General features: G+C 19.0%; 99 protein-coding genes, 8 tRNA genes, 1 other RNA gene and 1 pseudogene (1 of these 109 running past the window's edge). 45 read left to right on the top strand and 64 right to left on the bottom strand.

Annotated features, from left to right (window positions below; all coding sequences use genetic code 11):
- The 4 genes from ileS to carB all read left to right on the top strand — a co-directional run.
- Positions 1–2,207, top strand: the 3' portion of a protein-coding gene (gene ileS, locus RJT18_RS00545; RefSeq protein WP_343154878.1) for an isoleucine--tRNA ligase. It extends 589 nt beyond the left edge of the window; 2,207 of the gene's 2,796 nt are visible here — the last part of the coding sequence; its start codon lies off the left edge, out of view; its stop codon occupies positions 2,205–2,207.
- Positions 2,208–2,335: 128 nt separating this feature from the next.
- Positions 2,336–3,100: a 4-hydroxy-tetrahydrodipicolinate reductase gene (gene dapB, locus RJT18_RS00540; RefSeq protein ID WP_343154877.1), complete on the top strand. Its 765-nt coding sequence runs from the start codon at positions 2,336–2,338 to the stop codon at positions 3,098–3,100.
- 16 nt (positions 3,101–3,116) lie between these two features.
- The gene (carA, locus tag RJT18_RS00535; RefSeq protein WP_343154876.1) at positions 3,117–4,289 is read left to right on the top strand and encodes a glutamine-hydrolyzing carbamoyl-phosphate synthase small subunit; all 1,173 of its coding nucleotides are present in this window, start codon (positions 3,117–3,119) and stop codon (positions 4,287–4,289) included.
- A complete protein-coding gene (gene carB / locus RJT18_RS00530; RefSeq protein WP_343154875.1) occupies positions 4,268–7,483 on the top strand; it encodes a carbamoyl-phosphate synthase large subunit in 3,216 nt (1,071 codons plus the stop codon). The genes carA and carB overlap by 22 nt, the downstream gene beginning before the upstream one ends.
- A gap of 94 nt (positions 7,484–7,577) precedes the next feature.
- Here the strand turns inward: carB and RJT18_RS00525 are convergent, their stop codons facing one another.
- The 4 genes from RJT18_RS00525 to nfo form a co-directional block, all read right to left on the bottom strand.
- A complete protein-coding gene (locus tag RJT18_RS00525; protein ID WP_343154874.1) occupies positions 7,578–8,405 on the bottom strand; it encodes a symmetrical bis(5'-nucleosyl)-tetraphosphatase in 828 nt (275 codons plus the stop codon).
- 51 nt (positions 8,406–8,456) lie between these two features.
- Positions 8,457–9,278 carry a 16S rRNA (adenine(1518)-N(6)/adenine(1519)-N(6))-dimethyltransferase RsmA gene (gene rsmA, locus RJT18_RS00520; protein ID WP_343154873.1) on the bottom strand — a complete coding sequence of 274 codons (822 nt, stop codon included), beginning with the start codon at positions 9,276–9,278 and terminating at the stop codon, positions 8,457–8,459.
- Between the two features lie 319 nt (positions 9,279–9,597).
- Positions 9,598–9,894: a 50S ribosomal protein L25 gene (rplY, locus tag RJT18_RS00515; protein WP_343154872.1), complete on the bottom strand. Its 297-nt coding sequence runs from the start codon at positions 9,892–9,894 to the stop codon at positions 9,598–9,600.
- A 15-nt stretch (positions 9,895–9,909) separates the two neighbouring features.
- Positions 9,910–10,752 (bottom strand): deoxyribonuclease IV, encoded by an 843-nt coding sequence (gene nfo, locus RJT18_RS00510; protein WP_343154871.1) that lies wholly within the window; start codon positions 10,750–10,752, stop codon positions 9,910–9,912.
- A gap of 89 nt (positions 10,753–10,841) precedes the next feature.
- On the opposite strand from nfo, the gene RJT18_RS00505 reads away from it, so the two are divergent.
- Complete coding sequence (locus RJT18_RS00505) at positions 10,842–11,738, top strand: glycine--tRNA ligase subunit alpha (protein ID WP_343154870.1); 897 nt, start codon at positions 10,842–10,844, stop codon at positions 11,736–11,738.
- Positions 11,739–11,755: 17 nt separating this feature from the next.
- Positions 11,756–13,699, top strand: a complete 1,944-nt coding sequence (gene glyS / locus RJT18_RS00500; RefSeq protein ID WP_343154869.1) for a glycine--tRNA ligase subunit beta — start codon at positions 11,756–11,758, stop codon at positions 13,697–13,699.
- Between the two features lie 67 nt (positions 13,700–13,766).
- On the opposite strand, the gene pheT is transcribed toward glyS, so the two are convergent.
- The 8 genes from pheT to ydiK all read right to left on the bottom strand — a co-directional run bounded on the left by pheT (position 13,767) and on the right by ydiK (position 22,914).
- Entirely contained in the window at positions 13,767–16,160 is a 2,394-nt protein-coding gene (gene pheT / locus RJT18_RS00495) for a phenylalanine--tRNA ligase subunit beta (RefSeq protein ID WP_343154868.1), read from the bottom strand.
- 9 nt (positions 16,161–16,169) lie between these two features.
- On the bottom strand, positions 16,170–17,159 hold the full coding sequence (gene pheS, locus RJT18_RS00490) for a phenylalanine--tRNA ligase subunit alpha (RefSeq protein ID WP_343154867.1): 990 nt from the start codon (positions 17,157–17,159) through the stop codon (positions 16,170–16,172).
- A 99-nt stretch (positions 17,160–17,258) separates the two neighbouring features.
- Positions 17,259–17,612 carry a 50S ribosomal protein L20 gene (gene rplT, locus RJT18_RS00485; RefSeq protein WP_343154866.1) on the bottom strand — a complete coding sequence of 118 codons (354 nt, stop codon included), beginning with the start codon at positions 17,610–17,612 and terminating at the stop codon, positions 17,259–17,261.
- Between the two features lie 50 nt (positions 17,613–17,662).
- Positions 17,663–17,860, bottom strand: coding sequence for a 50S ribosomal protein L35 (rpmI, locus tag RJT18_RS00480; protein ID WP_343154865.1), 198 nt, complete (start codon positions 17,858–17,860; stop codon positions 17,663–17,665).
- 49 nt (positions 17,861–17,909) lie between these two features.
- Positions 17,910–18,449, bottom strand: coding sequence for a translation initiation factor IF-3 (gene infC / locus RJT18_RS00475; protein WP_343154962.1), 540 nt, complete (start codon positions 18,447–18,449; stop codon positions 17,910–17,912).
- A gap of 24 nt (positions 18,450–18,473) precedes the next feature.
- Complete coding sequence (thrS, locus tag RJT18_RS00470; protein WP_343154864.1) at positions 18,474–20,384, bottom strand: threonine--tRNA ligase; 1,911 nt, start codon at positions 20,382–20,384, stop codon at positions 18,474–18,476.
- Positions 20,385–20,508: 124 nt separating this feature from the next.
- Positions 20,509–21,555 (bottom strand): 3-deoxy-7-phosphoheptulonate synthase, encoded by a 1,047-nt coding sequence (locus tag RJT18_RS00465; protein WP_343154863.1) that lies wholly within the window; start codon positions 21,553–21,555, stop codon positions 20,509–20,511.
- Positions 21,556–21,849: 294 nt separating this feature from the next.
- Positions 21,850–22,914 (bottom strand): AI-2E family transporter YdiK, encoded by a 1,065-nt coding sequence (ydiK, locus tag RJT18_RS00460; protein ID WP_343154862.1) that lies wholly within the window; start codon positions 22,912–22,914, stop codon positions 21,850–21,852.
- Between the two features lie 210 nt (positions 22,915–23,124).
- On the opposite strand from ydiK, the gene RJT18_RS00455 reads away from it, so the two are divergent.
- The gene (locus tag RJT18_RS00455) at positions 23,125–23,502 is read left to right on the top strand and encodes an iron-sulfur cluster assembly accessory protein (RefSeq protein ID WP_343154861.1); all 378 of its coding nucleotides are present in this window, start codon (positions 23,125–23,127) and stop codon (positions 23,500–23,502) included.
- A gap of 5 nt (positions 23,503–23,507) precedes the next feature.
- On the opposite strand, the gene tyrS is transcribed toward RJT18_RS00455, so the two are convergent.
- Positions 23,508–24,788, bottom strand: coding sequence for a tyrosine--tRNA ligase (gene tyrS, locus RJT18_RS00450; protein WP_343154860.1), 1,281 nt, complete (start codon positions 24,786–24,788; stop codon positions 23,508–23,510).
- Between the two features lie 71 nt (positions 24,789–24,859).
- Complete coding sequence (locus tag RJT18_RS00445; RefSeq protein WP_343154859.1) at positions 24,860–27,055, bottom strand: hypothetical protein; 2,196 nt, start codon at positions 27,053–27,055, stop codon at positions 24,860–24,862.
- Positions 27,056–27,203: 148 nt separating this feature from the next.
- Between RJT18_RS00445 and RJT18_RS00440 the strand changes: the two genes are divergently transcribed.
- Together RJT18_RS00440 and tilS are read left to right on the top strand one after the other, a co-directional pair.
- Positions 27,204–27,277 (top strand) — tRNA-Ser (locus tag RJT18_RS00440).
- Positions 27,278–27,305: 28 nt separating this feature from the next.
- Entirely contained in the window at positions 27,306–28,616 is a 1,311-nt protein-coding gene (gene tilS / locus RJT18_RS00435) for a tRNA lysidine(34) synthetase TilS (RefSeq protein ID WP_343154858.1), read from the top strand.
- Between the two features lie 5 nt (positions 28,617–28,621).
- On the opposite strand, the gene metG is transcribed toward tilS, so the two are convergent.
- The 11 genes from metG to smrB form a co-directional block, all read right to left on the bottom strand.
- Positions 28,622–30,247 (bottom strand): methionine--tRNA ligase, encoded by a 1,626-nt coding sequence (gene metG / locus RJT18_RS00430; RefSeq protein ID WP_343154857.1) that lies wholly within the window; start codon positions 30,245–30,247, stop codon positions 28,622–28,624.
- 114 nt (positions 30,248–30,361) lie between these two features.
- On the bottom strand, positions 30,362–31,762 hold the full coding sequence (gene gndA, locus RJT18_RS00425; protein ID WP_343154856.1) for an NADP-dependent phosphogluconate dehydrogenase: 1,401 nt from the start codon (positions 31,760–31,762) through the stop codon (positions 30,362–30,364).
- A gap of 64 nt (positions 31,763–31,826) precedes the next feature.
- Positions 31,827–32,441: a bifunctional phosphoribosyl-AMP cyclohydrolase/phosphoribosyl-ATP diphosphatase HisIE gene (hisIE, locus tag RJT18_RS00420; RefSeq protein WP_343154855.1), complete on the bottom strand. Its 615-nt coding sequence runs from the start codon at positions 32,439–32,441 to the stop codon at positions 31,827–31,829.
- Complete coding sequence (gene hisF / locus RJT18_RS00415; protein ID WP_343154854.1) at positions 32,438–33,214, bottom strand: imidazole glycerol phosphate synthase subunit HisF; 777 nt, start codon at positions 33,212–33,214, stop codon at positions 32,438–32,440. Before hisF ends, hisIE begins: the two co-directional genes overlap by 4 nt.
- Positions 33,196–33,930, bottom strand: coding sequence for a 1-(5-phosphoribosyl)-5-[(5-phosphoribosylamino)methylideneamino]imidazole-4-carboxamide isomerase (hisA, locus tag RJT18_RS00410; RefSeq protein WP_343154853.1), 735 nt, complete (start codon positions 33,928–33,930; stop codon positions 33,196–33,198). The genes hisF and hisA overlap by 19 nt, the downstream gene beginning before the upstream one ends.
- 4 nt (positions 33,931–33,934) lie before the next feature.
- Positions 33,935–34,537, bottom strand: coding sequence for an imidazole glycerol phosphate synthase subunit HisH (hisH, locus tag RJT18_RS00405; RefSeq protein ID WP_343154852.1), 603 nt, complete (start codon positions 34,535–34,537; stop codon positions 33,935–33,937).
- Positions 34,534–35,601: a bifunctional histidinol-phosphatase/imidazoleglycerol-phosphate dehydratase HisB gene (gene hisB / locus RJT18_RS00400; protein ID WP_343154851.1), complete on the bottom strand. Its 1,068-nt coding sequence runs from the start codon at positions 35,599–35,601 to the stop codon at positions 34,534–34,536. The genes hisH and hisB overlap by 4 nt, the downstream gene beginning before the upstream one ends.
- A 24-nt stretch (positions 35,602–35,625) precedes the next feature.
- A complete protein-coding gene (hisC, locus tag RJT18_RS00395; RefSeq protein WP_343154850.1) occupies positions 35,626–36,699 on the bottom strand; it encodes a histidinol-phosphate transaminase in 1,074 nt (357 codons plus the stop codon).
- Entirely contained in the window at positions 36,689–38,014 is a 1,326-nt protein-coding gene (hisD, locus tag RJT18_RS00390) for a histidinol dehydrogenase (RefSeq protein WP_343154849.1), read from the bottom strand. Before hisD ends, hisC begins: the two co-directional genes overlap by 11 nt.
- 6 nt (positions 38,015–38,020) lie before the next feature.
- A complete protein-coding gene (hisG, locus tag RJT18_RS00385) occupies positions 38,021–38,917 on the bottom strand; it encodes an ATP phosphoribosyltransferase (protein ID WP_343154848.1) in 897 nt (298 codons plus the stop codon).
- A 189-nt stretch (positions 38,918–39,106) separates the two neighbouring features.
- Positions 39,107–39,631 carry an endonuclease SmrB gene (gene smrB, locus RJT18_RS00380; RefSeq protein ID WP_343154847.1) on the bottom strand — a complete coding sequence of 175 codons (525 nt, stop codon included), beginning with the start codon at positions 39,629–39,631 and terminating at the stop codon, positions 39,107–39,109.
- Between the two features lie 187 nt (positions 39,632–39,818).
- On the opposite strand from smrB, the gene aroC reads away from it, so the two are divergent.
- Together aroC and dapA are read left to right on the top strand one after the other, a co-directional pair.
- On the top strand, positions 39,819–40,880 hold the full coding sequence (gene aroC, locus RJT18_RS00375; RefSeq protein WP_343154846.1) for a chorismate synthase: 1,062 nt from the start codon (positions 39,819–39,821) through the stop codon (positions 40,878–40,880).
- Positions 40,881–41,050: 170 nt separating this feature from the next.
- Positions 41,051–41,947: a 4-hydroxy-tetrahydrodipicolinate synthase gene (gene dapA / locus RJT18_RS00370; RefSeq protein ID WP_343154845.1), complete on the top strand. Its 897-nt coding sequence runs from the start codon at positions 41,051–41,053 to the stop codon at positions 41,945–41,947.
- A gap of 105 nt (positions 41,948–42,052) precedes the next feature.
- On the opposite strand, the gene dapE is transcribed toward dapA, so the two are convergent.
- The 4 genes from dapE to RJT18_RS00350 form a co-directional block, all read right to left on the bottom strand.
- A complete protein-coding gene (gene dapE, locus RJT18_RS00365) occupies positions 42,053–43,195 on the bottom strand; it encodes a succinyl-diaminopimelate desuccinylase (protein ID WP_343154844.1) in 1,143 nt (380 codons plus the stop codon).
- A 47-nt stretch (positions 43,196–43,242) separates the two neighbouring features.
- Positions 43,243–45,252, bottom strand: coding sequence for a transketolase (tkt, locus tag RJT18_RS00360; RefSeq protein WP_343154843.1), 2,010 nt, complete (start codon positions 45,250–45,252; stop codon positions 43,243–43,245).
- A 53-nt stretch (positions 45,253–45,305) separates the two neighbouring features.
- Positions 45,306–46,256 (bottom strand): transaldolase, encoded by a 951-nt coding sequence (gene tal, locus RJT18_RS00355; RefSeq protein WP_343154842.1) that lies wholly within the window; start codon positions 46,254–46,256, stop codon positions 45,306–45,308.
- 107 nt (positions 46,257–46,363) lie between these two features.
- Positions 46,364–47,575 carry a beta-ketoacyl synthase N-terminal-like domain-containing protein gene (locus RJT18_RS00350; protein ID WP_343154841.1) on the bottom strand — a complete coding sequence of 404 codons (1,212 nt, stop codon included), beginning with the start codon at positions 47,573–47,575 and terminating at the stop codon, positions 46,364–46,366.
- Positions 47,576–47,713: 138 nt separating this feature from the next.
- Here RJT18_RS00350 and rsmI point away from each other — a divergent pair, with 138 nt between their 5' ends.
- The 5 genes from rsmI to rpmG all read left to right on the top strand — a co-directional run bounded on the left by rsmI (position 47,714) and on the right by rpmG (position 50,175).
- Positions 47,714–48,568, top strand: a complete 855-nt coding sequence (gene rsmI, locus RJT18_RS00345) for a 16S rRNA (cytidine(1402)-2'-O)-methyltransferase (RefSeq protein WP_343154840.1) — start codon at positions 47,714–47,716, stop codon at positions 48,566–48,568.
- A 29-nt stretch (positions 48,569–48,597) separates the two neighbouring features.
- An RNA gene (gene rnpB / locus RJT18_RS00340) (RNase P RNA component class A) lies at positions 48,598–48,984 on the top strand.
- Positions 48,985–49,179: 195 nt separating this feature from the next.
- Positions 49,180–49,716 (top strand): inorganic diphosphatase, encoded by a 537-nt coding sequence (gene ppa, locus RJT18_RS00335; RefSeq protein WP_343154839.1) that lies wholly within the window; start codon positions 49,180–49,182, stop codon positions 49,714–49,716.
- A 48-nt stretch (positions 49,717–49,764) separates the two neighbouring features.
- Complete coding sequence (gene rpmB, locus RJT18_RS00330; RefSeq protein ID WP_343154838.1) at positions 49,765–49,983, top strand: 50S ribosomal protein L28; 219 nt, start codon at positions 49,765–49,767, stop codon at positions 49,981–49,983.
- Positions 49,984–50,007: 24 nt separating this feature from the next.
- Positions 50,008–50,175, top strand: coding sequence for a 50S ribosomal protein L33 (gene rpmG / locus RJT18_RS00325; RefSeq protein ID WP_343154837.1), 168 nt, complete (start codon positions 50,008–50,010; stop codon positions 50,173–50,175).
- 99 nt (positions 50,176–50,274) lie between these two features.
- On the opposite strand, the gene RJT18_RS00320 is transcribed toward rpmG, so the two are convergent.
- The 9 genes from RJT18_RS00320 to fliF form a co-directional block, all read right to left on the bottom strand.
- Positions 50,275–51,069, bottom strand: coding sequence for a flagellar biosynthetic protein FliR (locus tag RJT18_RS00320; RefSeq protein ID WP_343154836.1), 795 nt, complete (start codon positions 51,067–51,069; stop codon positions 50,275–50,277).
- A complete protein-coding gene (gene fliQ, locus RJT18_RS00315; protein WP_343154835.1) occupies positions 51,066–51,338 on the bottom strand; it encodes a flagellar biosynthesis protein FliQ in 273 nt (90 codons plus the stop codon). Before fliQ ends, RJT18_RS00320 begins: the two co-directional genes overlap by 4 nt.
- A 35-nt stretch (positions 51,339–51,373) precedes the next feature.
- Positions 51,374–52,114: a flagellar type III secretion system pore protein FliP gene (gene fliP / locus RJT18_RS00310; RefSeq protein ID WP_343154834.1), complete on the bottom strand. Its 741-nt coding sequence runs from the start codon at positions 52,112–52,114 to the stop codon at positions 51,374–51,376.
- A gap of 109 nt (positions 52,115–52,223) precedes the next feature.
- Positions 52,224–53,609 carry a flagellar motor switch protein FliN gene (fliN, locus tag RJT18_RS00305; RefSeq protein ID WP_343154833.1) on the bottom strand — a complete coding sequence of 462 codons (1,386 nt, stop codon included), beginning with the start codon at positions 53,607–53,609 and terminating at the stop codon, positions 52,224–52,226.
- A gap of 70 nt (positions 53,610–53,679) precedes the next feature.
- Positions 53,680–54,120, bottom strand: coding sequence for a hypothetical protein (locus RJT18_RS00300; protein ID WP_343154832.1), 441 nt, complete (start codon positions 54,118–54,120; stop codon positions 53,680–53,682).
- Positions 54,121–54,136: 16 nt separating this feature from the next.
- Entirely contained in the window at positions 54,137–55,498 is a 1,362-nt protein-coding gene (locus RJT18_RS00295; protein ID WP_343154831.1) for a FliI/YscN family ATPase, read from the bottom strand.
- The gene (locus RJT18_RS00290) at positions 55,498–56,142 is read right to left on the bottom strand and encodes a FliH/SctL family protein (RefSeq protein WP_343154830.1); all 645 of its coding nucleotides are present in this window, start codon (positions 56,140–56,142) and stop codon (positions 55,498–55,500) included. The genes RJT18_RS00295 and RJT18_RS00290 overlap by 1 nt, the downstream gene beginning before the upstream one ends.
- Positions 56,135–57,133: a FliG C-terminal domain-containing protein gene (locus RJT18_RS00285; protein ID WP_343154829.1), complete on the bottom strand. Its 999-nt coding sequence runs from the start codon at positions 57,131–57,133 to the stop codon at positions 56,135–56,137. Before RJT18_RS00285 ends, RJT18_RS00290 begins: the two co-directional genes overlap by 8 nt.
- Positions 57,130–59,244, bottom strand: coding sequence for a flagellar basal-body MS-ring/collar protein FliF (fliF, locus tag RJT18_RS00280; protein WP_343154828.1), 2,115 nt, complete (start codon positions 59,242–59,244; stop codon positions 57,130–57,132). Before fliF ends, RJT18_RS00285 begins: the two co-directional genes overlap by 4 nt.
- Positions 59,245–59,352: 108 nt before the next feature.
- On the opposite strand from fliF, the gene RJT18_RS00275 reads away from it, so the two are divergent.
- Positions 59,353–59,661: a flagellar hook-basal body complex protein FliE gene (locus tag RJT18_RS00275; RefSeq protein WP_343154827.1), complete on the top strand. Its 309-nt coding sequence runs from the start codon at positions 59,353–59,355 to the stop codon at positions 59,659–59,661.
- Positions 59,662–59,776: 115 nt separating this feature from the next.
- Here the strand turns inward: RJT18_RS00275 and gltX are convergent, their stop codons facing one another.
- Positions 59,777–61,192, bottom strand: a complete 1,416-nt coding sequence (gltX, locus tag RJT18_RS00270; RefSeq protein WP_343154826.1) for a glutamate--tRNA ligase — start codon at positions 61,190–61,192, stop codon at positions 59,777–59,779.
- Positions 61,193–61,319: 127 nt separating this feature from the next.
- On the opposite strand from gltX, the gene RJT18_RS00265 reads away from it, so the two are divergent.
- Positions 61,320–61,392: transfer RNA gene (locus RJT18_RS00265), tRNA-Val, on the top strand.
- 35 nt (positions 61,393–61,427) lie between these two features.
- Positions 61,428–61,500, top strand: a tRNA-Lys gene (locus RJT18_RS00260).
- Between the two features lie 21 nt (positions 61,501–61,521).
- On the opposite strand, the gene ligA is transcribed toward RJT18_RS00260, so the two are convergent.
- The gene (ligA, locus tag RJT18_RS00255) at positions 61,522–63,276 is read right to left on the bottom strand and encodes an NAD-dependent DNA ligase LigA (RefSeq protein ID WP_343154825.1); all 1,755 of its coding nucleotides are present in this window, start codon (positions 63,274–63,276) and stop codon (positions 61,522–61,524) included.
- 240 nt (positions 63,277–63,516) lie between these two features.
- Between ligA and RJT18_RS00250 the strand changes: the two genes are divergently transcribed.
- From RJT18_RS00250 to crr, 3 genes are read left to right on the top strand one after another with little or no spacing between them, the layout of a single operon-like run.
- A complete protein-coding gene (locus RJT18_RS00250) occupies positions 63,517–63,774 on the top strand; it encodes an HPr family phosphocarrier protein (RefSeq protein WP_343154824.1) in 258 nt (85 codons plus the stop codon).
- Positions 63,775–63,827: 53 nt separating this feature from the next.
- Positions 63,828–65,474 (top strand): phosphoenolpyruvate--protein phosphotransferase, encoded by a 1,647-nt coding sequence (gene ptsP / locus RJT18_RS00245; RefSeq protein ID WP_343154823.1) that lies wholly within the window; start codon positions 63,828–63,830, stop codon positions 65,472–65,474.
- Positions 65,475–65,529: 55 nt separating this feature from the next.
- Positions 65,530–66,033 carry a PTS glucose transporter subunit IIA gene (gene crr, locus RJT18_RS00240; protein ID WP_343154822.1) on the top strand — a complete coding sequence of 168 codons (504 nt, stop codon included), beginning with the start codon at positions 65,530–65,532 and terminating at the stop codon, positions 66,031–66,033.
- Between the two features lie 169 nt (positions 66,034–66,202).
- On the opposite strand, the gene RJT18_RS00235 is transcribed toward crr, so the two are convergent.
- Together RJT18_RS00235 and tsaD are read right to left on the bottom strand one after the other, a co-directional pair.
- Complete coding sequence (locus RJT18_RS00235; RefSeq protein WP_343154821.1) at positions 66,203–67,456, bottom strand: tRNA CCA-pyrophosphorylase; 1,254 nt, start codon at positions 67,454–67,456, stop codon at positions 66,203–66,205.
- Between the two features lie 165 nt (positions 67,457–67,621).
- Positions 67,622–68,653 carry a tRNA (adenosine(37)-N6)-threonylcarbamoyltransferase complex transferase subunit TsaD gene (gene tsaD, locus RJT18_RS00230; protein WP_343154820.1) on the bottom strand — a complete coding sequence of 344 codons (1,032 nt, stop codon included), beginning with the start codon at positions 68,651–68,653 and terminating at the stop codon, positions 67,622–67,624.
- A gap of 147 nt (positions 68,654–68,800) precedes the next feature.
- Between tsaD and rpsU the strand changes: the two genes are divergently transcribed.
- From rpsU to rpoD, 4 genes are all read left to right on the top strand, one after another.
- Positions 68,801–69,016: a 30S ribosomal protein S21 gene (gene rpsU / locus RJT18_RS00225; protein WP_343154819.1), complete on the top strand. Its 216-nt coding sequence runs from the start codon at positions 68,801–68,803 to the stop codon at positions 69,014–69,016.
- Positions 69,017–69,083: 67 nt separating this feature from the next.
- Positions 69,084–70,418 (top strand): DNA primase, encoded by a 1,335-nt coding sequence (dnaG, locus tag RJT18_RS00220; protein WP_343154818.1) that lies wholly within the window; start codon positions 69,084–69,086, stop codon positions 70,416–70,418.
- 2 nt (positions 70,419–70,420) lie between these two features.
- Positions 70,421–70,822 carry a hypothetical protein gene (locus RJT18_RS00215; protein WP_343154817.1) on the top strand — a complete coding sequence of 134 codons (402 nt, stop codon included), beginning with the start codon at positions 70,421–70,423 and terminating at the stop codon, positions 70,820–70,822.
- A gap of 62 nt (positions 70,823–70,884) precedes the next feature.
- Positions 70,885–72,717, top strand: a complete 1,833-nt coding sequence (rpoD, locus tag RJT18_RS00210) for an RNA polymerase sigma factor RpoD (protein ID WP_343154816.1) — start codon at positions 70,885–70,887, stop codon at positions 72,715–72,717.
- An 87-nt stretch (positions 72,718–72,804) separates the two neighbouring features.
- On the opposite strand, the gene argH is transcribed toward rpoD, so the two are convergent.
- From argH to RJT18_RS00195, 3 genes are all read right to left on the bottom strand, one after another.
- Positions 72,805–74,175 (bottom strand): argininosuccinate lyase, encoded by a 1,371-nt coding sequence (gene argH, locus RJT18_RS00205; RefSeq protein ID WP_343154815.1) that lies wholly within the window; start codon positions 74,173–74,175, stop codon positions 72,805–72,807.
- Between the two features lie 68 nt (positions 74,176–74,243).
- Positions 74,244–75,479, bottom strand: a complete 1,236-nt coding sequence (locus tag RJT18_RS00200; protein ID WP_343154814.1) for an argininosuccinate synthase — start codon at positions 75,477–75,479, stop codon at positions 74,244–74,246.
- 90 nt (positions 75,480–75,569) lie between these two features.
- Positions 75,570–76,466: a methylenetetrahydrofolate reductase gene (locus RJT18_RS00195; RefSeq protein WP_343154813.1), complete on the bottom strand. Its 897-nt coding sequence runs from the start codon at positions 76,464–76,466 to the stop codon at positions 75,570–75,572.
- A gap of 226 nt (positions 76,467–76,692) precedes the next feature.
- Between RJT18_RS00195 and RJT18_RS00190 the strand changes: the two genes are divergently transcribed.
- The 13 genes and pseudogenes from RJT18_RS00190 (at position 76,693) to RJT18_RS00130 (ending at position 89,362) form a co-directional block, all read left to right on the top strand.
- Positions 76,693–76,765 (top strand) — tRNA-Thr (locus RJT18_RS00190).
- 41 nt (positions 76,766–76,806) lie between these two features.
- Positions 76,807–76,888: transfer RNA gene (locus tag RJT18_RS00185), tRNA-Tyr, on the top strand.
- Positions 76,889–76,911: 23 nt separating this feature from the next.
- Positions 76,912–76,983, top strand: a tRNA-Gly gene (locus tag RJT18_RS00180).
- A gap of 18 nt (positions 76,984–77,001) precedes the next feature.
- A tRNA-Thr gene (locus RJT18_RS00175) sits at positions 77,002–77,073 on the top strand.
- 112 nt (positions 77,074–77,185) lie between these two features.
- Positions 77,186–77,536 carry a preprotein translocase subunit SecE gene (gene secE, locus RJT18_RS00170; RefSeq protein ID WP_343154812.1) on the top strand — a complete coding sequence of 117 codons (351 nt, stop codon included), beginning with the start codon at positions 77,186–77,188 and terminating at the stop codon, positions 77,534–77,536.
- Position 77,537: 1 nt separating this feature from the next.
- Positions 77,538–78,076 (top strand): annotated as a pseudogene (gene nusG / locus RJT18_RS00165) (transcription termination/antitermination protein NusG).
- A gap of 19 nt (positions 78,077–78,095) precedes the next feature.
- Positions 78,096–78,524 carry a 50S ribosomal protein L11 gene (gene rplK, locus RJT18_RS00160; protein WP_343154811.1) on the top strand — a complete coding sequence of 143 codons (429 nt, stop codon included), beginning with the start codon at positions 78,096–78,098 and terminating at the stop codon, positions 78,522–78,524.
- A gap of 4 nt (positions 78,525–78,528) precedes the next feature.
- Positions 78,529–79,218, top strand: a complete 690-nt coding sequence (gene rplA / locus RJT18_RS00155; protein WP_343154810.1) for a 50S ribosomal protein L1 — start codon at positions 78,529–78,531, stop codon at positions 79,216–79,218.
- A 205-nt stretch (positions 79,219–79,423) separates the two neighbouring features.
- Positions 79,424–79,921, top strand: a complete 498-nt coding sequence (gene rplJ, locus RJT18_RS00150; protein ID WP_343154809.1) for a 50S ribosomal protein L10 — start codon at positions 79,424–79,426, stop codon at positions 79,919–79,921.
- A gap of 8 nt (positions 79,922–79,929) precedes the next feature.
- Positions 79,930–80,298, top strand: coding sequence for a 50S ribosomal protein L7/L12 (gene rplL, locus RJT18_RS00145; protein ID WP_343154808.1), 369 nt, complete (start codon positions 79,930–79,932; stop codon positions 80,296–80,298).
- A 136-nt stretch (positions 80,299–80,434) separates the two neighbouring features.
- A complete protein-coding gene (gene rpoB, locus RJT18_RS00140; RefSeq protein ID WP_343154807.1) occupies positions 80,435–84,460 on the top strand; it encodes a DNA-directed RNA polymerase subunit beta in 4,026 nt (1,341 codons plus the stop codon).
- 60 nt (positions 84,461–84,520) lie between these two features.
- Complete coding sequence (rpoC, locus tag RJT18_RS00135; protein WP_343154806.1) at positions 84,521–88,741, top strand: DNA-directed RNA polymerase subunit beta'; 4,221 nt, start codon at positions 84,521–84,523, stop codon at positions 88,739–88,741.
- Positions 88,742–89,089: 348 nt separating this feature from the next.
- Positions 89,090–89,362, top strand: a complete 273-nt coding sequence (locus RJT18_RS00130; RefSeq protein ID WP_343154805.1) for an HU family DNA-binding protein — start codon at positions 89,090–89,092, stop codon at positions 89,360–89,362.
- A 264-nt stretch (positions 89,363–89,626) separates the two neighbouring features.
- Here RJT18_RS00130 and metE read toward each other — a convergent pair whose 3' ends face one another.
- The 3 genes from metE to ftsY form a co-directional block, all read right to left on the bottom strand.
- Positions 89,627–91,885, bottom strand: a complete 2,259-nt coding sequence (metE, locus tag RJT18_RS00125) for a 5-methyltetrahydropteroyltriglutamate--homocysteine S-methyltransferase (RefSeq protein WP_343154804.1) — start codon at positions 91,883–91,885, stop codon at positions 89,627–89,629.
- Between the two features lie 209 nt (positions 91,886–92,094).
- Positions 92,095–92,952: an RNA polymerase sigma factor RpoH gene (gene rpoH, locus RJT18_RS00120; RefSeq protein WP_343154803.1), complete on the bottom strand. Its 858-nt coding sequence runs from the start codon at positions 92,950–92,952 to the stop codon at positions 92,095–92,097.
- Between the two features lie 151 nt (positions 92,953–93,103).
- The gene (ftsY, locus tag RJT18_RS00115; RefSeq protein ID WP_343154802.1) at positions 93,104–93,943 is read right to left on the bottom strand and encodes a signal recognition particle-docking protein FtsY; all 840 of its coding nucleotides are present in this window, start codon (positions 93,941–93,943) and stop codon (positions 93,104–93,106) included.
- Between the two features lie 403 nt (positions 93,944–94,346).
- On the opposite strand from ftsY, the gene rsmD reads away from it, so the two are divergent.
- The 3 genes from rsmD to dnaC all read left to right on the top strand — a co-directional run bounded on the left by rsmD (position 94,347) and on the right by dnaC (position 96,233).
- Complete coding sequence (rsmD, locus tag RJT18_RS00110) at positions 94,347–94,889, top strand: 16S rRNA (guanine(966)-N(2))-methyltransferase RsmD (RefSeq protein WP_343154801.1); 543 nt, start codon at positions 94,347–94,349, stop codon at positions 94,887–94,889.
- A gap of 79 nt (positions 94,890–94,968) precedes the next feature.
- Entirely contained in the window at positions 94,969–95,505 is a 537-nt protein-coding gene (locus tag RJT18_RS00105) for a DnaT-like ssDNA-binding domain-containing protein (protein WP_343154800.1), read from the top strand.
- Positions 95,505–96,233: a DNA replication protein DnaC gene (dnaC, locus tag RJT18_RS00100; RefSeq protein WP_343154799.1), complete on the top strand. Its 729-nt coding sequence runs from the start codon at positions 95,505–95,507 to the stop codon at positions 96,231–96,233. Before RJT18_RS00105 ends, dnaC begins: the two co-directional genes overlap by 1 nt.
- Positions 96,234–96,267: 34 nt before the next feature.
- Here the strand turns inward: dnaC and RJT18_RS00095 are convergent, their stop codons facing one another.
- The 3 genes from RJT18_RS00095 to RJT18_RS00085 form a co-directional block, all read right to left on the bottom strand.
- Positions 96,268–96,837 (bottom strand): elongation factor P, encoded by a 570-nt coding sequence (locus tag RJT18_RS00095; RefSeq protein WP_343154798.1) that lies wholly within the window; start codon positions 96,835–96,837, stop codon positions 96,268–96,270.
- Positions 96,838–96,976: 139 nt separating this feature from the next.
- Complete coding sequence (groL, locus tag RJT18_RS00090; protein ID WP_343154797.1) at positions 96,977–98,623, bottom strand: chaperonin GroEL; 1,647 nt, start codon at positions 98,621–98,623, stop codon at positions 96,977–96,979.
- 51 nt (positions 98,624–98,674) lie between these two features.
- Positions 98,675–98,965 carry a co-chaperone GroES gene (locus RJT18_RS00085; RefSeq protein ID WP_343154796.1) on the bottom strand — a complete coding sequence of 97 codons (291 nt, stop codon included), beginning with the start codon at positions 98,963–98,965 and terminating at the stop codon, positions 98,675–98,677.
- A gap of 205 nt (positions 98,966–99,170) precedes the next feature.
- On the opposite strand from RJT18_RS00085, the gene RJT18_RS00080 reads away from it, so the two are divergent.
- A tRNA-Phe gene (locus RJT18_RS00080) sits at positions 99,171–99,243 on the top strand.
- A 25-nt stretch (positions 99,244–99,268) separates the two neighbouring features.
- Here RJT18_RS00080 and mnmE read toward each other — a convergent pair.
- From mnmE to rpmH, 4 genes are all read right to left on the bottom strand, one after another.
- Entirely contained in the window at positions 99,269–100,636 is a 1,368-nt protein-coding gene (gene mnmE, locus RJT18_RS00075; protein ID WP_343154795.1) for a tRNA uridine-5-carboxymethylaminomethyl(34) synthesis GTPase MnmE, read from the bottom strand.
- A gap of 54 nt (positions 100,637–100,690) precedes the next feature.
- Positions 100,691–102,277, bottom strand: coding sequence for a membrane protein insertase YidC (gene yidC, locus RJT18_RS00070; RefSeq protein WP_343154794.1), 1,587 nt, complete (start codon positions 102,275–102,277; stop codon positions 100,691–100,693).
- A gap of 136 nt (positions 102,278–102,413) precedes the next feature.
- A complete protein-coding gene (gene rnpA / locus RJT18_RS00065) occupies positions 102,414–102,776 on the bottom strand; it encodes a ribonuclease P protein component (protein ID WP_343154793.1) in 363 nt (120 codons plus the stop codon).
- 11 nt (positions 102,777–102,787) lie between these two features.
- Entirely contained in the window at positions 102,788–102,931 is a 144-nt protein-coding gene (gene rpmH, locus RJT18_RS00060; protein ID WP_343154792.1) for a 50S ribosomal protein L34, read from the bottom strand.
- A gap of 228 nt (positions 102,932–103,159) precedes the next feature.
- Here rpmH and dnaN point away from each other — a divergent pair, with 228 nt between their 5' ends.
- Both dnaN and gyrB read left to right on the top strand, forming a co-directional pair.
- Positions 103,160–104,266, top strand: coding sequence for a DNA polymerase III subunit beta (gene dnaN, locus RJT18_RS00055; RefSeq protein WP_343154791.1), 1,107 nt, complete (start codon positions 103,160–103,162; stop codon positions 104,264–104,266).
- A 53-nt stretch (positions 104,267–104,319) separates the two neighbouring features.
- Positions 104,320–106,734 (top strand): DNA topoisomerase (ATP-hydrolyzing) subunit B, encoded by a 2,415-nt coding sequence (gene gyrB / locus RJT18_RS00050; protein WP_343154790.1) that lies wholly within the window; start codon positions 104,320–104,322, stop codon positions 106,732–106,734.
- 164 nt (positions 106,735–106,898) lie between these two features.
- Here the strand turns inward: gyrB and atpC are convergent, their stop codons facing one another.
- From atpC to mnmG, 9 genes are all read right to left on the bottom strand, one after another.
- Complete coding sequence (atpC, locus tag RJT18_RS00045; protein ID WP_343154789.1) at positions 106,899–107,243, bottom strand: ATP synthase F1 subunit epsilon; 345 nt, start codon at positions 107,241–107,243, stop codon at positions 106,899–106,901.
- Positions 107,244–107,269: 26 nt separating this feature from the next.
- Positions 107,270–108,676, bottom strand: a complete 1,407-nt coding sequence (gene atpD, locus RJT18_RS00040; RefSeq protein ID WP_343154788.1) for a F0F1 ATP synthase subunit beta — start codon at positions 108,674–108,676, stop codon at positions 107,270–107,272.
- A gap of 35 nt (positions 108,677–108,711) precedes the next feature.
- Positions 108,712–109,581 carry an ATP synthase F1 subunit gamma gene (gene atpG, locus RJT18_RS00035; protein ID WP_343154787.1) on the bottom strand — a complete coding sequence of 290 codons (870 nt, stop codon included), beginning with the start codon at positions 109,579–109,581 and terminating at the stop codon, positions 108,712–108,714.
- An 18-nt stretch (positions 109,582–109,599) separates the two neighbouring features.
- Positions 109,600–111,141 carry a F0F1 ATP synthase subunit alpha gene (atpA, locus tag RJT18_RS00030; RefSeq protein ID WP_343154971.1) on the bottom strand — a complete coding sequence of 514 codons (1,542 nt, stop codon included), beginning with the start codon at positions 111,139–111,141 and terminating at the stop codon, positions 109,600–109,602.
- Between the two features lie 13 nt (positions 111,142–111,154).
- On the bottom strand, positions 111,155–111,691 hold the full coding sequence (locus RJT18_RS00025; protein WP_343154786.1) for a F0F1 ATP synthase subunit delta: 537 nt from the start codon (positions 111,689–111,691) through the stop codon (positions 111,155–111,157).
- 44 nt (positions 111,692–111,735) lie between these two features.
- On the bottom strand, positions 111,736–112,191 hold the full coding sequence (atpF, locus tag RJT18_RS00020) for a F0F1 ATP synthase subunit B (protein ID WP_343154785.1): 456 nt from the start codon (positions 112,189–112,191) through the stop codon (positions 111,736–111,738).
- A gap of 75 nt (positions 112,192–112,266) precedes the next feature.
- Positions 112,267–112,506 (bottom strand): F0F1 ATP synthase subunit C, encoded by a 240-nt coding sequence (gene atpE / locus RJT18_RS00015; protein ID WP_343154784.1) that lies wholly within the window; start codon positions 112,504–112,506, stop codon positions 112,267–112,269.
- Positions 112,507–112,542: 36 nt separating this feature from the next.
- Positions 112,543–113,355, bottom strand: a complete 813-nt coding sequence (gene atpB, locus RJT18_RS00010) for a F0F1 ATP synthase subunit A (protein WP_343154783.1) — start codon at positions 113,353–113,355, stop codon at positions 112,543–112,545.
- A 107-nt stretch (positions 113,356–113,462) separates the two neighbouring features.
- Entirely contained in the window at positions 113,463–115,343 is a 1,881-nt protein-coding gene (gene mnmG, locus RJT18_RS00005; protein ID WP_343154782.1) for a tRNA uridine-5-carboxymethylaminomethyl(34) synthesis enzyme MnmG, read from the bottom strand.

The following is a 115,343-nucleotide window of genomic DNA, read 5'->3' as shown; positions in this document are numbered from 1 at the left end:
AAGCAGAATTAAAATATAAAAAAAAAAAATGTAATACGATCTTTGTTTTATTTAAAATAAAAGAAAAAAAAAAATTAAAAAAAATTTTTAAAATAAATAAAAATAAGAAACATATTTATGCTCCAATTTGGACAACAACCCCATGGAGTCTTCCTTCAAATCAAGCAATATCTATAAATTCTAATATATATTATAGCTTCATAGAAACAAAAAAATTTAACATAATTATAGCAGAAAAAATTGCAAAAACAGTTTTAAAAGAATTTAAAATAAAAAAATATAAAATATTAGGAAAAAAATTAGGAAAAAGAATAGAATTTATAAAATGTTATCATCCATTTATAAAAAAAAATGTACCTATAATTTTATCAAATCATGTAAATTTAAAAATTGGTACTGGTTTAGTTCATATATCACCAGATCATGGTCAAGAAGATTTTGAAGTTGGAAAAAAATACAATATACAACCATTAAATTTAATAACAAAAAAAGGTTTTTATAAAAAAAATATACATAAATTATTAAATAAAAAATTTATTTTTAACACTGATAAAATTATTATAAAAATATTAAAAAAAAATAATAAAATAATATATCAAAAAAATATTTTACATAAATATCCATTTTGCTGGAGACATAATTATCCAACCATTTTTATATCAAGACCTCAATGGTTTATAAATCTAAATAAGAATAATTTTAAAAAAAAAGTTATAGAAGAAATACAAAAAGTAAAATGGAACCCAGAATGGGGTAAAAATAAAATGATAAATATGTTAAAAAGCAGACCAGACTGGTGTATTTCTAGACAAAGATATTGGGGAGTTCCTATAACTATATTTGTAGAAAAAAAAACTAATAAAATGCATCATAATACAAAAAATTTTATTGAAAAAATTAAAAAAAATTTATTTAAATTAGGAAATGAATACTGGGAAAAAATAGATAAAAAAAAATTTTTATTTAAAAAAGAAAAAAAATATTTAAAAAGTAAAGATGTATTAGATGTATGGTTTGATTCTGGATCTATAGATGTAAATTCTGTATATCATAGTTTTAAAAAAGAACTAAAAGCAGATCTATATATAGAAGGATCAGATCAATATAGAGGATGGTTTATGTCTTCTATAATAATTTCAATGATTACAAAAAAAATGTCTCCATATAAACATGTAATAGCTCATGGATTTGTAGTAGATAAAAATGGAAAAAAAATGTCAAAATCAGAAGGAAACATTATTAAACCTAGCGAAATAATAAAAGAATTTGGAGCTGACATTTTAAGACTATGGGTTTCTTCTACTGATTATTTAAAAGAAATAATAATATCAAAAAATGTTATAAGAAATTCTGTAGATGTATATAGAAAAATTAGAAATACTATTAGATTTATATTATCTAATTTATATGATTTTAAAGAAAATTTAGAAACCATAAAATATAAAAAACTTATATTAATAGATAAATGGATAATAGGAAAAACTAAAATAATACAAAAAAAAATAATAAATTTTTATAAAAAATATAAATTTCATAAAATAATAAACATCATTACAAAATTTTGTAATTTAGAACTAGGATCATTTTATTTAGATATAATAAAAGATAGATTATATACTCTTCCTAAAGAAAGCTTAGAAAGAAAAAGTTGTCAGACAACTTTATATAAAATTTTAAATGCAATGGTATTATGGATTTATCCTATTTTACCTTTTACAGCATACGAAATATGGAAATTTATTGAAAAAAAAAACAAAAGTTATATATTTACACAAAATTGGTTTAACAAATTAAAAAATTTTTCAAAAAATGAAATTTTAAATTTATCAGATTGGAAAAATTTAATATTAATAAAAAATAAAGTTAATTATGAAATAGAAAAATCAATAAGAAAAAAAATTATAAAAAGTTCTTTAGAATCATATATAAAAATATATGTTAATAAAAATATTAAAAAAAAAATTGAAATATTAAAAAAAGAAATAAAATTTATGTTCATAGTATCTAAAGTAAAAATAAAAAATATAAAAAAAAATAAGTCTAAAGAAATAATTAAAATATATGTTAAAAAGTATAAAGGAAAAAAATGTGAAAGATGTTGGAACTTTTTCAAAAAAAATAAAAAAATAGAATTAAAATATAAAAATTTATGTAATAGATGTATAAAAAATATTACAAAAATAGGAGAAAAAAGAAATTTTTTATAAAATAAAAAAATTCTTTTTTAAACAATTAAAATATAATATATATGATAAAAATATTTAATTTTAACTATATTTTATAAAAAAAATAAATTAACATATTAAATATTTATACTTTATAAAATGTTTAAAATATGAAAAATAAAAAGATAAGAATTGCAATTTCAGGAGCAAATGGAAGAATGGGTAAAATTATTATAAAAGAAATTTTTAAAATAAAAAATATAATTTTATCCATTTTAATAACAAAAGAAAAAATAAAAAATATAAAATATAAAAATAAAAATTATAAAATTAAAAATTACACATCTTTAAAAAATCAAGAAAATAATTTTGATATATTAATAGATTTTTCTGAAAAAAAAAATACTATAGAAAATATAAAATATTGTGTAAAAAATAATAAAAATATAATAATTGGAACTACTGGATTCAATGATAAAGAAGAAAAATTTATAAAATTATCTTCTAAAAAAATATGTATAGTAAAATCTTCAAATTTTAGTAACGGAATCAATTTAATATATTTTATTCTAAAAAAAATAATAAAAAAGTTAAAAAATAAAAAAATAAAAATAAAAGAAAAACATCATAAAAATAAAAAAGATTCTCCTTCTGGCACATCAATAGAATTTGCAAAAATAATAAATAAAAGTCTTGGAAAAAAAAATTGTAAAAAAGAAATATTAAAAAATAAAAATATAACTTTTGTTTCAAAAAGAATAGGAAATATTATAGGTAATCATTCTATTATTTTTTCAGACAAAAATGAAATTTTAGAAATAAAACACAAAGCAAAAAATAGATCTATTTTTGCAATAGGAGCTATACAATCTGCAATATGGTGTTTTAAAAAAAAATCTGGATTGTTTAGTATGAAAAACATAATTAACAAATAATAAAAAAAAATATATTATGGAAAAAAAACATGAAAAAGCAGTATTACTTTTAGAAAATAATAAATTTTTTAAAGGAAAAATAGCTGGATACAAAAAATTTTCTGTAGGTGAAATAATTTTTAATACTTCAGTAACAGGATATCAAGAAATAATTACAGATCCATCATACTTTAATCAAATAGTATTGTTAACTTCTCCTCATATAGGAAATACAGGAATAAATTATGAAGACAATGAATCCAAATCTATATATTTAAAAGGTTTAATATTAAAAGATATATATAATAATCCTAATCATTATAAATATAAAAAAAAATTTAAAAATTTTTTATTAGAAAAAAAAATAATTTCTATATATGATATAGATACTAGAAAATTAACAAAAATATTAAGAAATTCTGGAACAAAAATAGGATGCATTTTTGAAGATAAAAAAGAAAATTATAAAATAGCAAAAAAAAAAATTTTAGATTTTAAGTCCAAAATAAAATTAAAAAAAAATAAAAAAATATCTACAAAAAAAATATATATATTTAAAAAATCAAAATTTTCAAATTACTTTAATATAAAAAAAAATAAAGAAAAATTAAATTTAGTAGTGTACGACTATGGAGTAAAATTTAGTATTTTAAACATTTTTTTAAATTACAATTGTAAAATAATAGTAGTACCATCAAATACTAAAATAAAAAAAATTTTAAAATATAAACCAGATGGTATACTTTTATCTAATGGACCTGGAAATCCTATAGAATATAAAGAAGAAATAAAAATAGTAAAAAAAATTTTATTAAAAACTAAAATACCAATATTAGGAATATGTTTAGGACATCAATTATTATCTTTATCTGTAGGTTTAAAAATAAAAAAAATGAAATTTGGACATCATGGTTCCAATCATCCTGTTAAAGAAATAAAAACTAACAAAATATTAATAACATCACAAAATCACAATTTCTCAGTTTTAAATAAAAAAAATAAAAAAAACATAGAAATAACACATGTTTCATTACTAGATAATACTATACAAGGAATATCTATAAAAAAAAGGAATGCAATAAGTTTTCAAGGACATCCTGAAGGCAGCCCAGGTCCACATGATGCAAAAAAAATATTAAAAAATTTTTTAAAAATTATGAAAAAATATAAAAAAAATAGAGAAAAAAAATGCCTAAAAGAAAAGATATAAAAACTATTCTTATAATAGGATCAGGTCCGATTATAATAGGACAAGCTTGTGAATTTGATTATTCAGGAACTCAATCTTGTAAAGCATTAAAAGAAGAAGGATTTAAAGTAATATTAATAAATTCTAATCCTGCAACTATTATGACTGATCCTAATATAGCAGATATAACATATATTGAACCTATACATTGGAAAATAGTAAAAAAAATAATAAAAAAAGAAAAACCAAATGCAATACTTCCTACTATGGGCGGTCAAACTGCTATAAATTGTGTTGTAAAATTAAACAAAAAAAAAATATTAGATAAATATAAAGTAAAAATTATAGGAGTATCCATAGATGCTATAAATAAATCAGAAAATAGAAAACTTTTTAAAAAATCTATGAAAGAAATAGATTTACATACAGCTAAATCTAAAATAGCTAATAATATGTTTGAAGCAAAAAAAATTTTAAAAAGTATAGGACTTCCTTGTATAATAAGACCATCTTTTACAATGGGTGGTAGTGGAAGTGGTATAGCGAAAAATAAAAAAGAATTTAGAAAAATATGCAAAATAGGATTAGAATCTTCTCCTATATGTCAATTACAAATAGACCAATCTTTAATAGGATGGAAAGAATTTGAGATAGAAATAATAAAAGATTCTAATAAAAATTGCATAATAATATGTTCTATAGAAAATTTAGATCCTATGGGAATACACACAGGAGATTCTATTACGATAGCTCCAGCACAAACTTTAACTGATAAAGAATATCAATATATGAGAAATTCATCAATTAAAATATTAAAAAAAATAGGAATAAAAACTGGAGGATGTAATGTACAATTTGCTCTAAATCCAAAAAATGGGAAAATAGTAGTAATAGAAGTAAATCCTAGAGTGTCAAGATCTTCAGCTTTAGCATCTAAAGCAACAGGTTATCCGATAGCAAAAATAGTTACAAAATTATCTGTAGGATATACTTTAGATGAATTAAAAAATGATATTACTAAAAATAATATATCATCATCTTTTGAACCTTCTATAGACTATATAGTTACTAAAATACCAAAATTTAATTTTGAAAAGTTTAAAAATTGTAACGATAGACTTACAACACAAATGAAATCTGTTGGTGAAATAATGTCAATAGGTAGAACATTTAAAGAATCTTTACAAAAAGGACTATCTAGTTTAGAAGATAAAAATAATGTTTTTTTAAAAAAAAATATAAAAAATAATAAAAGAAAAATAGAATATGAACTAAAAGTACCTGGATCTAATAGAATTTTATATATAGCTGAAGCAATTAGATTAGGATTAAGTTTAGAAAAAATTTTTAAGTTAACTAATATTGATAAGTGGTTTTTACAACAAATTTTAGAAATAGTAAAATTAGAAAAAACTATTAAAAATGTAAAAAAAAATAAAATAACTTCAAAATTTTTAAGAAAAATAAAAAAAAATGGATTTTCAGATTATGTAATATCAAATTTAATTAATACAAAAGAAAAAAATATTAGAAAAATAAGAAACAAACACAATATACATCCTGTATATAAAAGAATAGACATGTGCTCAGCAGAATTTCCAGCAAAAACTACATATATGTATTCTACTTGGGAAGATGAATGTGAATCTAAACCAACTAAAAAAAGTAACAAAGTTTTAATAATAGGAAGTGGACCCAATAGAATCGGTCAAGGAATAGAATTTGATTATTGTTGCGTTCATGCATCTATCGCATTAAAAGAAATAAACTTTGAAAGTATTATGGTAAATTGTAATCCAGAAACTGTTTCAACTGATTATAATATTTCTGACAAATTGTATTTCGAGCCAATAACTATAGAACATATATTAAACATTACAAGAATAGAAAAACCTTTAGGAATATTAATACAATATGGAGGTCAAACACCATTAAAATTAGCTAATAAATTACATAAAGAAAAAATAAAAATTCTTGGAACAAGTATAAAAAGTATAAAAAAAACAGAAAATAGAAAAGATTTTAAAAAAATAATAAAAAAACTAAATTTAAGACAACCAAAAAATTCTATAGTTAAAACTTTTAAAGAAGCATTAATAAAATCTAAAAAAATAAAATACCCTATTATAATAAGACCTTCATATGTAATAGGAGGCAAAAACATGAAAATAGTACATAATGATATAGAACTTAAAAAATATTTTAAAAAATTTTATAAAAAAAATAATAAATCAGTTTTATTAGATCATTATTTAAAAAATGCTATAGAAGTAGATGTAGATGCAATATGTGATAAAAAAACTGTTTTTATAGCTGGAATACTAGAACATATAGAAAAAGCTGGAATACATTCAGGAGATTCGGCTTGTGTACTACCAACTTATACAATAAATAAAAATATAAAAGAAAAAATAAAAAAACAAGTAAAAAAAATATCTATATATCTAAAAATAAAAGGTATGATAAATATACAATTTGCAATAAAAAATAAAAAAATATATATATTAGAAGTAAATCCAAGAGCATCTAGAACTATACCCTTCATATCAAAAGCTATAGGAATACCATTAGTAAAAATAGCAACTAAAGTAATGTGTGGAATATCTTTAAAGAAACAAAAAATAATTAATGAAATAATTCCAGAATATTTTTATATAAAAGAATCAATATTTCCATATAATAAATTTTATGAATCTAATTATATCTTAGGACCTGAAATGAAATCTACTGGTGAAATAATGGGAATAGGAAAAAGTTTTTCAGAAGCATTTTCTAAAATATTAATGTCTCAAAAAACTAATATAAAAAAAATTAAAAATGTATTTATATATTCAAAAGAATTTTGTAAAAAAGAAATTTTAAATATATCTAAAAAATTAAAAAATTTAAATTTTACAATACATACTACAAAAAAAATTAATAATTTTTTAAAAAAAGAAAATATAAACACATATTTTAAAAATAAAATATATAAAAAAACAAAAAATATTACAAATAATATAAAGAAAAAAAAATATGATTATATAATATGTATTAAAAAATTTAAAAAAAATAACACAAAAAACTTTTATAAAATAATAAAAAATGCAATAAAGTATAATATTTATTTTGATACTACAATTAGATTAGCAAATGCAACTATATTATCGTTAAAAGAAAATCCTTATAAAAATATAATTTCTTTACAAGAAATACATAAAAAAAATAATATGTAAATATATTTTATAAAAAACACAAAAATTTTTTATTTAAAAAAATTTTATAAAAAACTTTTGTGTTTTAAAAACACATTAAAAAAAATAAATAAAATTAATAAAATGATTCATAAAATTTTTTTTTATCTTCCCACCTTAACATGGTTAATTTATTTCCTTTACAACAACCAGTATCCATAGCATAAAAATTTTTTGGTACTCCTATTCCATTTAAAGATGACCAATGTCCAAAAATTATACTAAAATTTTTTGGTATTTTATTTTTAATCAAAAACCATGGAATTAAATTTTTTTTATAACTTTCAGGAGGAAAATCTTTATATTCTAAATCTAAATCATAAGTTTTTTTTACACAATATCTCATTCTAGTAAAACCATTAATAGCAAATTTTATATTATCTTTAGTTTCTGAACAATTTTCCCACTTGCAATAATTTATAAACATCATATTTAAAACGTTAAAAATATTTTTATAATTTTCACTACTTAATATTCTTTCTATAAAATTAGAATAATATTTAGACAAATCTATACTCCATTGTGGAGGAATTCCAGCATGAGAAATTATAAATTTTTTTTTTAAATTAACTCTAAAAATTGGCTGTTTTCTTAACCAATCTATTATATATTTAAAATTTTTAAAATCGTAATAATTATCTTCCAATATATTATATTTATTAGGAAACAGAATTTTTTCAAAATAAAGTCTTATTAAATTTAGATCATGATTTCCCAAAACTATTTTTATAGATTTTTTATTTTTATTTAAAAATTTTAATACTTCTATAGAATTAGGACCTTTAGCTACTAAATCTCCAGTTAACCATAAAGTATCTTTTTTAAAATTAAATAAAACCTTTTTTAATAAATTTTTTAATTGTTTAAAACACCCATGTATATCACCAACAATATAAGTACTCATTTTTTTATAAAAAAATTAAAAAAACATATTTGTTATTATAACAATAAAAACTTAATTAATATATAAATTTTTAAAAATATTTTTAGAAAAATATTTTGTTAATTTGCAATATTCTATTATTGTTATATTTTGAGCTCTTAATGACGAATTAATGTTCAGTTTTAAAAAAATATTTTTATTAAATATTTCTGATAAACTATTTTTTAAAATTTTTCTTCTTTTAGAAAATGCAGTTGAAACTATATATTTAAAATGTTTTATATTAAGATTATTATCAAAAAATTTATTCGTAGGAACAAATTTTACAAAACATGAATTTACTTTTGGAACAGGATAAAAAGATCTAGGACCAATTTTAAAAAGAATTTTTATTTTGAAATAATACTGCAAAAATATACTTAGTTTTCCATAAAATTTACTTCCAACATTGGCTGATATTTTTTTTGCAACTTCGTATTGAATCATAAAATAAATATCTTTTATTTTTTTTAAAAATTTTACACAATAAAATATTATTTCAATAGAAATATTATAAGGTAAATTGCCAATTACTCTTACAGGAAAATAATTTTTTAATTTTTTTTTAAAATTAAATTTCAATATATTTTCATTAAAAATGTTAACATTTTTTTTAAAAAAATAATTTTTTAACAATTTATATAAATTATCATCAATTTCTACTACTAACATATTTTTTACATAGATATGTAATATTTTTGTTAAACATCCAGAACCAGCTCCTATTTCAAAAAAATTGTCATGCATTTTAGGACTGACATATTTTAAAATTTTTTCAATTATTTTTATATCTACTAAAAAATTTTGCCCAAGAGATTTTTTTAATTTAATTTTTTTTTTAAAACATATATTCATAAAAATTTCTCATAATAAGTATTAAAAATTTACAAGTAATTATTTTTTTTATAAAAAATTACTTTATATTTTTTTATTTATCAAAAATATTTTATAAATATAAAATTATGAAAATATAAATTATATTTTATAAAAGTTAAGATAATTTTTTTTTAATTTAATATCTTAATTTTAATCAAAATAATTAAAAAAATAAAAAAATATTTTTAAAAAAAAATAAAAAAATATTAATGACACGTAAAATACAAATTTATATAAAAAATTGTTAATACGTGCCAATCTATATCCAAAATATAAAAAATAATACTAAATAAAAAATTTATAAAATTTTTAATAAAAAAAAATCTAAATGTAATATTTCATTTTTAAACACATGTCTTTGAATTTCTAATATTTTTACTAAATAATTAACTTTATTCAAAGAAATTATAATATTTTTTTTATAAATATTTTCCATAAATTTTAATTTTAACATTTGACTCAATTTTAAATAAATCGGTATAGATTTATTTTTAACTGAATATAAAATACACGGATATTTTTTATATTTTCTCAATCTTTTACTATTTTTTGTACCTAAATCATTTCTATAATATGCTTTAATAACAGTATTCATATTTTTACCTAAAAATTAAAAAAAGGATTTTAAAAAAAATATTTCATCTTTAAAAAGATGTTTTCTTTTAGTTTCTAATATAATTGGAATATTATCAAATTTTTTATTTTCCATTATAAAAGAAAAAATATCATTTCCTATTTTTCCAAAACCTAAATTTTCATGTCTATCAATTTTACTTCCCAAGGATCCAATAGAATCATTTAAGTGAATTCCTTTTAAATAATTAAATCCTATTAATTTATCAAATTCAAAAAATACTTTTTGTATCCCTTCTATATTACTTATATCATATCCAGAAGAAAATAAATGACATGTATCTATACAAATTCCAATTCTAGAAGTATCATTAACCAAATTTATTAATTCATATAAATGTTCAAATTTATAACCTATACTAGTACCCATACCTGAAGTATTTTCTAATACTATAGAAATATTTTTTGTTTCACAAAATATTTCATTAATTACATTAGCAGCTATTTTAAAACATGTTTTAATATTATTTTTTTCTATATAATTTCCAGGATGTACATTAATATATTTTATTCCTAATTTGTTACATATAATTATTTCTGATAAAAAAGATTTTTTTGACAAAAAATTTTTTTTTTTATTTGGATTACATAAATTTATTAAATAACCAGCATGAGGTAATATTTGATTATATGTAAAATTATATTTTTTCATATTATATTTAAAATTTTTTATTAAATTATTGTCTATTTCTTTATCAAACCATTTTCTTGGACTTTTAACAAAAAATGATATTGCATTAGCATTTATTTTGTTAGCTTCAAAAAAAACTGAATCTAAACCATTTAAACTACTAAAATGTGCGCCAATATACTTAACCATAAAAAATTATTAAAAAATGTAAAATAAAATATATATTAAAAAGTATTAATATATTAACATATTTAAAAACATGTAAAAAAAATAAAAAAATGAAAAAAAAAAAATTTTTTTGCTTGCAAAAAATAATAAAAACTATAGAAAACTTTTGGGAAAAAAACGGATGCACTATAGTTCCATCGTTAGACATGCCTGTTGGAGCTGGAACATTTCATAAAGAAACTTTCTTTAATTCTATATCATCAAAAAAGTTTTCTAGAATATATTTACAAGCATGTAGAAGGCCAACAGATAGCAGATATGGAAAAAGTAATAGTAGATTACAACATTATTATCAAATACAAGTTGTAATAAATCCACCTCCTAAAGATATACAAAAAAAATACATAAAATCATTAAAAGAACTACAAATAAATCCTAAAATGCAAGATATAAAATTTATAGAAGACAATTGGGAAAATAAAACAATAGGAGCTTCAGGAGTGGGTTGGGAAGTAAGAATAAATGGTATGGAAGTTACACAATTTACATATTTTCAAAAAATGGCAAATTTAGAATGTAATCCATCTACTGTAGAAATAACATATGGTTTAGAAAGAATAGCTATGCATATACAAAACAAAAACAATATATATGAATTAATATGGAGTAAAAAATTAAATAAAAAAATAAAATATAAAGATATATTTTTATATAATGAAATAGAACAAAGTTTATATAATTTTAAAAGATCTAATATTAAAGAAATATTTATTTTTTTTAAAAAAAATATAAGAGAATCAAAAAGATTAGTTTTGTTAAAAAATCCTTTGATATTTCCTTCTTATGAACATCTATTAATGTCTATACATCAATTTAATTTATTGGAATCTAGAAAATGTTTTTCTATTACAGAAAGACACAATTATATATGTAAAATAAGAAACATATCAAAATTAATTGCAATTAAATATTGCATAAAAAATAATATAGATTATAAAAAAAAATAAAAATAGGAAATAAAAAATTGAAAAAAGACTTTTTATTAGAAATTATAACTGAAGAATTACCACCTAAAAATATAATGAAAATTGTTAAATCTTTTTATAAAAATATAATTAATGAACTTAAAAAAAAATTTATAAAATATAATAAAATAATATGGTATGCAACATCTAGAAGATTAGCAATAAAAATAAATAAATTAAAATATAAAAAAAAATATATTGAAAATATTAAAACAAAAAAAATAGTAAAAAACAAAAAAGAAATATTAATTAAAATAATTAAAGACATAAAAGAAATAATATTTAATTCTATAAAAAAATTAAATTTAGTAAAAGTTATGTATTGGAATGATACAAAAACAAAATTTATAAGACCTATTAGAAATATATTATGTATTTTAGAAAATAAAAAAATTAATTTGAAAATATTAAATATAAAATCAAAAAATTATACATTAGGAAATTTTTTTATAAAAAATAATAAAAAAATATATTTAAAAAACGTATCTGATTATAAAGAAAAAATTAAAAAAGAAGGTAAAGTTATAGTAGATTCTTTAGAAAGAAAAAGAACAATGTTAAAAGAAATTAAAAAAAAAATAAAAAAAATTGATGGAAAATTAATATTAAACAAAAATTTTTTAGAAGAAATAAATTATATGATAGAATGGCCAAATATATATATAGGAAAGTTTAATAACAAATTTTTAAATATATATACAAAACTAATAAAACATATTGTAGAAACTACACAAAAATGTTTAATTATATATTCTAAATCAAATAATATAACAAATTATTTTATAATAATATCTAATGTATCTAAAAAATATTCTTATAGAATAAAAATAGATAATGAAAATATTATTAATGAAAAATTAAGAGATATAATTTTTTTTTTACATTTAGATGCAAAAAAAAAATTAATAGATAATTTAGATAAATTAAAAAAACATATATTTCATAAAAAATTAGGAACATTTTTTGAAAAAACTATCAGAATAAAAAAAATATCATGTTGGATATCTAAAAAAATTAAAATAAATAAAAAAAATGTTATACAAGCATCTTTATTATCTAAATGTGATCTATTAACAAATATGGTATTTGAATTTCCAGAAATGCAAGGATATATAGGAATGAAATATGCAATGCAAGAAAAAAAAAATAAAAAAATATCATATGCTATAAAAGAACAATATTATCCTATATTTTATAATTCTAAAATACCAAAATACAAAATTTCATGTATTATTTCAATTTCTGATAAAATAGACACTATAGTAGGTTTGTTTATCTCTGGGGAAAAACCAAATAGTAAAAATGATCCTTTTTATATTAGAAAAAACGCATACGGAATAATAAGAATTTTGTTAGAAAAAAAAATAAACATTAATTTAATAAAATTAATAAAAATTTCTATAAACTTATATAAAAAAAATAAAATAAATAAAATTTTAGAAAAAGAAATAATAAAATATTTTGAAAAAAAAATATTATCATTACTAATTAAAAAATACAATTTAAAAAAATGTTTTATTATATCTTCAATAAATACATTTAAAACAATACCAATATTAATATATAAAAATACATTAGAAATATCAAACTACAAAAATATAGAAAATTTAAAAAATACATATAAAAGAATAAGTAATATAATTAAAAATAAAAAAATTTTTAAAAACAGTAAAATTAAAGAAAAAATTATTAATAATAATATAGAAAAAAAATTATATTTTATACTCGTAATATTTAAAAAAAATATAAAAAACATGATAAAAAAATTAAAATATAAACATATATTTTATTATATTGATATAATATGTAAAATTACTAATATATTGTTTAAAAAAATTTTTATAAATGACAAAAATAAAAAAATTAGAAATAATAGAATATTGCTTCTAAAAAAAATAAAAATACAGTTTAATAAAATAATAAAGTTAAAATATATTTTTTAAAAAAATATAACAAAAAATGTTGTTAATTTTATTAACAACATATAAATTTTTATAAAAAATAAATAATTTATTTTTTTCTTATAATGGCATTAAACTTTTTTTTTAAAATTTTTAATTTTTTTTCTATAAAATTATCTATATTAACTTCTTTTAAAGTTTTTTTTAAACTCTGAAATATTAATCTTATTGAAATACTTTTTTTATTTATAGAAACATTTTTACCTGTATAAACATCAAAAATATAAATATCTATTAAATTTTTAAAAAATATTTTTTTGCAAAAACTAATTATATCATAAGATTTTATATTATCTAAAACTATAATAGAAATGTCTCTATTTATTTTTGGATATTCTGATATTTTATCTATATTTGAAATTTCTTTATTATTAATATTTTCTATACAAATTTCAAATAAAAATAAATCAACATTTTTACTAAAATTAAACATTTTTAAAACATTTTTATCTAACTTTCCAATTTTTCCAATACATTTTTTATCTAAAAATATAGCAGCACTTATTTCGTTTTCAAAACCTATAAAATTCTTACTTATATATTTTATATTATCATTTAATCTAAAAATTTCAAAAATATATTCTAAATCACCTTTTAAATCATAAAAATCTAGTTCTTTATTAATAGAATTAAACAATTCATAATTAGAATTTTTATAAATTAAACAAGACAAAAACATTTTTTGACTAATTCCTAAATACTTTTTTTTATCTTTAAAATAACAAAAACCAAATTCAAAAATTTTAATAAAATTATTTTGTCTGTTTATATTATATATAAAATTTTCTAACAAACCTGGAAATAAAGAAGATCTCATAATAGACATATTTTTAGAAATTGGATTTTTTATATTTATACAATTTGATTTATTAGAAAAAATTTTATGAATATTTAAATTTATAAAACTATAATTTATAACCTCATTATAACCTTTAGAGATTAAAAAATATTTTATTTCTTTTATAAAATTATTTTTATTATAACTTTTATAAACAATATTATATTTATTATTTGGAATTAAATAAGGTATGTTATCAATGCCATAAAATCTTATTATATCAGATATAATATCTTCTTCAATTAATATATCATTTCTATAATTAGGAACAAAAACTTTCCACATATCTTTACATTTAAAAAATTTATAATTTAATTTTTTTAATATATTTTCTATTACTTCATTTTCTAAAATACATCCAGTAATTTTATTTATATTTCTATAATATAAAAAAATATATTTTCTATCATTTTTTTTAAAATTTCTAAAACTAACTATTTTTTCAGAAATTCCTCCACATATCATTAAAATTATTTTTGTAATATATTTCAATGCAAAAATTTGAGAATCAACATTATTACTATTACAAAAATGATCTATTTTTTTATTTTTAAAATTATCTTTTTTAATATTTAAAAAAAATTCTTTTCCTAAAAATAAAGATCCAAAAAAAATATTTATATTATTTTTATTATTATTATACTTTTCAGTATTAATACTATTTCCAAAAATTAATATTTTTTTTTTATTACATAATACTATACTATTTTTTTTTAAAAAAAATTTTTTCTTAAATACATTAATTTCTGTAGAATGTTTTAAAACTTTTATAAAAATTTTTTTATTTAAATCATTAAATTCAAAAAAATGAAAATATTCTCCAGTTTCTAAATATACATAATTTATAATATCGTTTATTAAATTTGTACTTTCTATATTAGATATCTTTAATCTTTTTAAAATCCATAATGGAGTGTCAATATTTATATTTAATTTAATTAATTGTCTTCCTAAATAACAATAATTATTTATTTTTTTTTCTATTAAAACTTCTATATAATCTTTATTACATTTTTTTTTTGTTAAACTGTTTTTTAAACAATTAAAATTTACATTATTTATAGCATATATTTCTCTACAAATTCCAATCAAATTCAATTCTTTCAATCTATTATAAGGAATATTAAATTTAATTACATAATCAAAAATTTTCATTTTTTTTGAAATATTTTCATTTAAATTAAAATAACTAGGTAATTTTATTGGAACATTTTTTATATTAGAAATACCAATAGAAAAAGGAGAGCAAATTAAAAATTCAGAACTATAATGATGATATTTTAATAAAGAAGAATATACTATTTGAGAAAATACGTTTTTAGAAGTAGAAACAACAAATTTTTTTTTAATTTCACAATTAAATAAAGAAAATGATTTTACTACAATATTATTTTTTATTTTTATAAAATACATAAAAAAATTGTTTTTATCTAAAGAAATTTTTTTTTTTAAAATTATTTTACCAACCATCAAATTATTATAACTCATACATATTTCATTATATTTTTCTATCTCTATTCCTATTTTTGTCAAATTTTTGCAAATTTTATTAAAATTAATTGGAAAATTTATCCATTCCATTATCCAGTTTCTACTAATTTTCATATTATACCTTTATTTGAATTTATTTAAAAAACTTAAATTATTTTCAAAAAAATTTCTTAAATCTAATATTCCATATTTTAACATTGTCAATCTTTCTATACCAATACCAAAAGCACATCCAACATACTTATTACAATTAATTTTCATATTTTTTAAAACATTAGGATGAACCATACCACATCCTAATATTTCAAGCCATTTTCCATTTTTTTCTTTAATGTCTACTTCAGCTGAAGGAACAGTAAATGGAAAATATGAATTTCTAAATCTTAAAGAAACATCATTATTAAAAAAATTTTTTAAAAAATTTTTTATTATCCATTTTAAATTTGAAAAATTTATTTTTTTATTTATTATTAACCCTTCTACCTGATGAAACATAGGTGTATGTTTAATATCACTATCATTTCTATAGACTTTTCCTATAGAAATAATTTTAACTGGAAGATTTCTATTTTTCATTACATGAATTTGCATGTTTGAAGTTTGTGTTCTTAATAAAATATTTTTATTTATCCAAAAAGTATCCTGTAAATTTCTAGAAGGATGATCTCTAGTTATATTTAAAGCAGTAAAATTGTGATATTCATCTTCAATTTCGTATCCACTTATTATGTCAAAGCCAATATTATAAAAAAAATTTTCTATTTCGTTAATTGATTTACTTATTGGATGAATAGATCCCTTTAAAGATTTTTTTCCTGGTAATGAAATATCAAAGAATCTTTTTTTTTTAAAATTTTTTGCAAATTTTTTTTTTATATATTTTTCTTTTAAAAAAATATTTTTTTTTATTACATTTATAGATCTATTTATTAATTTTCCAAAAACAATTTTTCGTTTTTTATTTAAAAACTTTATTTTTTTTATTTTAGTATGTAAATAACTACTCTTTCCTAAAATTCTTTTTTTAAACTTATTTAATTTATATATACTATTTATATTTTTTATTATAGTAATTATTAATTTTGAAAATTTATAAATTTTATTTATATTCATATTTTTGATAAAATCAAGTTTTAAAAATTTTTAATATTAAAAAAGCTTCCATTAAAAGGAAGCTTTTTTAATATTAAAAAATAAAAATAAATAAACGTTTTATATTTTTCTTTTAACTTCTGTAATCAAATTTTTAAACAAATCTTTATTAAAAACAGAAATTTCTGAAAGAATTTTTCTATTAATAATAATTTTAGAAATTCTTAACCCATATAAAAAATTACTATATGACAGATTATATAATCTACTTTCTGCATTTATTCTAGATATCCATAATTTTCTAAACTGACGTTTTTTTTGTCGTCTATCTCTATATGCATATTGAGAAGCTTTTATAACAGCTTGATTTGCAACTCTATATACTCTAGATCTAGCTCCATAATATCCTTTTGCTTTTTTTAAAACTTTTTTATGACGAGCTCTTGCAGTAACTCCTCGTTTTATTCTTGTCATACATTTCTCATGTTTAAAAATATAAAAATAATTAGAACAAAAAATATACTCTATAAATATGGAACAAATAAACGAATTCTTTTTCTATCATGTTTTGAAACAACAACCTTATTTCTAAGTTTTCTTTTATAATTACTACTTTTTTTAGTAAGTAAATGACGCAAATTATTTTTTTTTCTCTTAAATAAACCAGAAGAAGTTTTCTTAAACCTTTTATAGGCACTTTTTAAAGTTTTATTTTTAGGCATATTTATAAATTTCCTAAAATATTTATTTTATAAATTAATTTAAATATTTTTATTTTTTTTTAGAAGATAATAACATTATCATTTGTCTGCCTTCAATTTTTTTAGGAAAAAAATCTACTATAGATATATTAGATAAATCTTTTTTAACTCTATGTAAAACATTTATTCCTATTTCCTTATGAGCCATTTCTCTTCCTCTAAATCTAATAGTAATTTTTACTTTATTTCCTAATAATAAAAATTTTTTTAGTCTTTTTAATTTTACTTGATAATCTCCTTCAAAAGTAACTGGTCTAAATTTTATTTCTTTAATTTGAATCTTTTTTTGATTTTTATTTTTAGATTTAGAATTTTTATTTTTTTCATATAAAAATTTTCCATAATTCATTATTCTACAAACAGGAGGAGAAGAATTAGGATTTATTTCAACTAAATCACAATTAAAATTTTTTGATTCAATTATAGCTTTTTCTAAACTAACTATCCCTATTAAATTACCATCAATTCCTATTAAACGAACTTTATTTGCTGTTATTTGTCTATTTATCTTGTTATTTTTAGCAAATTTATTTTTTTTTTTTAATTTAATACTATATTTCCTCTAAGTTATAAATTACAATAATATATTTTTTTTTGAAATTTCTTTTATAAAATCTTTAATAAAAACTTTATTAGTTATTTTTCCACTAAAATCTCTTACTGTTAAGCTTGAACTATTTATTTCTATATCTCCACATATTAAAATATATGGAATTTTTATAGTAGAATATTTTCTTATTTTAGAACTTATAGTAACATTATTTATATCATAAATAACTCTGAAATTGTTTTTAACCAACTTATTAAAAACATTTTTCACATAACATTTATGTTTTTCAGAAACACTAATTATAACTATTTGTATAGGAGATATCCATAATGGTAAATTTCCATAACACTCTTCTAATAATATACCTATAAATCTTTCAATAGATCCTAAAATTGCTCTATGTATTATTATAGGATTTTTTTTTATGTTATATTTATTAATATAAAAAACTTTTAAACGTTTAGCAATATAAAAGTCTAATTGAATAGTTCCACATTGCCAATTTCTATATAAACGATCTTCTAAAACAAACTCTATTTTAGGTCCATAAAAAGCGCCATCTCCATATTTAAACTTAAAATTTATATTATTATTTTTCAAAATTTTATATAAAATTTTTTGTGAAAGATCCCAAGTACTATCATCTCCAATACTATTTTTAGGTCTAGTTGAAAAATATATCTTAATATTTCTAAAATTAAAAATTTTATATACATCAAATATCATATTAATACATTTATTTATTTCTGTTTCAAATTGACTTTTTCTGCAAAATATGTGAGCATCATCTTGAGTAAAAGATCTAGTTCTCATTAAACCATGAAGAGATCCTGAATATTCATTTCTATGACATATTCCAAATTCTGATAATCTTATTGGTAAATCCCTGTAAGATCTTATAGTTTCATTAAATATTTTAATATGACCAGGACAATTCATAGGCTTAATACAATAATCTTTATTTTCAGAAATAGTATTAAATATGTGCTCTTTATAACTTTTAAAATGACCACTTCTTTTCCACGTACCTTTGTTCATTATAATAGGAGTAATAACTTCTTTATAACCATATTTAGATAAATATTTTCTTAAAAATTTTTTTAATAGTTCAAATATTATAAAACCATTTTCGTGCCAAAATATCATTCCAGGAGATCTTTTATCAATATGATATAAATTTAATTTAGCTCCCAATTTTCTATGATCATATTTATTCAAATCTATATTTTTATTAATATTGTTTAATAATTCTTTTTTATTAGAAAAAACTACTCCATATATTCTTTGTAAAACTTTATTATTTTTTTTACTATTCCAGTATACACCTGAAAATCTAGTTAAAAAAAAATTTTTAAAAAATTTTATATTATTAATTTGAATACCAGGAATAAAAACTAAATAATTATTATGAAAATAAATGTTTATTAATTTTTTTTTATTTTTAAAATTATTTTTTAAAATAAAAACTTGATAATTTTCTTGATATGAAGAAAAAATTTTTATTAATCTATCTACACTAATTTTTTTACATCTTATAGAATAATAACTTTTACAAAGTTCTTTCATTTTATTAAAAACTAAACTTAAACTATGTTTAGTCAAATTTTTTTTCATTTCAAAATCACAATAAAATTCTCCTCTAATAAATCCAGAAGTAGCTGACTTAGTTTCTGGCCATAGTTTTTTTACAGCATGACATAATAATTGTATACATGAATTTTGTATAATATTTAAAAATTCTTTTTTATTCATGTTAGTTATTAAAGAAACTTTTTTATTTGTTATTGCGAAATTTGTAATATCATACAATTTATTTTTTATTTTATAAGCAATACAAAATTCATTTTTTCTAAATTTTATGTTTCTTAACAAATTTTTAATATTTTTTTTTTTTTTTAATTTATTACTATTATTTACACATAAAATTAATGACATATAAAAACCTTTTTATAACTAATATATTATTTTTTTTTAATCTAAATATAACTAAATTAAAAAATAAAAAATATATAATAAAAAAATTTTGTACCAGCCAAAAATAAGACTGGTACTTAATTTATTAAAAACGATAATCTATAGAATCTGCTAAATTTTCTAAGATTTTTTCACTATCTTTCCAACTTAAACAAGGATCTGTAATTGACTTACCATAAGTTAAATTATTTTTTAGATCAATATTTTGAGATCCTTCTTCTAAAAAACTCTCTATCATAACACCACAAATAAAATTATTTCCACTTTTTATTTGAGAACATATAGAATTAGATACATCTAATTGCAAAACATGATTTTTAAAACAATTAGCATGACTGAAATCTATCATTAGATATTTTTTTAATCTATTTTTTTTTAGTAAATGCATCGCATTTTTTATATCATTTTCATAATAATTAGGTTTTTTACCACCTCTCATTATTATGTGTAAATTTTTGTTTCCCAAAGTATGATTAACTACAATATTTCCATATAAATTAGAAGTTAAAAACAAATGTTTACAACTTGCAGATTTAATTGCATCTATAGATATTTTAATATTTCCATCAGTACCATTTTTAAATCCTATAGCGCAAGGCAAAGAAGATGCCATTTCTCTATGAATTTGACTTTCAGTAGTTCTAGCTCCTATAGCACCCCAACTTATTAAATCATATATAAATTGACCTATAGACATGTCTAAAAATTCTGTAGATGAAGGAACTCCAATTTCATTTATATCTATTAACAATTTTCTAGCTATCTTTAATCCATCATTTATCTTTAAACTTCCGTCTAAATAAGGATCTATTATTAAGCCTTTCCATCCTACTACTGTTCTAGGTTTTTCAAAATAAGTTCTCATGACTATTTCTAATCTAGATTTATATTTCTTTCTCTTTTCTAGCAGTTTATTAGCATATTCGATAGCAGATTTAGTATCATGTATTGAACAAGGACCTATTATTACTAATAATCTTTTATCTTTACCACTTATTATATTACAAATTCTTTTTCTAGCTTTTTCAACATTTTTTACTACATTTTTATTTAATTTATAACTATTATAAATTTTTATTGGAGTTACTAATTTTTCAACTTTAGAAATTCTTAATTCTCTTATTTTTTTCATTTTACTCTCTGTAACAATTTTTATAAAAAATAAATATAAAAATATTAAAAAATTATTAAATATATATAATATTTTATCAAAATTTAAATAAAAATGTTCTCGCAATTTTTAGTTTATATAAAATTTTAAAAAACAAATAATTATTAAAAAATATACTTTTAAAAAATATTTTCACATGTTTTTATATTTTTTTAAAAAAAAAATATAAAAAAACTTTAAAAAATTATAATGTTAAATTTTTGTTAAAATAAAATAAAAAATATAATATTATTAATATAAAATATTTAAAAATTTTTAAAAAAAACTATTTTTAGAACTTCTGTTTAACCATAATATTATTAACCTATACATAATTAACAACACTGTAGGTCCTATGAAAACACCTATTATTCCAAAAGCTAATAAACCACCTATTACACCAAATAATATTATAAAAAAAGGCAATCTTATTCCAAGCTGTATTAAAGCAGGTTTTAATGTATTATCTAAAATACATACAAATAAACTCCAAAAAGTTAAAATAGTACCAGAAATAAAATTATTGTTTATAAATAACCATATTGATAATGGAACTAAAATTGGAAGAGGTCCTAATTGCATAAAACAACATAGAAATATTAAAAAAGAAAAAAAAGAGAAATATGAAATTCCGGATATAATTAATCCAATACATCCTAATAATGATTGAGCAAAAGTAGTAATAAGAACTACTACAGATATAGCTCTAATAGATTTTCCTATTAATAATAATATTAAATTTCCATATTTATTTGAAATTTTTAATGCAATACTATTAATTATATATATAAACTTTTCTCCATTAGAAAAAAGTAAAATATTAAATATTAATAAAAAATTTAACTGCACTATTGTATAACTAAAATATCCTATTTTTTCAAAAAAAAATGCTGATAACTTTAATATATACGGTTGAAAATACTTTATAAAATTATCACTATTATTAATAGTAAATTTATGATAATTATAAAATATTTTGTTTCCTATAAATGGTATATTTTTTAAAAAAGTTAATTCTGGAATTTTAAAATCTTCAGAAAACAAAAATATTATAAAAGATTTAGAATTATATATTAAAATATTAATAAAAAATAATATTGGAGCTAAAATAAAAATAAAAATAAAAAATGTCATAATAATTATTGAAATAAATCTTTTATTAAAAAAAAATTTTTGTATCTTTATCATAATAGGCCAAGTAGAAATTACTATCATGCACGACCATACGAAACTAAATATAAATGGCCTAAGAATTAGAAAACTTAAAAATGATAATAAAAAAATAAAAATTAAAGAAAATATTTCTTTTTTAAAATACATAAATAATTTTGAATTATTCATAAATATCACCTAAAAATTACTTAATTAAATTTTAATTAAAAAAAATATTTTAAACATTAACAAAAAATATAATTTTATTTTTTTTAAAACTTTTATTAACAATATTTACAAAAAATATTTTAATTATATAAAAATTTTAATTTAAAAAATTTAAATTTTTTATATAATATATTATATATTATAAATTAAAAATATTTATAAATTAGAAATATGAAAAAAATAATAAAATACAAAGAAAATGAAAATATAAAAAAAATTTTTATTACTAAAAAAGCAGCAAAACAAATAAAAATATTAATAAAAAAAAAATTTAAAAAAAAAATACTAGAAATTTATGTAAAAAAATCTGGATGTGCAGGACTAGAATACAAAATGAAATTTATAAAAAATAAAAAAGAAAATAAAAAAAATAAAAAATGTATTATTTTAAAAAACAAAATACATATATTAATAAATAAAAAACATTTAAAAATATTAAAAAATACAAAAATAGATTTTATAAAAGAAGGAATTAACAAAAAATTTAAGTTTATCAATAAAAAAATAAAAAATTTTTGTGGATGCGGAAAAAGTTTCAACATACAATAAAAATTTTATTTCCAACATAATATACAAAATTTTTTTTTACCTTTAGATAATAAAGAATATTTAGAAAACATTTTATCTGAACTTTTAAAAATATAATTATAATTTTTTTTTACTACATTATTTATTTTTATTCCACCTGATAAAATCATTTTTTTAGATTTACTTAAAGATTTAGAAAAACATGTCTTTAATAATATTTCTGATAAATTATTATATTTATTTACATAAAATTTATTAATTCCAACATATTTTTGAGTTAAAAAATTAAAACTATTTTTAGTTATAAAAATAATCTTTTTCTTAAATAATATTTTAGAAATTTTTTTAACTATTTTTAAAATTTTTTTTCCATGTATGAAAATAGTAATAGAATCTGCTATATTTTGTTTATTTTTTATAATTTCTTTTATAGAATTTTTTTTTTTAAAATTTTTTTTTTTCAATATACCAACAAAATAAAAAATTTTAATAAAATTATTAGCTTCTTCATCAGATATATTTAACCAAAATTGATAAAAATCATATACAGAAGTTTTTTTCTTATTTAACCATATAGATCCACTAGAAGTTTTACCAAATTTTTTACCATTTTTTTTTACAAACAAAGGTATTGTAATACCAAATACTTTATGTTTATATAATTTTTTAGTTAAATTTATACCTGAAACAATGTTACCCCATTGATCAGAACCACCTATTTGTAATATAGTATTATATTTTTTATTTAAATAAGAAAAATCATATGATTGTAAAAGACTATATGAAAATTCAGTAAATGACATTCCTTTATCTAATCTATTTATCCTTTCTATAACAGAAGATTTATTTATCATTTGATTTATAGAAAAATGTTTTCCAATATTTCTCAAAAAATCTATTATATTAATATTACTAAACCATTTATAATTATTTAAAATCTTTACATTTTTACTAAAATTATTTTTTTTTAAAATTGATAATATCTGTAATTTTAATTTTTTTTGATATTTTAAAATTTTTTTTTTAGGAAAAAGCTTTCTTTCCTTATTTTTAAAACTAGGATCACCAATTAAACTAGTACTTCCTCCTATCAAAAAAATTATTTTATTTCCATAATCTTGCATCTTTTTTAAAAATAATATAGGTAAAATATGCCCTACATGTAAACTATCTGAAGTAGGATCAAAACCACAATATAACACTACACTAGTATGTTTTTCAACATTTTTTAAAAATTTTTGTTCATTTGTAATCTTATAAATAAATCCTGAATTTTTAAATTTATTTATTATTTCTTTATTTATCATAAAATTACTCCTAAATTTTATTTTGTTTTATTAAATTTTAAAAAATATATTTTTTATAATATTATAAAAGTTTAAATTGTTTGAACAGTATCTATATCAAAAATTATATTAATATTATTCAAATATAAAAAATTTTTAAAATGCTTTTTTAATCTTATAAAAATTTTTCTTAAAAATAATTTAGATGAATGTGATAATAATATCTTTGAATAAAAATAATTTTTATATTTATTAAAATAAATATTATTATAACTTATAAAGAAGAAATTTTTAATATTACAAAAATATGGCATATTAAAAATTATTAGAATTTTTTTAAGTAAAAAAAATACTTTTTTTTTATTTTTACTTTCTAATCTTATTATTACATTAAAATTAAAAGGAGGCAAATTATACTTTTTTCTAATATATAATAAATATTTAGTAAAGATCATATAACCACAATAAAAAAATTTATTAAATAAATTATTTTTAATAAGTTTAGTTTGAATTATTATAGTAATAGAAAAATTAAAATAATCTAAAAATAATCTAATTGTACCATAATATATTTGACTAAAAACCTCTATCTTTTTAAAATACGGAATATTAAAATAATAATCTATGTATAAAAATAACAATAAATTTATATTACTTAATTTATATTTATATACATTTTTATTTTTTATTAAAAAAATTGATTTAGAGTAATTAGAAAAACTTTTATTAATGTGTTTTCCTTTCAAAAAAAATATTGGTACTTTAGGGAAAACTTCTTTTATATTTTTTATTAAAAAAGAAATATTACATTTTTTATAATAAAAATTTTTGCTTCCACATTTTATACAACTAAAAAAAACATTTTTATCACAAAAACAAAATCTACAAAAAATTTTTTTTTCATAAAATTTAAATTCACAAATTTGATCACAAAAATTGCATTTTAATATACTTTTACAAAAACAACACTTTATAAAAAAAAATATATAAGATATATTATCTATTATTATACATATATTATCATTATTTGATAAATATATATTAATTTTATTTATTAAAGAAATAGAAAAAACACCTTTAAATCTTTCATTTTTCATATCTATTAAAATTTTTTTTAAACTAATATAATAATTTATTATTTTATTAGAAACTTCTATTTTTTTTATTTTATTTTTATTCACATTATATAATGTGTTTAGTTCTGGTTCTGAAGATTCTAAAATTATAGGTATTTTTTCAAAATATGATCTTATTAAAAATACATTTTTAACATTAAAAATCCATTTTCCTATAATTTTATAAGAATTGTTATTTTCATGATCTAATATTAAAATTCCTAAATTTGAAATTGGTATAAACAATCCTATTTTAGTAGATATTATTATAGCTGGACATTTTTGATTAAATATTTTCCAACAAAATAATTTTTTTTTTTCTGTTAATTTTGAATGATAGGAATATATAGGAATAGATATATTTTTTTCTATTTCTTTTTTAAACTTATTTAATAAACAGTAATTAGAAACTATTAGCAATATTTTTAAATTATATTTTAAAATTTTTTTAAATAATAAAATATAAAATTTTATTTTTTGATAAAACATAGAATTAGTTAACAACCACACTTTAAATTTATTTAAACTTTTTATAATTTTATCTAATTTTATTTCTATACTTTTTTTTTTAATAGTACTTTTATATATTAAATTAATATTTTCACGATTTTTTTTTCTTAAAATAACTTTTTTTTTTTCATGTATATTTTTTTTTTTAAAAAAATTTAATATATAATTTGACAAATTACATTTTTTAATATCATTAATATATAAAATATTTTTTTTTAACAACTTTATAATAAAATTTTTTTTTTTACAAATTTTTAAAATTTTAAAATTCAAAGTTTTATTATAATTAGTCACATGACATACACATTTTGAATTATATTCAAAAGTTTTACCATTTTTTATAAAATTAGGAGCACCAAAAAAAATTATAAAATTTATAGAACATTCATAATATTTAGAACATTTCAAAATAGTTTTCCAAACACAATCATTAAAAATAGAAACTTTATCAATAATATTATTTACATACTTTAATTTAAAAGAAATTTTATTTTTATTATATATTTTATAAGACAATATTATACCTATTATTTTTTTATTATTAAAATTTACTATTACTCTTCCTCCAATTATTGGCAATTCTTTAAGATTATATAAATATAAAAATATTTTATTAACAGGTATATTAAATGCTATTTTCACTATAAAAATAATGTTTTTCATATTTTTAATAAAAAAAATTATATATAATAAATATCTATAACAAAAATTTAAAACAAAAAGAACATTTAATTAACATTTTTATTAAAAAATATGTTAATATACTAAAAAATATAATTTATATATATTATTAATTTAAGAATAATATTATACGTCCGTAACTCAGTAGGTTAGAGTGCCATTATGACATGATGGATGCCAGTGGTTCGAATCCACTCGGACGTAAAAAATAAAAAATTTTTTAATATTTAAAATGTTAATAAAAAATATTTTAAAATATATTAATGATGATCAAAATATATTAGTAGCATATAGTGGTGGGATGGATTCTACTGTTTTATTATATCAATTGATTAAATTAAAAAAAAAAAAGTTAAAAAATATAAAAATTAGAGCGATACATATAAATCATAATATTAGCAAAAACTCTAAAAATTGGGAATATCATTGTTATAAAGAATGTAAAAAAAATAAAATACCAATTATTATCAGAAAAATAAAAAAAAAATATAAAAAAAATTTAGAAAATAAATTAAGAAATAAAAGATATAAAATAATAAAAGAAGAAATATTAAAAAAAGAAATAGTAGTAACTGGCCATCATTTAAATGATCAATGTGAAACATTATTATTAGCTCTAAAAAGAGGTAGTGGTCCTAATGGTCTATCTGGAATCAAAAATCCTACATTTTTTGGAAAAAATAATCAACTTTTAATAAGACCATTTATAAAAATCAATAAAATAAAATTAGAAAAATGGGCTATAAAAAAAAAAATAAAATGGATAAACGATGAAAGCAATTTAAATAAAAAATTTGAAAGAAATTTTCTTAGACTAAAAATAATTCCTATATTTGAAAAAAAATGGCCTTTTTTTTTAAAAAATTTATATAGAACATCAAAAATATGTCAAAAAAATGAAAAAATATTAAATTTTTTTATCAAACCAATATTAAATATATGTAATATAAATAATACAGAATTACAAATAAAAAAAATAAAAACATTTCCTAAAGAAATTGGAATATTAATAATAAGAAAATGGTTATATAGTTTAACAAAAACTTTTTTATCATATAAAAAAATACATCAAATATATAAAGATTTTATTTTATGCAAACAAAACAAAATGTCATTAATGAATTTTAAAAATTATAAAATACAAAAATATAAAAATATTATATATTATATAAGAAAAACAAATAATATAAAAAATAAAATAATCTTTTGTCATTATCCTTTTAAAAAAATAATACTTCCTGAAAAATTAGGAATATTAGAAATAAACAATAAAGGAATGAAAATACCAGCACCAAAAAAAAATGATTTAGTAAATATAAGATTTCAATTTCAAGGAATTGTAAAAACAGATGAAAGAAATAAATCTTGTAAAATAAAAAAAATGTGGAAACATATAAAAGTATTAAATATATATAAAAATAGTATTCCATTACTATTTTATAATGAAACTTTCATATCTGCAATAGGAACATTTATAATAATAAATAAAAAAAATATTAAAAATAATAAAACTTGGAAAATATCTTGGAAAAACAACATATAAAAAAATTATTTTTTTAATAATTTATTAAAATCTTTCATTGAAACTCTTTTATATAAAATTTTTATATTAGAAATTTTATGATTTAATAAAGGAGATTTTAAACTTTCAAAACTTAATTTTGAATTTAAAAAAAATTCTACTTTTTTAGACAATTTAGGCAATATAGGTTTCATATAAGTCATTATTATTTTAAAAAAATTTATTCCCATAGAACAAACTTTTTGAACATATAATAAATTAGTATTCTTTTTTATAAAAGACCATGGAGATTTATTATTAATGTAATAGTTAGCAAAATCAGCAATTTTTAAAATTTCTATGATTACACTTTTATATTTTAAATCTTTAAAAAAAATATTAACTTTTTTAAATTTTAATAAAAAATTATTATATTCACTTATATTTTCTAAATTTTTAGCTAACATTCCATCAAAATATTTATTTATTAATTTGAAATTCCTAAATCCTAAATTTACAATTTTGTTCACCAAACCAGAATTTATCTTATACACAAAATCTTTTGCATTAATATTTACGTCTTCTATTCCATTGGAGATTTTAGATGCATAATAATATCTTAAACTATCAGAATCAAAATATTTTAACCATTTTTTTGCACTTATTATATAATTTTTAGACTTAGATAATTTTTTATCATTTATTTTAACATAACCATGAACATATATTTTAGTTGGTTTTCTAAAAGACATTGCATCTAATAAAGAAGGCCAAAATATACTATGAAAATGAATTATATCTTTTCCTATAAAATGATATAATTTAGTATTACTTTTTTTACACCAAAATTCTTTAAAATTTAAATTTAAATCTTTAGATAGTTTTTTAAAAGTACTTATATATCCAATAGTTGCATCTAACCAAACATAAAAATATTTTTTTTTAAATCCTGGTATCTTAAATCCAAAATAAGGATCATCTCTAGAAATATTCCAATCTTTTAATCCTATTTTTAACCATTCTAAAACTTTTTTTAAAATTTTTTCATTAAAAACATTAGAAAAAATCCATTTTTTTAAAATATTTTTAAAATGAGAAATATTAAAAAATAAATGCACAGTTTTTTTTAAAACAGGTTTCTTTTTTGAAAAAACTGAAATAGGATCTATTAAATCTGTAACTGAATAAAAGGCCCCACAAGAAGAACAATTATCTCCATATTCTTTATAACTTTTACAAAATGGACATGATCCATATACATACCTATCAGATAAAAAAATGTTTTTTGAATTATCATAAAATTGTTTAATAGTTTTTATTTTAATTAATCTCTTTTTTTTTAAACAATTAAATGCTTTTTTTACAAAAAATAAATTTTCTTTAGAATGCGTAGAATAATACTTATTATATAAAATATCAAAATCAAACAAATCTTTTTTATGTTCTTTTAAAACTTGAGATATCAAATATTCTTCTGAAACATTATTTTCATTAGCTTTTATAGTTATAGCTGTTCCATGAGCATCATCAGCACATATAAACCAAACTTTATAATTCATCATTTTCTTATATCTAACTAATATATCAGCTTGAATATGCTCTAATAAATGCCCTATATGAATAGAACCATTAGCATAAGGAAAAGCACACGTTATTAAAATTTTTTTTTTCATATTTTTATAAAAAATTAATCACAGTTTAAAAAAAATTATATTAATTTTACAATATTTTTATAAAAAAAATTATTAAATATATTAAAAAATCTATTATAACAATAAAAAATATTTTTACCAATTAGTATGAAATTTTCCTTTCATATCTATTCTTTCATATTTGTGAGATCCAAAAAAATCTCTTTGAGCTTGTATTAAATTTGAAGATAATTTATTAGATCTATAACTATCATAATAAGAAATGGCAGATGAAAATGCAGGAACTGGTATTCCATTTAATATAGATGTAGATACTATATTTCTTAAAGAATTTTGATATTTATAAGATATTTTAGAAAAATAATTATCTAATAACAAATTCTTTAATTTAAAATTATTTTTATATGCATTTATTATTTTATCTAAAAATTTTGCTCTTATTATACAACCAGAACGAAAAATTTTAGCAATATTTATATAATTTAAATTCCATTTATGTATTTTGGAAATTATTCTTAATTGATAAAATCCTTGAGCATAAGAAATTATTTTGCTTAAGTATAAAGATCTTCTTAAATCTTCTATAAAAAAATCTTTATTTTTACAAACAAAATTAGTTTCAGTAGATTTTAATATTTTAGAAGCTAAACATCTTTCTTTTTTTAATGAAGATATATATCTAAATAAAACAGATTCTGTTATTAATGATAAAGGAGATTCTATTTCTAATGCACTTTTACAAATCCATTTTCCAGTACCTTTATTTTTTGCAACATCAGATATAAAATCTATTAAATAATTTTCTTTGTTATCTTTTTTCAAAAAAATTTTTTTAGTAATTTCTATTAAATAACTATTTAATTCTCCTTTATTCCAAGTACTAAAAATTTTTGATATTTCTAAATTACTCATTTTTAATAAATTTTTTAATATACAATAAGATTCAGATATAATTTGCATATCTCCATATTCTATTCCATTATGTATCATTTTTAAATAATGACCAGAACCATCTGGACCTATATAATCTACACAAGGAACACCATTATATTTAGCAGATATACTTATAAGAATAGATTTTATTTTATTATATACATTTTTATTGCATCCAGGCATTATAGAAGCTCCTAATAATGCACCCATTTCTCCACCTGAAATACCAGCGCCAACAAATTTTATACCTAAACTATATAAATATTTTTCTCTCCTTATAGTATCTTTATAAAAAGAATTACCTAAATCTATTATTATATCTTTTTTATCTAAATATTTTAAAATAGAATTTATAACTATATCTGTTACATTTCCTGATTTTATCATTAAAAATATTTTTCTAGGCTTTGAAATAGAATTAACAAATTCATTTATTTTTTTAAAACATAAAATATTTTTATTAGGATTTTTAATTAATATTTCTTTAGCTTTTTTATAAGATCTATTAAATATAGAAACTAAATATCCATTTCTTTCTAAATTTAAACATAAATTACTGCCCATAACAGACATGCCAATTATTCCAACATGTTTTTTTTTCATATTATTTGTCCTGATAAAATTAGTTTTAATAAAAATTAAAATTAATACATTAAAAAAAAATATATTAATTCTTTTTATTTCTTTCAATCAAATTATGTATTATTTTATACATATTAAATTTTTTATAATTAATTAATACTAATAAATGATATAATAAATCAGAAACTTCATTAACAAATTTATTAGAATCTTTCCCTAAAGAAGATAAAATTGTTTCTACAGATTCTTCTCCAACTTTTTGAGCTATTCTCTCAATTCCAGAATTATATAATTTTTTAGTATAAGAATTTTTTAAAGATTTTTTTTTATTTTTTATTATATCTTCTAATCTATATAAAAAATCAAAAAAAGTATTTTTATAATTAAAACAACTCTTATTTTTAAGATGACAAGTTTTTCCTATAGGTTTTACTAGTATAATTATACTATCAAAATCACAGTCTAAAATTATATCTATAACATTTAAATAATTTCCTGAGGTCTCTCCTTTTGTCCATAATCTTTTTTTAACTCTTGAATAAAAAGTTACAATTTTATTATTAAATGTCATTTCTAATGCTTCTTTGTTCATATATCCTAACATTAATATTCTACCTGAAAAATTATTTTGTATTATTACAGGAACTATATTATTCACTTTACTCCAATTAATAGCAGAAATTATATTTTTTATAATCATAATCTTATTTCTATACCTTTTTTAAACAAAAACTGTTTTAGTTCTTTTATACTAATCTTATTATCATGAAATACTGAAGCTGCTAGAGCACCATCTACATCAGATTTATGAAAAACTTCATAAAAATGATTTATAGATCCAGCACCACTAGAAGCAACTAACGGTATTTTACAAATTTTTCTTATTTTTTTTAATTGTATGATGTCATATCCAGATTTCAATCCATCAAAATTTATTACATTTAAAACTATTTCTCCTGCTCCCAATTCTTGTACTCTTTTTACCCAATCTAAAGTAGACAAATTAGTTTTAACAATTTTTTTAGAATCTCCAGTATATTTAAAAACAAAATATTTATTTAATATAGAATCAAAAAATGAATCAATTCCAATTACTATACATTGTCTTCCAAATCTATTAGCTAATTTACTTATTAAATTTGGATTATCAATAGCTGGTGAATTTATTGAGATTTTGTCCGCTCCAGAAAAAAGTATTTTTTTTGCATCTTCAATAGTTTTAATGCCACCAGACACACAAAATGGTATATCTATAATTTTTGAAATTTTATATATTAATTTTTCATTTACCAATTTATTTTTAACATAAGCTGATATATCATAAAAAACTAATTCATCAGCCCCGTCTTCTATATAATTTTTTATCATAGAAAATATATTTTTAGATATTATTCTATGATTTTTGAATTTTATTCCTTTAACAATATTACCATCTTTAATATCTAAACAAGGAATTATCCTTTTTGCCAACATGAAATAGCCTCCGACAAACTAAACCTATTCTCTAATAGAGCTCTACCAACTATTACATCAGAAACATTTTGTAATTTTATTTTTTTTATATCATTTAAACAACTAATACCACCAGATGCTTGAACTAATAAATTTTTAAAAGTACTAGTAATTTTTTTATATAAATAAAAATTAGGACCTTTTAAAGTTCCATCTTTGTTAATATCTGTACATAACAAATGTTTTAAATCATTTTCTAGATATTCAGAAATTATATCCATAATATTTTTTTTTGAATTTTTAGTCCATCCATTTATTTTAATTTCATTTTTGTATTCATTCTTGTAAAAAACATCAACAGCTAAAACCAATTTATTACTATATTTTCTAAACCATTTTTTTGTTTCTGAAAAATTTATAACTGCAGAAGATCCTATTACAATTCTTTTTACTCCACATGATAATAAATTTTCTATATCTATTATATTTCTAATTCCACCTCCTACTTGTATTGGTAAATCAATATTTTTTATAAAATTTTCTATAAACTTTATTTGTCTTTTTTTAGGATCTTTACTTCCATCTAAATCTACTAAATGAAGAATTTTAGCTCCTTCTAATTTATATTTTTTTGCTAAAGAAAATAAATTATCATTATAAAATTTTACTTTTTTATAATTTCCTTTATATAATCTTACTATATTGTTATTTAATATGTCTAATGAAGGAATTATCATTTTTTCACACCGATAAAAAGTTTTTTAATAATAGAGATCCAGCTAATCCAGATTTTTCAGGATGAAACTGAACACCAAAAAAATTTTTTGATCTAATTGATGAAGAAAAATATTCTCCATAAAAAGTTCTAGAAATAGTATTTTTATTTATAGGAACTATATAACTATGTATAAAATAAAATCTTTCTCCTTGAGGAATATTTTTAAATAAAATATCATTATTATGAACTACATTATTCCATCCACTATGAGGAATAGGTAATTTATTATATTTTATTAATCTAGAATAACTGTTTATAATATTTAATGTTTTTATAACATTGCTGTTAACACTCTCTTCACTATATTTACAAAATAATTGCATTCCTAAACAAATTCCGAGAACTAAATTTTTATAATTCATTATCTCAATATCAATATTTTTTTTTTTAATAAAATTCATTACATATTCAGCGCTTCCTACTCCTGGAAAAAATAATTTTTTAGAATTTCTAATTGTTTTCAAATTATTTGTAACATATGCCTCATATCCTAATCTATTAATAGACAATTTCAAAGAAGATATATTAGAAGATCCTGTATTTATTATTACTATATCTTTTATCATAACAATATTCCTTTAGAACTTTGCATATAATTAGAATTTATAACTATCGCTTTCCTGAAAGCAATTCCAAAAGATTTAAATATACTTTCACATATATGATGATCGTTTTCTCCGTATGCACTGATATGTATAGTGCTTTTCATAGAATAACTAAGCGAATAAAAAAAATGTTTTACCATATTTAAATTAAAATCTCCTAATAATTTATTTTTTAAATTAGATTTAAAACAAATGTATGGTCTTCCAGAAATATCTAAAACACATTTGGAAATACTTTCATCCATAGGTATTATTCCTAATCCAAATCTATTTATTCCATTTTTAAAAACTAAAGATTTTAAAAAAGATTTACCTAATGCAATAGCTACATCTTCTACAGTATGATGATCATCTATATATAAATCACCTACAGATTTTATATACAAATAAATTCTAGAATGAAAAGCTAATTGATTTAACATATGATCAAAAAACTTTATTCCAGTATCAATATTACTAGAAGAATATTTTTCTAAATTTACTTTTATTTTTACATTAGTTTCTTTTGTCTTTCTAAAAATAGTTATAATGTTATTGTATAATATTTTTTTTTCAATTTTTTTCCAATCATAATTTTTTTTATATAAAATTCCCTTTATACCAATATTATTTGCAAATTCTATATCTGTATTTCTATCTCCTATAACAAAACTATTTTTTTTATCTAATTTATTATTTTTTAAGAATTTAGTTAACATTCCAATATTAGGTTTTCTACATTTACAGTTATCTTCAACATAATGAGGACAAATAAAAATATCATAAAATTTTATTTCTTGAGACAAAAATATTTTTATAATAAAATTTTGTATAAAATAAAATTTTTTTTTAGAAAATTCATTTGTACCTAATCCGTCTTGATTGGTCACCATAACAAATTTATATTTATGTTTCTTCAAATTTAATAAAGATGTAAATATATATTTTTTAAATTCTAATTTTTTTATGGAATCTACTTTAAAATCATTAATAGGTTCGTCTATTATTGTTCCATCTCTGTCTATAAATAGAAATTTATTTTTCATAATATAATAAAATACTCTTAATAATTAAAATATATTTTTATAAGAAATTTTTTTTAATTCATAAATTAATTTTTTACATTCTAATTTTGTGCCTATAGAAATTCTAATACAATTTTTTAATCCAAAATTTTTGTTTTGATCTCTTAATATTATTCCTTTAGATTCTAATTTTTTAATAATAAAATCTGATGAAATACATTTTATCAATATATAATTAGCATAACTTTTAAAAACTTTTTTTATAAAATAAATTTTTTTAAGTTTTTTAAATAACCAATTTTTATTCTTATTTATTTCTAAAACAGATTTTTTCATAAAACTAATAAATTTATTACTTAAAAATTTATTAACAATATTACATACAGGAGTAGGTATTGGATAAGGAGCAATAAACTTGTTCAATATATTTATTATTTCCGAATTAGCTATTGAAAATCCACATCTTATTCCAGCTAATCCAAAAGCTTTTGACAAAGTTCTTAAAACAACTAAATTAGAATATTTATCTATTAGGTGAACTACACTTTTATAACAACAAAATTCTATATAAGCTTCATCTACTATTACTAAAGATGTTTTTTTACAAATATTTAATATATTTATTAAAATTTCTTTCGGCATAATATCACCAGTAGGATTATTAGGCCTGCATATATATATCAATTTTAAAAATTTTATATTTTTTCTAATTATATCATAATTAAAATTATTATAATTTTTTAAAAATATATTAACTGTATCTATTCTAAATATTTCTGCAGTTATTCTATACATATCATAAGTTGGAGAAAAATACATTATTTTATCTATTTTTGGTCTACAAAAAATTTTTGTAAATAATTCTATTGACTCATCTATACCTCTGCTTATTAATACATTATTAAAATTAACTTTAGAATATTTAGAATATCTTAAAATAATGTTTTTTGGCTGAGGATAAGGATATCTATTTAAATTTTTATTTAATAAAAAAAACTCATTGTTAACAGGTGATTCATTTGCATTTAACCAAACACTACCATTAACACACATACTTCTTGCAGATTTATATGGAATAAAATTATTAATATTAAATTTTACTAGTTTTTTAAAGTTCAAAATTTTTATTTTCCTCTAAATATTTTTTTCTTATTTTAATAGATCTTCTATGCCCTTCTAAACCTTCTGTTTTAGACATAATATTTACAGTATTGTATATATTTAAAAATCCTTTATAATTTAATTCTTGTATTGTAATATTTTTAAAAAAATCTTTTAATCCAATTCCAGATAAAGAAGAAGAATATCCATAAGTAGGCAATACATGATTTGTTCCTGAAGCATAATCTCCTATAACTTCAGGAGACCACTCTCCTAAAAAAATTGATCCAGCATTTTTTACGTTTTCTAACAAATCTTTATAATTTTTAGAATAAATACATAAATGTTCAGGAGAATAAATATTAGAAATATTTATACAATTAAACAAATCCTTTTCTAAAATAAATTTACTGTTACATAAAGATTTTATTAATATTTCTTTTCTAGGAAAATCTATTAATTGAAATTCAATTTCTTTTATAACATTTTTTATTAAACTTAATGAATTAGTTAATAAAATTGTATGAGAATCTTTTCCATGCTCTGACTGAGCAATTAAATCTGATGATATAAATTTTGGATTAGAATTTTCATCTGAAACTATTAACAATTCAGAAGGTCCTGCTGGAATATCAATACTTACACCAACATGCATTTTACTAACTTGAATTTTTGCTTCAGTAACATAAGCATTTCCAGGTCCAAAAATTTTACTAACTTTAGGAACAGTTTTAGTTCCAAAAGCCATAGATCCTATAGCTTGAGCACCTCCAACTTGAAAAATACTTTTTATATTACAAATTTTTGCAGTATATAAAAGTTCATTACTAATTTTTGGAGGAGAACAAACAACTATATTTTCACATCCTGCAATATTAGCAGGAACACATAACATAAGCATAGTAGAAATTAAATTAGAATTTACTCCTTTAGGTATATAAATTCCAATATCAGAAATTGGTTTTTCTATATATTTACAATTAATTCCATCTTCTATTATAACATCTATATTATTATTTTTTTTTTGTAATAAATGAAATTTTTCTATATTTTTTTTAGCATGTAAAACTGCATTTTTAAACTTTTTTTCTACATTAATATTTTTTATATTTATTTTATCACAATCTATTTTAATTTTATCAATATTAATATTATCAAATAAAAAATTATATTTATATATATATAAATCTCCGAACTTTTCAATATTTTTTAATATATTAAAAACACTATTTTGTAATTTTTTATTTATGAAAAATATAGGTCTTTTCAATACATTTTTTTTTTCTAAACTTGTTAAGCTTTTCCAAAAATATATATTATTATTCAAATTCATTTAAAATTACTCCAACATTTTTTCAATTGGAAAAACTAATATAGATTTAGCTCCTAGTTCTTTTAATTTTTCCATAGTTTCCCAAAATATTGATTCTCTACTAATTATATGTACTACTACTATATTATCATTTTCTAATAATTTATATATTATAGGTTTTTCACATTCTGAAAATAATCTAAATATATTTTTTACCTTATCAGAAGATATATGTAAAATAATATATTTAGATTTTCTAGCTTTAATAACACCATTAATTCTAGATATAAAAGTTTTTACAACATTTTTTTTAAAAAAATTAAAATTTTTATTACTAGAAATTATACAAGCACTAGAATTATGTATTATTTTTACTTCTTTTAACCCATTTGAAACTAAAGCTTCTCCTGTAGAAACTAAATCAAAAATTGCATCTGCTAATCCAGCTCTAATAGCAACTTCTACAGATCCATTTAATTTGCATAACTTAAAAGAAATGTTTTTTTTATAAAAATATTTTTTTAATATATAAGGATAAGAAGTAGCTATTCTCAATCCATTTAAACATTTTATTCCATAATATTTTTTTTCAGTCGGTATACCTATAGAAAGTCTACACAATCCAAAATCTAAATGTTTTAATATTTTAAAAGAAATTTTTTCTAATTTGAATTTTCTTTTCAAAACTTCTTCTTCTAAAACATTTCTTCCAACAATTCCTAAATCTACTATACCGTCTATAACTAATCCTGGTATATCATCATCTCTAACACACATTACATCAATAGGCATATTTTCTGAAAAAGAAATTAATTTGTTTTTTTGAAAATTTATTTTTATATCACAATTTCTTAACAATTTTCTAGAATCTTTACTTAATCTTCCAGATTTTTGTATTGCTATTCTTAATTTATTATCATACATATTTAAATCTCTCTTTAAAATTTAATAATAAATAACAACTATAAAAATGTATTATAATATTTTACAAAATTTTTTAAACAAAAATTATTTTTAAAATAATTTTTATTATTATTTAAAAATAAAAATATTAAAAAATAATTATTTTAAAGTTTTAAAAAATAATTATAATATAAAATTATAGTTATAATTTTAAATATCTATTATTACAAAAATTGAAGAACTTTTTCCTGAAAATCTAGGAGCTTCATGAAAAGCAACAATGTCAGGGTGATTAGAAAGCCAAAAAGGTATTTGTTTTTTCAATATTTCTTTTCCATGTCCATGAATTATACTTATATAAGAAATTTTTTTTTCATAACATATAGTAAATAAATTTGCTAATTCTACCTTCGTTTGTGAAGTATTCATTCCATGAACATCCAAAAAAATTTCAGGAAAAAATTTTCCATATATTAATTCTTTTAATTTTTTAATAAAGCAACTTGATCTAACATATCTAATAGGTTTATAAGATAAATTACTATTAAAATTTTTTTTAGAAAAAAAATGTTTGTGAAAATCTTTTTCAAAATTATTTTTTTTATACTTTTTTTTCCTAAGACAAACATTTTTTTTATAATAAAAAATATTATCTTGAACTATTTTATCTATATTTTTAAAAGATTTTTTAAAAAGAAACAAATCATTTGAAGAAATAAAATTTTTTTTGTTCATAATTACTCCAATTTTATAAATCATAAAAAATAATAAATTATTAATAATATTATAATTATAAAATTTTTTATATAAAAAACATATATTTTTTAAAAAAATAAAAAAATTAATTAAAACACAAAAATTATGTATATAATATCTAAAATAAAATAATTAAATTTTTTATAAAAAAAAATAGGAACTAAAAATGTCTGGAAATACAATAGGAAAAATATTTTGTGTAACAACATATGGAGAATCTCATGGTCATTCACTTGGATGCATAATAGATGGAATGCCTCCTGGTATAAAAATATCAGAAAAATATATACAATACGAGCTAGATAAAAGAAAACCTGGAAATTCAAAATATACAACTCAAAGAAGAGAAAAAGACAAAATTAAAATACTTTCAGGAATTTTTAATGGAAAAACTACAGGTACTAGTATAGGTTTAACAATAAAAAATATGGATCAAAGAAAAAAAGACTATGATTCTATAAAAAATATATATAGACCAGGTCATGCAGATTATACATATCAAAAAAAATATGGAATTAGAGATCACAGAGGAGGAGGAAGATCATCAGCAAGAGAAACATGTATGAGAGTAGCAGCAGGAGCTTTTGCAAAAAAATATTTATTTGAAAAATATAATATAAAAATAAGAGGATATCTAAAACAAATAGGACCTATATCATGTGATATAAAAGATTGGAAAACAGTAGAAAAAAATCCATTTTTTTGCGGAGAAAAAAAAAAAATAAAAGAAATAAAAAATTTTATAAAAAAAATAAAAAAAGAAAATAATTCAATAGGAGCAAAAATAACAATAATATCTAAAAATGTTCCACCTGGATTAGGAGAACCTGTTTTTGATAAATTAGATGCAGAAATATCTTATGCTTTAATGGGAATAAATGCAGTAAAATCTGTAGAAATAGGAGATGGAGTAAATGTATCTACACAAAGAGGAACAGAAAATAGAGATGAAATGTATTCAAATGGATTTAAAACAAATCATTCTGGAGGAATTTTAGGCGGAATAAGTAATGGTCAAGATATAATAGCAACAATATCATTAAAACCAACATCCAGCATAAAAATAAAATGTAATACGATAAACAAAAAAAATAAAAATACTAGTATAGTAGTAAGAGGAAGACATGATCCATGTGTTGGAATAAGAGCTGTTCCTATAGCAGAATCAATGATTGCTATTGTATTAATGGATCATATTTTAAGAAACAATGCTCAATGTAAAAAATAAAATATATTTTTCTAATTTTTTATTAAAAACAAATAAATATATTTTTTAATATTTAAAAATAAAAAATATTATATAAGTTAAATAAAAATATAAATATATTAATACTTTTAAAATTATTTTATTTTTAATTTTTTCATAAAAAATATACTTTATTTTAAGAGAGAATTTATATGTTTAAAGGCAGTATTGTTGCTTTAATAACTCCTATGAAAATAAATGGAGAAGTTTGTTACAAAAGTTTAAAAAAATTAGTAAAATATCATATTAAAAATAATACAAATGCTATTGTCTCTGTAGGAACTACAGGAGAATCTGCTACTTTAACAGAAAGTGAACATTATAAAGTAATTATAAAAACATTAAAATACGCAAAAAAAAAAATACCAATAATAGCAGGGACAGGATCAAATTCTACTTATGAATCAATAGAATTAACAAAAAAATTAGAAAATTCAGGAATATCTGCATGCCTTAATGTTGTTCCTTATTATAACAAACCTACACAAAAAGGAATATTTGAACATTTTAAAAAAATTTCTAGTAACACTGATCTTCCACAAATATTATATAATATACCGAAAAGAACAGGATCAGATCTATTACCTAAAACTGTAATAAAACTTTCTAAAATAAAAAATATAATAGGTATAAAAGAGGCTAGTAGTGATTTATCAAGAGTAAATAATATAAAATATTTTGTAAATAAAAAATTTTTACTAATTAGCGGTGATGATACTACTGCATTAGATTTTATGCAATTAGGAGGAGATGCTGTAATATCAGTTACAGCTAATATAATTCCAAATAAAATATTTAAAATGTGTAATTTTGCAATTAAAAAAAAATTTTATAAAGCCAGAAAAATAAACAACAAAATACATGAATTAAACAAATTTATGTTTATAGAAACAAATCCTATACCAATAAAGTGGATATCTAAGAAAATAGGACTTATAAAAAATGATACAGTAAGATTACCTTTAACAAAATTATCTAAAAAAAATAAAAGTGTTTTTAAAAATTTTTTAAAAAAAAATGTTATTAGAAAAATTATATTTAAAAAATAAAATAAAAATTATTTAACTAAAATTTTTTTTAAAAAAAAAATACACAGAGTGTCTACTGATACTCCGTGTATTATAAAATATTAATAAACATTATAAAATTTAAAATTATAACAATAATTTTTCAATAATTTTTTCATAAATTTTACTTAACTTTTTTAAATCTGAAATTTTTACGAATTCATTTGGCTTATGAATAGTATTATTAAGCAATCCTAATTCTATTATTTGAGATTTCATTTTATTAATAAATCTTCCATCAGACGTACCGCCAGACATAGATATATTTGGTTTATTTTTATTAAAATATAAAATTGAATCTACAACAGAATCTAATAGTTTTCCGTTTTTAGTAATAAAAGGCTTGGCAGAAATGTTCCAATTCATATTACAATTTATTTTATGATAGTTTAATAAATTTTTCACACAACGTTTTATATAACTCACACTAATTTTATAACTAAATCTAAAATTTATTCTAATAAATAAATTTTCAGAAATCATATTTTCTACTGTATCTTCAGAAAATATTTTAGAAACTTGAACATTTGTAATTTCATTTTTATTAATAAATTTTTCTTTCCAGTCTAATTTAATTAAATCATTAATAAATAAAGATGATTTGTGAATTAAATTTTCAGAAGAATTATAATATGCAATATGACCTCCTTTTCCTTTTAAAAATAACTGTAAATGTAAAGATCCTCTTCTTCCATTTTTTATTGTATCTCCTAAAAATTTTTCAGATGTAGGTTCTCCTACTATGCAATAATCTATTTTTTCTTTTTTTTTAATTAATTTTTCTACTACTTTTTTAATACCATTTTTAGCATTTCCTTCTTCATCAGAAGTTAATAACACTGTTATTCTTCCTTTCATTCTATTTCTAAAATTATATAAAAATTTTTTAATAGCTATTATAAAAGAAGATATAGATCCTTTCATATCTGAAGATCCTCTTCCAAACAATTTTCCTTTATATATAGTAGGGGTGAACGGATCGAATTTCCAATTATATAAATTTCCAGAAGGAACTACATCAGTATGCCCTAAAAAATTTAATGTTTTTCCATTTTTTTTACTACCTATTTCAGCCCACATATTTTTTGTATTTTTTATATCAAAATTTTTTATAGAAAAACCCATATTTAATAATTTTTTTGATATAATTTTCTGACACCCTAAATCATTTGGGCTAATAGATGGTATACAAATTAATTTATTTAACAAATTTATAATAGAACTACACATAAATTTTCCTAAAAAATATAAAAAAATTAAAAAATAAAATATAAAAATTATAATTTTTTATTGTTAAAAAAACTTTTTATTTTTTTTACTATATGTTTTACTTCAAATCCTAATTTTTTTAACAAAATTTTTTCAGGAGCTGAATATGAATAATTATTTATTCCAATAGACAAATTATTATTTCCTATATATTTATACCAAAAATCAGATATTCCTGCTTCTATAGAAACTCTATTTTTTATGTGTAACGGTAATATTTTTTCTTTATATTTTTTTTCTTGAGAATCAAATATGTTTGTAGAAGGCATAGATACTAATCTAACTTTATAATTCTTATCTTTAATTAAAATTTTACATACTTTATAAGATATACTTAATTCAGATCCACAAGAAATTATTAAAAAATTTGGATTTTTAGAAAAATCTTTAATTATATATCCTCCTTTCATAATATTTTTAATTATTTTTTTATTTTTTTCATTTACATAATTTAAATTTTGTCTAGATAATATTAATGCTGTTGGACCATTACATCTTTCTATTGCAGATTTCCATGCTACTATAGTTTCTAACTCATCACATGGTCTCCAAACATTTAAATTTGGCACTATTCTAAGACTAGATAATTGTTCTATAGGTTGATGGGTTGGTCCATCTTCTCCTAACCATATTGAATCATGAGTATATATAAATATTTGTTGTGTATTCATTAAAGCAGACATTCTTACAGCATTTCTAGCATATTCCATAAACATTAAAAAAGTAGAAGTGTAAGGTATAAATCCACCATGATGAAAAATTCCATTAGCTATAGCAGTCATTCCAAATTCTCTAACACCATAATCTATATAATTACCACTTTTGTTTTTAAAAATTGACTTGGATTCTGACCACTTAGTTAAATTACTTGCAGATAAATCTGCTGAACCTCCTAACAACTCTTTTAAATGTCTACCTAAAATTTCAATAGTATTTTTAGAAGATTGTCTAGTAGATATACTTAAGACATTTTTAGATACTTTTTTAAAATGCTTAGAAATAATTTTTTTAAAATTCTTTGGAAGATTCTTATTAATTCTTCTCATATATTCAAAATGTAAATCAGGATATTCTTTCTTATATTTCAGTAAATTGTTTCTCCATTTTTTTTCTAAAAATTTACCTTTTTTTGTACAATTCCATTTGTTATATATGTCTTTAGAAATAAAAAAAGGATCATACTTCCAATTTAGATTTTTTTTAGTTAAAATTGCTTCTTCATCACCTAAAGGAGAGCCATGAGATTCACTGGAATTTTCTTTATTAGGAGAACCAAAACCAATTTTAGTATTACATATTATTAAAACTGGTTTACATTTACTATTTTTAGCTTTTATAATAGCTTTTGTTATATCTTCTTTACAATGACCATCAATATTATCTATAACACTCCAATTATATGATTCAAATCTTTTTTTTATATCTTCAGTAAACCATCCATTTGTATTTCCATCTATTGAAATATTATTTTTATCATAAAAAACTATAAGTTTATTTAATTTTAAATGACCAGCTAAAGAACAAGATTCATGAGAAATTCCTTCCATTAAACATCCATCTCCAACAAAAACCCATGTATAATGGTCTACTATTTTAAAATCTTTTTTATTAAAAGTATTACTTAAAATACTTTCTGAAATCGCCATTCCAACAGCATTAGATAATCCTTGACCTAAAGGACCTGTAGTAATTTCTACACCTTCAGTAATATGTTTTTCTGGATGACCTGGAGTTTTTGATCCAAATTGTCTAAAATTTTTTATATCTTCTATAGATAAATTATATCCAGTTAAATGTAATAAACTATATAATAACATAGATCCATGACCATTTGACATAATAAATCTATCTCTATCAGGCCAATTTGGATTTTTAGGATTATGTTTTAAAAATTTTCTCCACAAAACTTCTGCTATATCAGCCATACCTAAAGGCATTCCTGGATGACCTGAATTAGATTTTTGAATGGCATCTATACTTAATGCTCTAATTGCATTTGATAAAATTTTTTTATTCATACTTAAACTCCAATGTTTTTAAAATATAAAATATATATTAATACTATGAAAAATTAAATATTTTTAATAATAATTTCTTCTATTTTTTTTTGATCATATCCAAATTGTCTTATTCCTTCAGACAACTTTTCTGTAGCCATAATATCTTCATTATGTTCAAATCTAAATTCTTCTTCAGTAATTTTATTTTTATAAATTTTATTTTTTGTAGTAACATGAAGTTTTTTATTTATTTTATTAAAATTAGATTTTAATTTATCTAATAATATAGGAGATATAGTAAGATAATCACAACCAGATAATTCCAGTATTTGACAAGTATTTCTAAAACTCGCAGCCATTATAATAGTTTTATAAGAATATTTCTTATAAAAATTAAATATTTTTTTTACAGATTTAACACCTGGATCATTTTTAGAATTTATATTTTCTAAATTATATTTATTTTTATGCCAATCATATATTCTACCAACAAAAGGAGATATTAAAAATACACCAGACTCAGCACAAGCTCTAGCCTGAGCAAAAGAAAACAATAATGTTAAATTACAATTTATATTTTCTTTTTCTAATATTTTAGCTGCTTGAATAGATTCCCATGTAGAAGCTAGTTTTATTAAAATTCTATTTCTATTTATTCCATTTTCTTCATACATACTTATTATTTCTTTAGCATTATAAATACATAAATTTTTATTAAACGACAATCTAGCATCTATTTCAGTTGAAACTCTACCTGGTATAAAATTTAAAATTTTTGTACCAATATCTACAGATATCTTATTACTAGCTAAAGAAATTTTTTTTTTAAAATCAATATTTTTTTTTTTTGCATATTCTATAGATTTCAATACTAAACTTTTATATTCAGGCAATTTAATTGCATTTAATATTAAAGAAGGATTAGTAGTAGCATCTTGAGGAGAAAACTTCTTAATTAATTCTATATTACCTGTATCTGCAACAACAATACTATATTTTTTTAATTGATCTAATTGATTCAAAATTTCTTCCTCTAAAAAAAATATTTTATAATTATAAAAAATTAAAATTTATTATATTATATATATATATGTAAATAAAATATAATTATTTATTTTAATGCAATTAATTATAAAATAAAATTTTTTATTACTATACTTACATTAGTTCCACCAAAACCAAAATTATTAGACATAGCTGTACAAATTTTTTTATTAATTTTTTTAGAAGCAATATTGTTTATAATAAATCTAGTATCTAAATTTTTTATATTAATAGAAGGAGCTATAAAATTATTTCTCATCATTAATAAAGTATAAATAATTTCATGCACTCCAGAAGCACCTAAAGAATGACCAGTCATAGATTTAGTAGAAGAAATTATAGGAATATAATTATGTTTTTTAAATACTTTTAAAATTGCATTATATTCTACATAATCTCCTATTTTAGTAGAAGTCGCATGTGCATTTATATAATCTATTTTTATACCTTTTATAGCTTTTTCCATACATGCAACTGATCTATTTTCTGAAGGTAAAATCATACTTTTCCCATTTGAAAGACATGCATAATTAATAATTTCTGCATATATATTAGCATTTCTAGAAATAGCAAAATTTAATTCTTCTAGAACTAAAAATCCAGCTCCACCTGAAATTACAAAACCATCTCTATCTTGATCAAAAGCTCTTGAAGATTCTTTAGGAAAATCATTTCTTTTTCTAGAAAGTGCTTTCATAACATCAAAACTATTTGCTAATTGAAAATTTATTTCTTCTCCTCCTCCTGCAAATACAATGTCTTGCTTTCCATATTTTATTAAATCAAAAGCATTACAAATACAATGTGAAGATGTTGTGCATGCTGAACTAATAGAATAAGTTATTCCATATATTTTAAAATATGTAGATAAACAAGCAGAAATATTTGATGGAAAATTTTTTATTGAAAAATATGGATCTATTTTATTATGTTTTTTAAATATTCTGTGTGAAAAATCACTAAATCTATAAGACATATTTCCTGATCCGGATATTAATCCAACTCTACAATTTTTTTGATATATATTTAAATTTAATTTAGAATCTTTAGTTGCTTCTAAAAAAGAAAAATAAGAATATACAGAAGACATATTCATAAATCTAAATATTTTTTTATCAATTTTTTCAAATTTTTTTATATTTATATTACCTATTACATTACTATGCATTCCTAAATTAAACATTTTTTTTGAAAATGAAATACCAGATCTTCCTGATTTCAAAGATTTTAAAACTTCTTTTTTATTATTTCCAATACTAGAAATTATTCCTATTCCAGTTATTACTACTCTTTTCATAAAAATATCCAAAATAAATATTATTATATAATAAAGAAAAAAAAATAAAAATTTAAAAATAAAAAAAAATATAATTTTATTTATTTTTTTTATAAAACAATTAATCATAATATTAAAAATTACAAAAAATTAAAATATATGAATAAAAAATATAAAAATTTTGGAGTTTTATATATAGTATCTACACCAATAGGAAACATGAAAGATATCACATATAGATCTATAGAAATATTAAAAAATGTAAATATAATAGCAGCGGAAAGTATAAAAAATATAAAAAAAATATTAAATGTTTATAAAATAAAATCTAATATAATTTCTTTAAATAAAAATAATGAAAAAAAAATGAGTAATAAGATATTTTTAGAACTATCAAAAAATAAAAATATTGCAATAGTTTCAAAAGCTGGAACTCCATTAATAAATGATCCAGGATATATAATAGTAAAAATGTGTCATAAAAAAAATATAAAAATAGTTCCAATACCAGGAGCATGTTCTGCAATATCAGCTATTGTAAGCTCTGGAATTAATTCTAATAATTTTTGTTATGAAGGATTTATACCAAAAAAAGAAAAACAAATTAAAAAAATGTTTAAAAAATTATCTACAGAAAAAAGAACTATAATTTTATTTGAAACTTCTAATAGAATAATAAAATCTTTAAAAATTATGATAAAATTCTTTGGAAAAAACAGAAGTATTACATTTTTAAAAGAAATAACAAAATTTTGGGAAACTATAAAAAAAACAAAATTAAAAAAACTTATAGAATGGTTAAAGTTTGATAAAATAAGAAAAAAAGGAGAAATTGTTTTAATAATAAAAGGAAAAAATAATAAAAAAAAGAAAATTAAAGAAAAAATTTTAAATACATTTAGCATTTTAAAAAAATATTTAAATACAAATTTATCTGTAAAAATTACTTCTAAAATACATAATTTAAGAAAAAATTTTTTATATAAATATATTTTAAAAAAAAAAATGACATAAACATATATATATAATATATTTATATAGTTGAAGTTAGACATACAGTCGCTTTTTCATAAAAATATTATAAAAGTTTAATATATTTTTATATAAAAAGAGGAAAGTCCGGACTCTACACGGGTGAAAGCGCCAGGTAACTCCTGGGAAGTGAAAACTTACGAATAGTGCAACAGAAAAAAAACCTCCTAAAAAATTTTAAAATTTTAGGAAAGGGTGAAAAGGTGTGGTAAAAGCACACCGCATAAATTGGTAACAAATTATGGCAATGTAAACTCCGCTTGGAGCAAGACCAAACAAGACTTAAAAAAACCCGTTAATACAATAAGTCTGGGTAGGTTGCATGAATTAATAAGTAATTATTAATCTAGATGAATGACTGTTTAATACAGAATCCGGCTTATAGTCTAACTTCAACAAAAAGTTAATATATTTTTTATTTATAAATTTTATATAATTTTATAAAAAAATTTTAAAAAATTTTAAATTTTATTTTTTATTTAAATTATATTTTATATTTTTTTTTAATAATTAATAAATTTATATATAATATATTATATAATAAATATTATATTTTTTATAAATATTTAAATTACTATATAATTTTTTAAAATATGAACATAAAAAAAATACCATCAGGTAAAAATCCTCCACATGATATTTTTGTAATAATAGAAATATCTTCTAATTCTAGTCCAGTAAAATATGAAATTAATAAAAATTGCGGAAATATATTTGTAGATAGATTTATTCCTGTAGCTATGTTTTATCCATGTAATTATGGATATATAAACAATACTTTATCAGAAGATGGAGATTGTCTAGATGCTTTAGTTATTACTCCATACCCAATAATACCAAAATCTATAATAAGATGTATTCCAATAGGAATACTAAAAATGATAGATGAATCAGGAAAAGATAATAAAATAATAAGTATACCAAACAAAAAAATTACTAAAGAGTATAATAATATTGAAAATATAAAAAATTTAGAAAATAATTTTAAAGAAAGAATACAAAATTTTTTTTATAACTATAAAAAATTAGAAAAAAACAAATGGATAAAAATAATAGGGTGGGGAGGAGAAAAAGAAGCTAAAAATGAAATATTAAAATCTATAAAAAACTTTGAAAATATAAAACAATAAATATTTTTATGTTAAAATGTTTAAAATAATAAAAATTTAGGATAAAAAATGTCAAAAATATGCAAAATTACTAAAAAAAAAACTTTATTTGGTAACAAAAGATCTCATGCTATGAATTCTAATAGAAGAAAATTTAAGCCCAATATACATAATCACAAATTTTGGGTACCAAGTATAAATAAATTTATAAAAATTAAAATAAGTGCTAAAGGAATAAGACAAATAAATAAAGAAGGAATAGAAAAAATATTTAAAAATTATTTTTAAAAAATATATATTTTTGAGGAACATATGGCTAAAAAATCTAGAAAAAAAATAAAATTATTATCTACTTCAAAAAATGGACATTTTTATACTACTAGTAAAAATAAAATAAATAATCCAGAAAAACTTAAATTAAAAAAATATGATCCAATATTAAAAAAACATGTATGGTATAAAGAATATGATATAAAATAAAATTTTATAAAAAATAATTTATTAAACGAATTGAAAACAAAAAAATAAAAATAAATCAATTCGTTTAATTTTAAAAAATTTTGATAATATATAAAAAAATTAAAATTTATAAAAAATCAAATTTTGTTTTAAATTATTTACTTTTTCAAATGAATCTCTTAAAAAAAATACAAAATTATTTATGTTAATTGGTATATAAAAATATAAAATTAATAAACTTATTAACAAAAGAATAGGTAAAAAAATTGAAAAAACAGAAAGTTGAGGTATTGTTCTATTTAATATAGCCATCATAATATTCAATGCTAAAATAAGTATTATAATAGATAAAATTATTAAAATACCATTATAAAAAATATTAGCAAAAAAATAAAATATTAAAAAAAAAATTTTTTTAGAAAATTTTAAATTTTCAATAGGAATTAATAAAAAACTATTAAATATTGTATAAATTATCCAAAAATGACCATCCATAGATAAAAAAGTCATTAAAATAAATATTTTTATAAAATAAGAAAATATTGAAGAATTCCATTTCTGAGAAACATCAAAAATAGTAGAAAATGATAATCCTATTTGGGAACTTAATATTTCTCCAATTATAATAGATATAGAAAAAATTGATTGTATTATAAATCCAAAAAAAAATCCTATAAATATTTGTTTTAATAAAATTAATAAACCATAATTAGAAAATAAATTTATATAATTTTCTATTTTATAAAATTTTATATATAAAAAACTTAAAAATATTGAAAACAATATTTTTGCCCTTTTATTTAAAAATTTTTCTCCAAACACTGGAACCATAATCAATATTGATAATATTCTAGAAAATGGAAAAATTAATTTATTAATAAGATTAAAAATTTCATAAAAATTAAAATTTATCATTCGTTTATAATAACAGGTAAAATTTTAAATAAATCTTTAATATAATTTATTATAGTGTTTAAAATCCAAGGCCCTAATAATATCAGTATACTTAATATAGAAAACACTTTAGGCACAAAAGATAAAGTTTGTTCATTAATTTGAGTAGCAGACTGCAATATACTTATTATCAAACCTATTAATAATACAACAATTAATAATGGCATAGATAATATAATAATCATTTTTATTGATTCGCCTAATAAACTATCTACAGTTTCTAAAGTCATATTTTTTACCTAATGTTTTAAAATTATAATAAAATTTAAAAATAAAAACTTTTTACTAAAGAACTTATTAACAAATTCCATCCATCTGCTAATACAAAAAGTATTAACTTAAATGGAAATGATATACTAGATGGAGGAACCATCATCATTCCTAATGCCATTAAAACACTAGATATAATTAAATCTATTACTATAAAAGGTATAAATATTATAAAACCTATTTGAAAAGCTATTTTTAATTCGTTAGAAACAAAAGCAGGTATTACTATATACATGGGTATATCATATTTATTTTCAAATTTATTTTTTTTTTCTTTGGACAACTTTAAAAAAAAAGATATATCTGATTCTTTAACTTGATTCAACATAAATTTTTTAAATGGAAAAATTGCTTTATCTATAGCTATTTCAGAATTAATTTTTTTATTAATAAATGGTATATAAGCATCTTTATAAATTGAATTAAAAACAGGAGACATTATAAAAAAAGTAATAAATAAACTTAATCCAATTAATATTTGATTTGGAGGAGAATAAGTCATCCCTAAAGCATTTCTTAACAAACTTAAAACAATTATAATTCTAGTAAAACTTGTCATTAAAAGAATTATCGCAGGTAAAAAACTTAAAGAACTCATTATTATTAAAATATCTATAGGAATAGAAAAATCACTTCCTTTATTAAAAAATAAACTGTTTATTGAATCTAAATTCATAGCATATACAGAAGTAGAAAGTAATGAAAACAAAAATAATAAAATTTTACTATATTTCATTATAATTTCCAAAATATTAAGTTATTTGAAAAATTTTAATATTATTTAAATAATAATAAGAACATTAAATTAATTTTATAATTTAAAAAATAAATATAATTTAAAAAAATTATTTTAAATTATCAATATTATTTATTATATTTACAATTCTTATTCCATATTTATTTTTTATAACTACTATTTCACCTTTTGCTATTAAACAACCATTTGCTAATATATCCAAAGGTTCTCCAGCCAATTGATCTAATTGTATTATAGAACCATTTTTTATAGATAATAATTTTTTTGTTTTTATATTTATACTTCCCAATCTAACAGAAATTTTAATTTTTATGTCTCCTATACAATTTATCTTTTCATTAAAGATATTTTTTTCTAAATTTTTTTTATAAGAATTGTCTAAAAATATTTTTTTATTATCTTTTTCTACATCTATTTTTTTTTCATTTTCTAAAAAATATTTTCTAAATTTTTCTAATTCATTGTTCATTTTATCACCTGAATTTATATATTTTAAATATGTTATTTTTTTTATTAAAATAGAATTTTTATTTTTAAAAGTTATATTTTTACCTAAAAAAAACAATTTTTCTCCTACAAATACATAAACATTGTTTGGATTGTCTATATTAATTATATAATTATATTTTAGTTCATATAATTCTGATAATTTAATAAAAAAATTTTGTAAAAAAACAGACATTACAAATTTTATATTATTTAACATATAAAAATTTTTTTTTAAAATACCATTTTCACATATTTTATTAGATTTTTTAATAATAATTTTATTTATATATTTTATAAAACTTAGAGGAAGACATATATTAAAAGTATTATAATTTTTATTACTATTAAAAACTTTAAAATATATTATTGATGAAAAATTTTTTAAAGAAAAAAAATTTTCGTTATGTGCAGAAAAAAAATTTTTAAATTTGTATGAAAATATATTTAAATTTAAATTTTTTTTAAAAATTTTAGATAAACTATTTATTAATATATTTTTTATATTATCACTAATAAAATTTTGACTATAAGAAATATTGTTAAATTCTTTTTTATTTAAAAATTTTACACCTCCTCCAAAGAAAATTTCTAATATATATAATACAAAATTATTCGAATATATGAAAAAACCAAAATCTTTTATAGATGAAATTTTAAAACAATTAAAACTTATAAAAGAACTAACACTTTTAAAATATTTTTTATATGTTTGTATTTTAATATCTTCAATATATACTTTAATTTTATAATTTAACATATTAGATAATTTTTTTTCTAAAATTTTAGAAAAATCTTTAAATAAAATTTTTAGTAAAAACTTTTCCTTAAAATATATATTATTTAAATTAGCATATAAAATATTAAAAAGATTAAAATCATTATTAATAATATTTTTTATATTTTTTTTTTTTTTATTATACGAAAAATTATCAAATTTTTCTAAAACTTTATTAACATGTATAAAATTACCAAAATATTTATTCATAAAATTTCCCTTATATAAAAAAAAATATAAAACTATAAAAACAAAAAATTAAAATTATAATATCAAATTTTTATTTATTTAAAAAAAAAGTTTGAATCAACTCTTCATTATTAAAATCAATTGTATAAATATATTTATTATATTCTTTATTTAACAAATATGATTTAAAAAATTTTAAAATATTTATCTTTTTTTTATTTTTTAAAACATTTTTTAAAAATATTTTAATTTGAACATTAACTTCTAAAATATTTTTTTTTCTATGAAATATTTGATTTTTAATAATATTTAAAAAATTATTAAAATTTTTTATTTCTACAGAACTTATTCCTAAAAAAAGTTTTTTATTATTTTTTTTTAAATATATTTTTTTATATTTTTTCAATATTTTTAAATTTGATTTATTAATTTTTTTAAAATGCAATAAATTTAAAAAACTTTTATATTTTTTTTTTATTTTTATATTTTCTAAAGAAATTAACAAATCAACTAATTTAATTCTATTATTCATAAAAAATTCCAAAATATTATTTTATTAATTCATTTAAACTTTTAACAGATTCATAAAAATTACATACAACATCTTTATCTTGTTGTAAAAATGCTTCTATTTTAGGCCATAAACTAACTGCTTTATCTAAAATTTTATCATGACCTTTTACATATGCTCCTAAACTTATTAAATCTTTATTTCTTCTATATATAGATATTAATTTTTTTAAATAAATAGCTTTTTCATAATGTTCTTTTTCTACTAAATTAGACATAACTCTACTTACAGAAGTTTCTATATTAATAGCAGGATAATGACCAGAATCAGCATAACTTTTAGAAAGCATTATATGACCATCTAAAATAGATTTAGCTAAATCAGATATAGGATCTAAATTTTTATTACTTTCTATTAAAATAGTATATAAACCAGTTATAGAACAATTTTTACTTTCACTATTACCAGATCTTTCTATAAAAAAAGGTAATTTAGAAAAAATTGAAGTAGGATATCCTCTCATAACAGGAATTTCACCCATAGAAATTGATATTTCTCTTTCAGCCATAGCATATCTAGTTAAAGAATCTAATATAAACAATACATGATTTCCTTTTTTTCTAAAATATTCAGCTATGCTTATTGCATATAAAGTTCCTTGAACTTTTAATAATGGAGAACTATTAGCAGGTGAAACTATTACTACTGATTTTGAAAAATTATTTGCACTTTTAATATTTTCTACAAATTCTAAAATTTCTCTACTTCTTTCTCCTATCAAACCTATTACAAATATATCTGATTTAGAATTTTTTGATATCATACTTAGCAAAACGCTTTTACCTACTCCAGAACTAGCAAATAATCCTATTCTTTGTCCTCTTCCTATAGTTAGAGAAGAATTTATAGATCTTATTCCGGTATCTAATATTTTATTTATAGGTTTTTTTTTTAAAGGATTAATTTTTTTATAATGAGTAGAAACAAAATTTTTACAATTTAAACTTTTTAAATTATCTATAGAATTTCCATAACTATCAATTACTCTTCCTAATAAATTTTTTCCTACAGGAAGTATTTTACTTATATTATTACCATTTTTATCAATTTTTGGAAAAACTCTTAAACCTGGAGATATTCCTTTAGAATATTCAAATAACATAACAAAAATATTTCTATTTTTAAATCCAGTTACTTCTCCTTCAACAAAAAATTTTTTTTTATTATAAACAACTTCTATTATACAAATTTCTCCAATAGATAAATTTATACCAGAAACTTCTAAAAGTAAACCAATAAAACTAATTACATATCCAAATTTTATTGCTATTGGAAATTTATGTATTTTCTTATATAATAAATTTATATTTTTTAACCAATTTTTTAAATTTTGATTCATTAATTTTTCTCTAAAAAAAAAATTCTATATAAGTTATCCCAATTATCTGTATTAGTAAAATTTACATTAATTTCAGGAGACACAATTTCACATTCTCCTACAGAAATATTGCTATCTTCAATTAACATCCAATTTTTAAATTTTAAAAAATTTATAATATTTTTTTTTACTAATTTTGAATCTTTTGGATTTATTTTAAAAGTTAAATTATTTAAAAAAATACATTCTTTAAATAAATATTTTTTAACCTTTTTTATTAATTTTTTAGTTTTACCATTGTTAAAAATTTTATTATTTTTTTTAACAATATTAAAAAATATTTTTACAATTTTAACAGATATATAAGAATCTATAGACTTAATAGATTTTTTAAAACTTAAAAATAAACTTTTTATTTTTTTTATTTCTAATTTATTTTTTTTATTATGTAAATATTTTTTTTTAAATTCTTTTTTACATCTAATTTCTTTACCTTTTTTAAATCCTATATTATAAATTTTTTCTTTTTCTAATTTTTTTTTTTTTTTCACAATTTTATTATCAAAACTTTTATCATTTTTTTTAAAAAAATTTTTATCATTATTTTTAGAAAAAGAATTTGCATTCCATTTTTTCCATTTTTTTATATAAAATAATTTATGCATAAATTTTCTCTATATCTTCTAATATTAATATATTTTTTTTTAATAAAATTTTTAAAGTATGTAAAATACTATTTCTACTATTTTTTATATCTAAATCAGAAATTTTTAAATTACTGTCTTTTATTATTTCAAAAAAATAATATAATTGTCTTTTAGACATATTTGCTAAAATTTTATTTTTAAATTTTTCTTCTAAATTTTTTATAGACATACATAAAATTTTTTTCTTAACATATTTTAACAAAATATATATATTATTATCATTTATATTAAAAATGTCTTCAAAAGATAACATTTCACAAATAATTTTTTTTCTAATACTATTATTTTTTTTAAAACAATTTTTTAACATAAAAATTTTTTCTTTTTTAGAAAATAAATTAAAAATTTTTATTGCTTCATTAAAATTATATTTTTTTTTTATTTTTTTTTTTTTAAAAATAGAATTAATTATTTTAAAAAATTCATTCTCAGAAAATTTATTAAGTTTTTTATTATTAAACATTCTTTTAATAATTTCATATTTATAATTTTTTTTAAAAAAAGATAAAATTTTAAAAGATTTATTTTTATTCAAATATTTTAAAAAAATAGAAATTATTTGAGGATGTTCTTTTTTTAAAATTAAATAGCAATATTTAGCATCATTTGAATTTATTTTTTTTATGTTTTTAAAAAATTTTTTTTTATTTTTAATATTATCTATTAAAAACAAATTATCTTTTTTATCAAAAGATTTATTAATTATAGATTCAAAATAAATATTAAAATATTTTTTTTTATTAAAAAATAAATTTTTGTAGTGTTCTTTATAACACTTTATAGATATATCTATATTTTTTTTAGATAATGTCGAAGCGTCTGATAACTTTAATATTATTTTTTTTTTGTCATTTAGATTAAAATGTTTTAATATTTCTATACTTTTTTTTATTCCTAAAAAAAATAATAAACATGCACTTTTTGTATAACCATCAATATCTTTGTTCATTTTTTATTTATCCAATTTTTAATAATTTTTGCTATAAATAAAGATTTTTTTTCAAAAATATTTTTGTTTTCTTTATTATGTTTAGTAATTACTAATGCATTAGAATTTTTTTGTTTTTTAATTTTATCATTTATATCTTTATTACTTATATTTTTATCATTTATATCTTTATTACTTATATTTTTATCATTTATATCTTTATTACTTATATTTTTATCATTTATATCTTTATTACTTATATTTTTATCATTTATATCTTTATTACTTATATTTTTATCATTTATATCTTTATTACTTATATTTTTATCATTTATATCTTTATTACTTATATTTTTATCATTTATATCTTTATTACTTATATTTTTATCATTTATATCTTTATTACTTATATTTTTATCATTTATATCTTTATTACTTATATTTTTATCATTTATATCTTTATTACTTATATTTTTATCATTTATATCTTTATTACTTATATTTTTATCATTTATATCTTTATTACTTATATTTTTATCATTTATATCTTTATTACTTATATTTTTATCATTTATATCTTTATTACTTATATTTTTATCATTTATATCTTTATTACTTATATTTTTATCATTTTTTTTATTATTATAGAATATATAAAAAAATATTTTTTTTAATAAAAATTCATAAAAAAATATTAATAATATAATTATTGACAAAATAAACAAAAAATTTTTAAAAAAAATATCTAGATAATTCTTTTCTACAAATATTTTTTTTTCTTTTTTAATTTCAGGATGTTGAAAAAATAATGAATTGACTAAATCTACAGTATCTCCTCTTTCTTCAGAAAATCCTATTGAATTTTTTACTAAACATTTTATTTTTTCAATTTCATTTTTATTTAATGGTATAAATTTTCCATTAGAATTTTTTACATAATTTATTACAACACCCACAGAAATTCTTTTCAAATTTCCTACATTCATTTTAGTATTTGTAATATTATGATCTAATTCATAATTAGTAGTATTGTCATAATTTGAAACATAATCGCCATTATCTATAAAATTTTTATTATTTTCATTAATATTGGTGTTATTTTTAAAATTTATATCTTTGTTAGACATGTTAGAATTAACTTTATTTTCTATATCTTTATTATCTTTTTTTTTTAAATAATTTTCTTGTGCATTAATATTTTTATTTTCACTATGAAATTCTTTGCTATAAATACTTTGATTAGATCTAATAGATTTGTCAAAAACATTCGAATTAGGCTTATATTTTTCTTCTACTTTTTCTTTTTTATCAAAATTTATTTGAGCTGTTACCTGAGCATGTACATTATTTATTCCAAATAATGGAATTAGAATTTCTTCAATTTTTCTTTTATATTTTTTTTCTATATCATTTATATATGATAACTTGTTATTTCCATATATGTCTATATCTGATAATTTATTTAAAAAATTTCCATATTGATCTACTATAGTTATGTTTTTATATTTCAATCCAGATACACTTGTAGATACTAAATGTAAAATTGCATCAATTTTTCTTGAATCTAAATATTTTCCAAATTTTAATGTTAATAAAATTGATGCAGATGAATCTATATCATTATCTATAAAAATTGACTTAGAATTAATTACTAAATGAACAGAAGCATTTTTAATAGCATCTATTTTCATTATAGTTTTTGATAATTCTCCTTCTAATGCTCTTTGATAATTTATTTTTTCATGAAATTGACTTTCTCCAAATTTTTCTTTATCTAATATTTCAAAACCATCTATATTTTCTTTAGGAATTCCCTTTTCTGATAAATCCATTCTTACCTTATAAATTAAATTTTTAGGTATTTTAATTTTATTTCCAGAAGAATCAATTTCATATGGAATTTTCATACTAGACAATTCTAAAATAATTGAATTTTTATCCTCATTAGATAAATTATTATATAATGTAAAATAATTATTAGATTTATATAAAAAAAAAATAGAAAATGCTGATGTAAAAAATAATGATGCTAAAATTAAAGATACAATAATATTTTTTTTTATAATATAAAAAAAAGATTCAAAAAAATTATTTTTTTCCATTTTTTTTTCAAATGATAGTTTTTCATTCATAAAAATTTTCTCATGTTATAAAAATAATATATATATGTTAAAATATTTTAAAATAAAATATGATATAATGAAAATTAAATTTAATTTAACTAAATATTTAAAAAAAATATGATTATAAATAAGCATAATATTATAACAAAATTTAATGAATTAAGTAATAAAATAAACATTAAAAAGAATAAATCTAAAAATAATTTTTATAAATTTTTTAGTCATAAAATTGAAAAAATAAATAAATTTATAGAAATAAAAAACTATAAAACAGAAAAATTACTAAAAAATAATAAAATAGAACAAAAATCTATAAGTGATAAAATGTTAGATTTAGAAAAATCTTCATTATGCCTAGAAGTTGCTTTAAGAGTAAAGAATAAAATAATGTCTGCATATCAAGAAATTATGAATATGCAAATATAAAATTAAAATATAAAAATTAATATTACATGAAATTAAAAAAAAAAATCATGTAATATTAATAAAAATTTTATAAAATAAAAAATTTTATTATATAAAAATTATATAAAATAGTAATTTATATAAAACATTTTTTTAAAAATAAAATACATTTTTTTAAATTAAATAATATTTTTTTTTTCCCAATTAAAAAAATAATTTTGCTAATACTGGGAGAATTTAATTTACCAGTAAAAGTTACTCTTAATATATTAATTATATTTTTTAAATATAGTTTATTTTTAAATGACATTAAAACAATTTTTTTCCATATTTTAGAAGAACTCCATAAATTTATACATTTAAAATTATAATAAGAAATCTTAAAAACAATTAATACATATTTATTAGATAAATTTGTCAAAAAAATATTGTTTAAATTTAAAAATTTATTATATAAATAACTAGAAGAAACAACTATTTCTCTTAATGAAGAACATCTCTTTTTAAATAAATTAAAAATTTCTTCAATATTAGGTCCATATTTTATATTTATATTTTCTTTTTTAAAATAATACTTTAATAATAAAATTATTTTTTTTCTAGAAATTATATTGTTTATATAATATTTATTTAAATACAATAACCTTTTTATGTTTAATATACTAGAAGATTTACCTACATTATCTAAAGAAAAATTTTTTTTCATTTCGTATAAACTAAATATTTCTTTATTACCATTAGACCAACCTAATCTTACTAAATAATTTAATATTGCTTCAGGTAAAAATCCTTCCTTAAAATACTTAATAATGTTTATATTACTATTTTTTTTAGAAATTTTTTTTTTATTTTCATCTAAAATAATAGGTAAATGTGCATATATAGGAATTTTAGCTTTTAAAGAATAAAATATATTTATTTGCTTTGGAGTATTGCTTATATGATCTTCACCTCTAATAACATGAGTTATTTTCATGTCTAAATCATCTACAACAACACAAAAATTATAAGTAGGATTTCCATCTCTTCGTTGAATAATAAAATCATCTAATTCACTATTATTAAATTTTATCATACCTCTAATTTTATCATTAAATTCAACATATCCTGACTTAGGATTTTTAAATCTTATTACAAATGATTTTTTTTTCAAAAAAATGTTGTTTTTTAAATTTCTACATGTTCTGTCATATTTAGGTTTTTTTTTTTTTAAAATTTGATATTTTTTTTTATTTTTAAGAACACTTTCAGAACAATAACATTTATATGCAACTTTTTTTTTTAACATTAAAGTAATTATTTTTTTATAAAAACTAAATCTTTTACTCTGAAAATATATTTTTTCATCCCAATTTAAACCTAACCATTTCATAACTTCTAAAATATTTTTTACTGATTTTAAATCATTTCTTGCAACATCAGTATCTTCTATTCTAAGAATAAATTTTCCTTTATTTTTTTTAGCAAATAACCAAGAAAATAAAGCAGTTCTAACGTTTCCAAAATGTAAATTTCCAGTAGGACTAGGAGCAAATCTAGTTTTTATTTTCATAAAATTTTTCTTAAATATATATTTTATAAATTATTTTTTCAAAAATAAAATTTGAAAAAATATAAATAAAAATATTGACTAGTGAATATTAAAAATATTATAATAATAAATTATTAGTTATTTTTATAGGTGATTAACTCAGTTGGTAGAGTACCTCCTTTACACGGAGGAAGTCGTCGGTTCAAATCCGGCATCACCTAAAAAATTTATTTATTAACTTTTACTATTAAAATATGGGTTGTTAGCTCAGTTGGTAGAGCAGTTGACTTTTAATCAATTGGTCGCAGGTTCAAATCCTGCACAGCCCAAAAATTTTTTTTAAATAAAAATTAAAAAATTATTTTTAATTTTTTAGAAAATTCTATAATATATTTCATATTATTATTAATAATAAAAAAATTATATATATTATTAGATATTTTTTTTCCTATATTTTTTATTTTAATAAAATCATTATTTTTAATACAATATAAAAATTCCTCTATAGAATTAAAATTCTTAGCAATATTTTTAGAAATAGATATTCCTATTTCTGGAATTCCCAATGCATATAAAAAATTATAAAAATATATATTTTTATATTTTTTTAATTTATTTAAAATATTTATAAACGTTTTTTTTTTTAAATTTTTAATTTTTAATATTTTTTTTTCATTTAATTTAAACATATCTAATGGAGTGTTTATTATTTTTCTTTTAACTAAAATTTCAATAGTTCTAATACCTATTCCCATTATATTAAATCCATTTTTAGAAAAAAAATGTAATATTAATTTTTTTTTTTGAGATTTACAAAATACTCCATTCATGCACATATATAATTTTTTATTTTTATTTAAAACTAATTTAGAATTACAAGAAGGACAATTTTTTGGAAAAAATATTTTTTTTAAATTTTTATCATCTTTATTAAAAATAACTTTTACAACTTTTGGTATTACGTTTCCAGATCTTTTAACTAATACATCAGAACCTATATTTATTTTTAAATTTTTTATATTATCTTTATTATATAAAGATACATTTTGTACTACAACTCCAGAAAAATTTATAGGAGATAATTTTGCTACAGGAGTTATTATGCCAGTTCGTCCTACCTCAAAATTTACTTTTAATATTTTTGTTAATAAATTTTCAGTATCAAATTTAATTGCTATAGCCCATTTTGGAAATTTATTATTACATCCAATCTTTTTTTGTAAACTTATTGAATCTAATTTTATTACTATTCCATCTATATCAAAATCAATTTTATTTCTCATTAATAGACTTTTTTTAAAAAAATTTATAACATTATATTTTTTTTTACAAAAATAATTATATTTATTTATATAAAAACCAAAAGATTTTAACTTATATAACATATAATAATGACTTTTAAAATAATTGTTTGGATATACATAACCAACACCATATGCAATAAAAAATAATTTTTTATAAAAAATAAAAGAATTTTTTTTTCTTCTTAAAATTCCAGAAACAATATTTCTAGTATTTGAAAAAGATTTTTGTAAATTATTATATAAAATTTTATTTAAATTTAAAAAATTAGATTTTAATATAAAAACTTCACCTCTAACTTCTAATAGTTTTGGAACATGTTTACCTAATAATTTTTTAGGTAAATTTTTTATTACATTTATATTATTAGTTACATCTTCTCCCTTATATCCATTTCCTCTAGTAAGAGCATGTACTAATAATTTATCTTTATATAATACACTTAAAGCAACTCCATCAATTTTCAATTCACAACAAAATTTTATATTTTTTCTATTAATTTTTTTTTCAATAAAATTATAAAATTTATAAAAACTTCTTACATTATGAAAACTTTCTAATGAAAGCATAGGAGATATATGATTATATAACTTAAATTCTTTAGAAAAATTATTTCCTATTTTTTTTGTGGGAGAATTATAAAAACCATGTTCTAAAAATTTTTTTTCTAGTTTAGATAATTTTTTTAATAAAATGTCATATTCATAATCTGATATTAAAGAAATATTTAATACATTATAAAAATATTCATGTAACTCAATTTCTTTTCTTAAATTTTTAATTATATTATTAATATTGTTCATTATCTTATAAATTAAGTTTTAAAAATAGTTTAATACTTAATTATATATTTAAAATAAATATTTTATTTTTTTTTAATTATTAAATTATATATAAAAATATAAAAAATATTTATATAAATTTTTAAAGGCTTACATTTTTATTTAAAATCATGTTATTTTAAAATTAAAATATTTATTTTTTTTATGAAAATATAATAAATAAAAACTAATAATTATTTCAAAATTAATAAGAAGAAAAAAATGTTTACAAAAGAAATAAAAATTAAATTAAAAAATGGACTTCATATAAGACCAGCATCTTTATTCGTTAAAGAAGCAAAAAAATTTACTTCTAATATAACTATAACATTAGAAAAAAATACTGTTAATGCAAAAAGTTTATTTAAAATACAAACATTAGAACTTTCATATGGAAAAAAAATTAAAATAACTGCAGAAGGAAAAGATGAAAAAGAAGCAATATATCATTTAGAAAAATTTATATCAAACTTAAAATAAAAATATTTGAAAAAATATATATAATAATACAATTTAAATTTTAAAGGAAAATTATGATTTCAGGAATTATAGTTTCAAAAGGAATAGCATTAGGAAAAGCGCTATTAATAAATTTATATAAAAAAAATATTAAAAAAGAAAAAATTTCAAAAAAAAAAATAAAATTAGAAATAAAAAAATTTTTGAAATCTATAAAAAAATCAGTTAATCAAATAAAAAAAATAAAAAAATATACAGAAAAAAAAATAGGAAAGGATAAATCAGAAATTTTTGAAGGTCATATAATGATATTGCAAGATGATGAATTATCAAAAGATATAATAAATTATATAAATAAAAAATATACAGCAGAAATTTCTACAAAAAAAGTTATTAAAAAACAAATAAAAAAAATGAGGAAAATAAAAAATAAATATTTAAAAAATAGAATTATAGACATAAAAGACATAGGAAAAAGAATAATAGACAATATTTTAAATGTAAATATAAAAAAATTAAGCAAAATAGATAAAAAAGTAATTTTAATATGCAAAGATCTAACACCTTCTGAAACTTCTGAAATAAATAAAAAAAATATATTAGGTTTTATTACAGAGTTAGGAGGAGAAACATCTCATACTTCTATAATAGCAAAATCTTTGGGAATACCAGCAATAGTTGGAGTAAAAAATATTACTAAACAAGTAAAAAATAAAGATTTTATAATATTAGACAGTATAAATAATGAAATTTATATAAATCCTAACAAAGAAATAATCACATTAAAAAAAAAAATAAAAAAAAATTTTTTTAAAAATAAACAAAAATTAGAAATTTTCAAAAACTTAAAAGCTATAACCTTAGATGGAAAAAAAATAAAAATAGGAGCAAACATAAATAAAATAGATGATATTTGCCTAGCAAAAAAAAATGGAGCTCAATCCATAGGACTATATAGAACAGAATTTTTGTATATGGGTAAAAATAGACTTCCTACAGAAGAAGAACAATTCATAGTTTATAAAAAAATTATAGAAAAAATGAAAAATAAAGAAGTAATAATGAGAACATTAGACATAGGAGGTGATAAAAGTTGTAAATATTTAAACTTACCTAAAGAAGAAAATCCATTTTTAGGATATAGAGCTATAAGAATATATTCTAAAAAAATAAATATAATTAGGACTCAACTTAGAGCAATGTTAAGAGCTTCTAATTTCGGAAAATTAAAAATAATGTTTCCTATGATAATATCATTAGAAGAAATATATTTCTTAAAAAAAGAATTAAAAAGAGCTAAAAAAAAATTGAAAGAAGAAAATATTTCTTTTAATAAAAATATAAAAATAGGAATAATGATAGAAACTCCAGCTGCTGCTTTAATATCTGATTCTTTATCTAAAGAAGTAGATTTTTTTAGTATAGGAAGCAATGATTTAACTCAATATACACTAGCTGTTGATAGAGGAAATGATTTAGTTTCTCATCTATATGATCCTATGCATCCATCAGTAATGAAATTAATAAAAATGGTTGTAAAATCATCTCATAAAAATGGGAAATGGACAGGAATATGCGGTGAACTAGCAAGTAATCCTTTAGCAACAAAATTTTTAATTAAAATTGGTATAGATGAATTTAGCATTAATTCTCCTGAAATACCTAATATAAAAAAAATAATTAGAAAAAGTTATTTTAAAAAAAAAAATAAAACATTTTAAATTATTAAAAAAAAATTTTAGAATATATATTGCAATAAACATTTAGGAGAAAATAATGGGTATTTTTTCTAATATTTTTGGAAACAAAAAAAATTGTGAAAATAAACAAACAGAAATTTTTGCTCCATTATCTGGAGAAATAATAAATATTGAAAAAGTGCCAGACATAGTTTTTTCAGATAAAATTGTTGGAGATGGAATAGCAATACAACCTACAGGAAATAGTATTGTTTCTCCAGTTAATGGCAAAATAAGTAAAATATTTAATACTTTACATGCTTTCTCAATAAAATCTGATGAAGGAATAGAACTATTCGTACATTTTGGAATAGACACTATAAAACTAAAAGGTAAAGGATTTGAAAAATTTGCTAATGAAAATCAAAAAGTAAAAATAGGAGATTTGATTATAACTTTTGACTTACCAATGTTAAAAAAAAATGCAAAATCTGTTATTACTCCAGTTGTTATATCAAATATGGAAAAAATAAAAAAAATAAAAAAAATGTCAGGAAAAATTACATCAGGAAAAACTATAATAATGATTGTGGAAAATTAAAAAAACGGCACTGAAGTGCCGTTTTAATATACTATATAAAATAATATTTTAAAAAAAAAATAAAAAAAATATTTTATAATTATAATTTTTTAATATAAATTTAAAATAATTTTTAAATATAAAAGTAATATTAATAATATTAAAATAAAAAATATATTATTAATTTATATTAATATAATTTTTTATTTAAAAAAGATCTCCAATTATCTATAGATAATTCTTTTAATTCATTAATTTTTTTTTGTATTTCTATACCATTTTTAATATTTTTATTTATAGATTTAAAAGAAATAGATTTAGAAATTTTAAAAACATTTTTTAAATATTTTCCAGAAGAAATACTGTTATTAAAATAGTTTTTGTAAAAAATGTTTAAGAAATTAATATAACAATCTATTAAAATAGATAATTTTTTTACTATATTAGGATTTCTCCAAGCATTAATTTTTTTTAATAAAAATATTATTTCTTTAGAAGACTTATTATGTATATTAACTAAAAAATTTATATTTTTAATAAACATTAAAGACAAGTTTTTTATTTTATTTGGAACATTTATTCTAATAAAAAAATTGTTAATATGACCTAAAAAAATATCATAAAATAAAAATTTATTATTATTTGGAACACAAAAACAAATATTTAAAAAAAATAACTGAAAAAAAAAAGCAATTTTTATATCAATTTTGTTTGTAAATTTAGAAACATATGAAAGACCTTTGAAAATACTTTGTCTAAAAAAATATTTTTTATTTAAAAAATATAATTTTTTATTTAAGTTTAATAGACAATATATTTCAGGAAAAATTATTTCTATTAAATTACATTTAAAAAGAACTTTAAAATATATATCTGGATTCTTAGTTTTAAATGCTTTTTCTGTCTCTTGCCAAATCCTTTCTTTTTCTAGATATTTTATTTCATTTTTTATATAATCGCTAGACATTAAACATAATGTATCTTTGTATATACTAAAACCTAAATGAAACAATAATGCAGCAAATCTAGCTACTCTAAATACTCTTAATGGATCATCAGAAAAAGAACTAGATATATGTTTTAATATACATTTTTTAATATCTTTTAATCCATTAAATGGATCATAATATTTACCATTTTTGTCTTGAGCAATAGCATTAATTGTAATATCTCTTCTAGACAAATCTTCTTTTAAAGTAATATTAGAAGAAAAATTAACTTTAAATCCTTTATACCCAAAACCATCTTTTCTTTCAGTTCTAGCTAAAGCATATTCTTCATGAGTTTTAGGATGTAAAAAAACTGGAAATTTTTTTCCAACTAATTTATATTTGTTTTTTATAAAAAAATTAATGTTTGATCCAACAACTACCCAATCTCTATCTTTTACAGGTAATCTTAAAATTTTATTTCTTATGGCTCCCCCTACCAAATATATTTTCATAATTTTCTCAAAATATAATAAAATTATTGTTATACAAACAATTTTAAATTTAAACAATATTATTAATTTAGTATTAAAAAAAATAATAAATTTTTTTATTCAAATGTTTAATATAAATAAAATAAAAAAATTATATTTATAAAACATATTAAAAAATTTAAAATATTAAAAATAAATATTATTTGAAATAGATAATTTAGGAGAAAAAAATATTTTAGGTGAAGAATACATATTATTTTTAAAATAAAGCATTCCTAAATATGCAACCATAGCTGCATTATCAGTACAAAATTTTTTATCTGTAAAATGCACAAAACAATTTTTAATTTTCTTAGACATATTTATAATTTTTTTTCTTAATGTTTCATTGGCACTAACTCCTCCTGATACTACTAATGTTCTTAAATTTGTAAATTTTAATGCATCAAAACTTTTTTTAACTAGTATTTCCGCAATAGTGTTTTCTAACTCCTTAGCGATATTAAATTTAAACATATCATTAGGAACATAATCATGATTCAATATAATTCTACTAACATGAGTTTTAAGACCAGAAAAACTAAAGTTAAAATTATTACTATATAACATAGGTTTAGGAAAATTAAAAATATTAGATTTTCCAAATTTGGCTAATTCAGATAATTTTTTGCCTCCAGGATATTTTATGCCTAACATGTTAGAAATTTTGTCTATTACTTCACCAGCTGGATCATCTAAACAGTTACCTAATATCTTATACTTTCCTAAAGATTTAGCTAATATAATTTGAGTATGCCCACCAGATACTAACAAAGATAACATAGGGAACTTTGGAAAATCAAAATATTTTTTATTTAACATATATGAAAACAAATGAGATTCCATATGATTAACAAATATTACAGGAATTTCCCACAAATATGATAAAGAATTTGCTACAGTAGCTCCTACTAAAAGAGATCCTGGTAATCCAGGTCCTATTGTATAAGAAATAGCATTAATATTTTTTTTAGAGATTTTTTTATTTTTAATCAATTTATTTAATAAAATAAAAATATTTTTTAAATGCAATCTAGATGCAATTTCTGGAACTACTCCTCCATATTTAGCATGTACATCAGATTGACTAATAGTAAAACAAAAAACTACACCAACTTTATCATCGTAAACTGAAATACTTGTATCATCACAAGAAGTTTCTATTCCTAGTATTTTCATGTTTTTTAAAAAATGTTAAAATAATATAAAAACATATTTATTTAAAAAAAATATAAAATATATATTTTATAATATATACTTAATAATATTGATTTACAAACAATTTTTAAATTTTTATTTTAAAAAATATAACAAAAAGAAAAAATTATGCCAATAATTAAAATTAGAGATAATGAACCTTTTGATATAGCATTAAGAAGATTTAAAAGAGCATGTGAAAAGGCTGGTATATTATCAGAAATGAGAAGAAGAGAATTTTATGAAAAACCTACAACAATAAAAAAAAGAGCAAAAGCATCAGCAATAAAAAGATTAAAAAAAAAAATAAATAGAGAAAATTCAAGAAGAATAAGAATGTATTAAATAAAATAAATATTAAAACAAAGCCGTTCTTATAAAATAGATCGGCTATTAACAATAAATTAATAAAATGTTATATAAAATACCAAAAAGTTTTATTAACGAACTTTTAATAAATACTAATATTGTAGAATTAATAAGTTCTAAAATAAATACAATAAAAAAAGGTAAAAATTACTATTCAATATGTCCTTTTCATAATGAAAAAACTCCATCGTTTTCAATAAGTTTTGAAAAACAATTTTATTATTGTTTTGGATGTCATGTACATGGAAATGCAATAGACTTTTTAATAAATTATGAAAAAATGAATTTTATAGAAAGTATAAAAGAACTTTCTTTTTTAAATGGAATGAAAATACCAAAACAAAACATATATTTTAAAAAATATTTAAAAGAAGAAAATTTACATAATACACTTAATACAATTTCGTTAAATTATCAAAAAAATATATATAAAGAAAAAAATAAAATTGCGATAAAATATTTAAAGTATAGAGGTATAAATGAAAAAAGTATTAAAACATTTTCTATAGGATATTCTAACAATATAAAAAATGTTTCAAAAAATTATATAAAAAAAAATAAAAATTTTGTAAATAATTTAATAAAATCAGGAATTTTATATAATGAAAAAAATATTGTAAAAAATAGATTTACAGAAAGAATTATGTTTCCAATAAAAAATTTACAAGGAAAAATAAATGGATTTGGAGCAAGATCAATTTTTAAAAAAATTCCAAAATATTTGAATTCTCCAGAAACAAAAATATTCAAAAAAAAAGAAAATTTATATGGATTATTTGAAACATATAAATATAATAAAAAAATAAAAAAACTATTAATAGTAGAAGGATATTTTGATGTAATAACATTGTTTCAAAATAAAATAAAATATTCCATATCAATATTAGGAACTTCAATAAATACAAATATTATAAAAAAATTATTTAATATTTGTAATACTTTAATATATTGTTATGATGGAGATAATGCTGGGAAAATAGCCTCATGGAAAACTCTAGAGATATCTTTGCCATATATAAAAGATGAAAATGTATTAAAATTTATATTTCTCCCTAAAGGAGAAGACCCTGATAGTATTATAAAAAAAGAAGGCATAAAAAAATTTAAAAATAGAATAAAAAATGCTGTTCCAATGTCAAAATTATTATTTAAAAAATTACTAAAAAAAAATAATTTATCTAATCCTGAAGAAAAAACTAAATTTAGCATAACAGCTATTTCCATGATAGAAAAAATACCAGGAAAAACAATAAAATTTTTTTTAAAAAAAATATTAGGAAATAAATTAGGAATATTAGAAATAAATGAATTAAGTGAATATAAAATAAAAAAAAAAAATATAGTATCCTCAAAAAAAAAAAAAAAAATATTAGTATAAAAATGTTAATAGGATTACTAATACAAAATCCAAAATTATATAAAATGATTCCTAACAAAATAAAAAATCTAAATAATAAGAATATATTAGGATTAAATATAATCCTAAAAATAAAAAAAATATGTAAAAAATATAAAAAAGTAAATACTGGTCAAATTTTAGAATTATATAGAAATTCAAAAAAATATTATATAATAAAAAAAATGTCTATTTGGAATCATATGATATATAAAAAAAAAATAAAAAATGTATTTTTGGATTTAATAAAAAACATATTTAAAAAAGACTTAGAATTTAAACAAAATTTTTTAATAAACAAAGAAAGACATAAAGGTTTAACAAAAAAAGAAAAAATAAAACTATGGAAAATAAATAAAAAAATATTTAAAAAATATAAAAAATAAAAAATATTTAAAAATTTTGTATACTAAATTATTAATATTTTTATAATTCTGGAAATTATACCATGAAGAAAAATAAAAAATATAAACTAAAACTTCTTATTACTCATGGAAAAGAGAAGGGATATTTAACTTACGAAGAGATAAATGATCATCTTCCATCATATTTATCTAATTCTAATAAAATATATAATATTATAAAAATAATAAATGAAATGGGAATACAAATTATAGACAAAAATCAAAATTTAGAAAATATAACTTTAAATCAAAGAAATAATTTAATATCAAGAGAAAATATTACAGAAGAACAAGTACAAGAAATTTCAAATTCTGATTCAGATTTAGGAAAAACAACAGATCCTGTAAGAATGTACATGAGAGAAATGGGAACAATAGAATTATTAGATAGAAAAGGAGAAATAAAAATAGCAAAAAAAATAGAAAAAGGAATAAACCAAATACAATCAACTATAGCAGAACATCCAAAATCTATTAAAAATTTTTTATATCAATATGAAAAAGTTAAATCAAAAAAAATAAAATTGTCAGAAATAATAACTGGTTTTATAGAAAAAAAATATAAATATAATAATGAAAAAATTCCTCTTTCAATAAATATAATAGAATCAGAATTTATAAAAAAAAATGAAAATAAATATAATAAAAATATAGAAGATGAATATGAAGAAAACATTATTGATTTAGAATTAGCAAAAAAAAAATTTAATAAATTAAAAAAACAATATAAAAAAATAAAAAAAATAAAAAATAAAAAAAATGTCGAATATATCAGATCAATAAAAAAATTATCAAAAATATTTAATCAATTTAAATTAACTCCAAAACAATTTAAAAGTTTAGTTAATAATCTTAAAAACATAACTAAAAGAATATTGATTCATGAAAAAATAATAATAAATATATGCATAAAAAAATGTAAAATACCAAAAAAAAATTTTTTTAAATTATTTAAAAAAAAAAAAATAAGTTTTATAAATATAATAAATTCTATCAAAAAAAATAAAAAATGGTTAAAAAAAATAGAAAAATTCAAAAAAGAAATAAATGAAATTATAAAAAAATTAATAATAGTAGAAAGAAAAACAGGTTTATCCATAAATCAAGTAAAAAAAATTATTAAAAAAATATTTTTAGGAGAAAAAAAAGCAAAAGAAGCTAAGCAAGAAATGGTAGAAGCAAATTTAAGATTAGTAATATCAATAGCTAAAAAATATACTAATAGAGGTTTACAATTTTTAGACTTAATACAAGAAGGAAACATAGGTCTAATGAAAGCTGTTGATAAATTTGAATATAGAAGAGGATATAAATTTTCTACATATGCAACATGGTGGATAAGACAAGCAATTACTAGATCTATTGCAGATCAAGCAAGAACAATTAGAATACCAGTACATATGATAGAAACAATAAACAAATTAAACAGAATATCAAGACAAATATTACAAGAAATAGGAAGAGAGCCTACTCCAGAAGAACTTTCAGAAAAAATGTTAATACCAGAATATAAAATAAGAAAAGTATTAAAAATAGCAAAAGAACCTATATCTATGGAAACACCAATAGGAGATGATGATGAATCTCATTTAGGAGACTTTATAGAAGATACAAATCTAGAATTACCTTTAGAATCTGCTACTTCAGAAAGCTTAAAAAATGTAACAAATTTAGTTTTATCTGGACTTACTACAAGAGAAGCAAAAGTATTAAGAATGAGATTTGGAATTGACATGAACACAGATCATACATTAGAAGAAGTAGGAAAACAATTTGATGTAACTAGAGAAAGAATAAGACAAATAGAAGCCAAAGCTTTAAGAAAACTAAGACATCCTAGTAGATCAGAAATATTAAAAAGTTTTTTAGATAATTAAAATACTAAATATTTTATATTTTTTTCAAATAAATAAAGCTTCCTAGTTATAAAAAATTTTAATAGGAAGCTTTGTTTTAAAAATATTTTATATTCTTTTTTTTGCTAATTTAATACTGTTTAATACTTGATTTTTAGAAGTACCACCAATAGAATCTTTTCTATCTAAAATTTTATTTATAGAAATATATTCATATACATCTTTTTCAAAAAAATTACTAAAAGATTTTAATGCAGAAATACTAATTTGATTTAAATATTTTCTTTTTTTTATAGCATATAAAATTATATTACCAACAATTTCATGAGAATTTCTAAAATTTAATCCTTTTTTAACTAAATAATCTAATAAATCTGTAGCATTAGAATAACTATTCTCTAAAGATTTTAAACAACTATTAGAATTTACTGAAACATTTTTAAAAACTAATGCAATCATATTTATACAATTTTTCCAAGTATTTACAGAATCAAATAAATGTTCTTTATCTTCCTGCATATCTTTATTATAAGACATAGGAATCCCTTTTAACATAACTAATACACTTATTAAAGATCCATATACTCTACCGCATTTTCCTCTTATCAATTCTAAAACATCTGGATTTTTTTTTTGAGGCATTAATGAAGATCCTGAAGATATTCTATCAGACAATTCTATAAAATTTGCTTCAGAAGTATTAAAAAAAATTAAATCTTCACATAATCTTGATAAATGCATCATTCCTATAGAAATACAAGATAAAAATTCTACTACATAATCTCTATCAGAAACACTATCTATACTATTTTTAGTAATATTCGAAAAAAAAGTATCTTTAGCTATTTTATATCTATCTATTTTATATGAAACTCCAGAAATAGCTCCAGATCCTAATGGACAAAAATTAAGAGTTTTTAATAAATTATTTAATCTAATTTTATCTCTATTTATCATTTCATAATAAGATAAACACCAATGTGAAAAAAGTATTGGTTGAGCTATTTGCAAATGAGTATATCCAGGCATAACAACATCTATATATTTTTCTGATAAATATAATATATTTAATTGAACTTTTTTTAAACATAAAATTAATTCTTTTACTGAAATTTTACACCACATTTTTAAACTTGTAGTAATTTGTTCATTTCTACTTTTACCAGTTCTTAGTTTTTTTGCAATTTTACCTATTCTAGAAATTAATTCTTTTTCTAACCATGTATGAATATCTTCACAATCACTTTTTAAAATAATATCAAAATTATCTTTTACATCATTTTTTATTTTATTCAAACAATTTTCTATAGATTTTTGTTCAAATTTATTAATTATTTTTGTATATAATAAAAATTTAGACCAAGCTATTAAGGAAATTATATCTTGTTCAACTAAAACATGATCAAAATATAAAGATTTATTGAAATTTAAAAAATCATTATTAGAACTCTTATTAAATCTTCCACCCCATAAAAACATAAAAAATTCCTATATAAATCTTTAATAACATTAAATAATAATTTTATTTAAAAATTAAATAATGTTAATTATTTTTTTAGTTTAATATTTTTTTTTTTTATAGATCTTACTAAACATGGCATAGTAAACAATTTTATGAACCCATTTGCATCACTATGTTTATAAGAAAAATTACTATCATTAAAAGTAGAAAATTTTTTTGAATATAAAGAATTTATAGACTTTCTTTTTAACACAACTATATTACCTTTATATAATCTTATTAAAACAGTTCCTGTTATAAAATTAGAAAAAAATTTTATATTTTTTTTTAAAATTTCCCCAAAAGGTGTAAACAATTTTCCATCATATATTAAATAAGAAAATTCTGATCCTATAATATTCTTCCATCTTAAACAATCTCTATCTAATACTAATTGATCTATAGATTGCACTATTTTAGAAATTATAGTCCCTCCTGGCGTTTCATAACAACCTCTTGATTTTATTCCTACTAATCTATTCTCTATAAAATCAATTCTTCCTATTCCATGCGCAGATCCTAATTTATTTAATTTTTTAAAACTTTCCAATAAAGAAAATTTTTTATTATCTATACTTTCTATATATCCATTCAACATTTTTATTTTCAAATATTTAGGTTTTTCTTCAGATTCTAATGGATCTTTAGTTAAAGACCATATATCTTTTTTTTCTGAAGAATTCCAAACATCTTCCAATAATCCACCTTCTGTAGAAACATGAAATATATTTTCATCTTTACTATAAATTTTTTTTTTATTATAATTTGTTTTTATACCCTTAATTTTTAAATATTTTATTAAATCAATTCTAGATTTAAAATTCCATTCTCTCCATGGAGAAATTATTTTTAAATGAGGAGCTAAAGATATATAAACACTTTCAAATCTTATCTGATCATTTCCCTTTCCTGTAGATCCATGACATAATGCATCAGCATTAATTTTAATTGCTAATTCAACTTGTTTTTTTGCTATTATTGGTCTTGCTATAGCTGTTCCTAATAAATAATTATTTTCATAAATTGATCCAGATTGAAGCAGTGGATATATATAATTTTTTATAAATTCCTTTCTTAAATCTTCTATATAACATTCACTAGCACCTGAAGAAATGGCTTTTTTCTTAATATTGTTAAGATCATTTTTAGATTGCCCTATATTAGCAACAAAAGCTATTACTTCAGATTTATAATTTTCTTTTATCCATGGTATTATTACAGAAGTGTCTAAACCTCCTGAATAAGCTAAAACTACTTTTCTTATATCTTTAACTATTTTCATAATATATTTTTAACCCAAAATTTAAAATTTTTATATAATATATAAAAAATATTAAAAATTTATTTTTTAAATAAATATTATATATTTTTATTATATAATATTATTAAAATTATTTTTCTTAATTTTCAATAAATAACTTATAGAAAAAACAATATCAGATCTATTCAAAGTATAAAAATGAAAAGATCTAACTCCTTCTATAAATAATTTATTTACAATGTTCATTAATATTATACTACTAATTATCTTACAAAAATTAGAATTATTTTTTATAGAATCAAAAATATTATAAATATATTTAGGAACTGAAACATTTGTAAGACTAGCAAATTTTTTTAATTGAAATAAATCATATATAGGTAATATACCAGGAACTATTTCTTTTTTAATTCCAGCAGAAAAACATTCATCTCTAAATTTAAGATAACTATCTGTGCTAAAAAAAAATTGTGTAATAGCTCTATTAGCTCCATTATCAAATTTTTTTTTTAAATTGTATATATCTTCTTTTTTATTTTTAGATTCTGGATGAATTTCAGGATATGCAGCAACAAAAATTTTAAAATCTTTTATTTTTTTTAGTTCATAAACAAAATCTGAAGCATTAAAAAAAATACTATTTAATTTATTAGAAAAATTATCTCCTCTCAATGCTAATATTTTTCTAATTCCTAAATTCCAGTAATCAATTGCAATATTTCTTATTTCTTCTTTAGAATATCCTAAACATGTAAAGTGAGGTACAATTTCTATTTTATGTTTTTTTTTAATTTTTTCTATTAAATTAAAAGTTTTATAATTTCCACCATAATTTTGACTACAAGTAATAGAAAAAAAATCAGGATTTGTTTTACTTAGTTTTAAAAAACTATTTTTAAATTTTTTCTTAGAAATATTATTAGAATATGGAAACATCTCAAAGGAAATATTTACTTTATTTTTAAAATTTATATAATTTTCATACATATACTCTATTTCATTATTCATATTTTTATACATTTAGAAAATTAAATTATTATATTAAAAATAATATCATAAAAAAATATTATAATTATTATTATAAAAAATTTTATATTAAAAAGTTAAAATAAAATTAAAATTTTTATATAATATATAAAATATATTAAATAATATAATTAATTCTTTACATTAAATAAAAAAAAAAATATAATATTTCAGAATATATGTAAAAATTTGCTTTAAAAATATATTAGCCGGCTTAGCTCAGCAGGTAGAGCAACTGATTTGTAATCAGTAGGTCACCAGTTCAATTCCGGTAGCCGGCATATTAATTTATGAAACTGTTTTTATTAAAATAAAATTTTTAGGTGGGATTCCCGAGCGGTTAAAGGGAGCAGACTGTAAATCTGCCGTCTAAGACTTCGAAGGTTCGAATCCTTCTCCCACCAAAATTTTTTCATATTTTAAAAAAGCAGGCATAGTATAATGGTTATTACTTTAGCCTTCCAAGTTAATAATGCGGGTTCGATTCCCGCTGCCTGCTATATAATAGTTTTTAAAAGCTGATATAGCTTAGTAGGAAGAGCACGCTCTTGGTAAGAGTGAGATCCCAGTTCAAATCTGGGTATCAGCAATTATATAAAAATAAAATATTTTTATTAATATAAATTTTTTTTAAATTTATTTATTTTTTATATTATATATTTTAATTATTATTTAATATATTAATAAAATTTAAAAATACTATGAAAAAAAAAAATAAAATATTTATAATAATGTTATTTTTATCTTTAGAAATTTTGTCTATATTATATTTCTATATAAATAGAAACTTAAAAAGTAAAATAATATTTTTAATTTTTTCTTCTTTTATATCACTATATTTAATAAAAAATATAATAAAATATTGCAATATACTAAAATTTATAAGAGAAACTAAATTAGAGTTAGAAAAAATAGAATGGCCAAAAAAAAAAGAAATATTTTATATATCTATAATAATAATATTTTTAACTACTATAATATCAATTGTTTTATGGATAATAGATAATATATTATTTTATATAATATCAAAAATTATTTACATAAGGTTATAAAATGAATTATGAGAAAAAATGGTATGTAATTCAATCTTTTTCAGGATTAGAAAATAAAGTAGCTGATTTAATAAAAAAACATATTAAAATAAATAATGTACAAAAAATGTTTGGTGAAATAATGATACCAACAGAAGAAGTTATAGAAATAAAAAATGGAAAAAAAAAAAAAGTGAAAATAAATTTTTTCCAGGATATATATTAATAAATATGGTAATGAACGATGAAAATTGGCATATAATAAGAAATGTGCCAAAAGTATTAGGATTTATAGGAGGATCTCCAGAAAATCCTATACCAATCAAAAAAAAAGATGTAGATGATATAATAAAAAAACTTAAAAAAATAGAAAATAAACCAAGACCTAAAATATTATTTGAGCCAGGTGAAACAATAAGGATAAAACACGGACCATTTTCAGATTTCAATGGTATAGTAGAAAATGTAGATTATGATAAAAATAGATTAACAGTTTCTGTATCAATATTTGGAAGATCTACACCTGTAGAATTAAATTTTTCTCAAATAGAAAAAATGTAAAAATTAAAGGCAAATTATTATGTCAAAAAAAATACAAAGTTATATAAAATTACAAGTATTATCAGGTATGGCAAATCCAAGTCCTCCTGTTGGTCCTGCATTAGGTCAAAAAGGAATAAATATTATGGAATTCTGTAAAAATTTCAATGAAAAAACTAAAAATTTAGAAAAAGGTATTCCTATACCAGTAATAATATCTGTTTTTTCTGATAAAACATTTACATTTATTACTAAAACACCACCTGCATCTATATTATTAAAAAGAATGGCAAAAGTAGATAAAGGATCCGGAGAAAACAAAAAAAACAAAATAGGAAAAATTACTAATAAACAAATAAAAGAAATATCAAATATAAAAATTAAAGATATGAATAGTAATAACATAAATAAAATAGCACTTTCTATAATAGGAACTGCTAAATCTATAGGTTTAATAATAGAAGATTAAAAAAATGAAAAGTAATTCTAAAAGAATGAAAAAAATATATAATATAAAAAAAAAAAAAATATATAAATTTGAAGAATGTATAAAAATATTAAAAAAATTTCCAAAGACTAATTTCGTAGAAAGTTTAGATGTTTCTATTAATCTAAATATAGATACAAAAAAACCTGAACAAAATATAAAAAATAAAGTAATTCTTCCTCACGGATTAGGTAAAAAAATCAAAGTTTTAGTATTTACACAAGGTAAAAATATAGAACTAGCAAAAAAAGCAAAAGCAGACTATATTTATCAAGAAAATATAAAAAATATTAAAAAAAAAATAAAAAATTTCAATATAGTAATATCTTCACCTGAATCTATGAAAACAGTTGGAAAATTAGGATATATATTAGGGCCTAGAGGACTTATGCCAAATATAAAATTTGGAACTATAACAAACAACATATTCGATACTATAAAAAAAATAAAAAATGGGCAAATAAAATATAAAAATGATAAAAATGGAATAATACATACTTCTATAGGAAAAGTAAATTTTACTAATAAACAGATAAAAGAAAATTTTTTTACACTTATCAAATCATTAAATAAAATAAAACCTTCCAAAATAAAAGGTGAATTTTTTAAAAAAATTTATTTATCTACTACTATGGGTGGATCTATATTAATAAATCATTATGATTTAAATATATAAAATAATTTTTTAAAAATTTATCATAAAAAATAACTCTAATATCTAATTATTATCCTAAAAATATTATATTTTTATACACTTAAAAAATAAGAAAATAAAATAATATATGTAATTAAAAAATAAAAAATAATATTATATAAAAAATTATAATTAATTTAAAAATATTTTTATAAAATATTTTAAAATCTTAGGAAATAGTATAAATATGATATTAAACATAGAAAAAAAAAAAAAATTAGTAGAAAAAATATCTAATTTTACCAAAAAAGCACAATCAGCAATTATAATTAATTTTTCTAAAATAACTGCAAATGAAATTAATTCTTTAAGAAAAAAATCTTCAAAAAAAGACATAATAATAAAAATTATAAAAAATACTTTATTAAAAATATCTATAAAAAATACAAAATTTGAATGTTTAAAAAAAAAAATAAAAGGACCTACTTTAATAGCATATTCTATAAAACATCCTGGAAGCGCTGCAAGATTATTTAAAAAATTTGAAAAAAAAAATCCTAATTTCAAATCTATAGTTGGATCATTTGAAGGTAAAATAATATCTACATTAGAATTGTCCACTATGCCTACATATAAAGAATCAATAATTAAACTAATTAATTTTTTAAAAGAAATATGCATAATAAGATTAATAAAAATAATTAATATAATAAAAAATAAAAAACAAAACAAAATTATAAATTAGGAAAAAAAATGTCAATAAGCAAAGAAAAAATAGTTAAAGAAATAGAAAAAATGTCTGTAAAAAATGTTATGGATCTAATTTCAATAATGGAAAAAAAGTTTAACATATCATCTAAAGATATATATCAAAATAAAAATGTATTACAAACAGAAAAAGAAAAAGAAAAAACAGAATTTAAAGTATTTTTGAAATCAATAGGACCTAATAAAATATCAGTTATAAAAGCAATTAGAAGTATAACTAATTTAGGATTAAAGGAATCTAAAGATATAGTGGATTCAGCTCCAACGATTATAAAAGAAAATATAAACAAAAAAGAATCAGAAGACATAAAAAATATATTAGAAAAATCAGGAGCAACAGTAGAAATAAAATAACTATATAAAAATTTTGAATAAAATAAAAAACTGGTGATTACAATAAAAAATCACCAGTATAAATATAAAATATAAAAACATTTTATATAAAACATAAAATTAATATAAAAATTATTATATCATTAAGAGGAAAATAATGATTTACTCTTATACTGAAAAAAAAAGAATTAGAAAAAACTTTAGTAAAAGACCTAAAGTACTAGAAATACCATATCTTCTATCTGTACAAATAAATTCATTTAAAAAATTTATTAAAAAAGATAAAAAAAGTATATATGGTTTAGAATCTGCATTTAAATCAGTATTTCCAATAAAAAACTATAATTTCACAGCAGAATTACAATATATTGACTATAAACTTGGAACAAATACATTTAATGTAAAAGAATGTCATACTAGAGGTTTAACTTATTCGTCTCCATTAAAAGTAAATTTAAGATTAATAATATATGAAAAAGATTCTTTAGAAAAAAAAAAAATTAAAAAAATAAAAGAACAAAAAGTATATATGGGAGACATACCATTAATGACAAAAAATGGAACTTTTATAATTAATGGAACAGAAAGAGTAGTAGTATCACAATTACATAGAAGTCCAGGAGTATTTTTCGATAGTGATAAAGGTAAAACACATTCATCAGGAAAAATATTATACAGTGCTAGAATAATACCATATAGAGGATCATGGTTAGATTTTGAATTTGATCAAAAAGATAACTTATTTGTAAGAATAGATAGAAGAAGAAAACTTCCAATAAGTATATTTTTAAAAGCTATGAATTATAATAAAGAAGAAATACTAAACATATTTTTTAAAAAAGACACTTTTGAAATTATAAAAAATAAATTTTATATGAAATTATACCCAGAAAGATTAAGAGGAGAAACTATATTTTTTAATATATTACATAATAAAAAGATATATATAAAAAAAGGTAAAAAAATTACAATAAACCATATAAAAAAATTAAAAAAAGATAAAATAAAAAAAATAAAAGTACCAATTGAATACTTAATAGGAAAAATTTCTGCTAATAATTATTTTAATAAAAATAACAATAAAAAAATAATATCAGCAAATAATGAATTTTCTATAAAAATTATAAATAAAATAATAAAATCTGAAATAAAAAAAATAGAAACAATATTCACAAATGATTTAGATCAAGGACCATATATATCAAATACTATAAAAATAGATTCTACTAATAGTAGAAATCAATCTCTTATAGAAATATATAGAATGATGAGACCTGGAGAGCCACCAGCTAAAGAAGCAGCAAAAACTTTATTTAAAAATTTATTTTTTTCAGAAGATAGATATGATTTATCTATAGTTGGAAGAATGAAATTAAATAGATCTTTATTGAGAGATTATATAAAAGGTCCTACAATTTTAGAAAAAAAAGACATTATAGATGTAATAAAAAAATTAATAGATATAAGAAATGGAAATGGTCAAATAGATGATATAGATCATTTAGGAAATAGAAGAATAAGATCAGTAGGAGAAATGGTAGAAAATCAATTTAGAGTAGGTCTTGTAAGAGTAGAAAGATCAGTAAAAGAAAGACTATCTTTAAATGATATAGATTCTTTAATGCCTCAAGACATAGTTAATGCTAAACCTATATCTGCATCTATAAAAGAATTTTTTGGTTCAAGTCAATTATCTCAATTTATGGATCAAAATAATCCTTTAGCAGAAATAACACACAAAAGAAGAATATCTGCTTTAGGTGTAGGCGGTTTAACAAGAGAAAGAGCTGGATTTGAAGTAAGAGATGTACATCCTACTCATTATGGAAGAGTTTGTCCTATAGAAACACCAGAAGGCCCAAACATAGGATTAATAAATTCCTTATCAGTATACGCAAAAATTAATAAATATGGTTTTTTAGAAACTCCGTATAGAAAAGTTATAAAAGGAACAGTAACAAATAAAATTTATTACTTATCTGCAATAGAAGAATCTCAATATATAATAGCTCAAGCTAATTCAAATATAGACAAAAAAAATGAATTTACAGAAGAACTAATAACATGCAGATACAAAGGAGAATCAGGGTTATTTAATAAACATCAAATTAATTATATGGACATATCAACTCAACAAATAGTGTCAGTTGGAGCTTCTCTAATACCATTTTTAGAACATGATGATGCAAATAGAGCTTTAATGGGAGCTAATATGCAAAGACAAGCAGTTCCTACACTTAAATCAGAAAAACCTCTAATAGGAACTGGAATGGAAAGATATGTAGCTTTAGACTCAGGAGTTACAGTAATTTCTAAAAGAAGCGGAAAAGTACAATATGTAGACGCTTTGAAAATAGTTATAAAAACAAAAGATAATAACAATAAAAATAAACTAGGAATAGACATTTATAATTTAACTAAATATTCTAGATCAAATCAAAACACATGTATTAATCAAATTCCATGTGTAAAAATTAATGAGAAAGTAATTAAAGGAGATGTATTAGCTGATGGAACTTCTACAGATCTTGGAGAATTAGCACTAGGACAAAATTTAAGAGTAGCATTCATGCCATGGAATGGATATAATTTTGAAGATTCAATATTAATATCAGAAAAAGTAGTAAAAGAAGATAGATTTACAACAATACATATACAAGAATTATCTTGTATATCTAGAGATACAAAATTGGGAGCAGAAGAAATAACTTCAGATATACCAAATGTAGGAGAAAACGCACTTTCTAAACTAGATGAATCAGGAATAGTATATATAGGAGCAGAAGTAAAAGAAAATGATATATTAGTAGGAAAAGTAACACCAAAAGGAGAAACTCAATTAACTCCAGAAGAAAAATTATTAAGAGCCATATTTGGAGAAAAAGCTTCAGACGTAAAGGATTCATCTTTAAGAGTTCCGAATGGAATAACCGGAACAGTAATAGATGTTCAAATATTTACTAGAGATGGAGTTAAAAAAGATAAAAGAACTTTAGAAATTGAAGAAATTAATATAAAAAAAATAAAAAAAAATTTTTTAGAAAAATTTAAAATTTTAAAAAAAAATATATTTAAAAAAATTTATAAAATAAATTTTTTAAAAAAATTTTCTAAATCTGAAATATTAAAAATTACAAAAACATCTTTGTTTAGAAAAAATATTAACGAAAAAGAAAAAAAAACAATAAATTTTTTTTTAAAAAAATATAAAAATCTTAAAAAAGAACTTAAAAAAAAAATATATATAACAAAAAAAAAAATACTAAAAGGTGATGATTTAGCTCCAGGAATTCTAAAAATTGTAAAAATATATTTAGCTACAAAAAGACAAATACAAGTTGGAGATAAAATGGCAGGAAGGCATGGAAACAAAGGTGTAATATCAAAAATAAATCCAGTAGAAGATATGCCATATGATAATTTTGGTAATCCAATTGATATAGTATTAAATCCATTAGGAGTTCCTTCTAGAATGAATATAGGACAAATACTAGAAACTCACCTTGGTATGGCATCTAAAGGAATAGGAAAAAATATTAAAAAAATGTTAAAAAAAAATAAAAATATAAACAAAATAAAAAAATATATACAAAAAGTATTTAATTTAGGAAAAAATATACAACAAAAAATTAATTTAAATAAATTTTCAAAACATGAAATATTAACTTTAGCAAAAAATTTTACTAAAGGATTTCCAATATCTACACCTGTTTTTGATGGAGCGAAAGAAATAGAAATAAAAGAAATGCTAAAATTAGCTAATTGCCCTACATCAGGTCAAATAACTTTATTTGATGGAAAAACTGGAGAAAAGTTTGAAAGACCTGTAACAGTAGGATATATGTACATGTTAAAGTTAAATCATTTAGTAGATGATAAAATGCATGCAAGATCTACAGGATCATATAGTTTAATAACTCAACAACCACTAGGAGGAAAAGCACAATTTGGAGGTCAAAGATTCGGAGAAATGGAAGTTTGGGCTTTAGAAGCATATGGAGCATCTAATACTTTACAAGAAATGCTTACAGTAAAATCAGATGATGTAAGTGGTAGAACTAAAATATATAAAAATATTGTAGATGGAAATTATAAAATGAATCCAGGAATGCCAGAATCTTTTAATGTATTATTAAAAGAAATAAGATCTTTAGGTATAAATATTGAATTAGAAAGTAAATAAAAATATACATAAATTTATAAAAAAAATTAATTAATATTTTTTATTAATAGAGAACATATTTTGAAAAATTTAATAAAATTTTTAAAAGGAAAAACAAAAACTATAGAATTTGATTCTATAAAAATTTCATTATCTTCACCAGACATAATAAGATCTTGGTCATTTGGAGAAGTAAAAAAACCAGAGACTATAAATTATAGAACTTTCAAACCAGAGAGAGAAGGATTATTTTGTGCTAAAATTTTTGGCCCAGTAAAAGATTATGAATGTTTATGTGGAAAATATAAGCGTTTAAAGCATAGAGGAGTAATATGTGAAAAATGTGGAGTAGAAGTAACTAATAGCAAAGTAAGAAGAGACAGAATGGGTCATATAGAATTAGCATCTCCAATAGCACATATTTGGTTTTTAAAATCTTTACCATCAAGAATAGGATTATTATTAGATATACCATTAAAAGATATAGAAAGAGTGTTATATTTCGAATCATATATAGTAATAAGTTCTGGATCAACTAACCTAAAAAAAAAACAAATATTATCTGAAGATAAATATATAAAATCAATAGAAGAATTTGGAGAAAATTTTATAGCTAAAATGGGAGCTGAAGCTATACAAACTTTATTAAAAAATATAAATTTAAAAAAATATTCTTTAAAGTTAAGAAAAAAATTTAAAAAAGTAAATTCTGATAATAAAAAAAAGAAAATTTCTAAAAGAATAAAATTAATAGATTCATTTTTACAATCTAATAATAAACCAGAATGGATGATATTTAATGTTCTTCCAGTTTTACCTCCAGATCTAAGACCTTTAGTTCCATTAGATGGAGGAAGATTTGCAACATCTGATTTAAATGATTTATATAGAAGAGTTATAAATAGAAATAATAGATTAAAAAGATTATTAGAACTTTCAGCTCCTGATATAATAGTAAGAAATGAAAAAAGAATGCTTCAAGAAGCTGTAGATGCTCTTTTAGACAATGGAAGAAGAGGAAGAGCTATAATAGGATCAAACAAAAGACCATTAAAATCATTAGCAGATATGATAAAAGGAAAACAAGGAAGATTTAGACAAAATCTATTAGGTAAAAGAGTAGACTATTCTGGAAGATCAGTTATAACTGTTGGTCCATATTTAAAACTTAGTCAATGTGGATTGCCTAAAAAAATGGCACTAGAACTTTTCAAACCATTTATATATGGAAAATTAGAATCAAAAGGATTAGCTAATACAATAAAATCAGCAAAAAAAATGGTAGAAAAAGAAGATTCTATAGTATGGGATATATTAGATAAAGTTATAAAAAAACATCCAATTTTATTAAATAGAGCTCCTACTTTACATAGATTAGGAATACAAGCATTTCAACCTATTTTAATAGAAGGAAAAGCAATTCAATTACATCCATTAGTTTGTGCAGCATATAATGCAGACTTTGATGGAGATCAAATGGCTGTACATATTCCTTTAACTACTAAAGCTCAAAAAGAAGCATCATCTTTAATGATGTCAACAAAAAATATTTTATCTCCAGCAAATGGAGAACCAATAATAGTTCCTTCTCAGGATGTAGTACTAGGATTATATTATATGACTAGAGAAAAAATAAATTTAAAAGGAGAAGGAACTATATTAACAGGATCTAATGAAGCTGAAAGAATGTATTATTCTAATATGATATCATTACATACTATAGTAAAAGTTAGAATAATAGAATACAAAAAAATTAAAAAAAAACTTTTTCAAAAAAAAATGAAAATAGTTAAAACAACAATAGGAAGATCAATTTTATGGAATATAGTCCCAAAGGGATTACCTTTTTCTTTAATAAATAAAGTATTAGAAAAAAAATCTATTTCTGAAATGTTAAATACATGTTATAGAATATTAGGACTAAAAAAAACTGTAACATTTGCAGATCAAATAATGTATACAGGTTTTCATTATGCTGCTAAATCAGGAGCATCTGTAGGAATAGACGACATGATAATTCCTAAAGAAAAATATGATATAATATTAGATGCAGAAAATGAAGTATCAGAAATACAAGAACAATTTCATTCTGGATTAGTAACAGCAGGAGAAAGATATAACAAAGTTATAGATATATGGTCTAATGCAAATGAAAAAGTATCTAAAGCTATGATGAAAAATCTTTCTACAGAAAAAGTATTAAATAAAAAAGGAAATATTGAAAAACAAACTTCATTTAATAGTATTTTTATAATGGCTGATTCAGGAGCTAGAGGTTCAGCTGCACAAATAAGACAACTAGCTGGAATGAGAGGACTAATGGCAAAACCAGATGGATCTATAATAGAAACTCCAATAATAGCAAATTTTAGAGAAGGTCTAAATGTATTGCAATATTTTATATCAACACATGGAGCTAGAAAAGGTCTAGCAGATACTGCTCTTAAAACTGCAAATTCTGGATATTTAACTAGAAGATTAGTAGATGTAGCTCAAGATTTAGTAATAACACAAAACGATTGTAATACTAATGAAGGAATGTTAATTTTTATAACAGTAGAAAATGGAGAGATAAAAGAATCTCTAAGAGATAAAGTATTAGGAAGAGTAACTTCTAAAAATATAAAAATACCTGAAACAAAAAAAATATTAATAAAAAAAAATACATTATTAAACGAAAAACTATGTAAAAAATTAGAAAAATATTCCATAAATGAAATAATGGTTAGAACAGTAGTAAAATGTGAAACTGAATTTGGAGTATGCGCAAAATGTTATGGTAGAGATCTATCAAGAGGAAAACTAGTAAATAAAGGAGAAGCAGTCGGAGTAATAGCAGCTCAATCTATAGGAGAACCTGGAACACAATTAACAATGAGAACCTTTCATATAGGAGGAGCTGCTTCTAGACTAGCTGCAGAATCTGCTGTACAAGTAAAAAATACAGGAATTATAAATTTAAACAATGCTAAAACTGTAACAAAAAAAAATGGTAAAATAATAATTGTTTCTAGAAATTCTGAATTAAGAATAATTGACAAACATGGAAGAATAAAAGAAACACATAAAATTCCATATGGTTCTATGTTAAAAAAAAATAATAAGAAAAATGTGTTTTCTGGAGAGATAGTAGCTCAATGGGATCCTCATTCTATACCTATAATATCTGAATCAAATGGATATATAAAATTTTCAGAAATGATAGAAAGCCAAAGTATAATAAGACAAACAGATGAATTAACAGGTTTATCTTCTATAGTAGTATTAGAAACTTCTGAAAGAACTAATTTAGGAAAAGATTTAAGACCATCTATACGAATAGTAGATGAATATGGAAAAAATGTATATATATCAAACTCTGAAAATAGTTCTAAATATTTTTTACCAGGTAAAGCAGTAGTTCAATTCGAAAATAATTCCAAAATATCAGCAGGAGACATAATAGCTAAAATACCACAAGAATCTAGTGTAACAAAAGATATCACAGGAGGATTACCAAGAGTAGCTGATTTATTTGAAGCAAGAAAATCAAAAGAATTAGCTATTTTAGCAGAAATTAGTGGAATAATATCATTTGGAAAAGAAACAAAAGGAAAAAGAAGATTAATAATTACTCCTAATAACAAAAAAGAAAATATACATGAAGAAATGATACCAAAATGGAGACAACTAAATATATTTGAAGGAGAATATATAGAAAAAGGAGATATAATTTCTGAAGGTGTAGAATCTCCACACGATATATTAAGATTAAGAGGAGTTATATCTGTTACTAAATATATAATAAATGAAGTACAAGAAGTATATAAATTACAAGGAGTAAAAATAAATGATAAACATATAGAAGTTATAATAAGGCAAATGTTAAGAAAAGCTACTATATTAAATCCAGGAGATTCTAAATTTTTACATGAAGAACAAGTAGAATACTCAAAAGTAATTCTAGAAAATAAAATTTTAAATAAAAAAAATAAAAAAATAGCAACTTTTAATAGAGATTTACTTGGAATAACAAAAGCTTCTTTAGCTACTGAATCTTTTATTTCAGCTGCATCTTTTCAAGAAACTACTAGAGTACTAACTGAATCATCAATTGCAGGAAAAAAAGATGAGCTTAGAGGATTAAAAGAAAATGTAATAGTAGGAAGATTAATACCAGCTGGAACCGGTTATACTTATCATAAAAAACGATCTAAAATTATAAAAGATAAAAAAAATAAAGTTGAAAAAACTAAAAAAAATATAACTACAGTTGAAGAAGCTTCAGCAAATTTATCAGAAATGTTAAATTCAAATTTATAATATTATTAAATATTTTAAAATATAAAATATATGTTTTTAATTATAATTATTTTATTAAAATAATATTTTAAAAATATAATAAAATTTTATTTAATAAAATGTATAAAAAATTATTAAATATAATTAATATTAATTAAACAAAATTACATTAAAAAGTAATATTTTTATAACCATTTATATGTTTATAATGGTTACAATAAAAATTATTATTAAAATAAAAGATAAAAACTTTATAATAAAATAAAAAATTTTATTTTTTATATAAAATATAAATTTATTTTTTTTAAAAAAAATATAGTATTTAATTTTAATAAAACTAAACAAAAAATATATGATAAAGGAAAATTAATGAATAAAGCTGAATTAATAAATGCTATTGCAGAAAAAACTTCTTTAACTAAATCTCAAACAAAAAATACATTAGAAACTACATTAAAAATAATAACTAAATCTTTAAAAAAAGGTAAAACTGTTCAAATAGTTGGATTTGGAACTTTTAAAGTAAATAAAAGATCAGAAAGAATAGGAAGAAACCCTCAAACAGGAGAAGAAATAAAAATAGCTGCAACAAAAGTTCCAGCATTTGTATCCGGAAAAGCATTAAAAAATGCAGTTAGATAAATAATTTTTTATAAAAAATTATATATAAATAAATAAAAAATAAAAAATTTATTTAAATAAATTTATAAAATTTTAAAATTAAAATAAAAATAAAACAAAATTATTATTAATATTACACATTTTTAATATGAAAATAAATATATTATATTTAATATAAATAATAAATTTATTTATAATAAAACTATTAAAACTGAAAATTTTAAAATACTTCAGTTTTAATAGTGACAAATAAAAATATTTAAAAAATATAAAAATTATATAAATTTAAATTTCATTTCTTAATTCTTTAGTAGCTTTTACCATGTTATTTAAAGATTTTTTTACTTCTTTCCAGTTTCTTGTTTTCAATCCACAATCTGGATTTATCCATAAATTATTAATATCAAATGTTTTTATATATTTTCTAATAATTATTTTTATATTATTAACATCAGGAATATTTTTTGTGTGAATGTCATATACACCCGGTCCTATCGCATTAGGATACTTTATTTTTTTTAAACAATTTAATAATTTTAACTGTGATCTAGAAGATTCTATAGTAATTACGTCTGCATCTAATTCTATAATAGAATTTATTATATTATTAAAATCAGAATAACACATATGTGTATGAATTTGAGTTTTATCTTTTACTGATGATGAACTTATTTTAAAAGCTTCTATAGACCAAGACAAATATCTTTTTACAAATTTTTTTCTTAATGGAAGACCTTCTCTAAAAGCAGGTTCATCAATTTGAATAATTTTTATTCCTGCATTTTCTAAGTCCATAACTTCTTTTCTTAAACACATTGCAATTTGCTTAGAAACAATACTTTTAGATATATCTTCTCTACAAAATGACCATAGTAATATTGTTACTGGTCCGGTCAACATTCCTTTTACTAATTTATTAGTTTTAGACTGAGCATATTTTGTCCATTTTAAAGTTATAGGTTTTTTTCTATATACATCATTAACTATTATAGGAGGTTTTACACATCTTGAACCATAACTTTGAACCCATCCAAACTCTGTAAATATGAATCCTTCTAAATGTTGAGCAAAATATTCTACCATATCATTTCTTTCAGGCTCTCCATGTACTAAAACATCTAAATCTAACTTTTCTTGAATATAAATTACATTTTTAATATATTTTTTAATTTCTAAATTATATTTTTTTAAATCTATTTTTTTATTTTTAAATTGTAATCTAACATTTCTTAATTTTTTGGTTTGAGGGAAAGATCCTATAGTAGTAGTTGGTAAAATAGGTATTTTTAAACTTTTTTTTTGTTTTTTTCTCCTAATTTTATAAGAACTTTTTCTGCAAAAATCATTTTTTTTAATATAATAAAAATGTTTATTTAAATTATTTTTTTGTGAATTATCTAATAAATTATCGTCTAAAATTTCTTTATTAGATTCTTTTAAAGATTTTGTTAATAAAGATAATTCTTTACATTTTTGTATAGCAAAAGAAAATTTTTTTTTTAAAGAATTTTTAATATTTTTTTCTAGTGATAAATCTAATGGAACATGAATTAAAGAACAAGAAGTACTTATAAAATATTTTCTTTTTAATTTTTTTATAAAATATATATCTTCATATATTTTTTTTAAATTAGATTTCCATATATTTCTTCCATTTATAACACCCAAAGATATAAGAATATCTTTAGAAATATTTTTCATTATATTATTAATATCATTTTTTGAATTAATATAATCTATATGAATTCCATCTACAGGAATATTTTTTATAGTATCTATATTATGATATATATTACCAAAATATGTAGTTAATAAAATTTTTAAATTTTTATTATATAAATAATTATATGAATATATAAAAGATTCTAACCATTTTTTAGAAATATCTAAAGTTAATATAGGTTCATCTATTTGCACCCAATCAATATTTCTCTTCTCAAATTCAAACAAAATATTCTTATATATTGGTAAAATTTTATCTAATAGTTCTAATTTACTAAACTTTTCTTTATCTACTACTTTACCAAGCCATAAATAACTTACAGGACCTAATAAAATTGGTTTAATTTTATTAAATTTTAAAGTTATAGCTTCATCTAATTCTTCTAATATTTGTTTCCAAATAAATTTAAAAGATGTATTTTTACTAAATTCTGGAACTATATAATGATAATTTGTATTAAACCATTTTGTCATTTCAGAAGCATGTGATAAATTTCCTTTATAAGAAAAACCTCTAGCAATTCCGAATAAAGTATCTATATTAATTATTTTATTTTTATTTAGATTTATATGTCTTTTAGGTATATTTCCTAACATCATACTATTACTTAAAACATGATCATACCAAGCAAAATCGCCAACACAAACAAAATCCAAACCAGAAGATTTTTGAATTTTTAAATTTTTTTTTCTTATTTTTTTACCTATATTAATTAAATCATTTATTCCTATTTCATTGTTCCAATATTTTTCTTGAGAAAATTTTAATTCTCTTTTAGATCCTATTCTTGGAAAACCTAATATATGACTAAAAATATTCATTAAACAAATTCTCTTATATAAATAAAATATATTTTATACAAATTTTAAAATTTAGTTTTAAAATATTCAAATATATAAAATAATTTTATAAATAATATAAAAAACAAAAAAAATATAAATAATTATAACATTTTTGAACATATCTTACATAATATGTTAAAAATAAAATATAAATATAAAAAAATAACTTTTTTAAAAAAAATGTAATATTAATTTTTCATTTTAAATCTCATTTTTTTTATAGCAATTTTTTCTATTTGCCTTATTCTTTCAGCTGAAATTCCATAATAATCTGCTAAATTTTGTAAAGTCTTTTTTTTATTTCTATATAACCATCTAGATATTATTATATATTTACTTCTATTGTCTAAACTATATAATGCTCTATATAATTTAATAATATTATGTTTGTGAAATTGATCTTTTTCAAAAATACTAGCAAAATTAGAATTATTATCTTTCAGATGTGATGTTAAAAATTTAGAATTTGTATTTTTAGTATTTTTTAAAGAAGAAAAATTAAATGTTAAATCCTTAGCGGACATTCTTTTCTCCATTTCCTTAACATCTCTATATGTAACACCTAATTCTTTCGCTACAATTTTTATTTCATCTTCGTTAAACCAACCAAATCTTTTTTTATTTTTTCTTAAATTAAAAAATAACTTTCTTTGAGATTTAGTAGTTGCAATTTTTACTATTCTCCAATTTTTTAAAACATATTCATGTATTTCTGATTTTATCCAATGAACAGCAAAAGATATTAATCTAACACCTATTTCTGGATTAAATTTGTTAACAGCTTTCATTAATCCTATATTCCCTTCTTGAATTAAATCAGATTGCAACAAACCATATCCTAAATAATTTTTTGAAATATGTACAACAAATCTTAAATTAGATAATATTAAAGTTTTAGCAGAATTTAAATCTCTATTATAATATAATAAATTTGATAAATATTTTTCTCTATTCTTATTTATTACAGGAAAAGAAAATACTACTTTTATATAAGAACTTAAACTTCCTATAGAGCTTAAAGAAATAGAATCAATATTCTTTGTCATTTAATTACCTAAATTATAAATATTTTATTTTTAATAAAATTTTCTAAATATATAAACTATATAAAATAAAATACTATTAACCATTTTTTTAATATTAATTAATAAATATAAAAAATTTTTAATTTTATGAATTTTATTATAAAATAGTTATTTATTCTAATATAGATTTTACAAAACTTTTATATTCAAATTCATGCAAATCTTCTTTTTTTTCTCCGGTACAAATATATCTAATAGGAATATTTAATTCATTTGATACATTAAAAATCATTCCACCTTTCGCTGAACCATCTAATTTAGTAAAAATTGTTCCAGTTATGTTTATAGCTTCATTAAATATTTTTAACTGATTTATCACATTATGTCCACTAGAAGAATCTATTACTAAAATTGTTTCATCTGGATAATTAATATCTATTTTTTTTGTAACTTTCACAATTTTTTTTAATTCACATATAAAATTTTTATTATTATGAAGTCTTCCAGAAGTATCTGCTATTAATACTTCTATTTTTTTTTTTTTTGCAGATTGTATTGCATCAAAAATTACTGATGCAGAATCCGCTTTATAATGTTGAGAAACAACAGGAACAAATATTTTTTTAGAAATTATATTAAGTTGATCTATAGCTGCAGCTCTAAAAGTATCTCCTGCTGCTATCATAACTGATTTTCCTTCATTTTTATATTTCCATGCTAATTTTCCTACAGTAGTAGTTTTACCAACTCCATTTACTCCTACTACCAAAATTAAGAAAGGATACTTTTTTTTAATTATTAATTCATTATCTTTTGATTTTTCTAATATTTTTAATAATTCTTTCTCTAACATATATATAATTTTTTTTTTATCTAAAATTTTTTTTTTATTAACTTTATAAATTAAATTAGAAATTATATTTTTTGAAGTATTAAATCCAATATCACAAGACAATAAGTTTTCTTCCAGTTTTTTAAAAAATTTTTTATCTATATTATTTTTAAAAAACATGTTTTTAATTTTTAAACTAATATTTCTTCTAGTATTATATAATTTTTGTTTTAATATTTTAAAAACATTATTAGATTCTTTTTTTTTTACATCTTTATCTTTTAAAAAAAATGTTTTATTATTTTTATTAAATTTACTTCTTACAATGTTATCATTATTTTTTATTTTTTTATTATTAATATCCTCAACATCTATTTTTTTATTTTTTTTTTTTTTTTAAATTTGTTTAATATCCAAGAAAAAAAGTTACTATTTTTACTCTTTGACATATCTTATTCTCATTTCTATAATATAAAATTAAATAATTTTATTATATACAATATAAAAAATATAATTATAATATTTTATTATTATAAAAAAAATATAAATTAAATACAATAATAATAATATTTTATATAAATTTATGAAAATAATATCTGGAAAATTAAAATCTAGAAAAATTAATATAAAAAAAAATAATATAATTAGACCTACAACATGTTTAATGAGAAAAATTATATTTGAATGGTTATCAAAATATATAAATAAATCAAAATGTTTAGATTGTTTTTCAGGAAGTGGAATATTAAGTATAGAAGCAATATCAAGAAATGCAAAACATGTAACTTGTATAGAAAAAAATTTTTATATATATAAAAATATATTAAATAATATAAAAATTTTATCTATAAAAAATGCAAAAATAATTAACATTAATATATTGAATTGGTTAAAAAAACAAGGAAAACCATACGATATAATATTTCTAGATCCTCCATTTTATAATAAAATAATAGATAAAGTTATATATTTTTTAAAAAAAAATAATTGGACAAAAAAAAATACTTTTATATATTTAGAAAAGCAAATAAAACATAAAATAAAAATACCTAAAAATTGGATAAGTTTTAAAAAAAAAAATATAGGACAAACTATTGGTATATTATATTTAGTTAATAAAAAATAAATTTTTTAAATATATTTATAAAATAATAATTATAAAAAATTTTTTATATTTAATTTGAAAATATAGGATAAATATTATTATGAACATAAAAAAATTAAATACACTAAATATTACTATAGAAAATTTTTTAAAAAACCCTCTAAAGTTCTTAGAAAAATCAAAAAAAAAAATAATATTAATATCAAAAAATAATAATTCTATGGTATATATATTCAATAAAAAAAAAATAACAAAAATTTTTAACAAAATAAAAAAATATAAAAAAAAAAATTGTAAAAATAATTTTAATAAAATAATGTCTATAGAAAAATTTAATTTAAAAAATAAAATTGAAAAAAAATTTTCTATGCATGATAATTGGAAACCAGGAAAAAATTTTATAAAAAAAGCATCAATATGGGGAATAAAAATAATTAAAAATGTTTCTAAAAGTGAATTAAAATCATTTATAGATTATTGGAAAGCAGAAGGTAGATTCTTACATAATATTCAATGGCAACAAAAATTAGCATATAGTTTACAAGTAACAAGATCTATAAAATCCAAAAAATATATTCATAATAATAAAATATGTAAAAAAAATAATTTTATTCCAGATGGTTTTAGAGACAAATAATGAAAAATAATACTATTAATTTTTTAAAAAGATTAAAAAAAATAATTCCTAAACATATAAAACCAAAGTTTAAAAATGACAAAGATTTGTTATCTTGGAATCAAGAACAAGGAATAATTTCTTCAAAATCTATTTTAAAAAAAAATAAAATTATGAAAATAAAAAAAACTTTTAAAAAGTCTGGAATAAAAAAATTATATGTAAAATGTTCATTTAAAAATTATAAAATAGAACATAAAGGACATCAAAGAGTTCTAAATGCAGCAAAAAAATATGCAAAAAATTTTAATAATTGTATGTCTAGTTTTATTTTTTCAGGTAATCCTGGAACAGGAAAAAATCATCTTGCATCAGCTATAGGTAATTATCTTATATTAAAAGGAAAAAGTGTTTTAATAGTTACAGTAGCAGATTTAATGTCTAATATGAAAGGCACGTTTAATGGTTCAAGTAATATAACAGAAGAAAATTTATTAAACAAATTAAGCAATGTAGATTTATTAATGATAGATGAAATAGGAATGCAAACAGAATCTAGATATGAGAAAGTTGTTATAAATCAAATAGTAGATAGAAGATCTTCATCAAAAAGATCTACAGGAATGTTATCTAATTTAAATCATGAAGGAATGAAAATATTATTAGGAGAAAGAGTAATAGATAGGATGAGAATAGGAAATAGTTTATGGTTAAATTTTGAATGGAATAGTTATAGAAAATATATATAAAATTCGTTATAAAAACAATAAAATAAAAATATTTTTATTTATTGTTCTTTCTAGAAATATATTTATAAGATCTAGTATCTATTTTTATTATATCATTAATTTTTATAAAAGATGGAACCAAAATTTTTAGTCTAGTTTTTAATATAGCTACTTTAGTATTATAATTTGATTTATTTTCAGAAAATTGATCAAAACCAATTACTTTTAAACTAATAATTTTTTTTGTAACTACAGATATTAATTTATTATTCCAAAATAAACCAGAATATTTTTTTCCAGGAATAATAAAACTCAAAACATTTTTTAAAAATTTTTTTTCTATTGAAATTTCATTATAATTTTTTAAATTAATAAAATAAAAAATTTCTTCAGATCTATACAAAAAAGAAATCTTAACATTTTCTATATCTGCAATTTTTAAATTTTCATTAGATCTAAAAGTTTTTTCTATTAATTTATTATTTATTAGATTTCTCATTTTTATTCTAACAAAAGTTTGACCTTTTCCTGGCTTGACAAACTCACTGTTTTCAATATTAAAAGGAATATTATTGAAAACTACTTTTAAACCATTTTTAAAATTATTACTATTACAAAATATCATAAAATTTAATACACTCTTTAAAAAAATTAAAAAAAAATATTTTTTTATATAAACTTATCCTTAGAAAATTATTTCTAAGGATAAGAAAATATTAAAATACAATAAATTTTTTATAATAAAAAAAATCTAAAATATAAAATTACATCATTCCACCCATTCCACCCATTCCATTATTTGGTTGAGAATGACCTAAATCAGATTTTTCTTCTTTAGGTAAATCAGTTACCATACATTCTGTAGTTATCATTAGACCCGCAACTGAAGCAGCATATTGTAATGCAGATCTAGTAACTTTAGTAGGATCTAATATACCAAATTTTATCATGTTTCCATATTTATGAGTTGCTGCATTATATCCATAATTTTCTTTTCCATCTTTAACATTGTTAGTTACAACAGAAGGTTCTTCTCCTGAATTAGATACTATTTGACGCAAAGGAGCTTCCATTGCACGAACTGCAACTCGTATTCCAACATTTTGATCTTCATTATCACTTAACATCTTAGAAATTTTTTGAGCAACACGAACTAAAGCAACTCCACCGCCTGGAACAACTCCTTCTTCTACTGCTGCTCTAGTTGCATGTAAAGCATCTTCAACTCTAGCTTTTTTTTCTTTCATTTCAACTTCAGTTGCTGCTCCTACTTTCAATACTGCTACGCCTCCTGATAACTTAGCTAATCTTTCATTCAATTTTTCTTTATCATAATCTGAAGTAGAATCTTTTATTTCTTTTCTTATTTGATTCACTCTATTTTTTATATCTTTTTTATTACCTAAACCACCTATTATAGTAGTATTATCTTTAGTAATAACTACTCTTTTAGCTTGTCCTAAATCTTCTATAGAAGTTTTTTCTAAATCCATAGCTAATTCTTCAGAAACAACTGACCCATTAGTTAAAATAGAAATATCTTGCAACATAGATTTTCTTCTATCTCCAAAACCTGGAGCTTTTACTGCTGCAATTTTTACTATTCCTCTCATAGAATTTACAACTAAAGTAGCTAAAGCTTCTCCTTCTAAATCTTCTGATATAATTAATAATGGTTTTCCAGACTTAGCTATAGATTCTAATATAGATAACAACTCTCTAATATTAGAAATTTTTTTATCTACCATTAATATATAAGGATTTTCTAATTCTACTATTCCTGATTCAGGTTTATTTATAAAATAGGGAGACAAATATCCTCTGTCAAACTGCATTCCCTTTACAACTTCTAATTCATTTTGTAAACCTGTACCTTCTTCAACGGTTATAACTCCATCATTACCAACTTTTTCCATTGCTTCGGAAATTAAAGAACCTACTTTTTCATCAGCATTAGCTGATATTGTACCAACTTGAGTAATAGCTTTAGAATTAGAGCAAGGAACAGATAATTTTCTTAATTCATTAACAGCATTTATAACCGCTTTATCTATACCTCTTTTTAGATCCATGGGATTCATTCCTGAAGCAACAGCTTTCAATCCTTCATTAACTATTGCTTGAGCTAATAAAGTAGCTGTAGTAGTACCATCACCAGCTGCATCATTAGCTTTTGATGCTACTTCTTTTACCATTTGAGCACCCATATTTTCAAATTTATCTTCTAACTCTATTTCTCTTGCTACAGAAACACCATCTTTAGTTATACTTGGAGCACCAAAAGATTTATCTAAAACTACATTTCTTCCCTTTGGTCCTAATGTAACTTTAACAGCATCTGCTAATATATTTACACCATTTAACATTTTTATTCTAGCTTCATTACCAAATTTTACATCTTTAGCTGCCATATATAAATTTTCCTTTAAACAATTTTATTAAAAAATAATTATATTTATAATTTATTCTATTATAGCTAATATATCACTTTCGTTTAAAATCAAAACTTCTTTATTATCAATCTTTTCTGTTTTTGCTCCATATCCTTCATTAAAAATTACTATATCTCCTATTTTAACATCTAATGGTTTTATTTTTCCATTATCTAAAATACGACCCTTGCCAACAGATAATACTGTTCCTCTTGAAGATTTACCCGCAGCAGAACCTGTTAATACTATACCTCCAGAAGATTTAGATTCCTTTTTTTTTCTTTCAACTATAACACGATCATGTAATGGACGAATTTTCATTTTACTAACACCTTATTACAAATAAAATATTATTTTAAAATTTTATCAATATTTTTACTTCTTAAATTTATATATATGTATTATATCATGTACTTTCAAGTAAAAATTTATATTTTACAAATATATTTTTTTTAATATAATTTTATAAAAAACTAAAAAATAAGTTGACTTTTAGAATTTTATTGCAAATAATTAAATTTAAGTTGCCCGAATAGCTCAGTCGGTAGAGCAGTGGACTGAAAATCCCCGTGTCGGTGGTTCGATTCCGCCTTCGGGCATAAAAAATTTTTTATTATATAAACATTATTTACCAAAACAAAAATTAGAAAATATAGATTTTAATAAATCATTTGTATAAAATTTTCCTACTATACAATCTAAAAACTTTTTAGATTTTATTAAATCTTCAGACAAAATTTCTAAATTATGAAATTTATTGAAAGTTTTTTTAGAACGTTTAAGTCCATATAGTGATTTTTTAATTAAATCTAAATGTCTATTTCTATATAAAAAAATATTTTCAGAAAAATTTTTAAATAATAATTTTTCTTTAATAAAATTTAATAACAAATTTATTCCAATATTCTTTTTAGCAGACAAAGTAATATAAGCAATTTTTTTAAAAATTTTTATATTAGGAGAAACGTTATTTATATCACATTTATTAAAAATTACAATATAATATATATTATTTAATTCTAAATATTTTATTATACTTTTGTTAAAAACATTTTTTTCTAACTTTTTTTTACTATTATAATCAGTGACTAACAATACACAATTAGATTCTTTTATTTCTTTCCAAGCTTTTAAAATTCCTATTTTTTCTATTTTATCATTAGAATTTTTTATTCCAGCGGTATCAGAAATTCTAAAACTAATTCCATTAAAAGAAAAATTTTCTGTTAAAACATCTCTCGTTGTACCACTAAATTCTGTAACTATTGATCTATCAGTAGACAATATAGAATTAAAAAGACTAGATTTTCCTGAATTAGGAACTCCAGATATAACTATCTTTATTCCTTCTTTAAAAACAATATTTTTTTCTATTTTTTTTATAGAATTTTTAAAGTCATATATTAGATTATCTATTTTTTTTAAAAATAATTTATTTGTAAAAATATTATATTCTTCTTCAGAATTTAAAATAATTTCAATATTTGTTATTATCTTAATCATCTTATCAGACAATTTTTTTATATAAGAAGAATATTTTCCTTTAATAGAATTCAAAGAAGAAAATAGCATTTTCTCAGAATTCGAATTTATTAAATCATCTATACCTTCTGCTTGTAATAAATCTATTTTATTATTAAAAAAAGCTCTTTGAGAAAACTCTCCATTATTTGCAATTCTAACATCTTTTATGGACAAAATATTTTTTAATAATATATCAATTAAAATAGGACTTCCATGACACTGAAATTCTAAAACATCTTCACCGGTAAAAGAATTAGGTTTCTTATATCGTATTACTATCCCTTTATCTATTATTCTTTTATCTAAAATAGAGAAAAAATCTAAATAGTTTGCATATCTAGATTTAGGAATTTTTTTAAGAATTTTTTTACATATTTCTTTAACCTTTTCACCTGAAATTCTTAATATAGAAACTCCTGATATACCATTAGGAGTAGCTAATGCTACTATAGTGTCTTTAATATACATATAATTAAAAATTTTTCCAAAAAAAATATATTTTTATTTATAAAAAAAATATATTTATATTTTAAATTTATTATAAACTATTTTTTGTTGTATTATTGTTAATATATTACTAACTATATAATATAAAACCAATCCAGAAGGAAACCATAAAAAAAATATAGTAAAAAATAAAGGCATAATATTAATTATTTTTTTATGCAACCCTTCATTAATATCACTATCCTGAGAATATTGCTGTAAAAAAAATGTAGTAATTCCCATAAATATAGGTAATATAAAAAATGGATCTTTATCAGATAAATCATTTATCCATAATATAAATGGAGAATGTCTTAATTCTACAGATTCTATAATTACATAATATAAAGACAAAAATATCGGCATTTGTATTATTAAAGGTAAAAAACTACCTATTGGATTAATATTATTTTTTCTATATAAATTTATTATTTCTTTATTTAATATATTTTTATTATCTTTATATTTTTCTTTTATAATATTTATTTCACTTTGAATTTCTTTCATTTTTGCAATTTGATAATATTGAATTTTAGAAATCGGATACATAATTAATTTTATTATACAAGTTATAGCGATTATAGATATTCCCCAATTTTTTAAAAAACTGTGTAAATAACATAATAACTCAAACAATGGTTGAGATAAAAACCATAAAAATCCATAATCTATTGTAAAATACAAACTATCTGATACTTCCAACATTTCTTTTTTAATTTTAGGTCCTAACCATAACTTAGAAAAAAAATCTTTTTTTTCATAAGAATTTATTTTAAATTTTTCAGTTATATAACCTATAGAAACGTCTCTAAAGTTAATTTTATCAATAAACATTTTATTTTTTAAAGAATTATCAGGTATCCAAGCAGATACAAAATATGGTTGAACCATAGCTATCCATTTATTTTGGTTAGAATAATCAGAAATATAATTTTTTTCTTTTATATCATAAAAATTAACTTTACTATATTTTTCTTTATTACTAGAATAAGCAGCTCCTCTAAAAGTTTTCATTCCAAAAATATAATTTTTATTTTCTTTTTCAATATTTATAGTTTGATTTAAATTACCATACATAGAAATATCTAATTTTTTTCTAGAATTATTAATTATTTCATATTTTATTTTAATAAAATGTTTTCCTCTTTCAAAAGAAAAAGTTTTTATATATGATATGCCATCATTAGATTTCCACTTCATATTAACTAATAAATTATTATTATTTTCAGTAAGTTCAAACAAATTTTTTTTATTATACTTTTTATCATAATAAAAATTATGTTTTTCTAAACCTAATATTCCTATATTAGCTTGATATAAAAAATCATTTTTTGATTTTAATAAACATAATGGATCAGATTCATTAATATTTTTTTTATATTTTAATAAATTTGCTTCAACTATATTACCTGTATTTTTATCTATTAATATTTTAAAAGTATCAGTTTTAACCATAACTATATTTTTAGTATCAAAAGTATTAGAACTTTTTTCTAAATTTATATTACTATATTTTTCTATATGAAAGTAATCATGAAAAAAATTTATATTATTAAATTTGTATACAAAAAATCCTAATATAAATAAAAAAAATAATATAAATATATTCTTAATCCAATACATTTTTATTCTCTCTTTTTAATATTTTTCTAAAATATTTATATATTATTAAAAAAAATAAATATAGTTTTAATAAATTTATATAAACTTTTAATAAATTTATAAAAATGTTAATATAATATATTATTTTAATAAATGTTTATAATATTTGATCATAATTAAAATATCTTTCCCACAAATTTTGTAAAGATACAAATAAATAAAAATTTTTTACTTTAGAAATATTATTTTTTACCATAACAATAAAATCCATATAAAATAATTTTTTTATATTTTTCCTAAAACTTTCTCTTATTATTCTTTTTACAATATTTCTTTTATAAGAAAATTTTATAATTTTAGTAGATATTCTTATTCCAAGTCTAGGATGTTTACAATAATTTTCTCTACTAAAAATTAAAAATTTTTTGTTAAAAACCTTATGAGATTTTTTGAAAACAAAACAAAATTGATAATTTTTAAATAATCTATATTTTTTTTTAAAAAAAAATTTTTTTTTCATTTTTATAAATTTTATTCTGAAGAAACTGTTAATTTAGATCTATATTTAAATCTTCTTCTATTCAAAATGCGTCTTCCATTTTTAGTAGACATTCTATGTCTAAATCCATGAGATCTATTTCTTTTTAATATTGATGGTTGATACGTTCTTTTCATAAAATTAAATACTCTAAAATAAATATTTTTTAAAATATTATAACTCAATTTTAAAATATTAAAAATTTCATTTAATAAAAAAATACTTTTTTATTAAAAAATACTTTATAAATAAAATTAAAAAATTATAATTTACTAAAAAATAATTAAAAATAGTATATTAATTTTAAAAAAATATATATTAATTGTTATATTAATATATTTAAATTTTACTATACAAAAAATATTATGAAATTCATAATTAAACAAAATAAATTATTAAAAATTTTAAAAAAAACAAATTTAATATTAGTAAAGAACATAAACAGTCCAATATTAGAAAATGTTTTAATAAAATTAAAAAAAAAAAAAATTCTTTTAATATCTAGTAATTCAGAAACAGAATTAATAACTAAAACTTATGTAAAACATGAATTTTCTCCTGGAGAAACAACTGTATCTGGAAAAAAATTATTTAATATATGCAGAAGTTTTAAAAAAAATGTAAATATTTTAATTTATACAAAAAAAAATTTTATGATAATAAAAATAAAAAAAATTAAATTTAAATTATCCACATTATCATCTTTGGAATATCCAAAATTTAGTTCATTAAAAAAATACTCTAAATATATTATTAAACAAAAATATTTTAAAAAAATAATTCAAAACTCATATTTTTGCATGGCAAAAAATGATGCTAGATATTATTTAAATGGATTATTTGTTATATTTAAAGAAAATTTTATACAATCAGTAGCAACAGATGGATATAAAATGGCAATATCTAAAGTATTTTTTAAAAATAAAAATTTTATAAATAATTCTGTAATAATATCTAAAACTGGAATATTAGAATTGTTAAAGTTATTAAATGAAAATGAAGAAAAAATAAATATATTAATAAATAACTATAATTTAAGAATATATACAAAAAAAATAATATTTACTACAAAATTAATAGATGGAAATTTTCCTAACTATAAAAATTTAATAATAAAATATCCAGAGATAAAAATAGAAATAAACTTAAAAATTTTAAAAAGAACTTTAAATAGAATTTTTATTCTTTCAGATACGTCTTTTTATGGAGCTAAATTTTTTATAAAAAAAAATATTATGAAAATAAGTTCTCAAAATGAAGAATATGAAACAGCAAAAGAAAAAATATTAATAAAACAAAATAATAACAATGTTGTTAAATTTAATTTAAACATAAAATATTTTTTAAATATATTACAAAATATTATTAGTGAAAATATATATTTATCATTAAATAAAAATGTTTCAATAATACAAATACAAGAAAAAAATGATATGTCAAATATTTATATGATAATGCCACTAATATTTTAAAAAATTATCAATATAAATATAAAATTATTTATAAAATTAAAAAGAGAAAAACAATGTCTAACTCTTACGATTCGTCTAATATAAAAGTATTAAAAGGTTTAGATGCTGTAAAAAAAAGACCAAATATGTATATAGGAAATACAGATGATGGAACTGGTCTACATCATATGGTATTTGAAGTAGTTGATAATTCAATAGATGAAGCTTTATCAGGTTATTGTAATGAAATATTTATAAAAATGTATTTAGATAATTCAATTTCAATAAAAGACAATGGAAGAGGAATGCCTATAGACGTACATAAAGAAGAAAACAAACCAGCAGCAGAAGTTATAATGACAGTATTACATGCAGGAGGAAAATTTGATTCTGATTCTTATAAAATATCCGGAGGATTACATGGAGTAGGAATATCTGTAGTAAATGCATTATCAGAAAAATTATATTTAACAATATATAGAGAAGGTAAAAAATTTAAACAAATATATAATTATGGTAATCCTATAACAAAATTAAAAAAAATAAAAAAAAGTAATAAAACAGGAACAAAAATAAGATTTTTCCCTAATAAAAAAATATTTACCAACATAAAAAAATTTAATTATGAAATTTTATCAAAAAGATTAAAAGAACTTTCTTTCTTAAATTCTGGAATATCAATTTTTTTAAAATATGAAAAAAAAAATATTACTAAAAAATTTTATAACAATGGAAACATAAAAAACTTTATAAAATTCTTAAATAAAAAAAAAAATCCAATACATAATAAAATATTTTATTTTTTAAAAAAAAAAAAAGATATAAAAATAGAAGTATCAATGCAATGGAATAACAAATTTTCAGAAAAAATATTATGTTTTACTAATAATATAAAACAAAAAGATGGTGGAACTCACTTAGCTGGATTAAAATCAGCTATAACTAGAACCATAAATAGTTATATAGAAAAATATTATTTAAATAATAAAAAAAATAAAATTATAGCAACAGGTAACGATACTAGAGAAGGGTTAAGAGCAGTAATTTTAGTATATATGTCAAATCCAAAATTTTCTTCTCAAACAAAAGATAAACTAGTTTCTTCAGAAATAAAATCTTTTGTAGAATCATCTGTAAATGAAAATTTTGGTGAATACTTACTAGAAAATCCTAATGATTCTAAAATAATAACAGGAAAAATAATACATGCTATTAAAACAAGAGAAGCTGCTAAAAAAGCTAGAGAAATAATTAGAAAAAAAAATACCTTAGATACTTGCTCAATACCAGGAAAATTATCTGACTGTCAAGAAAAAAATCCAAAATTTTCAGAAATATATTTAGTAGAAGGTGATTCAGCAGGCGGTTCTGCTAAGCAAGGCAGAAATAGAAAAAATCAAGCAATATTACCATTAAAAGGAAAAATATTAAATGTAGAAAAATCTAAATTTGAAAAGATGTTGTCTTCAGAAGAAGTCACAAATTTAATAACTGCATTAGGATGTGGAATAATAGATAACTCTTTTTCTATAAACAAATTAAGATATCACAATATAATAATCATGACTGATGCTGATGTAGATGGATCTCATATAAGAACATTATTATTAACATTTTTTTATAGACAAATGCCAGAAATAATAAAGAATGGTCATGTTTTTATAGCTCAACCTCCTTTGTATAAAATAAAATATAAAAATAAGGAAACGTTCATAAAAGATGAAAAAACATTAAACAATTTTCAAATAAAAAATGCTCTAGAAAATTGTAAAATGTATTCATTAACTCCAACTAAGAAAAAAATAAATATAAAAAAATTGTATAAAATAATTTTTAATTATATAAAATTAAAAAATACAATTAAAAATAAACAAAACAAAATTTTTATATTTTTATTTAATCAATTAATAAAATATCCAATATCATTTTCTTTTAAAAATAGAAAAAGAATAGAAAAGTGGATAAAAATTTTAATACATGATTTAAAAAAAACATCTAATAACAATATATTTTACAAATATAAACTAAAAAATAATAATAAAAATAAAAATTTTTCAATAAAAATAAAAAAATATATATATGGTAAAAAATTTGTAATAAAAATAACAAAAAACATCTTCAAAAAACAAGAATATTTAAAAATAAATAAATTTAGTAAAAAAGTTAATAAATTAATTAAAAAAAAAACTTTTATATTAAAAAATAATATTTTATATAAATTTTCTAACTTAAAAAATATGTTAAATAACTTAATAAAAGATGCACAAAAAAAAATAATTATACAAAGATATAAAGGTTTAGGAGAAATGAATCCTAGACAGCTTTGGGAAACAACAATGAATCCAAAAACAAGAAGAATGTTAAAAGTTTCAATAAAAAATAGTAAAAAAGCTAATAAATTGTTTAAAGTTTTGATGGGTGATTCTGTAAAATTAAGAAAAAAATTTATAGAAAAAAATTCTCTAAAAGCAGAAAATATAGATTTTTAAAAATAAAAAATATTGCGGCAGGAATTTAAAAACCCGCCGCTAAATACAATTAAAAAATTTAATTTTTTTTAATATTTTAAATATTTTTTTATAATATTTTTGTTTTTTTAATATAAAATATTAAAAATTATTTTAATTTTTATCAAAATAAAAATTTTGAAATATTAAATTTTATTTTTATAAAAAATATTAGATCTAACAATTTTTTTATATTTTTTTACATTTTTTAAAAAAGATTCTATACTTTTTTCAGATGATAAAAGAACTATGTCGGATAACACTGTAACAAATTTAGGTTGTACTTCTAAAATTCCTTCTGATAAATAAAAAAAATTTTCTATTTTTCTTTCATCTAATATATACAAAAGTCCAGATTTTGTACAAGTTAATAATTGAGAATGACCAGAATATATACATAATTGACCTTCTGAACCAGTAATATAAATTTTAATTACATTATCAGAAAATATTTTTTTTTCTCTACTTACCACATTTAGAAAAAAAGTCATAAAAATCTCACAAAAAATAGTTAAAACTAATGTTTTATATTTTTATTTTTTTCAAATACTTCTTCTATCTTTCCTATCATATAAAAAGATTGTTCAGGAAAATTATCTAACTCTCCAGAAAGAATTTTTTTAAAACCTTGGATTGTATCTTTTAAACTAACATATTTTCCAGGAAAACCAGTAAAAGTTTCTGCCACAAAAAATGGTTGAGATAAAAATTTTTCTATTTTTCTAGCTCTAAATACTAAAAGTTTATCATCTTCTGACAATTCATCCATTCCTAATATAGAAATTATATCTCTTAATTCTTTATATTTTTGTAAAACTTTTTGAGTTTTTTTAGCTGTTTTATAATGATCATATCCAACTATATCAGGATCTAACTGTCTACTAGTAGACATAAGAGGATCTACTGCAGGATAAATACCTAAAGATGATATATCTCTACTTAATGTAACTGTAGAATCTAAATGAGAAAAAGTAGTAGCTGTAGAAGGATCGGTTAAATCATCAGCAGGAACATATACAGCTTGTATAGACGTTATAGAACCGTTATCTGTAGAAGTTATTCTTTCTTGCAAAATACCCATTTCTTCAGATAAAGTTGGTTGATAACCAACTGCAGAAGGAATTCTTCCTAAAAGTGAAGATACTTCAGTTCCAGCTAATGTATAACGATATATATTGTCTATAAACAATAAAACATCTTTACCTTCATCTCTAAATTTTTCTGCTAATGTAAGACCTGTAAAAGCTACTCTTAATCTATTACCAGGAGGTTCATTCATTTGACCATAAACTAAAACTACTTTGTTTAATACATTAGAAATCTTCATTTCATTATAAAAATCATTTCCTTCTCTAGTTCTTTCTCCTACACCAGTAAAAACAGAATATCCATAATGTTCTTTTGAAATATTTCTTATTAATTCCATCATATTAACAGTTTTTCCAACTCCAGCTCCCCCAAACAAACCTACTTTACCTCCTTTTAAAAAAGGACATATTAAATCTATAACTTTTATACCAGTTTCTAAAATTTTGTCATTTATAGGTCTAGATAAATAACTTGGAGGAGATCTATGTATTTCACGATATTCTATTTTTTTTTCTTTATTATTTTTTTTTATTTTTCCTTTTTTATCAATTGGATCTCCTAATACATTTATAATTCTTCCAAGCATAGATTTTCCAACTGGTATTTTTATTCCATGGCCTAAATCCTTAACTTTTAAACCTCTTCTAAGACCATTAGAACATCCCATAGAAATGGTTCTTACTACACCTCCTCCTATATGTTGTTGAACTTCTAAAAAAATATTTTTTTCATTGTTTTTAATTTTTAATTGATTAAAAATCTTTGGAATTTTATTTTTAGAAAATTCTACGTCTATTATATCTCCAATAATTTGAACAATTTTTCCAACGTTCATATTCTGTTAAAACCTTTATAAATGTTTAAAAATGCTTATAAAATTTCTGAACATCCAGATACAATTTCTATAAGTTCTTTAGTAACATTAGATTGACGACATTTGTTATATAATAATTTTAAATTTTTTATTATATTTTCACTATTTTCAGAAGCTTGCTTCATAGCAAAAAATCTAGAAGCATGTTCACAATATAAATTTTCTAACATGCTATAATATATAGTAGACTCTAAATATTTTTTAAATAATTTATTTAATGTAATTTCATTATTTGGTTCATAAATATAATTCCAAAAAAATTTTTTATAAATATTTTTATATTTTTTACTACTGTAAATAGGTAATAACTGAAAAAATTTAGGAACAAAATTTGTAGAACCTTTTGATTCATTACTAACTAAAAAAAATTTTTGAAATTTTTTATTTTCATACATATATATTACATGTTTCAAAATTTTTAAAACAATTTCAAAAAATGAAAACTTTGAAAAATTAAAACTTTTTATAATAAAATTATTAAAATTAGATTTAAAAAAATTTATTCCTTTTTGACCTACAATAATCAATTTTACAAATTTATTAGAAAATTTATCTATATTTTTTAATGTTGTTCTAAATAAATTAGAATTTAAACTTCCACATAAACCTTTATCAGTAGAAATTACTATTATACAAATTTTATCTACTTTCTCTTTATTTATTAAATATGAATTATTAAATTCTACAGAACTTGATATTACATTATTTATAATGCTTAAAATAGATTTTTGATATAAAAAACTATTTTCCATTTTTATCTTTATCTTTTTCATTTTAGATATAGATATCATTTCCATAGTTTTAGTTATTTTATTAGTACTTTGAGTACTATAAATTTTATTTCTTATTTCTTTAATAGACAACATAAAATTTTCCTAAAAATTTTAAAAAAATTTCTTTAAATTAAAGCTTTTAATTACATTAAAAAATTGATTTTTTACAAAAGTATTATATAAACCACATGAATTAATTTCGTTGATTAAACTTAAAAAATTTTTATTAAAAAATTCTAATAATAATTTTTCATATATATTAATTTTTTTTAAAGGAATATCATTTAAAAAATAATTTTCTGAACTAAACAATAATAAACATTGTTCTGCTATACTCAAAGGTTTATGCTTAGATTGCTTAAAAAGTTCAGTTAATTTTCTTCCATGTAAAAGACTATTTTTAGTTTCTTCATCTAAATCAGAAGAAAATTTAGAAAAAGCAAATAATTCTCTATATTGAGCTAAAGAAGTTCTTATTTTAGAAGAAAATTTTTTCATTATATCAGTTTGAGCAGCTCCACCAACTCTAGAAACAGAAATTCCAGGATTTATTGCTGGAATTATTCCAGAATTAAATAAATTAGATTCTAAAAAAATTTGTCCATCAGTAATAGAAATAATGTTAGTAGGTATAAAAGAAGAAACATCACCTTCTTGAGTTTCTACAATTGGAAAAGCAGTCAAAGAACCAGTATTATTTTTTACAATTCCCTCAGTTTTATTAAAAATATATTCTTTATTTACTTTAGATGATCTTTCTAATAATTTAGCATGTAAATAAAAAATATCTCCAGGATAAGCTTCTCTTCCAGGAGGTCTTTTTAATAAAAGAGATATTTGTCTATATGAAATAGCATGTTTAGATAAATCATCATATATTATTAAAGCATCTTCTCCTCTATCTCTAAAAAATTCACCCATAGTACAACCTGAATATGGAGATAAATATTGTAGAGAAGCAGAATCAGAAGAGGAAGCAACTACTATTATAGTATTTTCTAAAACATCTTTTTCTTCCAAAATTTTTACCATACTTAAAATAGTAGACATTTTTTGACCTATAGAAACATATATACATTTTACACCAGTTTTTTTTTGGTTTATTATTATATCTATAGCTATTGTAGTTTTTCCTGTTTGTCTATCACCTATTATAAGTTCTCTTTGTCCTTTTCCAATTGGCGTCATAGAATCTATAGCTTTACAACCAGTTTGTATAGGCTCATTAACCTGAGATCTAGAAATAACATCAGGAGCTTCAGATTCTATTGGAGAATATTTAACAAAATTTAATTTACCTTTACCATCTATAGGCTCTCCTAAACTATTTAATATTCTACCTAATAAACCATTACCTACTGGTATTTCTAAAAATTTACCAGTACATTTTACTTCCATTCCTTCACATAAATTTTTATATTCACCTAAAACAACAGCTCCAACATTATCTCTTTCTAAATTTAAAGCAATAGCAAATTTATTATCTTCTAATAATAATAATTCTCCTAACATAACATCAGAAATTCCGACTATGTTTATAATTCCATCTACAACAGAAATTATTTTTCCTTTACTATAACTTTCACTAAAAATTTTGAATTTAGAAATTCTTTCTTCTATAATATTACTTATAGTCTGTGAATTAAAATGCATCTTTATTATACCTCTAAAATACATCTAATATATATTTTCTTAATTTATACAAATTATAATTAAAACTATTATCAAATATTTTATCATTTATTTTAATTATAAAACCATAAATTATAGATTTATCTAAAACATTATTTAAAAATATCTTTCTAGAAAATTTTTTTTCCATTATATTACATATATTATTAATAAATGTTTTAGATAATTTTTTATTTGAATATATTACAACATCAATAATTTTATTTCTTGTTTTCCAATAATAATAAAACATATTTTTAATATCTTTTAATAAAAAAAGTTTATTATCTTGAATTAATATTTTTATAAAATTATTAAAATTCAAATCTACATCATATTTACAAATTTTTATAAAAAATTTTTCAAATTTTTTTTTTTCTAAAACACAATTAATAAGATTTTTTATACTTGTATTGCAATATAATTTACTACAAAATTTTAACATATTATACCATTTGCAAATAACAAAATTTTTTTTAGAAAAATTAAATGCTGCTTTTGCATATGGCCTAGATAATGTTTTTTTAATCATATTTATATAGTTTTCTCCAAAATTTTATTAAATATAATAAAAACTTATTTTTCAAAAATTTTATCTATATTTTTTCTTTTTAAATATTCCTGTAATATTTTCTTAGCCATGAAAATAGATAAATCACAAGTTTTTTTTTTTAAATCTTCAAACAAAATATTTTTTTTTAAATTTAATTTTTTTATACCTTCATTTATTATTACTTTTCTTTTTTGTTCTGCATTTAAAATAGCAGCTTTTAAAATTAAATTTCTATCATATTTTGCATTTTCAATTATTTCTTTAGCAATTTTTTTAGCAGAATTTATCTTCTCTATAGCTTCTTTTTTTATCTTTATAGATTCTAATTTCGTATCATTTGCAATTTTAAAAGATAAAAAAACCTCTTTTTTTCTATCATTTATAGATTTTATTATATTAGGCCATATAAATTTAGAACAAAAAAACACAAATAAAAAAAAAGATATAATTTGACCTAAAATAGTTGCATTAATATTCATCTATTTTTTCCATAATATTTTTTTTGAATACAAACAAATAAAAAAAATGTATTAATAATTTTAAAAATAAAAAAACTATATAACAGCAAACAAAATATATAAACTAATTCCAACTACTATCATTGGTACAGCATCTACTAATCCCATTATAACAAAAAATTGAGTTCTTAAAGTTGGAATTAAATCTGGTTGTCTAGCAGCCCCTTCTAAAAACTTACTTCCTAATATTCCTATACCAATAGCTGCACCTATAGATGATAAACCTAACATAATTGCTGACGCAATATATAACATTTCTATATTAATATGAGACATTTGATTACCCCTAATTTTAAAAAATTAAAATAAAATTTATTTTTTAATTGCCATAGACAAATATATAATTGATAATGTCATAAAAAGAAAAGATTGTAAAAATATTATTAAAATATGAAAAATAGCTAATGGAACATATAACATCCACTGCATCCACCAAGGAATAATACAAGATATTAATATAAAAATAATTTCTCCAGAATAAATATTTCCAAACAATCTTAAACTTAATGATATAATTTTGGAAAATAAACTTACTATTTCTAATATAAAATTAAATATAAAAAAAAATGGATTAGAAAACGGATGTAAAAAAAAATCTAAAAAAAAATTTTTTATCCCTCTATATTTTATATTATAAAATAATATCAATAAAAATACACTAATAGCCATAGAAAAAGTAATATTTATATCAGAAGATGGAACATATTTTATATTATTTAAATTAAAAAACATCTTAGAAACATATGGAATAAAATCTACAGGTATAATATCCATTAAATTCATTAAAAATGTCCATACAAATATAGTTAAGGATAAAGAAGAAATATAGACATTTTTTTTATTAATTATTTTTTTTACATGATTATCTATAAAAACTATTATAATTTCTATTAAAGACTGAATATTTCCTGGATTTTTAAAACTAAATTTTTTAGAAACAAAAAAAAATGTTATTAAAAATAAAATACATAAAAAATTAGAAAAAAAAATAGAATCTATATTTAAAACCCAAAAATCATTTCCTGAACTGTTATTTATAAAAGAAAAATTTCTTAAATTCATCTGTAAATGAGTTAAATGATGATTAATATAATCTTTAGTATTAAAAATATAAGTAAAATTCATTAAATAAAAACCTTTTATTAAAAATATCTTATTTTATATTATACAAATTTAATTTATAAATACATTTTTAAAAAAACAGAAATATTATAAAAAATCTATCATAAAAATTAACATTTTATAAACTTTTTTTTTATATTAATTAATAAAATAGATATTGCTGCTGGAGTAATACCTTGTATTCTAGATGCCTGACCGATAGAACATGGTTTATATTTATTTAAAATTGAAATAACTTCTTTAGATAAACCTATTATCTTAGAATAATCAAATTTTTCAGGCAAAACAATATCTTCATAAAAACTAACTTTTTCAAGTTCTTTATTTTGTCTTTTTATATAACCTTCATATTTAGAAATTATTTCTGATTGTTTAATAGCTTCTAAATCATTAGACATAAAACTAAAATTCTTTAAAAAATGAAAATTTTCAATATCAAAATTAGGCCTTTTTAGAATTTCATAACAAGATAAACCATTTTTTAAAACAATTCCAAATTTTTTCCTTAAAATAATATCATCTAATGAATTTAAAAATAATTTATATTTTTTCAAATTTTTTATTTCATTTTCTATATTTTTTATTTTTTCACAATATCTTTTCCATCTAAAATTACTTACTGTTCCTAAAGATCTTCCTATTTTTGTTAATCTAATATCAGCATTATCTTCTCTTAAAAAAAGACGATTTTCAGATCTAGAAGTAAACATTCTATATGGTTCACTTGTTCCTTTAACGCATAAGTCATCTATCAAAACCCCTAAATAAGAAAGATTTCTTTTAGGAAACCATCCTGAAGTATTAGAACTATATAAAGATGCATTAATTCCAGCTAATAAACCTTGAGAGGCAGCTTCTTCATATCCTGTGGTACCATTTATTTGACCTGCAAAAAACAATCCTTCTATATAAATGCTCTCTAAAGTTTTTTTTAAATCTCTTGGATCAAAAAAATCATATTCTACAGCATATCCAAAATTTAATATTTTTGAATTTTCTAATCCTTTTATAGAATATAAAATTTTTTTTTGAATACTCTTAGAAAAACTTGTAGAAATTCCATTTGGATAAATATAAAAACTATTTATTCCTTCAGGTTCTAAAAAAATTTGATGTTTTTTTCTATCAGGAAATCTAATTATTTTATCTTCAATAGATGGACAATATCTTGGACCTACACTATTTATAACTCCAGAATACATAGCACTTTTTTTAATATTATTCTTTATAATATCAAAAGTTAATTCATTAGTATATGTTATATAACAAGGAATATGAGGTAATCTTTTATATTTCTCATTTAAAAAAGAAAAATTAGATCTAATTTTATGACTTTTTTGTTTTTCTAATTTATTAAAATTTATAGTTCTAGAATCTAATCTAGGAGGAGTTCCAGTTTTTAATCTCCCAAATCTAAAAGGAAATTTTTTTAAATTTGAAGATAAATCTATAGAAGAAAAATCGTTAACTCTGCCACCAATAGAACATTTTTTTCCTAAATAAATTTTACCATTTAAAAAAGTTCCTGTAGTTAATATAACAGATTTAGAATAAAACCTATTTCCAGAACTTGTAATTACTCCTGTTACTTTATTATTTTTTAAAATTAAATTTGAAACTTCATATTCCATTATGAATAAATTCTTTCTATTAAACAAAAATTTATGAACATATTTTTTATAAAAATATCTATCAACTTGCATTCTAGTAGATCTTACAGCAAATCCTTTATTAGTATTTAAATATCTAAATTGTATACAAGATCTATCAGCAATCCTTGCCATAATTCCACCTAATGCATCTATTTCTTTAACTAAATGACTTTTACCTATACCTCCTATAGAAGGATTACAAGACAGTTCACCTATTTTATTAATATTTTGAGTTAACAATAAAGTTTTCATATCCTTTTTAGCTGAAATAATAGAAGCTTCCGTTCCTGCATGCCCACCACCAACTACTATAACATCAAAATTAATTAGTTTTATCAT

The organism is Buchnera aphidicola (Pseudoregma panicola) (assembly GCF_039376655.1).
Classification (GTDB): Bacteria; Pseudomonadota; Gammaproteobacteria; order Enterobacterales; family Enterobacteriaceae; genus Buchnera_G; species Buchnera_G aphidicola_C.
The sequence above is the reverse complement of the archived record's forward strand: the minus strand, read 5'-3'. Positions and strand labels throughout refer to the sequence as shown.

Coding starts and splice junctions, on each gene's coding strand:
- dapB (WP_343154877.1), top strand. CDS start 2,336: ATGAAAAATAAAAAGATAAGAATTGCAATTTCAGGAGCAAATGGAAGA.
- carA (WP_343154876.1), top strand. CDS start 3,117: ATGGAAAAAAAACATGAAAAAGCAGTATTACTTTTAGAAAATAATAAA.
- carB (WP_343154875.1), top strand. CDS start 4,268: ATGCCTAAAAGAAAAGATATAAAAACTATTCTTATAATAGGATCAGGT.
- RJT18_RS00525 (WP_343154874.1), bottom strand. CDS start 8,405: ATGAGTACTTATATTGTTGGTGATATACATGGGTGTTTTAAACAATTA.
- rsmA (WP_343154873.1), bottom strand. CDS start 9,278: ATGAATATATGTTTTAAAAAAAAAATTAAATTAAAAAAATCTCTTGGG.
- rplY (WP_343154872.1), bottom strand. CDS start 9,894: ATGAATACTGTTATTAAAGCATATTATAGAAATGATTTAGGTACAAAA.
- nfo (WP_343154871.1), bottom strand. CDS start 10,752: ATGGTTAAGTATATTGGCGCACATTTTAGTAGTTTAAATGGTTTAGAT.
- RJT18_RS00505 (WP_343154870.1), top strand. CDS start 10,842: ATGAAAAAAAAAAAATTTTTTTGCTTGCAAAAAATAATAAAAACTATA.
- pheT (WP_343154868.1), bottom strand. CDS start 16,160: ATGAAAATTAGTAGAAACTGGATAATGGAATGGATAAATTTTCCAATT.
- pheS (WP_343154867.1), bottom strand. CDS start 17,159: ATGAATATAAATAAAATTTATAAATTTTCAAAATTAATAATTACTATA.
- rplT (WP_343154866.1), bottom strand. CDS start 17,612: ATGACAAGAATAAAACGAGGAGTTACTGCAAGAGCTCGTCATAAAAAA.
- rpmI (WP_343154865.1), bottom strand. CDS start 17,860: ATGCCTAAAAATAAAACTTTAAAAAGTGCCTATAAAAGGTTTAAGAAA.
- thrS (WP_343154864.1), bottom strand. CDS start 20,384: ATGTCATTAATTTTATGTGTAAATAATAGTAATAAATTAAAAAAAAAA.
- RJT18_RS00465 (WP_343154863.1), bottom strand. CDS start 21,555: ATGAAAAAAATAAGAGAATTAAGAATTTCTAAAGTTGAAAAATTAGTA.
- ydiK (WP_343154862.1), bottom strand. CDS start 22,914: ATGAATAATTCAAAATTATTTATGTATTTTAAAAAAGAAATATTTTCT.
- RJT18_RS00455 (WP_343154861.1), top strand. CDS start 23,125: ATGAAAAAAATAATAAAATACAAAGAAAATGAAAATATAAAAAAAATT.
- tyrS (WP_343154860.1), bottom strand. CDS start 24,788: ATGATAAATAAAGAAATAATAAATAAATTTAAAAATTCAGGATTTATT.
- RJT18_RS00445 (WP_343154859.1), bottom strand. CDS start 27,055: ATGAAAAACATTATTTTTATAGTGAAAATAGCATTTAATATACCTGTT.
- tilS (WP_343154858.1), top strand. CDS start 27,306: ATGTTAATAAAAAATATTTTAAAATATATTAATGATGATCAAAATATA.
- metG (WP_343154857.1), bottom strand. CDS start 30,247: ATGAAAAAAAAAATTTTAATAACGTGTGCTTTTCCTTATGCTAATGGT.
- gndA (WP_343154856.1), bottom strand. CDS start 31,762: ATGAAAAAAAAACATGTTGGAATAATTGGCATGTCTGTTATGGGCAGT.
- hisIE (WP_343154855.1), bottom strand. CDS start 32,441: ATGATTATAAAAAATATAATTTCTGCTATTAATTGGAGTAAAGTGAAT.
- hisF (WP_343154854.1), bottom strand. CDS start 33,214: ATGTTGGCAAAAAGGATAATTCCTTGTTTAGATATTAAAGATGGTAAT.
- hisA (WP_343154853.1), bottom strand. CDS start 33,930: ATGATAATTCCTTCATTAGACATATTAAATAACAATATAGTAAGATTA.
- hisH (WP_343154852.1), bottom strand. CDS start 34,537: ATGATAAAAGATATAGTAATAATAAATACAGGATCTTCTAATATATCT.
- hisB (WP_343154851.1), bottom strand. CDS start 35,601: ATGAAAAATAAATTTCTATTTATAGACAGAGATGGAACAATAATAGAC.
- hisD (WP_343154849.1), bottom strand. CDS start 38,014: ATGAATTTGAATAATAATATATATTTTTGGAAAAGCTTAACAAGTTTA.
- hisG (WP_343154848.1), bottom strand. CDS start 38,917: ATGTATGATAATAAATTAAGAATAGCAATACAAAAATCTGGAAGATTA.
- smrB (WP_343154847.1), bottom strand. CDS start 39,631: ATGAACAAAAAAAATTTTATTTCTTCAAATGATTTGTTTCTTTTTAAA.
- aroC (WP_343154846.1), top strand. CDS start 39,819: ATGTCTGGAAATACAATAGGAAAAATATTTTGTGTAACAACATATGGA.
- dapA (WP_343154845.1), top strand. CDS start 41,051: ATGTTTAAAGGCAGTATTGTTGCTTTAATAACTCCTATGAAAATAAAT.
- dapE (WP_343154844.1), bottom strand. CDS start 43,195: ATGTGTAGTTCTATTATAAATTTGTTAAATAAATTAATTTGTATACCA.
- tkt (WP_343154843.1), bottom strand. CDS start 45,252: ATGAATAAAAAAATTTTATCAAATGCAATTAGAGCATTAAGTATAGAT.
- RJT18_RS00350 (WP_343154841.1), bottom strand. CDS start 47,575: ATGAAAAGAGTAGTAATAACTGGAATAGGAATAATTTCTAGTATTGGA.
- rsmI (WP_343154840.1), top strand. CDS start 47,714: ATGAATAAAAAATATAAAAATTTTGGAGTTTTATATATAGTATCTACA.
- ppa (WP_343154839.1), top strand. CDS start 49,180: ATGAACATAAAAAAAATACCATCAGGTAAAAATCCTCCACATGATATT.
- rpmB (WP_343154838.1), top strand. CDS start 49,765: ATGTCAAAAATATGCAAAATTACTAAAAAAAAAACTTTATTTGGTAAC.
- rpmG (WP_343154837.1), top strand. CDS start 50,008: ATGGCTAAAAAATCTAGAAAAAAAATAAAATTATTATCTACTTCAAAA.
- RJT18_RS00320 (WP_343154836.1), bottom strand. CDS start 51,069: ATGATAAATTTTAATTTTTATGAAATTTTTAATCTTATTAATAAATTA.
- fliQ (WP_343154835.1), bottom strand. CDS start 51,338: ATGACTTTAGAAACTGTAGATAGTTTATTAGGCGAATCAATAAAAATG.
- fliP (WP_343154834.1), bottom strand. CDS start 52,114: ATGAAATATAGTAAAATTTTATTATTTTTGTTTTCATTACTTTCTACT.
- fliN (WP_343154833.1), bottom strand. CDS start 53,609: ATGAATAAATATTTTGGTAATTTTATACATGTTAATAAAGTTTTAGAA.
- RJT18_RS00300 (WP_343154832.1), bottom strand. CDS start 54,120: ATGAATAATAGAATTAAATTAGTTGATTTGTTAATTTCTTTAGAAAAT.
- RJT18_RS00295 (WP_343154831.1), bottom strand. CDS start 55,498: ATGAATCAAAATTTAAAAAATTGGTTAAAAAATATAAATTTATTATAT.
- RJT18_RS00290 (WP_343154830.1), bottom strand. CDS start 56,142: ATGCATAAATTATTTTATATAAAAAAATGGAAAAAATGGAATGCAAAT.
- RJT18_RS00285 (WP_343154829.1), bottom strand. CDS start 57,133: ATGAACAAAGATATTGATGGTTATACAAAAAGTGCATGTTTATTATTT.
- fliF (WP_343154828.1), bottom strand. CDS start 59,244: ATGAATGAAAAACTATCATTTGAAAAAAAAATGGAAAAAAATAATTTT.
- RJT18_RS00275 (WP_343154827.1), top strand. CDS start 59,353: ATGATTATAAATAAGCATAATATTATAACAAAATTTAATGAATTAAGT.
- gltX (WP_343154826.1), bottom strand. CDS start 61,192: ATGAAAATAAAAACTAGATTTGCTCCTAGTCCTACTGGAAATTTACAT.
- ligA (WP_343154825.1), bottom strand. CDS start 63,276: ATGAACAATATTAATAATATAATTAAAAATTTAAGAAAAGAAATTGAG.
- RJT18_RS00250 (WP_343154824.1), top strand. CDS start 63,517: ATGTTTACAAAAGAAATAAAAATTAAATTAAAAAATGGACTTCATATA.
- ptsP (WP_343154823.1), top strand. CDS start 63,828: ATGATTTCAGGAATTATAGTTTCAAAAGGAATAGCATTAGGAAAAGCG.
- crr (WP_343154822.1), top strand. CDS start 65,530: ATGGGTATTTTTTCTAATATTTTTGGAAACAAAAAAAATTGTGAAAAT.
- RJT18_RS00235 (WP_343154821.1), bottom strand. CDS start 67,456: ATGAAAATATATTTGGTAGGGGGAGCCATAAGAAATAAAATTTTAAGA.
- tsaD (WP_343154820.1), bottom strand. CDS start 68,653: ATGAAAATACTAGGAATAGAAACTTCTTGTGATGATACAAGTATTTCA.
- rpsU (WP_343154819.1), top strand. CDS start 68,801: ATGCCAATAATTAAAATTAGAGATAATGAACCTTTTGATATAGCATTA.
- dnaG (WP_343154818.1), top strand. CDS start 69,084: ATGTTATATAAAATACCAAAAAGTTTTATTAACGAACTTTTAATAAAT.
- RJT18_RS00215 (WP_343154817.1), top strand. CDS start 70,421: ATGTTAATAGGATTACTAATACAAAATCCAAAATTATATAAAATGATT.
- rpoD (WP_343154816.1), top strand. CDS start 70,885: ATGAAGAAAAATAAAAAATATAAACTAAAACTTCTTATTACTCATGGA.
- argH (WP_343154815.1), bottom strand. CDS start 74,175: ATGTTTTTATGGGGTGGAAGATTTAATAAGAGTTCTAATAATGATTTT.
- RJT18_RS00200 (WP_343154814.1), bottom strand. CDS start 75,479: ATGAAAATAGTTAAAGATATAAGAAAAGTAGTTTTAGCTTATTCAGGA.
- RJT18_RS00195 (WP_343154813.1), bottom strand. CDS start 76,466: ATGAATAATGAAATAGAGTATATGTATGAAAATTATATAAATTTTAAA.
- secE (WP_343154812.1), top strand. CDS start 77,186: ATGAAAAAAAAAAATAAAATATTTATAATAATGTTATTTTTATCTTTA.
- rplK (WP_343154811.1), top strand. CDS start 78,096: ATGTCAAAAAAAATACAAAGTTATATAAAATTACAAGTATTATCAGGT.
- rplA (WP_343154810.1), top strand. CDS start 78,529: ATGAAAAGTAATTCTAAAAGAATGAAAAAAATATATAATATAAAAAAA.
- rplJ (WP_343154809.1), top strand. CDS start 79,424: ATGATATTAAACATAGAAAAAAAAAAAAAATTAGTAGAAAAAATATCT.
- rplL (WP_343154808.1), top strand. CDS start 79,930: ATGTCAATAAGCAAAGAAAAAATAGTTAAAGAAATAGAAAAAATGTCT.
- rpoB (WP_343154807.1), top strand. CDS start 80,435: ATGATTTACTCTTATACTGAAAAAAAAAGAATTAGAAAAAACTTTAGT.
- RJT18_RS00130 (WP_343154805.1), top strand. CDS start 89,090: ATGAATAAAGCTGAATTAATAAATGCTATTGCAGAAAAAACTTCTTTA.
- metE (WP_343154804.1), bottom strand. CDS start 91,885: ATGAATATTTTTAGTCATATATTAGGTTTTCCAAGAATAGGATCTAAA.
- rpoH (WP_343154803.1), bottom strand. CDS start 92,952: ATGACAAAGAATATTGATTCTATTTCTTTAAGCTCTATAGGAAGTTTA.
- ftsY (WP_343154802.1), bottom strand. CDS start 93,943: ATGTTTTTTAAAAATAATATAGATAAAAAATTTTTTAAAAAACTGGAA.
- rsmD (WP_343154801.1), top strand. CDS start 94,347: ATGAAAATAATATCTGGAAAATTAAAATCTAGAAAAATTAATATAAAA.
- RJT18_RS00105 (WP_343154800.1), top strand. CDS start 94,969: ATGAACATAAAAAAATTAAATACACTAAATATTACTATAGAAAATTTT.
- dnaC (WP_343154799.1), top strand. CDS start 95,505: ATGAAAAATAATACTATTAATTTTTTAAAAAGATTAAAAAAAATAATT.
- RJT18_RS00095 (WP_343154798.1), bottom strand. CDS start 96,837: ATGATATTTTGTAATAGTAATAATTTTAAAAATGGTTTAAAAGTAGTT.
- groL (WP_343154797.1), bottom strand. CDS start 98,623: ATGGCAGCTAAAGATGTAAAATTTGGTAATGAAGCTAGAATAAAAATG.
- RJT18_RS00085 (WP_343154796.1), bottom strand. CDS start 98,965: ATGAAAATTCGTCCATTACATGATCGTGTTATAGTTGAAAGAAAAAAA.
- mnmE (WP_343154795.1), bottom strand. CDS start 100,636: ATGTATATTAAAGACACTATAGTAGCATTAGCTACTCCTAATGGTATA.
- yidC (WP_343154794.1), bottom strand. CDS start 102,277: ATGTATTGGATTAAGAATATATTTATATTATTTTTTTTATTTATATTA.
- rnpA (WP_343154793.1), bottom strand. CDS start 102,776: ATGAAAAAAAAATTTTTTTTTAAAAAAAAATATAGATTATTTAAAAAT.
- rpmH (WP_343154792.1), bottom strand. CDS start 102,931: ATGAAAAGAACGTATCAACCATCAATATTAAAAAGAAATAGATCTCAT.
- dnaN (WP_343154791.1), top strand. CDS start 103,160: ATGAAATTCATAATTAAACAAAATAAATTATTAAAAATTTTAAAAAAA.
- gyrB (WP_343154790.1), top strand. CDS start 104,320: ATGTCTAACTCTTACGATTCGTCTAATATAAAAGTATTAAAAGGTTTA.
- atpC (WP_343154789.1), bottom strand. CDS start 107,243: ATGACTTTTTTTCTAAATGTGGTAAGTAGAGAAAAAAAAATATTTTCT.
- atpD (WP_343154788.1), bottom strand. CDS start 108,676: ATGAACGTTGGAAAAATTGTTCAAATTATTGGAGATATAATAGACGTA.
- atpG (WP_343154787.1), bottom strand. CDS start 109,581: ATGTTGTCTATTAAAGAAATAAGAAATAAAATTTATAGTACTCAAAGT.
- atpA (WP_343154971.1), bottom strand. CDS start 111,141: ATGCATTTTAATTCACAGACTATAAGTAATATTATAGAAGAAAGAATT.
- RJT18_RS00025 (WP_343154786.1), bottom strand. CDS start 111,691: ATGATTAAAAAAACATTATCTAGGCCATATGCAAAAGCAGCATTTAAT.
- atpF (WP_343154785.1), bottom strand. CDS start 112,191: ATGAATATTAATGCAACTATTTTAGGTCAAATTATATCTTTTTTTTTA.
- atpE (WP_343154784.1), bottom strand. CDS start 112,506: ATGTCTCATATTAATATAGAAATGTTATATATTGCGTCAGCAATTATG.
- atpB (WP_343154783.1), bottom strand. CDS start 113,355: ATGAATTTTACTTATATTTTTAATACTAAAGATTATATTAATCATCAT.
- mnmG (WP_343154782.1), bottom strand. CDS start 115,343: ATGATAAAACTAATTAATTTTGATGTTATAGTAGTTGGTGGTGGGCAT.